The organism is Variovorax paradoxus, assembly GCF_009755665.1.
Taxonomy (GTDB): domain Bacteria; phylum Pseudomonadota; class Gammaproteobacteria; order Burkholderiales; family Burkholderiaceae_C; genus Variovorax; species Variovorax paradoxus_G.
In genome coordinates this window covers 955,441-1,069,153 of record NZ_CP046622.1, presented here as the reverse complement: position 1 = coordinate 1,069,153, position 113,713 = coordinate 955,441, and the positions used below count along the sequence as shown (strand labels likewise).

Genomic DNA, 113,713 nt, shown 5'->3' with positions numbered 1-113,713 from the left:
CAGGTCGAGGCCCGCCACGGTGTAGAGCACGGTCGACCAGGTGCCGGTCGCTTCCATCATCAGGTTGCCGAGCGGCACGAACAGCGCGCCGATGCCCTTGGCGCAGTACAGCACGCCGTAGATCTTGCCGATGTGCTTGGTGCCGAAGGCATCGCCTGCCAGTGCGGAGAACAGCGAATACACCTCGCCCCAGGCCAGGAACACCACGCCCGACAGGATCAGGAAGGCCCACGGGTTGTGGCCGAAGTAGCCCAGCGCGATGATGCCGATGCCTTCCAGCGTGAACGCGATCACCATCGTCTTCTCGCGGCCGATGTGGTCGGAGATCCAGCCGAACAGCGGACGCGAGATGCCGTTCATGACGCGGTCGAGCATCAGCGCGAGCGGCAGTGCGGCCATGGTGACGAAGTACAGGTCGACCTTGAAGTTCTTCACGCCCAGGTCCTGTGCGATCACGCCCAGTTGGGCCACGGCCATCATGCCGCCGGTGACCACGCACGAGAACATCACGATCATCAGCCAGAACAGCGGGGTGCGAAGCGCCTCGCCCAGCGTGTAGTCGCGGCGGCTCTGCGCCACCTTGCTCGATCCGCGTACCTCGTTGCCCTTTGGCGGGCGCAGGAACCAGGCCGCGGCAAAGGCCAGCGAACCCTGCAGCAGGCCGAAGAACAGGAAGGCCTGCTGGAAGCCCGACGATTCGATCATCGCGGCAATCGGCAGGATGGTGGCGGCCGAACCGGCACCGTAGCCGCCGGCCGTCAGGCCCACGGCCAGGCCGCGGCGGTCAGGAAACCACTTGAGCGCGTTGTTGATGCAGGTGGCGTAGATCGAGCCCACGCCAATGCCGCCCACGGCCGCGCCAATGTAGAAGCCCAACAGCGTCGTGGCTTGCGAGTTGATGACCCAGGCCGCGCCGATGAACAGCGCGCCGAAGGCCACGATCAGGCGCGGTCCGAACTTGTCGATGAAGTAGCCCTCGATGGGCGCGAGCCAGGTCTGCACCAGCACGAAGATGGTGAAGGCGACCTGGATCGACGCACGCTCCCAGCCGAACTTGCCCTGGATTTCCGGCACGAACAGAGTCCACGCGTACTGGATGTTGGCCGTGGCGATCATGCAGACGATGCCGACTACCAGCTGCAGCCAGCGGTTGTCGATCAATCGCGGCGGCGCGCCGGACGAGATGTATGTCGGGGAAGTGGGGGTCATTCGCTTCGTCTCCATTCGTTGTCGCGCCGATCGCGTCGCGGCACGTTGCAGGGTTGGGAATTCAGTCGCGCTGGGGGCACGGATCGCGATGGGTGCAACTGTTGCCGCAAACCGCCGCCGGCGCGCCTGCCGGAAGTCACGCGGCGGATCGAGACAAACCCCGAGGACTCAGGGGAAGTACCCATGCCGAAAGTCACGGCTGCCGTTTGCGAGAATCCGCAGCCAATGAACCTCGCACGTCGCATCGACCCACGGCGCTCCATGGCAGCCGCGATCGGCTGGCTGCTGATTGCGCTCACCCTGTGCCTTGCGCTGGTGGCCAACCTGTGGCTGCGCAGCTTCGTGCGTGCAACGCTGCTCGAGCAGCACGGCCAGCGGTTGGAAGCCGCGGCCGAGCACGTCAACGCCGAGCTCGACACCGCGCTGCTGCTGCGCCTGCAAGCGGTCAGCGTGGTGGCGGCCATGCTGTCGGAAGACGTGCAGCACAGCGAAGGTGCACGCCTGAAGCGATCACTCGAGGCGGTGCGCCGCGGGGTGCCCGACTTGATCTGGCTGGCGGTGACCGATGCCGACGGCTTCATCGTCGCGGCGACCGACGAGCAGGTGGTCGGCCAGAACGTCAATCAGCACGCCTGGATTTCGCAGGGCCTGAACGCCGCATGGATCGAGGAAGGCCGCTCGCCGGGCGAACGCTTCCTGAAGCTCACCGCACCGGTGCGCAATGCCGACGGGGCGATCATCGGCGTGGTAGCCGCCAACCTGAGCTGGAGCTGGGTGGAGCAGATGGTGGCCGAAATCCGCGCCTCGCCCGGCGAATGGCTGCTGATCGACCGCGACGGCGTCGTGCGCCACGGGCCGGGCGTGCTGCTGGGCAAGCGCTGGCAGGACGTGGGCGATCCCATCACGCCATTCGACCCTGTCGTCGCCGGGCTGGGCAACGACGGATCCGACCTGCCCACGCGCATCCGCACCCGCCGGCTCCTGGACAACCGGCCCTACCTGATCGCCGCTCCGCCCAACGCCCGCGATGGCACGCTGCGCCGGCTCGGCTGGCAGGCCGTGGTGATCCAGCCGGTCGAATCGGTCGCGGCATTTGCCACGGCCATCGAATGGCGCATCTCGATCGTGCTGAGCCTGCTGGGTCTGGCGGCCGCTGTCGCCGGCATCATCGTGGCGCACCGCCTCACGCGGCGCGTGAGCGTGATCGCCCATTCGGCGGACGCGGTGCTGGCCGGAAGCGCAACGCGCATCCAGGTGCCGCAAGGTGCCGACGAAGCCGCGCGGCTGGGCAGCGCCCTCGACCGTTTGCTGAATACGCTGCAGCGCGAACGCGACGAGTTGCGCCGGCTCAATGCCGAGTTGGACGAGCGCGTGCGGCAGCGCACCGAGGAGATCAGCCGGCTCGCGCAGGAGTCACGCGATGCCGCAGTGGTGCGCGAGCGCCTGCGCTTGGCGCGCGGGCTGCACGACACGCTGGCGCATTCGATGATGGCAATGCTCACCGAGATCCGCGTGCTCAAGCACCTTGCATCGAGCCGGCCCGATGCGCTGCCGGACGAACTGGTCAGGGCCGAGCGCGCGGCGCGCGACGGGCTGGACGAGGCACGCCGTGCCATCGACCAACTGCGCAGCAACCCGGTGCGCGACATCGGTTTGGGCGCGGCGCTGGCCGAGCTGGCCAAGAGCCAGAGCGAGCGCACCGGCGTCGAACTCGACTGCCAGATGGACCCCGCGCTCGCAGACCTGGCGGCCGAGCCGGCGGAAACCGTGTTTCACATGTGCGAGGAAGTGCTGCGCAACGTAGAACGCCATGCGGGTGCGCGGCGCCTGCTGATCCGCCTGCACAGCGTCGCTAGCGATGAAGTCGAACTGGAGATCGGCGACGACGGCATCGGCTTCGAGCCGAGCGCGGGGGCCGCAGGGCACTACGGGATCGTAGGGCTGCGCGAGCAGGCCGATGCGATCGGCGCGCGGTTGCGCATCGAGAGCCGCCGCGGCGAAGGCACCTGGGTGTCGCTGCGCTGGACGCAGCGCGGGCAAAGCACGGGCTAGAAAGCGGCCGCGCCCTCCGGCGCCCGCGTGGCCTCGGTCAAGGCCACCGATACGCACTCCAGCGCAATGGCCAGCGCCGTGAGCGTGGGCAAGCCGAAGCCGAGCCGGAACACCAGCGGATCGTCTCCGAACCACGCGCCGGGTGCGACGCGCGTGCTGTACCTCGCCAGCGTCGCATAGAAGCGTTCGACCGCCGCGGCGTCGAAGACTCCGGGCTTGAGCCGCACGCAGCACAACGCACCTGCATCCGGACGCACCCAATCGATATGGCCCGGATGGCGCAGCACCCAGTTCTCGACCAGCTGCAGGTTCTGCGCGAGGAGCTTGCGCCTCTCGCCAATGATCCGCTCGCGCTGCCTGAACACGGCCAGTGCAAGCGCCTCGTCGACCGGCGAGCACGAGATCACCGTGCTGAACTTTGCCGTCACCAGCGCCTGGCGCAGTGCCGTGTCGCGGGTGATAGCCCAGCCGATGCGCAAGCCCGCCGACCCATGGCACTTGGACAGCGAAGAAACCGAGATGACCTTCGGCCCGAGGCATGCGGCGCTCGGCGCGGCGGCATCTTCGCCGTAGGCGGCCTCGCGGTAGGTCTCGTCGATCAGCAGCCAGGCATCTGGCGCATGCGCGGCCAGCATCGCCACGATCTCGCGCAGGGTCCGCTCGGGAATCGCAACGCCTGAGGGGTTCTGCGGCGAGGCCAGGCTCACCAGTTTCGTCTTGGGGGACAGCAGTTTTCGAAGTTCATCCAGGTCGATGCGGTAACCCGTGTCGAAGCTGAGCGGCAGCGGGCGCGTCACGGCGCCCACCGCGGTCAACGCGTTGCGTGCGAGCGGAAATACCGGCTCGGCCACGATGGCTTCGTCGCCCGTCTGGCACAGCGTGAAGGCGATGAGAAAGAGCGCGTGCATGCCGCCGACCGTGACCACGACGTCGTCGGCGTGCACGCCGCTTTCGCTCGCAATCTCCTGCCGCAGCTCCGGGTTGCCCGCCGCCGTTCCGTAGTCCAGCGAAAAATCGGCGTCGTCCCCGAAGGCCATGCCGATCAGTTCCGCGAGCCGCACGCTCGGTCCCACGCTTTCGGCGAGGTCGAATCGGGGCGCCTTGCTGACCAGGGAAATGATCTCGTTGTCCGGAAACCGTGCCATGTACTGCTGCTTGATCGGTTGGTGTGGCTCGGCATTGATATTGCCGTTTCATGACTTTCGATAACAGCCACAATTTCTTGAAATTTGGTGCAGTACAGTTGAGTGCCGTGCCGTTCATGAAAGCAGGATCCAGCCGTGTCACAGCCTTCCAGGTTTCGCTATGAAGAAGTCGCCGATTTCGTGGCCGGCCTGGCCGGCCGCGGCGCGCTGCGGCCCGGCATGCGGGCGCCGTCGCTGCGGGAGATCAGCACGCAGCAACGCACCAGCCTCAGCACGGCCGTGCAGGCCTACCGCCTGCTCGAAGACCGCGGCATCCTCGAGGTGCGGCCGCAGTCGGGCTACTACGTTGCCAAGGCGTCGCCCGCCTTGCCCGTTCCAACGACCACGCGGCATTCGATCCGGCCCGCCAAGGTGGAGCTCTCGGGCCTCATGCTCGACCTGCTGGAGCACGCGTCGGACGACAGCCTAGTGCCGCTCGGCTGCGCCATTCCCAACCAGCGGCTGCTTTCTTCGTCCAAGCTCGACCTCGTGCTTGCGCGCACGGCACGCGTGAAGGGCGGGCAGTGCAACACCTACTCGCCGCCGCGCGGCGAGGTGTCGCTGCGCCTGGAGATTGCCCGGCGCGCGCTGCGCTACGGCCAGGCGCTGTCGCCGGACGACATTGCCATTACCTGCGGCTGCACCGAGGCGCTGGCGCTCGCGCTCGGCGCGGTCACGGAGCCCGGTGACACGGTCGCGATCGAATCGCCCACCTACTTCGGGCTGCTTCAGGTCTTGCGCGCGAAGAGGCTCAAGGTCGTCGAGTTGCCGACCGATGCCGTCACCGGCGTAGACGTCGATGCGCTGGGCGACATCGTCGCCTCGGGCAAGGTGCGCGCCTGCGTGCTGGCGTCGAGCTTCAGCAATCCGCTGGGCTGCACCATGCCCGAAGAGAACAAGCGCGCCGCGCTGCGCCTGCTCGCGAAGCATGGCGTACCGCTGATCGAGGACGACGTGTACGGCGACGTTCACTTCGGCGAGGAGCGCCCCCTGCCCTTCAGCGCGCTCGACACGCACGACAACGTCATCTACTGCGGCTCTTTTTCCAAGACGCTCGCGCCCGGCTACCGCATCGGCTGGATCTCGACCGGCCGGTACATGGCGCGGGTGCTCGAAACCAAGTTCGCCACGAGCCTTGCCACGCCCGTGCTCACCCAGGTGGCGCTGGCCACCTTTCTCTCCAACGGCGACTACGACCGCCACCTGCGCCGTATTCGGCGCGAGTTTGCCGACACCCTCGAACGCATGACGCGGGTGATCGAGCAGACGTTTCCGCCGGGCACGAAGGTGTCGCGGCCCGAAGGAAACTTTGTGCTGTGGGTCGAGCTGCCCGAGCCGGCCGACACGCGCCTTCTGTTTGCAGAGGCGCTCGAGAAAGGTATCTGCTTCGCGCCAGGGGTCGTGTTCTCGGCCAGCGGCAAATACGCGCATTGCCTGCGGCTGAGCGGCGGCCACGGCTGGGACACGCGGATCGACAAGGGCCTGCGCACGCTCGGCGCCATGGCGCGCAAGGCATCCAAAGCCGGTGTACGATGACTGCACCGGGAAAACAGCCTCCCGTTCTGCAAAGTTAGACGGTGTCCCGTCCAAGCGCTGGTGACTCACAACGGAGCACTCCGTGGACACCACTTTGCCTGACGCATCATCTCCCGCGCTTTCTGCGCCCTTTCCCCTCCAGCTTTCCCCCTTCGACCCGGTGCTGCTGCGCGAGCTGTACTTTGCTTCGCTCGGCGGCAACAGCGAACCGATGGAGCCGGCCATGACGCTGGCCCTCGCGGCCAGCTTCGGCAGTGCCGAACGATGGCGCGAAGAGTTCGCGGCCATGGGCAAGGCCCATGACGGAGGTTCGGGCTGGGTACTGCTCGACGTTCACCGGGCCGGTGTGTTCGAGCAGGCGACCGCAATGATCCCGGGCGCCACGTGGCGCGATCCGTCGGCCGTGGAGCAGTGGGCGTCCGAGTTGCCGGCGGGCCGCGGCGTCGTGGTCTATTGCGTCTACGGCCATGAGGTCGGGCGAAGCACCGCACTGCGCCTGCGCGCCATGGGCCTCGATGCGCGGTATTTGCGCGGCGGCTTCGACGGCTGGCAGGCCGCGGGCCGGCCAGTCGAGGCCAAGCTCCCCAGGCCAAGCAGATGAGCGGCGCGCCTTCGCCTGGGCCGCGCAGCGGTCTCGCGAGCCTGCTGCCGGCCGGTGTCGATCCGGGCGCCGTGCCTTTGCTTGCCGCACGCGGGCTGCGCGCGTTCGGCGACGGCTACATGGCCGTGCTGCTGCCGGCCTACCTGCTGTCGATCGGGCTGGGTACGCTGGAGGTCGGCATCGTCGCCACGGCAACGATGCTGGGCTCGGCGCTCGCCACCCTTGCGGTCGGCGCTTGGGGGTATCGCTTCGCGGGCGGCCGGCTGCTTCGCACCGCCGCCTTGCTGATGGCAGCCACGGGCCTGGGTTTTGCGGGCTTGACGTCGTTCTGGCCGTTGCTGATCGTCGCGCTGGTAGGCACGCTCAACCCCAGCTCGGGCGACGTCAGCGTGTTCCTTCCGCTGGAGCATGCACGCCTGGCCGCGGCGGCGCAGGGGCATGCGCGCACGGCGCTGTTCGCGCGCTACAGCCTCCTGGGTGCGCTGTGTGCGGCATTGGGTGCACTGGCCGCGGCCGTGCCCGACTGGCTGGTTCGGCACAGCGAGGTCGCTCGGCTCGACGCACTGCGCGGAATGTTCGTGGTCTACGCGGCCATCGGGCTCGTTGTGTTCTGGCTTTACCGCAATCTGCCCGCCCACACCGGCACCAGCGACAACGCGGACAACGCCCCTGCAGCACCGGCGCCGCTCGGACCATCGCGACGCGTGGTGATGCGGCTCGCGGCGCTCTTCAGCGTCGATTCGTTTGCGGGTGGACTGGCCATCAACGCATTGATGTCGCTGTGGCTGCTCGAGCGGTTCGGCCTCTCGCTGACCCAGGCTGGCGTGTTCTTCTTCTGGACCGGCCTGCTCGGTGCCGCGTCGCAGCTTGCCGCCCCGGTGGTCGCCCGGCGCATCGGCCTGCTCAACACCATGGTCTTCACGCACTTGCCGGCGAACGTCTGCCTGGTACTTGCGGCGCTGGCGCCCAGCTTGCCGATCGCGCTCGGCCTTTTGATGGTTCGCAGTGCGCTGTCGTCGATGGACGTGCCCACGCGGACGGCGTATGTGATGGCGGTGGTCACGCCGGCGGAGCGCAGCGCCGCGGCGAGTTTCACGGCCGTGCCCCGCAGCCTTGCCGCGGCCATCAGCCCGACGATCAGCGGTGCGCTGTTTGCAGCCGGATGGATCTCGCTGCCGCTCATCGCCTGCGGGCTGCTGAAGATCGGCTACGACCTCGCGCTGTGGCGTGCCATGCGGCGGGACCGGTTGGACGGAGAGTAGCCATTGCACTTGGCACCTTTGTCGAGATCGACTGGCCCGGCTTGCAGCAAAATCTTCAAGAAAGCGCGCTAACCTCCGGCTGCAACCGGTGCGAAGCGGCAAACAGGCTCTCGCCAACTCTCTTTCCCTGTTCCACCCTCCCATGCACGTTGAAAGCGACCGTCTGGCGCAAAGCAGAATCAAGTTCCCGCCGGCTCGGCAAGCGGCGCCGCTGCGTGTCGCGCTCGCGCCCAAAGACACGCTGGGGTGCATGTCCGGCCATCTTCAACGGGATCAGGGACTTTGCGCGAACGGAGTCGGAATCCATCGCAAGACGATGGCCCTGCCCCACCTTCACCATGTAGAGACGGAGCCCAGCGCTCGCGGCGTGCTGCTTGGTATCTCGATGCGCGATGGCCACAGCCGGCGCATCGTGGCCGGGAGGCATGCCTCGTGCCACGACTTCGACAGGGGATCGATCTACATCCGCGGTTTTTCCGAACGCTACCGTGCCGACATACAGCGCCCTTTCGATTTTGTGCTGCTCGAAATATCCCAGGCCAGCCTCGAGCGGGCCATCGAGGAAAAGCCGGGCAAGCGCATCGGCAGCCTTGCCCATGTGGCCGGCGTACGGGACGAGGTGCTGCTCAATCTTGCCGAAGCGCTGACCCCAGCGCTCAAGAACCCCGCCTGCGCGAGCATGTTGTTCCTCGAGCAGCTGAGTGTTGCCATGACGAGCTATCTCGTCGAAACCTACGGCGGCGCGGCAACGTCTGCACCCCGTACCAACCGGATCTTGTCGCGATCGCACGAGGCACGTGCCAAGGAAATGCTGCGCAGCAAGTTCGACGGCAGCATTTCAATCACCGAGATCGCCGATGCGTGCGGCCTTTCGCGCAGCTATTTCATTCATGCCTTCCGCGAGACCACCGGCTGCACGCCTCATCAATGGCTGATTGCGCAGCGGCTGGAGCACGCGCGCGCGCTCCTCATGAAGCCCGGCACCTCGCTGGCAGACATTGCCGCGGCGTGCGGGTTTGCCGATCAAAGCCACTTTTCCCGTGTTTTCTCGCAGCACTCCGGCGTTCCCCCAGGCATCTGGCGGCGCAGGATGCGGATTGCAGACACAGCGCCGCCGCGGCCAGGCTTTTGATGATCCGTGCAGCGATCAGCCCTGGATGAACGCGAGCAGGTCGGCGTTCACCTGATCCTTGTGCGTGGTGCAGGTGGCGTGCGGCGCGCCTGCGTACACCTTGAACTGGCTGCCCTTGATCATCTTGGCTGCAAGCCTGCCGGTGGCATCGATCGGCACCACCTGGTCGTCGTCGCCATGGATCACGAGCGTGGGCACGTCGATCCTGGCCATGTCGGGGCGGAAGTCGGTTTCCGAAAAGGCGGTCACGCAGTCGATCGTGGCCTTGATCGATGCCTGCAGCGCGATTTGCAGCGTTTGCTTGAACACGCCTTGCGACACGGTGGCGCCAGGACGGTTGGTGCCGTAGAAGAGCGTGCTGAAGTCGTCGAGGAACTGCGGACGGTCGGCGGCCAGGCCGGCGCGAATGCCCGCGAACAGCGACGCGTCGGGCCCCACGGGATGGTCGTCGGTCTTCATGAACAGCGGCGTCACGGCGCTGATGAGCGCAAGCTTGGCCACGCGCGCGCTGCCCTTGCGCGCAATGTAGCGGGTCACGTCGCCGCCGCCCATCGAGAAGCCGGCCAGGATCACGTCCTTCAGGTCGAGCTTTTCGATCAGCTCGGCGATGTCGTCGGCAAAGGTGTCGTAGTCATAGCCGGTCCACGGCTGGCTCGAGCGCCCGAACCCGCGGCGGTCGAACGCAATGACGCGGTAGCCGCGTTCCGCGAAGAAAAGCATCTGGGCGTCCCACATGTCGGCGCTGAGCGGCCAGCCATGGCTGAAGAGAATGGGCTGGCCCGTGCCCCAGTCCTTGTAGTAGAGCTCGGTGCCGTCGCGCAATGTCAGTGTGGTCATGGTTTTTTCAGTGGTAGTGAAGGGAAAGGAGGAAGGAAAAAGAAGACGAACCTTGAAAATTCAGAGGGAAAGAAAGTGGTGCACCTCGGGCTTTCCGGGCCCCATGTGAAAGCGCACGGCTTCGTTCTGCAGGTCGGCGTCGGCATGCGACACGCGCTGGTGCTGGCGCAGGTGCTCGGCCCAGGACTCGACGAGGAACCACTCCATCACGCGCTCCGCATCGGCGGTGTGCTCGGTCACGCCCCACGCGTAGGCGCCATCTCGGCGGCGTTCGAGCGACAAGCGCCTCATCGCCTCCATGAACGCAGGCCGGTCTTCCTTGCGGATGCGGTACTCGACCTGCACCATCACCGGCCCGCGGTCGTGCGCCACGGGCTCGGCCAGCAGCGGCTCGGGCCAGTGGTTCGACGCCTGCAGGTCTGCTTCGCCGGCGGGCAGGCGCACCCGGTGGAATATGAGGCCGGCCACCACCAGGCCCACGGCGCCCGCCACCAGCGTGTAAGGCACGCCGATCTGCTGTGCGACGAGGCCCCAGCCCAGGCTGCCGGCCGCCATCGCGCCGTTGAACACCGTGAGGTACACGGCCAGCCCGCGGCCGCGCACCCAGTTCGGCAAGATGGACTGCGCTACGCCGTTCAGCGTGGTGAGCGCAATGATCCAGCCCAGTCCCAGCAGCAAGAGCAGTGCTACCGCGAGCCACTGCGGCGGCGCAAAGACCAGGCCGCCCATTACGGCCGCGCTGAGCAGCGAAGCCAGCAGCAGCATGCCGTCCGCATCGAGCCGCTTGCGCAGTCGCGGCATCAACAGCGCACCGCCAATGGCGCCCGCGCCCACGGCGCCAAGCAGCACGCCGTAAAAGCCCGCCGTGCCGCCGAGCATCTGGCGCGCCACGAGCGGCAGCAGCGCCCACACAGAGCTTGCGAACAGAAAGAACACCGCCGCGCGCAGCAGCACCACGTGCAGCTCTTTGCTCGCTCGGGTGTACCGGATGCCGGCGCGGAAGGCGCCGAAGAAGTTTTCGGACAGCCCGGTGTCGACGGCTGCGGGGCGCTTCCACCAGATCAGCGCCGCGATGACGAACACATAGCTCAGCACGTCCAGGCCGTAGGTCACGGCTGCGCCGAAGCTCGCGAGAATGAGCCCGCCCGCCGCCGGGCCGATGGAGCGCGCGATGTTGATGCCGAGCGAATTCAACGCAACCGCGCTCTTCAGGTCGCTGCGGGGCACCAGCTCGGGCACGATCGATTGCCAGGTCGGGCCCATGAGCGCCGCGCCAATGCCACCGACGAAGGTCAGCGCAATCAGGTATTCGACGGTGAGCTCGCCGGTATGGGAGAGCACCAGCAGGGTACCGCTCACGGCTGCGAGCACCAGCTGCACAAAGATGAGAAAGCGCCGCCGGTCGAGGATGTCGGAGAGCACGCCCGCCGGAATCGCCAGCAGAAAGATCGGCAGCGTGGCCGCGGTCTGGATCAGCGCCACCGCGGTCGGGTTGGCCGAGAGGTCGGTCACCAGCCACGAGCTCGCCACGTCGCGCATGAAGCTGCCGATGTTGCCGAGCACGGTGGCCGCCCACAGCACGGCAAAGACCGGCTGGCGCAGCGGCGCAAAGGCGCCGGAGGGCGAAGCGGCAGCGACCTTGGGGGAATCAGTCATGGGTGCGCTCTTTCAGGTCGAGCCAGGCCACGAGCACAAAACCGCCGACCAGGCCCAGGTGCTCGAAGAATGAATTGGCGGCCATGAAGCGCTCGGGCTGCGGCATCTCCCAGAAGCGCAGCGCGACGAAGGTCGCCATCAGCGTGAAGCCGCCCAGCGCCAGCGCGCCGAGCCAGCGCAGGAAGCCCGTGAGAATGAGCGCCGAGGCGCCCAGCTCGAGAACGATGACGGCCACCGCCAGCGGCGCGGCGGGTGACAGGCCGAAGTGGTTCATCTCGGCAATGGCCGCGTCGAAGTCCATGGCCTTGTTGATGCCGCCCTGCAGGTAGGCCGCGCAGAGCATCAGCAAGGCGACCCAGCGCACCGCGGGTGAAGTGGTCCAGCGCATGGCCATCACACCGCCCAGCAGGCGCAGCCCAGCGCGCCCCAGAAGCTCTTCAGGTCGGCAATCGGCAGCTTGCTGCTCCAGGCCGTTGCGTGCTGGTGGCCGTGCACGCTGCAGTTGTTGGCACACGCGCAGGCCATGGCCGCGTGGCGCATTGCCTTTTGCAGCGGCGCGCCCTCGGCATCGCCCCAGCCGCCATAGCCGCCGAAGCTGCGCACCGGCGACCAGTCGGGCATGGCAGGCGGCGGCGCGCCTTCGTCGTGCGGCTGGAACGGCCCCGCGGCATACACCACCTTGCCGCCGACCATGGTCATGAGCGCGGTGGTGTCGGCAATCTCGGACTCGGGGCAAGCGAAGAAGTCGCGGTCGGGCACCACCAAGTCGGCCAGCATGCCGGCTTCGATGCGGCCCTTCTTGCCGACCTCGTTCGAGAACCAGGTCACGTTCTCGGTCCACATGCGAAGCGCGGCCTCGCGGTCCAGGCAATTGCGCTGCGGGTAGAGCTGCATGCCGCCCACGGTCTTGCCCGTGACCAGCCACGAGAGTGATACCCACGGGTTGTAAGAGGCAACGCGCGTGGCGTCGGTGCCCGCGGACACCTTGACGCCTTTTTCGAGCATGCGCTTGACCGGCGGCGTGGCTTCGGCCGCACCGGCGCCGTAGCGCTCGACGAAATACTCGCCCTGGTAGGCCATGCGGTGCTGTACCGCAATGCCGCCGCCGAGCGCGGCGATGCGGTCGATCGATTTTTCGGAAATGGTCTCGCAGTGGTCGAAGAACCAGTTCAGGCCCGCGAGCGGCGTGTCGCGGTCGACCTTCTCGAACACGTCGAGCGCACGGTCGATGGTTTCGTCGTAGGTGGCGTGCATGCGCCACGGCCACTTGTTCTGCACCAGCACGCGCACCACTTCTTCGAGCTCGCCCTCCATCTCGGGCGCCATGTCGGGCCGCGGCTGGCGAAAGTCTTCGAAGTCGGCCGCCGAGAACACGAGCATCTCGCCCGCGCCGTTGTGACGAAAGTAGTCGTCGCCCTGCTTGTACTTGGAGCTGGCGGTCCAGTTGAGGAAGTCCTGCTTCTCCTGCTTGGGCTTTTGCGTGAACAGGTTGTAGGCCAGGCGGATGGTGAGCTGGCCGGCATCGGCCAGTTGCTGGATCACCTGGTAGTCCTCAGGGAAGTTCTGGAACCCGCCGCCTGCGTCGATGGCGCCGGTCACGCCCAGGCGGTTGAGTTCACGCATGAAGTGGCGCGTGGAATTGAGCTGGTATTCGAAGGGCAGCTTGGGGCCCTTGGCCAGCGTGGCGTAGAGGATGCTCGCGTTGGGCTTGGCCAGCAGCAGCCCGGTCGGGTTGCCGGCCGCATCGCGCACGATTTCTCCGCCGGGCGGTGCGGGCGTGTCCCTGGTGTAGCCCACCGCACGCAGCGCCGCGCCGTTGAGCAACGCGCGGTCGTACAGGTGCAAGAGGAACACCGGCGTGTCGGGCGCCACGGCGTTGAGCTCTTCGATGGTCGGCAAGCGCTTTTCAACGAACTGGTGTTCGGTGAAACCGCCCACCACGCGCACCCATTGCGGCGCGGGCGTGATCGCGACCTGGCGCTTCAGCATCGCCATGGCGTCGGCGAGGCTGCGCACGCCGTCCCAGCGCAGTTCGAGGTTGAAGTTGAGCCCGCCGCGAATGATGTGCAGGTGGTTGTCGATGAGGCCCGGCAGCACGCGCCTGCCCTGCAGGTCGATGACCTTGGTGCTGCCGTCCGCCAGCGGCAGGATGTCTTGCGCGCGGCCCACGCGGGTGAAGCGGCCGTCCGCAATGGCCACGGCGTCGGCCACGGGGTTGGCGCGGTCCAGCGTGGTGAAGCGGCCGTTGTGCAGGATCAGTTGAGGGGCGGTGGTGCCGGCCATGTCAGGTGTCCTTCTTTCCGGCCAAGGTGCCGGTCTCGGCCTTGGCGCATTGCGGCAGTTCGCCGAACACATGCGGCTTGACCTGGTGCCTCAGCCACGAGGTGGCCACGGCATCGGGCTTGATCACGCTCTTGATGAGCGGCGGGATCTGCTCGCCGAGCAAGATGCCGAGCAGCCCCACGAGGGCGATGACCGGCGGGGCCGGCGAGCGCACCTGGAACAGTGCGTAAATCACACCGACCAGCAGGCCGAGCGCGAGCGACAGGACGTAGGGCTTCATTCCGTTCACCCGGCCATCAGCCTTCGTGGGCGCCGAACATGGTCTTGGCGTAGGTTACGCCCAAGCCGTAGGCACCGCCGAACTTCTTCGCGATGCCGGTGGTGAGTTCGTAGGTGTCGGTGCGGGCCCAGTCGCGCTGCAGCTCGAGCAGGTATTGCAGCGAGGTCATCGGCTGCGCGCCGGCCTGCACCATGCGGTCCATGGCGCGGTTGTGCGCCTCGGTGGACACATCGCCGCACGCATCGGCAATCACGAACACCTCGAAGCCCTGGTCGATGGCCGACAGTGCCGGGCCGACGATGCACACGCCCGTCCAGAGGCCGGACAGCACGATGCGCTTCTTGCCGATCTCGTTCACGCGGTCGATCACCGCGGCGTCTTCCCAGGTGTTCATCGAGGTGCGGTCGAGCATTTTCTGGCCCGGGAAGGCATCGGTTATCTCGCTGAACATGGGGCCCGAGAAGCTCTTCTCGGCCACGGTGGTGAGGATAGTCGGCACGCCGAAACCGGCCGCCGCATTGGCCACGAGTGCGGCGTTGTTGCGCAGGTTGACCGCGTCGATCGAGTGCGTGGCAAATGCCATCTGCGACTGGAAGTCGATCATGACCAGCGTGTGGTCGGCGGGAGTCAGCAGCTTGGAACCGGCGGTGGGGGTGGCTTTGATGGACATGGAACTCTCCGTGAGTTGGTGAAAAAATTGGGTCTTGCGTTGTCATGCATCGTCGTTTCGGCGCCGATGCGTGTCTTGTCGATTAGTGAGGCCGTTTGGACATTTGCCGTCCGCGCCGGCCACGGGCGCCTGTGCGATGTCAGAAGGAAGGCAACTCTTTCGGGCGCAGGTCGAACACCAGCACCTCGGCGCCCTGGCCGCGCGCCAGGTCGAGCCGCTGTTCGCCGCGCACCCGCGCACCGTCGCCCTCGCCCAGCCGCTGGCCGTTGACTTCGACGCTGCCGCGCGCCACATGCACATAGGCGTGGCGATTGGGGCCGAGCGTGAGCGAGGTGGCTTCATCGCCGTCGAACAGGCCGGAGTAGACGCGGGCGTCCTGGTGCACGGCCAGCGAACCGTCGGTGCCCTCGGGCGAGACGATCAGCCGGAGGCGGCCGCGCTTTTCTTCGGGCGCAAAGTGCACCTGCTGATAGCGCGGTGCAACGCCCTTGGCGTTCGGCACGATCCAGATCTGCAGGAAATGCAGCGGATCGGTGGCGGACGAATTGAACTCGCTGTGGCGCACGCCGGTACCGGCGCTCATCATCTGAACATCGCCGGGGCGGATGATGGAACCGGTGCCCATGGAGTCCTTGTGCTCGAGCGCGCCGTCGAGCACGTACGAGAAGATTTCCATGTCGCGGTGCGGGTGGGTGCCGAAGCCGCGGCCGGGATGCACGCGGTCGTCATTGATCACCAGCAGATCGGAGAAGCCCTCTTGCTCCGGGTCGTGGTAGTGGCCAAAAGAAAAGGTGTGGCGGGACTTGAGCCAGCCGAAGTCTGCAAGTCCGCGGTCATTGGCGCTGCGAATTTCCAACATGATTGAGGTCCTTGGTGGTTGTTTGGTTCGATGTGATTCACAATCGCTTCGGAGAAGAATCTCTGAGGCATGGCTGAATCATCTTTCTTTCACCAAGGCCTGTTGACGAAACTTTTAGCCGTCAATCATCGAATTTTTCGATGATTCAATTCTTGAAGGACTTGCCGTGCTCAAGCTCAGTCTCGAAGCCATCGAACTGGTGGACGCCATCGCACGCCACGGCTCGTTCGCCGCCGCGGGCACGCGCCTGAGCAAGGTGCCCTCGACCATCTCGTACGCCGTGGGCAAGCTCGAGGAGCAGCTGGGCATGCTGCTGTTCGTGCGCAACGGGCCGCGCGTGACGCTCACCGCGGCCGGCGAAGAAATGCTGAAGGAAGGCCGCTGGCTGCTCGGCGCCGCCGGCGATCTCGAATCGCGCATGCGGCAGATCGCCACCGGGTTCGAGTCGGAACTGCGGCTGGTGCACGACTCGCTGGTTCCTACACAGGCATTGATCGACGACATTCGCGCGTTCGAGGCGTTGCGCTGCGGCACGCGGCTGCGCATTGGGTGCGAGGCGCTCACCGGCAGCTGGGAGGCACTGCGCGAGGGACGCGCCGACATCGTCATCGCCGCAGGCGAAGGGCCGGCCGGCGGGGGCTACCAGGCGGTGATGGTAGGCAGCCTCGAGTTCGCCTTCTGCGTCGCGCCCACGCATCCGCTGACCCGGCTGGAGCGGCCGCTGCATCGCGGCGACCTGCTCGAACACAACGCCATCGTGGTGAGCGACAGTGCGCGCATCCTCTCCGACCGTACCGTGGGGCTTCTGGCCGGCCAGCACCGCGTGGCCGTACCTACCATGGCCGCGAAGATCGCCTGCCAGGCCGCGGGCCTCGGGCACGGGTTTTTGCCCCGGGCCTGCATCGAGGGCGAACTGAAGCGCGGCACGCTCATCGAGCTGCAGACCGAAGAGCCGCGCGCGCCCGAGGCGTTCTGGCTCGCGTGGAAGACCGGCGCCAAGGGAAAGGCGCTCCAGTGGTGGGTGAAGCAGCTGAACCGGCAGCTGGTTCCGGCGCTGCTGCCGAGGTCGCTCTGAACCATCCGCGCGGTGCGCGAATCAACCCGCGAATCAACCCGCGTTAATGCGCCGCCAGCGCGCGGGAGACGTGCCTGTGTGCGCGGTAAACACCCGCGTCAGATGGCTCTGGTCGGAAAAGCCGCAGGCCGTGGCAATCTCCGCAATCGGCAGATGCGGCTGCCCCAGCAGGCGGCGCGCCGCTTGCACGCGCTGCGCTACAAGCCATGCATGCGGCGTCTGCCCCGTCGTCTGCTTGAACGCCTTGCTGAAGTGGCTGCGCGACAGCGCGCATTCGCGCGCCGCATCGCCCAGCGATACGTCGTCGGCAAGGTGCTCCATGAGAAACGCCTTGGCGCGGCGCTCCTGCCACAGTGCGAGGCCTCGGGCCTGCGCCGGCGCCGGCCCGGCCACGCCGCCGTAGGCATGCACCACATGTGCCTTCAGCGCCAACGCCAGGTGTTCCACGAACAGCCGGCTCGCATCCTGCGGATGCAACAGCACCGGCAGCATGGCCCGGCCCAGATTGGCGACCACCGGATCGAGCGTGCCCGCGGCGCAGCCCAGCCGGTCGACACGCGGCATCTCCATTTCTTCGGTGAACGCGTCGATGGTTGCGCGCGGCAGGTGGAAGAACATCGAATGGAACGGGCTGCTCACATAGGCCGAGGCGCGCTGTGAAAGATCGGCAATGTGAAAAGCGCCCTCCTGCTGCAGGCCCAGTTGCCGGCTTTTACCGTCCCGGATGACGCGCCGGCTGCCGCCCGGATTGATCTCCACGCTGAGCAGGAACGCTTCTTCGGTGGGCAGGGGCGCCAGCACGAACAGGTGCGGCAGCTCATAGCGCATGCGCGCAACGCCCAATTCGCAGCCGCGGCGCGACCTGCTCACGAAGGACTGAACCGCGTCGATGCCGTACTGCGATGCGAGTCGTTGTCCGAAGTGGCAGTCGGGGCCAAGGGTGTTCAGCATTTGAGAACGATACCGGTTTTGAAAAAGCTGCCGAAGTCGGCCGCATCACTGGGGAACGGATTCGGTGCCGGCGACCTGTTCAAGCGGCAACCAGAGCGTGAAGCGGGTTCCGGCGCTGCCGGATACCCAGTTGACGGTGCCGCCGATGGCCGTTGCGCGCTGCTGCTGGTTGCGCAGTCCCCGGCCTCTTCGAAGCAAGACCTCCTCCACGGCAAAGCCTTCGCCGTTGTCTTCGATCACCACGCAAACGCCGCGCCCGTCCATCGCGGTGCTGAAGCGGATGGTCGTGGCCCGGGTGTGACGCAGCACATTGGCCACGCACTCCTGCATGATGCGCAGGATGTGCAGTGCACTGCCGGGGTTCAGCCAGGGCAACGCAGGCACCGACTGCACTTCCCAGCGCAACGCAAGCCCGGCGCTCTCGATGCGCGGTGCCAGGCGAAAGCGCAAGGTTGCCAGTAACAGCAGCAGATCGGCATCCACGCTTTCCATCGAATCGATGGCCAGCTTCAGATCGTCCATACAGCCCTTGAGCACGCCGGAGATCTCGGTGCCGGTCATGGCGCCTTGCTCGACCGAACGGATGGCACTGATCAGTGACGACCCCAGTCCATCGTGCATGTCCTGCATCAGGCGCCGGCGCTCGGCACCCAGCATTTGCTCGTTCTCGATCGCGCGCAGCCGCTGGTAGCTTTGCTCGAGCTCGGTCTCGCGCGCCTGCAGTCGCTGCGCCAGGCCCTTGTTCAGCCGGCCCACTTCGGCGAACGCGCCCGTGTACCGCTGGAAGATGATGTACGAGAAGATGAAGAACAGGCTGATGATGGCGTAGGGTGAGGTGTACACGCTCTCCGGGCTGACCAGGTTGTTTTGCAGCAGCCCGTCATACGAAGTGAATGCGACGGCCGCCACCGCCCAGCACGCCACCAGTCGCCCTTCGGGCATCTTGGCGCGCAGTGCCTTGTGCAGGTTCACTGCAAAGATCAGCACCGCAACGGGCAGCACTGCCAGGTTGAGCAGGGGCGTGAGCAGGTAGAGACTTGGCATCGCCTTGGATGCGTGCGGCAGCGTCACGACACTGCAGGCCAGCGCCAGGGCGACCGACAAGCGGGTGAGCCAGGCCGATCGCTGCTGATGCAAGCGCTGCAAGAACAGGTGAATGAGGATGATCAGCCAGAGCAGCGAGACAACGGTGACCCATTCAAACCATTCGTCCGAAATAGGCAGGTAATCGCCGCTCACAAAATAATGGAGCGTGCGCAAGTAGGCGAGCGCCGAGATGGCAAAGAACAGCAGGTAGAGCAATTCGCGCCTCCTGCCCAGCCACACCGCGAACGCGAACGCGCCGACCGCCAGGAACGCGGCGCTGCCCATGAACGGCAACTGCACTTGCAGCAACTGGCGAACCTGGTAGCGCCAACCCAGCGAAGCTCGGTCACCCACCCATACCGTCGAAAAGCCGCTGCCGCTGCTTCGCAGACGATCGACCCGAATCAGCACCGAACTTGGAGAAGGCGTGCTCGCCGCCGCGTTCAGCGGCACAAGCAGAGGCTGGTTGTAGCCGTTGTGCACGGCACTGCCTTGCGATTGGTAGAGCAACACGCCGTCGCCGTACACCGCGATGCGGCCCAAGGTCTTCCAACGCGGTAGGTAGAGAAGGCGCGGCTGTTCCGCCGAGGGCGCCAAGCCGGCCAGGTTTATGCGATACCAATCAGTGATGGTGTTCACACCGCCTGACGGCGTGGGAACCAGTTCGCGCTCGGCCGTGTGCGGCAGGCTGACTTCCTGCCATCCGTCGACCGGCAGCCCGGCGTCCTCAATGCGTCGCGGCGGGGCTGAATAGCCCGTACCCGTGATGGACAGCAGCTCGGCCCGCGTGATGTGGACAGCGCCATCGGACTCTGGCACTGCTGCATTCGCAAAGGGCGGCTGCGCTGCGCCCGCACACAGCGGGGCTGCCACCGGCAGGGCCAGCCACAGCACCGCGAACCAATGGGCCATCCACCGGCGCTCCCCGCAGCAGGCCGTCATGGAACGCTTTCAGCTGCCGGCCAGCCGCCGGCATGCATCCCTCGAAGTGCAGCCGATGGGACACCGGGAATGAAAACGCAGCGCATCGGCCGAGTCTATGCGGCGATTGCGGCACCGCGCTTGCTGCCCATCCGCCCGGGCCAAACTACCTCCGGGAAGGCGGGCAGGTATGCGCAAGCTGGGTGAACTTCGAGAGAGCCCGCGCTGGTCGGCCTGCGCAATGCCAATTGCCGTATTCCGCACAGACAGCACGACCCGGCATTCGGCGACCGCAGCTTAAATATGCCGCCGATCGCCGCGGGGGAATCCTCGGCGCGTGAGTGGAGCCTGCGGCCCGTCCGTCAGCGAGGCTGCACAGTTGCCGCGCGCGCCGCCTACATCGGAGTTCTATATCGCCTGACGAATCGGCAAAGCAGCCGACGCCACCCTGTTTGCCATGAGCGAAGCGCTTGATCTGGTGCAATGGCCGGCATTCGTGGCCTCGGTCGCTGCAGCGTGGCTGGTCGCCTCGCTCGACAAACGCCGCCGCAACCTTGGTTTCTGGGTATTCCTTCTGAGCAACGTACTCTGGACCGTCTGGGGCATTCACACCTCGGCTATGGCGCTCATCGCGCTGCAGGCCTGCCTTGCCGTGCTCAACATCCGCGGATTGGTCAAGACGGAGCCTGGCGCAGAGGCGGGGGAGCGCGAGTGATGTGGGGCGTTGCGTTGACGAGTGGCACGCGCACACCAGGTGAGCGCCGTTGTACGTCTGCTTGGGGCCCTTCCGCGCCAGCGGCGCGACCGGCTACAGTCGGCCAAAAAGCCGATCTTCGCGGCCCGCCTCCGTTGCCCTTCTCCCGAATGGAAAACATCGCCATCACCGCCGCCTCGCTCGAGGAACTCCGCTCCGGCGAACTCGGCCGCAAGCTGCGCCACTACAACTATGGCGTCGTCGGCGAGTATCCGGAGCAGCAGTACATCCGGCTCAGCGCCAGAGATGAGAACGGCCGATTGCTCGGCGGCCTGCGAGGCTTCGTGTTTCTCTACTGGGCAAGCGCCCGCGTTTTACCGAAAGCATGGCTATGAGGAGTACGCGCGCATCGACGACTATGCACCGGGCTTCTACCTGGTCTCCATGAAGAAATCGTTGGCGCGCTGAGCAGCGTTGCGAGCTTGCTTCGGCTGCCGGTGAAGAACATCCACCCGAGTAAACTCCGCGGCTTTTCGTTTCTGCAGAGGAGCGACCTGCGATGGCTGTCTCGGACACCGGCCCTTACTTCCACGGCACGCGGGCGGACCTCCAGGTGGGCGACCTGCTCACCGCAGGGTTCCGCTCAAACTATGACGGCGACGTCGTCATGAACCACATCTACTTCACCGCTTGGCCAAAGGGCGCCGGGCTGGCCGCCGAAATGGCGAAGGGCGACGGGCGTTGCCGCGTCTACATCGTCGAGCCCACGGGCGCCTTCGAGGACGACCCCAACGTCACCGACAAGAAGTTTCCGGGCAATCCCACACGCTCGTATCGCAGCCGGGAGCCGCTTCGTATCGTCGGCGAACTCGAGACCTGGGAACCCTTTGACGCGGAGTACATCCGGCAACTCAGGGAGCGCGTACGCACAGGCATAGGAGAGATCATTAACTGAATTCCGCCTGCCGGCGCCGCGTGAGGTAGCGATCGGAAATGGACGGGGATGTTGCCGCTTTGGCGTTGCGGCTGTGCGGCCGTGCGGCCGTGCGGCCGTGCGGCCGTGCGGCAGAATTCGGCCAGAACCAGTCGTTCGAGGATCGCTCAGAATCCACCCGAAACCAGTCATTCACGAGTAGACGAGCAGCATCAAGATCAATCTCGTACGGCATCGATTTCCCCTCACCAAGAGCAACACGTTCCAATGACCGTTCGGACACATCTAGCCTCAATGGAGCGTCGTGTGATTGCGTTTGCCGTCGACTTCTTGATACTGCTTGCGGTGGTACTTGTTTTGACCGTGGCCATAGAAGGTCGTTCATACGCAGCCACTATCACGATGATGGTGGCACTCTTGCTCTTTGTCGCATATCACTGGGCCGGACTCTCCAACAGAAACTACGCAATTGGCCGAGTGATCACTTCCATCACCGTGATCTCGCTGAAATCTGGCCCGGAACTCTCCGCCCTGCAGCGCATAGCAAGACCCAGCATAAGACTGCTCTGGCTTCTGACAGGAGGGCTAGCAGCTGGCTTCACTCGCCAGCCTATGTTTCTCTTTCTTCCCCTTGTCATCGACACGGTCCTTCTGTCTTTTCACCCACTGCGTCAGACCGTGACGGACATGGTGTGCAGTACAACAGTGGTGAATTCGCCGCCGCTACAACCTCACCGCGCGCCGGCTGGTCCAATGTTCAGTCAGGATGATGCCGAATTCGGACCCAAGCCTCGCAAGCATTTTTCTTCACTGGTTGGACCGAGTAGCGGAAGATGAAGAACGCTGACACGGATCGCGTATCTGCGCTCGTCGGCAAAGACGTCTGACGGCGGCGGGCCTTTCATCATGAGCACACGATCACGCATTGGAATCGCCTTGCTGCTGACAGCAGCCTTCATCACTGCTGGCCTGTGGCTGGGCCGCGAGCTGTCAATCGATAGCTGCTTGGATCGCGGGGGCAGTTGGAGTCATGAGCAGTCCGAGTGCTTCATGTCGAAGCCGTAAGACTGGGTACGGCCAAATCCCGTCTTTCGCCGCCGACCTCCAATTCGTCGCACAGCACTCACTCCCCCTGTACCGCCGGGCCCGCTGGTAGTATTCCACATTGTAAAAAATCCTTACGGAGGGGTAGATGGCGGCAGGATTGGGGCAACGGAACGCTCGAATAGGAGAGCCTTCGTTTGGGCTGTGCATCGCGCTTTGTGTGGCTGCCTTAGCCGCGGGGTGCGCCACAAGTGGACGCGACAGCGCCAGCGAATCCACCATGGTCGGCCGGTGGTCGATTGTTTCCAAGGGATGCGCCGAGCAGTATGAGTTTCGCGCTGACGGAACCTTTTCCAGCGCGAGCAGAAACGAGCGTCTTGACGGCCGGTACTCAGTTCAGGAGATTGCGGGGCGGCCTGCTTCCGCAAAGGTTGCACGCAGCATCGAGAAGGACAACCTTGGCATGGACTGTGCCGGGTCTTCTCAGAACGACACAGGCCGTCAGGACGTCCGTTTCATAGTCTTAGACACTTCAAAGAACCGAACGCAGGTATGCGGAACGGATGCCGCAACGGGTTGCTACGGTCCCCTCATTCGACAAGTATCACCTGCGGTCTCAGCCTCGGTTAGTTCGCCCACAGATGTTGCCGGCGGGACCGTCCCTCAACAGCGCACGACCGAGTTCGTGCGGGTAGACCTTGACCGTGGGGTGCACGTCGATGTGCCGGACGCTTGGTTGCCAGCCGACCCAAAACTGCGAGGTGCGTACATGGCCCGACGAACGGCCAGCGGCGGATACGTAGGCCTCATTGCCCGTAGGGAACTGAGCACCGCCTCGCTACTGGAGGTCGAAGCGTCTAAGGCAACTTACGGACCACGCCTGCTCATCTCGAGCAAGTCTCCGCCTACTGTCAAAACGCGAACCGTGGTCGATGCGAACGAGTCAGACCTTCGCCTTTTCACGTCGATGGCCGAGAAAGCATCGCGGGACATGGTTGCTTCCGGCGGCCAGCAGTTGCTTGAGGTACGACCGCTTCAAAAAACAACGCTGGGGGGACGGCCGGCGCTCTTTTTCGAGGCAATACACACCACAAAGGAAGGGCGGAATATGGTGGTGCGCCAGTATTTGGTTCCGACAGACGAGCAGGAATTGCGGTTCACATTCCATGTTGCAGTCGACGACCAAAGGTCGCTCTTGCCGCTGATCGAACGGGTTGAGAGTTCAGTCACTATTGACCGATAGAGCAACAGTTCGAGGACGCGGTCACAACGCTGACCTTTCCGGCCATCTGGCGCCGTTCGGCCAAGAGCGGTCCTTCGGGCGTGTAGAAAAGCGGGGTCCCAAAATTATTCTTCTGGCTATGTCATCCCAGTTCATGGTACGGCTGGATACGGCGCGAGCGCATCGGTTAACTCGGGGCTATTCAGTCAGCGGTCGGCTGCACACAACATGGAGGGGTCGAAATGACTAGGAGGACCAAGGAGCAACGGCGCAAGAAGAGGAAGGAAAAAGAGTTGCAGCATCAGAGGCAACGGCAGGCGGAGCGAGGAGAACGTCTTGCTCCTTGGGAGGCCCCCAAGATGAAACTGTTCCAGCTGCCGCAGTTGCTCAAAGATGACGTGCCTCTTGAGAAGCGACTCGATCTCATTCGGACGATCGGGAAGGACGCGAGGGAAAAGTTTGCTGCCCTCTACCCGCAAACCACCAAATGGGTCACCGAGTACGACCCCGTCTACCTGCTTTCGATGTGTGCCTTCTACCTGATCGCGTACCCGGAGGGAACTGATCGCGAGGCAACTGGAGAGCTTGAGTTCCATCACCACTACTTAGAATTGCTCCAAGCATTCGCTCTTTGTCAGCCTAGAAGCTATGCCATGCAGCCGCTGAGAGAGCAGCTCCTCGTGCTTAAGGCCCACATGCAGGAGGTTGGCGAGCACATGGCGCTTCGGAGTCTAGAAATACCGGAGCGTCTGACATCTGATAAAGAGATCAGCGCTTACCAGCTTCGGACCGAAATGATGGCCCAGACCACGGCGGTTCGGAACTGGGCCTATATGCACCAGATGACAAAGGTCTTGCTTGACCTTGCCCATTCAATAGAACCTGCATTTCAGGCTGCCTATGGAGTAGCACCGCACCGGTTCTTCAGCATGCTGCTGCAGATCACCGAAGAGGCGCAAGATCGGCTCAACGCCCATATGACAAAGATGCGGGAATGCGCGGCGAAGCGTGATTACCGCACGATGATCGTGGCATACAACGACGCGTTCCCTGAGAACATGCCGATCACTGAGGAGCAGGCGGCATGGATGTGGAAGACAGCTGGTAAGAAGCGGCGGAACCTGCTGTCGATGCTGCTGATGCATGCTGATCTCAAGCTCGAACGCGTCTACTCGTTTTCGCTCGACCGGGCGCTTGAACTTGTCGGCGAGGGGACAGAAAAGGCAGCGTTGCAAGCTCTGTTGGAGAAGATCTCGTTTCGCTTCGGTGACCTTGCCGACGCGAACAAAGAGCATTTTGTGCTCTCAAATCCCGTACTTGATCGCCCATTTATCAGTCTTGGAGATGGGGTCTACTTCTCTGCGGTTTGGGGCGTGTTGCCCCACCTGTTGCTCGACATCCTGGAAGATCTCGTGTGGGAAGACAAAGGCCTGCGAGATCTGTACACAAAGTCAAAGGCGCTCTACCTCGAGGATGAGCTCGAGCGAATCGTCCGAGCAGGCTTTCCAAACGGCCAGGTGTTCACGGGCAGCACCTGGCAAAACAGCGCTGGAGTAACCTACGAGAACGATCTGACCGTGGTCGTTGACTCGTTCGCCATCGTCTTTGAAGCCAAGTCTGCTTCCGTAAGCGACCCGGCCAGGCGCGGAGCTCCGTCGCGGCTGGCAGAGACGTTGAGGGAATTGATCGAGTCGCCTTCAGAGCAAGCACTTCGTTTCATAGACCGACTGAAGAGCGAACCCGGCATCCACGAGTTCAGGACCAAGAGAGGTGTGGTGAACGAGATCAATAGCGGGGCGATCAAGCACTACATACCGATCGGTGTGACGCTTTCGCATCTGGGATTGATTGCGAGCAACCTTAAAAAGCTGATCGCTGCCGGCATCGTCGACAAGAAGTTGGAGGATCTGGCGCCGTCAATCAGCATCACTGATCTTGAGTCGGTCTTCGAGCTGCTTACACGCGAAGTAGAGAAGGTGCACTACTTGGCCCGCCGGCGTGAGTTCGAGGCGCATATGAACTACGAAGGAGATGAGCTTGACTTGCTTGGCTTCTACTTGGAAAACGGCTTCAACATCGGGGACACGGAGTACAGCCAAGACCTCGTTTTAAACATGGTGTTGAAGTCCAAAGAGTTGGACCCGTACTTCATCGGATCTCGCGAAGGGCATCCTGTCCCGAAGCCCCGTCTTGCGATGACCCATTGGTGGGACGCGATCCTGAATCGGGTGAACGAGGCAAAGTTCGAAGGCTGGCTTGAGACCGGCTTCATTTTGCTCAACACGACAAGGGAGGATCAGGCGAAGTTCGAGGTGGAGTTCAAAAAACTGGCAAGGCAGGTCCAGGAGGGCACGGCAAGTCGACCTCACAACTGGTTAATCTGGGCGTCAGGGCCTAAGCGACGACGCTACGTTGTCGTTGGCTATCCCTATGTCGTGGATGACAAGGAGCAGAGAAATTCCATACTTGGTGAGGCAATCGAAAGCGTTGCCAATGCGGATGCGCGCGGTGTCGCGGCCATCGGTGTGAACATGAAGCACCCGCAATACCCGTATGACGTCCTAGCACGGCGTGCTGCAACTAACTTGTTTGACACATTGACGTTGGACGCAAGGGCTGTCTCGTCGGAGCAGGCGAGGGTTTGACAAGCCTGTCACCGAGGGTTCCCTGTTGTGCTGCGCGAGGACTTTCAGAAGCCGCTGACGACACCCCATACGGATTGGTAAACGGGGCTCGGGATACTTGAATCGCCCAGCAGTCGCGGAGGCCAGCTGGTTCAACTCAGGTGCTGGTCGTTAGGCGGCGGGCACGGTAGCAGGACCCTCGACACTGGTCGTTATGACCATGAGGCGGCCAAGCGCGTCCGCGATTATTCAATGCTACATACCGTGAATTCAGTTCCGGACTGCGGACGAAGGGAACCGCTGCAAAGGAGGCGTTCAAGACGTTCAAGCGACTGACCGCTTCGGGCCCGAAGCCGTCATCTGGCTTGCTCGAAAGCAGTCATTCGTTGGGGCCGCAATGTGAGGTCAGACACCAGGGCTGGCGGATGGCTTCCAGACGTTCGTACGTGGCACGTAGTTCTCATATCCAGTCCCATCATCAACGCCGACGACCTGATGGCCGAAACACTCAACCAGCGCAACAAGACTGCCGGTGCCGCCGTATGGGTAGCCATGGGGATTGAACTCCAACACATGCCGTGTCGCTCGCGGTTGGATTGCAATGAGGTCGTAGTCCCCATTCCAGAGTGCATCAAGCATAGAAGCAAAATCCCACTGTGGAATCAGCATCTCAGGGGAATGCCACTTCGGAAGCGGAGTGGAGAACCAGTATTCGTTCCACTCAGCCACTTCTTCTGGGGTCAGGTTCGAAAAGTAGGAGCGTTCACCATCGGTCAGAAAGGCCAATAGTTGCGGCTCATCGGCGAGCTCATCGCTATCCTTCGCAGCCTTCACGAGGTCAAAGAATTCCGTCAGTCGCTGTAAGGACTTCTCGCCATTCGACTCGAATTCAACTCGGCAGTAAACCGGGCTGTCTCCATCGGCCGTGGCCTCTACAACCTTTGCTGAAGGCAGGATGGCGTGTGCTGGCGAGGCCGCCACGCGTTTTTTGAAGGGCCACATATAGGGGTCGAAAGTTGAGCGACGGAGCCACGGACCGGTTTTGGCCGAATTTGCCGCGGCGACGAGTAACCACGCTTGGCCGAGTCTGGCTTGAAATCACGGCGATCTTTGAAACAGAACTGCGCGCTTCACCTGCTGGTCGCCGACGGTCGCCCGAACAATCTCTACGGCGTTTCGTAGGCGACGGCGGCTCCGTTCCTGCTGTTCGTCACTCATGTCGCTCCCAATCCAGAGGATGGACTGCCATCCTTTTTCGGAGATCGGAGCGTTGTTTATGACAGACCAGAAAGCAAGATTTAGCGCCTTGTCTGACTCATCAGTTCTAGCACCCTTTTCACATTGAGCTCAGTCACATTTCCAAGCACAAAGATGTCGACGAAGTACTTCTCTTCTCCGGATGGAGGATGAGCAACTAGTGCTCTTTCGATTGCAGCCAACTCGACATCCACTGTTTTCTCCTGTTGCGGTGAACTGCAATCGGTTCGGCGACGTCCAAGTCGCTCACGTTTTCGGGATCTCATCCGCGGCGCGAACGTCTGGTGACAGGTGAATTCTGCGCCACGACCGCCCGACCGTCCGCTCCTGGCCGCATTCTGCCTTTCCCTTGTGGCCTGGATTCACGGCTTGGTGGCCACCGCGCGCTGAACAGCATGAATCCATCGTTCCCCCTGCTGGCCCGTTGCCGCATCGCCCGTTTGGACAAAGCCGGCCTTTTGGAGCACGCGCCGAGAGGCTCCGTTGGCCGGGTTGATGAACGCCAATACCGCCACGCGCGCCGTGGCGAGTTCAGCGGTGATCGCTGTTACGGCTTCGGTGGCTACGCCTCTTCCTTCGAATTCGCGGCGCACGACATAGATTAGTTCGAGTTCGTCGCCGGAGGTCTTCGCCGTTGTCTTGCACTCGATATGCGCGACCAGTCTGCCATCCGAGGCCTCGGTTACTGCCCACGCGCGCGCTGCCGGCTGAGTAGCCGAACAACGATGGACGAAGCTGTCAAAAAGAAGGTCACCCTTGGGCAGATCGGGGAAGGAGCGGCTCAGGAATGCCTCGATGGCGGCTTCCTCCATCCACGCGAGGAATGAGTCGCGCAAGGTGGGCTGGTAGGGCCTGAGTACCAGTCGTTCCGTTCGAAGGACCTGCATTAGTGGGTTGCTCGGGAAGTTCTGCTTCTGGCCGACTGTAGCCGGTCGCGCTACCGTCGCGAAGGGCCCCTACCGGCCGTGTCCGGCTCCCAAAGCAGCCCATCTAGAACATCGAATTTGTTCCGCACCGACGATAGGTGTTTTAGGCGTTCACAACGTATGTGCCTGCAGCATGGTCGCCGAGGCGTCTGTTTTCACGGCCGAGGGCAAATAGCCAATCAATGAAGCCCAGTCCATTAAACGCGTTGCGGACTAGAGAGCGAGGCAGGCTGCATGAGTCACCTGTAGCCCTCTCCAAAACCTTGATCTTGAGGAGTCGCTTCCCGAAGCTTTGACCGTTCAGGCCATCCTTGAAAAACAAGTATGTCAAGGCTACCCCGATGGATGCGTATGCAACCAAATCAGAGAAGGTCTTCGGGGTGTACAGATATATTGGGAAGTTCACACCGAACAGCACGAAGAAGAGTCCAGCATAGTCGAGTGTCGCAGCTACAAATCGCCTCCACAGCGGAGCCAGCAATGACTGGTCGAGCGGGCGCAGCGCAGAGGCGCTGGCAGGCACTGTAGAAAAAGAGTGCGCAACATCCCGCGACGCCAATTCAGCTTCGAGCACGACCTTGGCCTCAGGCGTCAGGTCAGTCGAGCGAAGACGGATCAACTCGTCGGATTCAAGGCGGTCGTAGTGTTGCCTGAGATATGCGGCGTCCATGTTTCCCTCTGTCAATTCGGATTTTTGTATGCCGACGCCAAAAGACGGCACTTAGTCGATTGTTATCTAAGACTCGGTCAGCGCGCACGCGCTTTCGAGGGCCGAGGCCGACAGGCCGCTTTTGCCCGAATGTAGTCGACGCCCTTGAGGGCCGCGTGAGGCCTGGAGGCGTCCTTGGAAAACGACCTCATGAAGACTGAGACATCGCCTCAAGTAACTCGAACGGGGGCAGAAAAGAGGCAATTAAGCCTGAGACACCGTCACCGGGCCGTTCAGCGTTTCCGCATGCGGCACTGTTCTCGACTAGCCGCCTGAACTGAAAGACTTGGTTTGGATGAGCGGTTCTGGCTGCATCTGCCTTTGCCTCCAGGGAGCGAAAGAACCGGTCTAGTTCCGCGGGCTCAGGTTCCCGGTCGGCGGGGCTTACGAAGCATGGGCGTGACGGCCGGTGCCGAGCCCACCTGGATCTCGCCTATCACCTCGAAACCATGATGCTGGTAGAACGGAATGTTCTGCGGCTTCGAAGCCTCGAGATATGCCAGCGATTGCTCCTGATCGCAGCGGGCGAGAGCGTGACGCATCAACGCCGCACCGATGCCTTTTCCCTGCGCGTTTGGCTCGACGCCAATCTGCGGCAAGTACCAATGCGCTTCTCGAGGATGCGACTGTTCCATCTTCTCGAAGGTGGCCAGCAGATCGTCCATGTGTTCAGGCTTTGCTGTGTCACGGAACACCTTTTCGAGAGCCTGGCCGTTCGGCTCCACGCCGGGAGGCAGCCAGAGTGCAGCGCCGCAGAAGTCCACCGACACATAGGCCGAGCCATGCTGAAAACTGCTGCCTGCGAACGCACCAGTGGCCACTGGCATGGCCAAGAGATAGTCGTGCGGCGAAGGCCAGGCGAACCGCGCAGGCGGGTCTGTGAGGAATGCAGCCACGATCGCTGAGACGGCGCGCGGAACTTCGTCAGACGTGGCACTGCGGATCTCAATCGAGGGCTGGATCATTTCATGCTCCTCATGTGAAAACGGAAGGCTTCACTCTTGCCGAAGACTTGGGTTGTCGTGCATATGGTAGGCCTCGCGCTGGATTGCCGCAGGGATATGGGTCACAGCGTCGTGGTCCCAAGCACCCTTTCTAGAGACAATGAACCCGCTCGAAACCGACCATGAGGGGATCAAGATGTCAGCCGACAACTGGTGGAAGTGCGGAATCGTCTATCAGGTCTACCCGCGTTCGTTCCAGGACAGCAACGGCGATGGCGTCGGAGACCTGGACGGAATTCGCGCCCGGCTGGATCATCTGGTCTCGCTCGGCGTCGATGCGGTCTGGATTTCGCCGATCTATCCCTCGCCGATGGCCGACTTCGGGTACGACATCTCCGATTTTTGCGACGTCGATCCGCGCTTCGGGACGCTGGACGGCTTCGATGCGCTGCTGCAGGAGGCGCACGCGATAGGGATCAAGATCATCCTGGACTTTGTGCCCAACCACACATCGGACCGTCATCCGTGGTTTGTACAGAGCCGCAGCGCGCGCAGCGATGCGCGACGCGACTGGTATATCTGGCGCGACCCGGCGCCGGGCGGCGGGCCGCCCAACAACTGGCTCAGCAATTTTGGCGGGCCGGCCTGGGCTTTCGATCCGGCCACCGGCCAGTACTACGCCCATTCGTTCCTGAAGGAGCAGCCCGACCTCAACTGGCGCAACCCCGAAGTGCGGGCCGCGATGTACGAGGTGCTGCGCTTCTGGCTTCGGCGCGGCGTCGATGGATTCCGCGTCGACGTGCTCTCTCAAATCATCAAGGACGCGGCGTTCCGCGACAACCCGCCGAATCCGGACTTCGTGGAGGGCCAAGACCCATTCTTTCGCTGGTTGATGCTCTACAACACGGACCTGCCGGAGGTGCAGCCGATCGTGGCCGAGATGCGCCGGGTGGTCGACGCGTTCAGCGACACACGCTCGTCGCGCGTGCTGATTGGCGAGCTCTACCTGCCGCTCACGCGCCTGGTCGCCTACTACGGACTCAACGCCGAAGGTGTGCTCGAAGGCGTGCAACTGCCCTTCAACTTTCAGCTGATTGCGACCGAGTGGCAGGCGGCGCGCATCGACCGCCTGGTGCGCGATTACGAAGCCGCCCTGCCCGCGGGCGCTCAGCCGAACTGGGTGCTGGGCAACCACGACAGATCCCGCATTGCGAGCCGCGTCGGGCCGCAGATGGCGCGGCTCGCGGCCATGCTGCTGCTCACGCTGCGCGGCACGCCAACGCTCTACTACGGCGACGAGATCGGCATGACGGACGTTCCCATTCCCGCCGATGGAGTGCAGGACCCGTTCGAGAAGAACAAACCCGGCATGGGGCTGGGCCGCGACCCGGAGCGAACACCCATGCAATGGAGCGCCAGAGAGCACGCAGGGTTCACGACCGCTACGCCGTGGCTGCGCCTGGCGGCCGATTGGCCCACGAACAATGTGGAAGCGCAATCACGCGACGCAGGGTCGATGCTGACGCTCTACCGCCGCCTCATCGCGTTGCGCCGCAGGCAGCCTGCGCTGAACCGGGGCAACTATGAAGCGCTCGATGCCGGGGATGATGTGCTCGCCTATGTGCGCAGCTTCGAAGGACAGCGGCTGCTGGTGCTCTTGAACTTTGGCGCCGCACCGGCGCCGATCTCGCCGGCGTTGATGCCGCGCCAGCCGATCGTGCTGGCATCGACCGATCCTGCGCGCGCGGAGTTCATCAAGGGGCCTCTGGTGCTGGCGCCTTGCGAAGGCGTCGTTGTCGGCACCGTGAACGTCAAGGGCCCCGACGCACGATGAGCAATCAAGGCTTGCCGGTCTATATCTCGACGTAGCTGCGCGCGTGCCAACGCACGCGCACGGGCCACTTCGCGTCGGCGATGGTTTCCGAATTCACGTCCTTGCCGCTGCCGTAGTTGATCTGCCGGTCGGGGCGCCTGTTGAGGCCAATCAGCAGCACGATTCGGCTGCCCGCCGCTAACCTGCACGCCGTCACGCGTTCGGCGGTGAACGCAAGCAGCTGACGCTCGCCGGCCCGAAGAAGCCTGCGACGCACGCGATTGGCTGCGTAGCTGGCGCGGAAGTCGTAGGGATCGAACAGCAGTCGGTACTCGCCGCTTGCCGTCTGCTCGTACACCGAGACGTTGAAGTCCACGTCCTGGCGCGAGGGCGTGATGTCGAACACGCCGCGCAGGCTACCGACGATTTCGGTGTCCTGCGGGAGCGGATCACTGGCAAAGCTGATGCTGTTGCGCGTTGGCAGCTGGTTCGCGCGCAGCGCGTCCGGCCACGGGATGCGCACGTCGCGTCGATCGGCCAGATCGACCGAAAGCCGCGCGCTGCCACCGCCTTCGGACGGCGACGGCAACAGGCGGCGCGGGTCGTCGCGCTCGCGGGTGTCGAGGTAAAGGCGTAGCGGGGTGCGCTTCGGCGCGTCCAGCGTCGGCACATGGCGCCACTGGTCCGCGCCCATCACCTGGTAGTTGACGCGGTCCGTCAGCAGAGAAGGCTTGTTCGCGCCCTTCAGGATGTGGTCGAACCATTGCAAGCGCAGTTCGGGCAGGTCGACGCGTGCGACGGGGTCCAGCGTGTAGCCGCGCAGCGTCGGTGCCGTGCCGAGCCTAATCGAGGCCGCGTCGTAGGGGCCGAGCAGCAGCGTCGCATCGGCCTGCGGCCGGTTGCGAAGATGCTCTTGGTGGAAGTAGAGCGCGCCGGCGTCTGCGCCGTAGTAGCCGGCAAAGCTGAGCACCGGGATGTCGATGCTCGCAAACTGCTTCGCTGACGGCAGGAACTTCTGCCAGTAGCGATCATGACTGGGGTGCGTCAGCCAGGTGCGGATCAGCCTGTTGCGCTTGCCAATCAGGACGCGGTCGATGTCCCAGTAAGGGCGATTGCCTCGATACCACCGCGCGTCGAGCGCCTGCCATGTCGCGTCCGGGTCGGCGTCTGCGCCGGCCCGCAGCGGTTCGGCATTCGCATGCTCCTGTGCCCAGCGGACCATGGCGTTGCGGAAGATTTGCCCGGCCTTCGGAAAGTCGATGCCCGGCGCCATCGGCGCGATGGTGGCGATGGCCTTGAGGGCGGCCGGTCTCAAGCGGGCGGCGGCCCAGGCGGCGTAGCCGGAGTAGCCGTCGCCGAGCATGCAGACGCGGCCGTCGCTCCACGCCTGCTCGGCAATCCAGTCGATGACGGCCGCGGCGTCTTCGCCGTCGCGGATAAACGGCCACACGGCGCCCTTGCTGTCGGGCGTGCGTCCGCGCACGTACGCCGTGACGCCGACGTAGCCTCTGGCGGCGCTGCGCTGGGCGTCGTCTTCGGCCGGATCGAGCGTGAAGCGCAGCAGCGTCGGCAGGGCGCCTACTGCGTCATTGGTTCGGCCGGGCCGAACCACGCTCGCGAAGATGACACCCCCGCGGACGGGAATCCTGAGGTCGGCCTCCGTCACGTAGCGGTTGCGGTTTTCCGCCGCCAACAGTTCGGGCAGAAGCGCGCCGAAGCTGCGGCGCGACTCGTACGAATGCCAGGTCCGCACGAGCGCCAGGGCATCGGCCTGCGGAAGGCTGCCCTTCGCGCGCCAGAGGTCGAAAGCCCGGCGCAGTGGCTCTGCATACACCGCCGCCGGAATTTCGAGCCGCGCCATGATGGCCTGGGCTTGCGCATTGTCGAGCGGCGACACAAGTTCCCGGAATGCGCGCGCGTAGGCTTCGGCAAAGCCGAGGCGCTCGTTCGCTTCGAGTGCGCGCGCACGCGCATAGATGCCGTCGAGGATCGCACGCTGCACCAGGTCGTCGAACGGCTTGCCCTGGCGGCGGGTGCGCAGGGCCCGGCTGCTGTCGGAGGCTGCACGGTAAGTGCCGCTGACGATCTGCAGGGCGGTCAGGTTGGCCAGGAAGACGTCGGTGTCTGCGTCCTGGTACACCGGCAGGATGCGCTGGGCCAGATCGCGCATCAGGTCCGCCGCGGTGGCATCCTCAGGATCGCGCGGTGGCTTGAAGCCGAAATCCGCCGCCCAGCTCCACGCGGGCAGCGCAAGAAGCAGCCGCATGAGAGCGCGACGGACTCGATTGACGGTCGACCCAGGGAATCTCATGGTCGCTGCTCCTCGGGCACACCGTTCGGCGGTGCCTTGACCAGATGCGCCACCTGCGTGAACAGCCGGTCGTGCGCTTGTCCGGCCGAGCCTATGTGGACAATGCCCGTGTGCGCGAGCTTGCCTAGAACATCGATGATGAGCTCGAGCGTGTCGTCGTCGAACGCGCCAAAGGCTTCGTCCATCACCAGCCAGGACGGTGCCTGCAGCGCCACCCGGGCGAAGCCCAGGCGCAACTGCTCGTCCATGCTGAGTTCGCGCTCCCAGCGGGCTGTCTTGTTCAGCAATGGTTCCAGGCGCTGGAGGCCCACACTCGCCAGTGCGGCCACCATGGCTTCTCTGGGGTAGCTCGACGGTTCCATCGCATACGACAGCACTTCGGCGAGCGTGCCGCGTGGAATGTAGGGCGTGCCGCGCGGCATGTAGTGGATCGTCTCGCCGGCGGGCCGGCGTACGGTGCCGGAGCCCCAGGGCCAAAGGCCCGCGAGCGCCCGGAACAGCAAGGTCTTCTCGGTGCCCGGTGTGCCGAGAATCAAGACGCGTTGGCCGCGGTGCACGACGAGTTCCGGGGCGTCCAGCCGGTCGTGGCCGCTCCAGGAGCGAACCTCGAGCGCTTCGATCGCGAGCGCCTCGGCTTCGCCCTCCTCATAGGCGATGCGGCTGCCGCCTGCTTGTGCCTCCAGATCGGACGCCAGCATCCGGCGCAGGTCGGCGACCCGCAGCAGCGTGGCGCGCCAGTCGGCAATGATGCTGAAGTTGTCGACAAACCAGCGCAGCGACGACTGAGCCTGCGTGAAGGCCGCGGCGGCCATCATCAAGCCGCCGAACGAAACCTTGCCCGAGAAGTAGAGGGGTGCGGCCACCAGCGTCGGCGCGATGATGGTGACCCAGCCGAAGCCCGCGGTGACCCAGGTCAGGTTGGTCAGCCCGAGCACCACGCGAGACGTAGCGCGCAAGACGTCGCCGAAATGCATGGCGACGCGGCGCTTCTCGTCGGCCTCGCCGCCCGCCAGGGAGATGCCGTCGAGATGCTCGTTGATGCGCGTCAGCGAAAAGCGCAATTCGCCTTCACGCGCGTAGCGCTCGGCGTTGCGCGAGATCAGGCCGTTGCCGACCCAGTAAGTGACCAGCGAACCGGCGACCGCATAAGCGATGGCCGCCCACAACATGAAGCCCGGCAGCACGTGGTCCTTGCCATCGAAAAAGAGGCTGAAGTCCTTGGAGAGGACCCACAGCACACTCGCAAAGCTGCCGAACAGCATCGCTGCCTGCAGCAGACCCACGCCGAGGGCGACCGAGAGATCGCACAGCTTCAGCGTGTCGTCGTGCATGCGCTGATCGGGGTGGGCCCCCATCGGGCCGCTGGCCTGGAGCCAGAATGCCCGGCGGGGCTGCAGCCACAGCCCCACCAGGTCACTGACCACGGCCTCGCGCAGCTTCAGCTGCAAGGTTTCGCCCAGCCACCTCTGCGCGACATTCAAGACCAGCAGCACGCCCGCAATGATCGCGAAGACGCCTACCTGCACCATGAATTCGCTCAGGTCGCGACGCGAGATTGCATCGTAGAACGGCTTGTTCCAGCTGTTGAGCTCGATCTGCCCATACGCCGTGAGCGCAACGACCACCACGATCGCGGCCATCAGCGCGACAAGCGTCTTTGCGACCGGGGACACGCGCAAGGCGCCGAGCAACTCGCTGACCTGACGGAAGAAGCCGGTCCTTGCAGCCGGCTCGACACGGTTCTTCGGCCTCGCGCTCATCGCCTACCGCGGCGCCTCGCAAGCGGCGGCCGCGCTGCGGCGCGCCGAGACACAGGAAATGAATGCGGCGTGGCTCCAGGCGAGTTGCTTGGCCGAGGTCTGCGCACCGCTGTGCTGGTCGAACTGCTCCGACAGGTCACCGCCGGCCGGCGTGTACGCGCGCACGGTGGCGAGGTAGGCGTCGCCGCGTTCGAACCAATGGCGTGCATCGGCGCCCGTCGCCGCTGCGGCGCGGAAGCAGAACTCGGCGGCGCCGAGGGTTGAGAAGTAGTACGCGCCGCCCGAGTAGTACACGTCGCCTTCATACCGGCCCATTGCCGCGCCACGGCCTGCGGCGCGGCCGTGGTTGATGGGATAGGCCGCGTCGAACAGTGCGTCGAGGCGCATCAGCGTGGACTGCATGCGCGGATCGGCCGGTCCATGGGCGGCCTCGGTGCCAAGGCTGTGGATCGCCGACAGGATCACCGCGATGTCCAGCGCCTTCGGACTGGGCTGGCCGTCCGCCAGCACGCGTGAGCGGTAGTAGCCGCGCGTCGCGTCGCGATCACCTGGCCGTTCATCTCTTTCGTCGACCCAGTAGCCATCGAGGAGGCGCAGCACGGCCTGCGACTCTTCCCGGCAGCGCTGCGCCTTTGCCGTGTCGCCCAAGCCCTCCAGCCATGCCGCGCCTTCGGCCAACGCGGCCCCTGCAACGCGCAGCGTGTAGTAGTGGTGGCCGAGTTCCTCTTCCCAGATGTCGTAGGACGGCTCGCGCCAATAACGCAGCGTGAAGTCGAGATCGAAGCGGATCAGCTTGGAAACCTCCGCCAGCAGCGGTGCGTCGAGGTGCCCGCCGGCTGCCCAGCGCAGCAGGGCCAGCGCGCGCAGCGGCGCACCGTCATGCTGGGGCCGATTCCATCGGCAGACGTCGAGCGTGCCGTCGGGGTTCACCCGCGTCTCGGCGGTCACCAGGTCGCCGAAAGCTTTCGCAAGGTCATCGTCTTCGCGCAGGTACTGCAGGAGCTCGGGGGCCACACACGCGCTGCGGTCCTCCACCGCGGCAGCCGCCCGGCCGTCGAGGCGGTTCAACTCCAGGCTGAAATGGGTGAAGTCGCGCAGGTGCTGCAATGCTTCGTCTCCGACGCACCCTTCGGAGTAGAGCAGGCGCAGTGCATCGATGACGACCGCGGAATCGCGGAACCAATGAAAGAAGTAGTCGGGGTCCGGGTTGTAGTCGGCGAGGACAGGCGAGGCGACGATGGCGCCGGCCATCGGCCGCACGGTCTGGCCGAAGCCCGGCCGATGCTTGACGATCGAGACCGGCGAGATGCTGGACAGCATCGCGCTCGCCGAGTGGCGCAGCTGGGTTTCGAGCCAGGGCTCAAAAGCCGGATCTTGCGGGCTCGCCACGCTGAAGGTCACGGTTCGCGCGACCCCAGATGCGGGCTGCTGAAGTCCAGGGCGCGCAGCCCGGCCTGCACTTCGGGCACACTCATGAACAGTTTCCAAAGAAGGCCCGTGCGATGGTTCTCCATCATCACGACGATCGGGCCCTGGTCGATCGCAAGATAGGTGTCTGCGAACCACCCTCGCTGCTCGCAGAACGCATCGACGAAGCCATAGTCTCTCCACAGCCGCTCGCCATGCGCGGTGAGGAAATGCCGCAGCACCTGCATCACCTCGGCAGGCGCGTACGGCAGGCTGGCCAGTGCGGCCGTCGGCGAGATGGTGCCGTTGTCGTTGTTCGGATCGTGCGCAAGGTAGCCGTCGGGGTCGTCGCTCGCCGTCAGGCCCCAGCACGATTCGCCGTAGCCCCGATAGCCCCGCGGATTGGCAACGCAGTGGGCGCGGTTGATCTGCACGTGGCGGCTGTTGAGATCCCAATAGTCGGCGTAGCGATCCTTCAGGCCGCGTGGATCGAGCCCGCAGAACGAGTAGTGCGCAAAGAACAGCGGGCCGGCGTTCGGCGGGCCCAGCGGCAGTTCGATGCCCTGGTACGAGCGGCCATTGAGGAAGTCGGGCCCAGAGGCGTAGCCGCGGTGGTAGACCTTCGGATCGATCGCATGGCGTGGTGCGGCCGCCGCCAGAAAGTACGTGATGAGGCACTCGTTCCAGCCGTGCACCTGATGGTTCATGGCCCAGCCGTGGTTCGGGCTCCAGTGCCAATACAGCACATCCTGTCCGCCCTGGGTGAACCAGTTCCATTCGACCTCATGCCACAGCGTGTCGAAGTCGGCGCGCAAACGGCGCGCCGTGGCCGTGTCCTCGCTGAAATACTGGCGCGCACACAGCAGGCCCATGCAAAGGAACGAGGTCTCGACCAGATCGCCCGCGTCGTCGTTGGGGCTCATCGGGATCGTCGCGCCGCTCGCCCCGTCCATGAAGTGCGGGAACGCGCCGTGGTAGCGCTTGGCGCGCAAGAGCGCGTCCCGCATGCGCCCCAGGCGCTCCAGCGCTGCGTCCCGCGTGACCCAGCCGCGCTCCACCGCGACGATCAAGGCCATGATGCCGAAGCCGGTGCCGCCGATGGCGACCCTTTCGTCCGCTAGGTCTTCGCCCGTGGCGCTGACGAGCGTGCGGCGATCAAGCGCCAAGCCACTGGCGGCATCCGCACCGTCCCAGAAATAGCGGAAGGTCTGCCGCTGCACGGCGTCGATCAAGGCTTCATCGGGCAGGGCTGCCAGTGCCCTCGGGTTCCTGTCATCCTTCAGCACGAACGGCTCCTTTCGTTGTCGTCTCGGTAACACGTTTGGTTTCACTGAATTGTCGGCAGCGCAACGCGGCCGAGGGCTCTCTGCCCGCAGCATGCCATCATTAAGGCCCTTGGGTTCTATTCGAAATCCCTGATGAGCCGCATTGACTCCCTCATGGCCCGGATGACGCTAGCCGAAAAGCTGGGCCAACTGACGATGACTGCCTCCAGCTACACGGTCACCGGGCCGGTGCTCGCGGGAGACTCCACGCAGTCGATCATCGACGGTACGGTCGGCAATCTGCTGAACATGGTCGGCGCTGGTCCCACCCACGAAATGCAGCGGCTGGCCGTCGAGAAGTCACGGCTCGGCATTCCACTGCTGATCGGCCTGGACATCATTCATGGCCATCGCACGCTCTTTCCGATTCCGCTTGCAGAGGCCGGCACCTTCGACGAAGACCTCTGGGAACGCACGGCGCGCGAGGCCGCGCGCGAAGGCGCTGCCGACGGCCTGGCGATGACTTTCGCGCCGATGCTCGACGTATCGCGCGATCCCCGCTGGGGCCGCACCGCGGAAGGACCCGGCGAAGACCCCTGGCTGAACGCACGCATCGCACAGGCGAAGGTGCGCGGCTTCCAGGGGGCCGACCTGTCATCGGCCGAATCGCTGGCCGCTTGCGCCAAGCATTTCGTCGCGTACGGCGCAGTCAACGCGGGGCGGGAGTACGCCGCCGTGGACATCTCGGAGCGCACCTTGCGCGAGGTGCATCTGCCAGGCTTCGCAGCAGCGGTCCGCGCCGGCGTCGCGACGCTGATGCCCGCCTTCACCGATCTCAACGGCGTGCCGATGACGGCGCACATTCCCTTGCTGCGCGACTGGCTGCGCGGGGAGATGGGCTGGGACGGCGTCATCGTCAGCGACTACAACGCGATCGCGGAATTGATCAAGCACGGCGTCGCGGCCGATCTCGTCGATGCCGCGGTCCTGGCGCTGAAGGCCGGCGTCGACATCGACATGATGGCCGACGCGTATCGCAAGGGCCTGCCGATCGCGCTCGAACAGGGACGGGTGACCATCGAAGAGATCGACGCGAGTGTGCGCCGCGTGTTGCGGCTCAAGGAGCAGCTCGGCCTGTTCGACGACCCCTACCGCCGCGGCGCGACACCGGAGCCCGCAGCGGTTGTCGCCGAGCGGCACACGCTGTCGCGCAATGCGGGGCGCAAGGCCATCGTCATGCTGAAGAACGAGCGGGACACCCTCCCCTTGCCTGCTGCACCGAAGGCACTGTGCGTCATCGGTCCGCTGGCCGACGCAAACACCGAGATGAAAGGCCCGTGGTGGGGCGCCGGCGAACACGAGCCCGCCGTCAGCGTGCTTGCCGGCCTGCGCGCCGCGCTTCCGCACACCGACATTCGCCATGCACCCGGCGTCGCCATCGAGGGTGGCGACGACAGCGGCATCGAAGCTGCCATTGCGCTCTGCGACGGCGCCGACGCCATCCTGCTGTGCCTGGGCGAGCGTGCCACGATGAGCGGCGAGGCGGCGAGCCGCGCCACGCCCGCGCTTCCCGGCCGGCAACAGGCCCTGGCCGAAGCGGTAACGGCACGCGCACAGGCGCTCGGCATCCCCGTCATCGCGATCTTGTTCTCGGGCCGCCCGCTGGTCGTCCCCTGGCTGGCCCAACACGCCGATGCGCTCCTGGCTGCGTGGTTCATCGGCATCGAAGCCGGCCATGCGATCGCCGATGTGGTTACCGGCCAGGTGTCTCCTGGCGGTCGCACGCCGATGAGCTGGCCGCGCGCCGTCGGGCAGGTGCCTATCTACTTCGGCCAGCGTCCCACCGGCCGACCGATCAATCCTGCCGACTACTTCACCAGCAAGTACCAGGACGTCGAGAACACGCCGCTGTATGCCTTCGGCCACGGCTTGACCTACGGCCGGTTTGTCTACGAAGAGCTCCAGGTCGAGCCGCGCCGCGTGTGCGAGCAGGACACGCTGAAGATCAGCGCCAGACTGCGCAACGTTGGCGCGCGCGAGGCTGAAGAGACCGTCTTCCTGTTCATTCGCGGCAAGCGAAGCCGTGTCACCCGGCCGTTGCTGGAACTCAAGGGCTACGCGAAGCTGCGATTGATGCCTGGCGTTGCCGGCTCGGTGAACCTGGAACTGCCGGCGGCCGAGTTGCGCTACCTCGGGCCGGACCTGCAGCCCTTGTTCGAGGCAGGCGAAGTCGAGATCCTTGTCGGACCGAGTGCCGAGGAATCAGGGTTGCTGCGCCAGATCATCGAGTTGTATTGAAGCACTGCGGATTTCATCGACGATCTCCGCGCCCAATCACTCCACCGTCACGCTCTTGGCAAGATTGCGCGGCTTGTCGACATCGGTTCCTCGCGCGCAAGCCGTGTGATACGCCAGCAGCTGCAGCGGCACCACGTGCAGCAGCGGCGACAGCGCGCCGTAGTGCTCGGGCATGCGAATGACGTGCAGGCCTTCGCTGCCCTTGATCTTGGTGTCGCCGTCGGCCAGCACATAAAGCACGCCGCCGCGCGCGCGCACTTCCTGCAGGTTGCTCTTGAGCTTTTCGAGCAGGGCGTCGTTCGGCGCCACGGCCACCACCGGCATTTCGCTGGTGACCAGCGCGAGCGGGCCGTGCTTGAGCTCGCCGGCGGCATAGGCCTCGGCGTGGATGTAGGTCACTTCCTTGAGCTTGAGCGCGCCTTCCAGCGCAATCGGATAGTGCAGCCCGCGGCCGAGGAAGAGCGCGTTGTCCTTGCGTGCGAAGTCTTCGGCCCAGCCGATGATCTGCGGCTCGAGCGCAAGCACCGACTGCAGTGCCACCGGCAGATGGCGCATTTCCTTCAGGTAGCGTGCCTCGTCGGCTTCGCTCAGGCGGCCCTTGCTCTGCGCAATGGCAAGGGTCAGCAGGAACAGGCCGGCCAATTGCGTGGTGAAGGCCTTGGTCGAGGCCACGCCAATTTCCACGCCGGCGCGCGTGATGTAGGCAAGCTTGCATTCGCGCACCATGGCACTGGTGGCTACATTGCAGATGGTGAGGGTCTGCTCCATTCCGAGCGATCGCGCATGCTTGAGCGCGGCCAGCGTGTCGGCGGTTTCACCCGACTGGCTGATGGTGACGACGAGCGTCTTGGGGTCGGGCACCGAGTCGCGGTAGCGGTATTCGCTTGCGATCTCTACCTGCGTCGAGATCTTCGCGATGCCCTCGAGCCAATACTTGGCGGTGCAGCCGCTGTAGTAGCTGGTGCCGCACGCAAGAATGAGGATCTTGTCGATGTCCTTGAACACGCGGTGTGCGCTGGCGCCTCTGGCGCCGTCCTGCCCGATGCCGTCGAACAGCTCGGGCACGATGCCGGCCACACCTTCGAGCGTGTCGCCAATGGCGCGCGGTTGCTCGAAGATTTCCTTCTGCATGTAGTGGCGGTAAGGGCCGAGTTCGGCCGCGCCGCTGTGCGCCTGCACGGTGCGCACCTGCCGCTGCACGGGCTTGTGGCTGCGGTCTACGATCCAGTATTTGCCGGGCTGCACATCGACCACGTCGCCTTCTTCGAGATAGACGATCTGATCGGTGACGCCGGCCAGGGCCATGGCATCGCTCGCAAGAAAGTTTTCGCCACCTTCCTTGCCCACGCCAAGAATGAGCGGCGAGCCCGCGCGCGCGCCGACCACGCGCTGCGGTTCGTCGCGGCAGATCACTGCAATGGCATAGGCCCCGTGCAGCTGCAGCACCGCGGCCTTCACGGCCTCGAACAGGTCGCCTTCGTAGAGGCTGTCGACCAGATGGGCGATCACCTCGGTGTCGGTCTGGCTCTCGAAGACGTAGCCCTTGGCCTCGAGCGTCGCACGCAGTGCTTCGTGGTTTTCGATGATGCCGTTGTGAACCAGCGCGATGCGGCCAGCGCGCGCGCCTTGTGCGTCGGCGCCGGGGCCATGGCTGAAGTGCGGGTGCGCGTTGTGCACGGCCGGTGCGCCGTGCGTGGCCCAGCGCGTATGGGCGATGCCCGTCAGGCCTTCGACATGGTCCTCGCGCACCTGCGTGACGAGATCCGCCACGCGCGATGTGGTGCGCGCACGCGTGAGGCCGCTCGCATGAACCGCGACGCCGCAGGAGTCATAGCCGCGGTACTCGAGCCTTTGAAGCCCCTGCACTAGGACTGGAACGATGTTGCGATGGGACGCTGCGCCGACGATGCCGCACATGGTGAGCTGCCTTTGAATGAAGAGGAGACCTGATGGTAGAGATAGGGTGGAAAAATATGCCTTCGAAATCACGAGAATTTCGGTGATTTATTTCATCCCTCAGCGGATTTGGATTTTTATTCCATAATCCACACACATATGGAATCAATCTCGGTGGATGCAATAGATCTCCGCCTGCTCGATGCGCTGCAGCGCGACGCCTCGCAAACCAACCAGAGGCTGGCCGAACGCGTCGGCATTTCGCCGCCGACTTGCCTGCGCCGCGTTCAGCGCCTGCGGCAAGAAGGTCTCATCGAGCGGCAAGTCGCATTGCTTTCGCCGGACCGCCTGGCCGCGGTGCTGGGCCACGGCCTGCAGGCGGTGGTCGAAATTTCGCTCGACAGGCAAGACGCTGCGGCGCTCGACGCCTTCGAGGCGCGCGTGATCGCCGACGACGCCGTGCAGCAATGCTGGCGCGTTTCGCCGGGTCCGGACTTCGTGCTGGTGGTGGCCGCCCGCGACATGCCCGGCTACGGCGCGCTCGCGCAGCGGCTCTTCAACGCCGACGCCAACGTGCGCAACGTCAAGGCCTTCTTCAGCCTGAAGCGCGCGAAGTTCGAGCCCCGGCTGCCGCTGGTCTGACCCTCCGCCTTCTCAGCCCTTGGGTTTCTTCTGCGGGCGCTTCCAGTTGGGAAAGCTCACCGGCTTGCTCCGAGCAACGGTGAGCGCGCCCGGCTCGGTCGATTTGTTCACCGTCGAGCCGCCCCCGATGGTGCCGCCCGCGCCAATGGTGACCGGGGCCACCAGCACGCAGTTGCTGCCCACGTGCACGTCGTCCTCGATGACGGTGCGGTGCTTGTTGGCGCCGTCGTAATTGGCAGTAATGCTGCCCGCGCCGTAGTTGACGCGCTGGCCCACCGTCGCGTCGCCAAGATAGGCCAGGTGATTGGCCTTGGCACCCTCGGCCAGGGTCGAGTTCTTGACCTCGACGAAGTTGCCGATGTGCACTTCGGCACCCAACTGCGCGCCGGGCCGCAGCCGCGCGAAGGGGCCGATGAGGGATCTTTCGCCGACGGTTACGCCGGCCTTCTCGCCTTCGATGTGGGTGAACGGGTGGATCACCGCGCCCGCCTCGATGCGCGCATTGGCAATCACGCAGTTGGCGCCAATGCGCACGCCCTCGCCCAGGAACACCGAGCCTTCGAACACGCAATTAACGTCGATCTCGACGTCGGCTTCGCAGGCCAGCGTGCCGCGCAGGTCGAAGCGCGCCGGATCGGCGAGGCGCACGCCCTGCGCCATGAGTGCCTCGGCCTGCCGCAACTGCCAGGCACGTTCGAGCCCCGCCAGTTGCGCGGGGCTGTTGATGCCGGCCACCTGGAGCGCGTCGGTCGTGACATGCGCAACCACCGGCACGCCGTCGGCAGCGGCCAGCTTGACGATGTCGGTGAGGTAGTACTCGCCCTGGGCGTTGCGGTTGTCCAGCCGGGCCAGCCAGCCCTTGAGCAGGGCCGCGGGCACGGCCATCATGCCGCTGTAGATTTCGCGGATTTCGCGTTGCGCCTCGGTGGCGTCCTTGTGCTCGACGATGGCCGTGACTTCCCCCTCCCGACCTTCCGTGCGGACGATGCGCCCGTAACCCGTCGGATCCTCGAACTCGATGGTCAGCAGCGCGAGCCGCTGGCCGGCGCTCGCGGCTATGAGCGCGCGCAGCGTTTCCTCGCCGATCAGCGGCACGTCGCCCGACAGCACCAGCACCGTGCCGTCTTCAGGCAGGAGCGGAACCGCCTGCTGCACCGCGTGGCCCGTGCCAAGCTGCGGCTCCTGCCGCGCAAACTGCAGGGCGGTGCCAACCCCATTGCCGGAAGACATCGCCGCCTCGACTTCGGCCGCGCCGTGGCCGGTCACCACCACCACGTGTCGGGCGCCGATGCGCGCGGCGGTGCTGGTCACATGCGCGAGCAGTGCACGCCCGGCCAAACGATGCAACACTTTGGGCAGCCTGCTCTTCATGCGCGTGCCTTTGCCGGCCGCCATGATGACGACGTCGACCGGTCCCTGGTTGTCTTGCGGAATCTGATTCATGCTTCTTTCTACCCGAATGCGTTGCGCCAAGTTGGCGCGAATTATCGGCGTGCTGCTCGTGGCCGCCGCGCTGGGCGCGTGCAGCACGATCAAGCTGGCCTACAACAACCTGCCCGAACTGAGCTACTGGTGGCTCGACGCGTACGTTGATTTCGACGGCTCGCAAACGCCCAAGGTGCGCGACGAACTCGCGCAACTGCTGAGCTGGCACCGGCAGAACGAGTTGCCCCGGGTGCTCGGCGTGCTGCAGGAGGCGCAAGCCCTGGCGCCGCGCGACGTGACCGCGGCCCAGGCCTGCCGCATGGCGGAGCAGATCCGCGAACGCCTGCTGGCAGTGACCGAGCGTGCGGAACCCGCCGGCACCGAACTGGCATTGAGCCTGACCGAGGCGCAACTGCAGCAGCTAGAGCGCAAATACGCAAAGAACAACGCCGAGTACCGCAAGGAATGGCTCGACCGCAGCCCCGCTGAAGTGCAGGAAAAGCGCTACGAAAAGTTTCTCGATCGCCTCGAAGATTTCTACGGCCGGCTGACGCCCGAGCAGCGCGCGCTGGTGCGGCAGCAAGTGGCGCAGTCGGTGTTCGATCCGCGGTTGGCCGGCGTCGAGCGCCGCCAGCGGCAGCAGGAGGCGCTGGGGCTGCTGCGCGGCTTCAACGCGGCCAAGCCGCCGCCGGCCGAAGCGCGCGCGGCCATCCATGCCTACGTGATGCGCATTGCCGATCCGCCGCCCGGGCCCTGGCGCGATCACCAGCAGGCATTGCTGCAGGAAGGCTGCCGCAACCTGGCGGCCCTTCACAACGCCACCAGCGCCAGCCAGCGCGAGCAGGCCGTGCGGCGGCTGCAGGCCTACCAGGACGATCTTCGGCAACTGGTGGCCGCGCGCTGAACTGCCCTGCCGCAAGGCGCCGCGCGGTCAGATCAGGGGCGTGGGCCGCATCGGGCGTTCGAAATAGTCGCCCAGCGTTTCGAGCGCATGCGGCTCGAGGATGCGCAGCCAGCCCGCATCGAGCTTGTAGAGCCCCAGCCCCTGCAGCTTGCGCAGCGTCTTGTTGGTGTGCACCAGCGAGAGGCCGAGCGCATCGGCCAGGTGCTGCTGGTTGAACGGAAACTCGACCCAGCCATCGCGCACCATGCCCACGCGCTCGGCCCGGCGGTAGAGGTGCATCAGCAGCATGGCCACGCGTTCGCTGGCATTGCGGCGGCCGGCGGTCACCAGGTTGTCGTCCACGATTTTTTCCTCGCGCGCGGCCAGCCAGGTGATGTCGTAGCCCAGCTTGGGCTGGGCATGGAACAGTTCCCAGAGCCGCTCGCGCGAGAAGGCGCAAAGCGTGGTGTCGGTCACGGCCTCCACGCCGTGCGTCTGGCCGTCGGCAAATTCATCTTGCAGGCCGATGAAATCGCCAGGCAGCAGAAAACTCAGGATCTGGCGGCGGCCGTCGCTCAGCGTCTTGTAGCGAAACGCCCAACCCGAATAGAGGGTGAACAGCTGAGCGCTCGGCCGGTGCTCTTCGACGATGGCACCGCCGGCTGGAACGCGTCGGGCGCCGACCCGAAAGGACTCGATGGTCTTGAGCTCTTCCGCAGATGCCGGCAAGAAAGCCTCGAGCTTGCGCAACGCACAGTCGTCGCAGGGATTGGCCCCCTGCGGCGGCAAGGCAGGGGGTGAATGGTCCTCGAATCTCACGCGTCACTATAGGCTGTTTACCTGTGTCTTTTTACATTTCGGCGTGTGCCGGGGCTTCATAAACTTCGCACGTTTTCCGCACCCGTTCGCATGACAGAAGAAACGTCGCTTTTCGAGATTTTTTATTGCAGCGTGCTCAAGCAAGACCTGCCGCCCGCCACAGTCGGCGCCATCGTGACCCAGGCCCGTGCACGCAATGCGCAACACGAGATCACCGGCCTCCTGGTTTTTGACGGCATGCGCTTCTGCCAGCATCTCGAAGGCCCGCCCGAAGCCGTGAAGACGCTGATGCAGCGCATCGACCAGGATTGGCGGCACACCGAGGTACGGGTGGTCTACCAGGGCGCCCTGGCCGCCCGCCGCTACTCGGGCTTCGGCCTGGGCCTGGCCGAAAGCGAAGGGCCCCACCTCATGGCCGGCGTGCACGCGCTGGAAGGCGAAGCCGCCCTGAATCACTTCCTGGCGCTGCGCCCCAGCTTCGACATCAACGGCTGAAAACGAAAAAGGCGGCCGAAGCCGCCTTTCCGCCGTGGGGAGTCGACCCGTTTAGGCCGCAGGATCCCACGAGTAGGTGGCACCGTAGCCATCCCACGCTTCCATGACGATGCGCTGGCCGGCGGCCACGTTCAGCGACTCGCCGGGGGCCAGCACCAGGTCTTCGCTGGCCGTGGCCGAGGTGGCGTCCGGCGTGATCCACACCCGACCCTGCTTCACGCGCAGCACGCTGGCCGACCGCGCCTTCAGGCTCATCGCCTCGCCGGGGGCAATTTGCCAGGCACCGCGGCGCACGGCCGGGGGAACGGCGGAAGCGGTACGGGCAGACGACAGGGAAGCGAGCGATTCGTTGGTGCAGACGGCGGTGGACATGATGAAACTCCTTGGGCTTTGCCGAACTGCGATGACACGGATGGAGGCAATGGCGCAGTTCGGGAATGAATGATCGTTCGGGGCCTGTTGGCAGTCCAATGAAAACGAAGTAGCCTACTGATTCCGAATCCGCATCAATCCCCGGATGCCCTCCACGCCCCCGTCCATGCAGCACTCCCAAACCCATCTGCGCTCCCGCCCCATCTCGGCCGGGCACCTGCGCGCCTTCGAAGCCGTGGCGCGGCACCTGAACTTTCGCGCCGCGGCGGAAGAAATGGCGCTCACCCAGTCGGCAGTCAGCCGCCAGATCCAGTCGCTGGAGGAAGAAGTGGGCGTGGCGCTGTTCCTGCGCCATACGCGGGCCGTGGAGCTCACCAGCGCCGGGGCGCAGCTGCTGCTGGCGGTGCAGCAATCGCTGCCGCGCATCGATACGGCCGTGCGGCAGATTCGCCAGAGCGCGGGGCGCAAGAGCGTGTCGCTCACCACTTTTGCGTCTTTCGCATCGATGTGGCTCATTCCGCGGCTGGAGGCGTTTCAGCGCGACAACCCCGAGATCGACATCCGCATCGACGCCAGCGATGTGGCCGTCGACCTGGAAGTGGCCGACGTGGACATTGCCCTGCGCTACGGCCCGCGCGAGGCCATGCCGGCCACGGCGGTGCGCCTCTTTGGCGAAACTCTTACTCCCGTGGCGAGCCCCTGGCTGCTGAAGAGCAGCCCGCCCATCAAGACGCCGGCCGACATTGCAGGCTTTACGCTCATCGAGGCCGGCGACGCGCATCGCACGCACCTCGAATGGCTGACCTGGCGGCGCTGGTTCGAGGTCAACGGCCTCGAGAGGGCGCAGCCCAAGCGCTGGCTCTACTTCAACTACGCCTACCAGATGGTGCAGGCCGCGCTCACCGGCCAGGGCGTGACGCTCGCGCGCAGCTCGCTCATTGCGGAAAGCCTGGCCAACGGCGACCTGGTGGAGGTGCTGCCGCAGCACCGCATGGATTCACCGATGGGCTACTGGCTCATTGCGGGGCCGCGCAATGCGCTGCGGCCGGAAATCAGGGCCTTCTGGGATTGGTTGCAGGCCCAGGCTATCACCACGCGCGAGACCATCGGCGAGGTGCCCGACCCGGACACCGTAGACAACATCGACTGAGCCAGCGAGCAGCGGCCGCCGCGCGGCTCAGGACGTCGGCCAGACGACGCCGTTGTCGTTGAGGATCGCGTCCAACGGCAGGTCGTGCGCCTCTGGCTCGTATTCGTCGAGAAAGCCGTTGGTAAAGCCCAGCCCCACCGTGAACGGCCGCGGCTCCAGCGCGGCCAGCGTGCGGTCGTAAAAGCCGCCGCCGTAGCCCAGCCGATAGCCGCCCGCGCTGTAACCCACGCAGGGCACGAACAGCAGCGTGGGCACGATGAGCTCGGTGTCCTTGGGCTTGGGAATGCCGTAGGCGTCTTCCTCCATCTGGCAGCCCGGGTACCAGGCATGGAAAGTCAGCGTCTTGTGCACCTTGTTCATCACGGGCAGGCCGATGCGGCGGCGCTGCGGCTCGTCGATGAGCTCGCCGTCTTCCTTCCAGCGGTGCAATGCGGGCAGCGGATCGAATTCGCCCTTGATGGGCCAGTAGGCGCCAATCACGGTGTCGGGCCGGCCGACCAGCCAGATCCGCATGACCCGCTGCAGAAGATCGGCCCTGGCAAGGCGGTCGGGCATGGCCAGGCGCTGCTCGATCAGCGCTTTTCGCAGCTGATCCTTGAGAAAACTCACGGTCGCCGAGGTGGCGGCATCCTTTGACTTGTCCATAATCCCCCGATGCAGTTCCCAAGCATTTTGGCATCCATGCGCCACCGCCCGCGCCGCGCAGCGCCCGCACTCGTTTTTTCCGCCGTTCTGGCAACCGCCGCACTGCTTTCGCAGCAGCCCGCGGCCGCGCAGGCCAACAGCAACGACGACGTGCTCCTCCAGATGAAGCAGGCTTTCCAGCGCGGAGACAAGGGCCGCCTTGCCGCCCTGCTGCCCCAGGCGCGCGGCCATGCGCTCGAACCCTGGGCCGCCTACTGGGAGCTCAAGGCCCGCCTGCAGGAAGCCACGCCGAACGAGGTACAGGATTTCTTCGCCCGCTACCCCGGCACCTACCAGGAAGACCGCCTGCGCAATGACTGGCTGCTGCTGCTGGGCCAGCGCCGCGACTGGGACGGTTTCTCCGCCGCCATAGCCGGCTTCCGCATGGGCGACGACGCGCAGGTGCGCTGCTATGCGGTGTTGGTCGAGGCCCTCCGCTCCGGCACCGCCACGCAGGCCCAGGCCGACGAGGTGCGCCGCAACTGGTTCGCTCAAAAAGAAGCTGACGACGGCTGCCTGACCGCCGCCGACCGCATGGTCGCTGCCCGCCTGATCTCGACCAACGACGTCTGGAAGAAAGCCCGGCTGGCCATGGAGTCCAACCGCCCGCAGGCCGCGCGCGGCGCCGTGACCATTGCCGCACCCGACGCGCTGCCGCTTTTCGAAGAGCTCAACGCCAGCGCGGCCAAGTTCCTGGCGGGCCGCGCCTTCGTGGCCGCCAAGTCGCGCAAGGAGCTGGTCGTTCTGGCGCTCATCAAGATCGCCATGGCCGACCCCGAACAGGCCGCCACGCAGCTCGACAGCAAGTGGGGCCCGATGCTTTCCGCCGAAGAGCGCAACTGGCTCTGGGGCACCATCGGCCGGCAGGCGGCAAGCAAGCTTTCGCCCATGGCCGGCAGCTACTTCGCCAACGTCACCAAGAACGGCGACCTGTCCGACGACATGCTCGGCTGGCGAGTGCGCGCCGCGCTGCGCAACGGCCAGTGGAAAGAGGTGGCGCCCGCCATCAACGCCATGAGCGAGACCGCCCAGCTGGAGCCCACCTGGGTCTACTGGAAGGCGCGGGCGCTCAGCGCCGCCGGCGGCGACGAGCGCCGCGCCCAGGCACGCGAGCTCTACCAGAGCATTGCCGGCACACGCGGCTTCTACGAAATGCTGGCGCTCGAAGAGCTCGGCCAGCGCACCGTGACGCCCACGCGTCCGGCGCCCCTCACGCCCGAAGAGAAGAACGCCGCGCGCAGCAATCCTTCGCTCAGCCGCGCCCTCTATGCCATTGCCATCGGCCTGCGCTCCGAGGGCACGCGCGAATGGAACTACGCCACCAACCTGCACGACAAGGGCGGCATGGACGACCGCGCGCTGCTGGCGGCGGCCGACCTCGCCTGCCAGCGCGAAGTGTGGGACCGCTGCATCAACACCAGCGAGCGCACCAAGGGCGTGATCGACGCGGAGCAGCGCTTTCCCATGCCGTTCCACGACACGGTACTGCGCAAGAGCCAGGACATCGGCCTCGACCCGGCCTACGTCTACGGGCTGATCCGCCAGGAAAGCCGCTTCATCATGGACGCGCGCTCGGGCGTGGGTGCCTCGGGCCTCATGCAGGTCATGCCCGCGACGGCCCGCTGGACCGCCCGCAAGATCGGCATGAACGACTTCACGCCGGGGCAGATCAACGACCGCGAGACCAACATCACCATCGGCACCAACTACCTGAAGCTGGCGCTCGACGACTTCGACGGTTCCATGGCGCTGGCCGCCGCGGCCTACAACGCCGGCCCCGGCCGGCCGCGCAGCTGGCGCAACGGCCCGGTGATGGAAGCCGCGATCTGGGCCGAGAACGTGCCCTTCAACGAAACGCGCGACTACGTGAAGAAGGTGCTGGCCAACACCACCAACTACGCCGCGCTGATCAGCGGGCGCCCGCAATCGCTGAAGGAGCGCCTGGGTCGGGTGGGCCCGCGCGACGCCTCCGAACCCGAGCCCAACAAGGACCTCCCCTGACATGAGCTGGGGCGACCAGGTACTCGACACTGTTGCAGCCGAGTTCTCGGACGTGGGCGACGTTGCCCAGCTCACGCGCATCGTGGTTCGCCTGATGCTTGCGGCCGTCGTCGGCTTCATGCTCGGTTTCGAGCGCGAGCAGCAGGGCAAGGCGGCCGGCGTGCGCACCCACATGCTGGTAGCCATCGGCTCGGCGCTGTTCGTGCTCATTCCGCAGCAGACCGGTATCGAGCCTGCCGACATGAGCCGGGTAATCCAGGGCCTCGTGGCAGGTGTGGGTTTTCTTTGCGCTGGCACCATCCTCAAGCAGGGCAAGGACGAGCACCAGGTGCAGGGCCTCACCACCGCCGCCGGGCTGTGGATGACCGCCGCCATCGGCATGGCCTGCGGGCTCGGCCGCGAAGTGACCGCGGTATTGAGCGCGCTGCTGGCACTGGCCGTGCTTTCGCTGGTGCCGCGCCTGGTGAACCTGATCGAGCGCCTCGTCGGCCCGCCGCGCGACGAAGGCAAGAATGGCGAGGCGTCCCGCGTGATCGCCTCTCCTGAAGACCCGCCACCGCGCTGAAAGAGAACGGCCCGGCGCGCCGCACGCATCAATTCGCCTGCGCTTCAGCATCAATCAGCGCGCAGGGCCCCGCTAGCATTGAGGGTTCTTCTCATCTGAACCGCAGGATCACAACACGATGCCCAAGCTCTACATCGGCAACAAGAACTACTCGTCCTGGTCCATGCGGCCCTGGGTGCTCATGAAGCAGGCCGGCATTCCGTTCGAGGAAGTGAAGGTGCGCTTCGATTCGTTCGAAGCCAATTCGCAGTTCAAGAAAACCATCGGCTCGCTGAACCCCGTTGCCAAGGTGCCGGTGCTGGTCGACGGCGACCTGGTGGTGTGGGACACGCTGGCCATTGCCGAATACCTGGCCGAGACCTTTCCCGAAAAGCAGCTGTGGCCCCGCGCCGCGGCCGACCGGGCCCGCGCGCGCAGCATCTGCGCCGAAATGCACTCGGGCTTCGGCAATCTTCGCAGCCTTTGCGGCATGAACATCGAGGCCTCCCTGGCCGACGTGGGCGCACGGCTGCTGAAGGAGAACCTCGGCCTCCAGAGCGAAGTCGACCGCGTCGTGCAGATGTGGACCGATCTGCTCGACGCCCATGGTGGCCCGATGCTGTTCGGCGAATTCAGCAATGCGGACGCCTACTTCGCGCCCGTCGGCACGCGCATCAAGACCTACGGCCTGCCCGTGCCCCCTGCCATCTCAGCGTACATCGGGCGTGTGCAGGCCCTGCCCGGCATCAAGGCATGGATCGACGATGCACTGGCCGAGAAGGACTTCCTGCCGTTCGAAGAGCACTACCGCAAGGAACGCTGAACGACGCGCGTCGTGTCCAGGGTCAGAAGCGATAGGTCACCGACAGATAGGTCACGATCGGATTGAGCTTGAGCCTGGCTTCGCTCGTGGCCACCGGCAGGCCGGTGATCGACGTGGTGGTGAGCTTGGCCTTGGTTTTCAGCGGAATGTAGGACACCGAGAACGACACGCCCCAGTTCTTGTCGAACTGGTAGGCCACGCCGGCGTTGAGCACGGGCGCGAACGAACTGTCGAGCTTGGCGGTGGTCGAGGTGGAAAGCGGCGGCTGGCGCACCTGGCTGCCCAATGCGCCCTGCAGGCCCGGCGTGAGCTTGACGTCGCTGTACCAGACATAAGTGGCGCCCAGGCCCACGAACGGACGGAAGGCACTGCTGCCTTCGTTGAAGTAGTACTTGCCCAGGATCGTCGGGCTCCATTGCCGCGCTTCGCCCAGCTCGCCGATGCGGGCCAGCGTGCCTTCGCCGTCGAGCTTGAACTTTGGCGGAATGCCCAGCACCCCCTCCACGGCCCAGTGGCTGTCGACGAAATAAACCGCGCTCAGGCCGAGTGTGTCCGCGTCGCTCACCGACGCGCCCGAGCCGGGTACCACGCTGTGCACCGGCGCCGTGAACGTGAGCGGCTTGCTCGAATCCTGCGGCGACATTCGAAGCCAGCCTGCGCCAATGACCCAGTCCCCGGCGTTCTGCGCCCAAGCGCCACCTGACGCCATTGCGCTCGCTGCCGCCAGCGCAAACATTGTTTTCTTCATGCTGTGATTGCTCCTTTGGTATTAATGTTCGTGGCACGTGGCAGCTGCTGCAACAGCGGCTGCCTTTCGGGCAAATCGGCGAACGTTCCTTTGATTTGCCAGAAAATTATCGAACGATCGTTCTATTTTTTGGAGTATGGATATCCCTACACTGGAGCGCATGAAAACGTATCTCGTCGGCGGCGCGCTGCGCGACCGGCTGCTCGGGCGGCCGGTGTCCGACCATGACTGGCTGGTGGTGGGCGCCACACCCGAAGAAATGACGTCGCGCGGCTACCTGCCCGTGGGGCGCGACTTTCCGGTGTTCCTGCATCCGCAGACCCGCGAGGAATATGCGTTGGCCCGCACCGAGCGCAAGAGCGCGCCCGGCTACCGCGGCTTCACCGTGCATGCGTCGCCAGACGTCACCCTGGAGCAAGACCTGGCGCGGCGCGACCTCACGGTCAACGCCATTGCAATGCCCGCGGAGTGGGTGCAGCCCGACGGAAGCTTCGAGCCCGACGCCGACAAGCTGGCCGACCCCTTTCACGGCCGGCGAGACCTGGAACAACGGCTGCTGCGGCATGTGACCGATGCTTTCCGCGAGGACCCGGTGCGCATCCTGCGGGTGGCGCGCTTCGCCGCACGCTTCGACGACTTTTCGGTCGCACCTGAAACCATGGCCCTGATGCGCGAAATGGTCGAGGCCGGCGAAACCGATGCGCTGGTGGCGGAGCGCGTCTGGCAGGAACTGGCACGCGGCCTGATGGAAACGCGCCCCTCGCGCATGTTCGACGTGCTGCGGGCCTGCGGCGCGCTGGCCGTGCTGCTGCCGGAAGTCGACAGGCTCTGGGGCGTGCCGCAGTCCGCGGAACATCACCCCGAGGTAGACACCGGCGTGCACCTGATGATGGTCCTCGACAGCAGCGCCAGGCTGCAGGCGCCGCTGGCGGTGCGCTTTGCCTGCCTGATGCACGACCTTGGCAAGGGCACGACCGAACCCGGCCTCTTGCCGCGCCATACCGGTCACGAGAAGCGCAGCGCCGAACTGCTGCACGCGGTGTGCGACCGCTGGCGCGTGCCGGTCGACATCCGCGAACTGGCCGAGGTGGTGGCGCGCGAGCACGGCAACATCCACGCCAGCGGTGAGCTCGATGCGCCCGAGCTGGTGCGCCTGCTGGAGCGCTGCGATGCGTTCCGCAAGCCCGCGCGCTTTGCCGAGGTGCTGCTGGCTTGCGAGTGCGACTCGCGCGGCCGGCTCGGGTTCGAAGAACAACCCTACCCCCAGCGCGAGAGGCTGCTGGCGGTGCTCCGCGCGGCGGCCGGCGTGGCCACCGATGCGGTGGCACGCACGGCTCAGCAGTCGGGCGCCACGGGTCCGCAGATCGGCGAGGCGATCCATCGTGCGCGCGTCGAGGCCGTTGCGGCCGTGGCCGCGTTGCCGGGCTGAAGGGGCGCCGCCGCGGGCATACGTCCGACTTTGGCCGACACGGGAATTGCTATGCCCGTGTTATGGTTTTCGGCGATGCCAATGTCCTCCCAAGTGTCTTCACAATTGCCCCCTCCGTTGGGGCGAGATACAGCCCTTTTTCTCGACTTCGACGGCACGCTGGTCGCACTTGCGCCCACTCCCGAGGCTGTCGAAGTTCCTCCCGCGCTGGTGGCACTGCTCGAAAACCTGCGCGACCAGCTCGGCGGCGCCCTGGCCGTGGTGTCGGGCCGCCAGATCGACGCCATCGACCGTTTTCTTGCGCCGCTGCGGCTGCCGGCGGCTGGCGAGCACGGCGTGCAGCGGCGCGACTCGAAAGGCCGCATGCAGGAGCAGCACGCCCCCGACCTGGTGCCGATTCTCGAGATTGCCAATGAACTGGCTCGCGTGCATGAAGGCCTGCTGGTCGAACGCAAGCACGCGGCCATTGCCCTGCACTACCGGCTCGCGCCGCAGCTCGAGGCCGTGTGCCGCGACGCCATGTCGCGTGCCATCGCCGGCCGGCCGCAGCTCGAACTCCTGCACGGCAAGTTCGTGTTCGAAGTCAAGCCGACGGGCATCAACAAAGGCATTGCGATCGAGGCCTTCATGAACGAGCCCCCGTTCGCCGGGCGCATGCCGGTCTTTGCGGGCGACGACACCACCGACGAGAGCGGCTTTGCGGTGGTGCAGCCGCGCGGCGGCATTGGCATCAAGGTGGGCTCGGGCCCAAGCTTGGCGCTGCACCGGCTCGAATCGCCGCGGGCGGTGTACGAATGGCTGGTGCAGCTGCGCGATCAACTGGCCGCGCCGGAACACAAGAAAGACGAAAACCCGAGGAGTGCTGGATGAGCGAACTGCAACTGCCCAAGGCACCTGAAGACCGTGCGGGCATTTCGCTTGCCGGCGCCGCCGGGCCCGACGACCGCGCGCCCGTCGATCCACGCGCTGCGGCTTCGGCGGTGCCGCGCGGCTTCGGCCCGCCGGCCGAGCCTTCGCTCAATGTCGGCGTGATTGGAAACTGCGCCTACAGCGCGCTCATCGACGCACGCGGGCGCGCCGTGTGGTGCTGCTTGCCGCGCTTCGACGGAGATCCGGTGTTCAACGCCCTGCTGCACCCCGGTGAAGACGCCGGTGCCTGGTCCATCGAAATCGAGGATTTCGCCTCCAGCAAGCAGTGGTACGAACCCAATACCGCGGTGCTGCGCACCCAGCTGTTCGACAGCGCGGGCCAGGGCATCGAGATCACCGACTTTGCGCCGCGCTTCTACAGCCGCTCGCGCTACTTCCGTCCGCTGATGCTGGTGCGCCGCGTGCGGCCGATTGCCGGCGCGCCGCGCATCCGCGTGGCGCTCGACCCGCGGTTCCAGTGGGGTGCCTCGGCGCCGGTAGAAGTTACGCGCGGCAGCAACCACATCCGCTACGTGGGGCCGGACCTCACGCTGCGGCTCAACACCGACGCATCGATTTCGCACATTCTTTCGCGCCAGCCTTTCGTGATCTCGCGCGAATACAACTTCATGTTCGGCGTCGACGAAACCCTGCTCGACGGCATTGCCGACACGGCGCGCAGCTTCGAGCAGGAAACCATTGCCTACTGGCGCACCTGGAGCAAGCGGCTGGCCATTCCGTTCGAGTACCAGGACGCGGTGATCCGCGCGGCCATCACGCTCAAGCTCTCTCTGTACGAAGACACGGGCGCCATCGTGGCGGCCATGACCACGAGCATTCCCGAGGCGCCGGGCAGCCAGCGCAACTGGGACTACCGCTACTGCTGGCTGCGCGATGCCTTCTTCGTGGTGCGGGCGCTCAATTCGCTGAGCGAAGTCGGCACCATGGAAGACTACCTGCGCTGGCTGGGCAACGTGGTGATCGGCTCGCACGGCGAGCACATCCAGCCGCTGTACGGCATCGGGCTGGAGCGCGAATTGCCGGAATCGATGGTCGAGAACCTTGCGGGCTACCGCGGCATGGGCCCCGTGCGCGTGGGCAACCAGGCGCAGGAGCATTTTCAGCACGACGTCTACGGCAACATCGTGCTCGGCGCCGCGCAGGCCTTTCATGACCACAGGCTGCTCGCACGCGCGGGCGTGGCCGAGTTTCCGCACCTCGAGGCGGTGGGCGAGCAGGCGATCCGCGTCTATGGCACGCCGGATGCCGGCATGTGGGAGCTGCGCACCCGCGCCCGCGTGCACACCAGCTCGGCACTGATGAGCTGGGCCGCGTGCGACCGGCTGGCCAAGATCGCGCGGGCGCTGGAACTGCCTGAGCGCGCCGCGTACTGGCACGGCCATGCCGCGCGCATGAAGGAAGAAATCCTGGCCAAGTCCTGGTGCGAGGAGCGCCAGGCCTTTGCCGAGAGCTTTGGCGGCCACGAGCTGGACGCCAGCATCCTGCTGATGGTCGAGGTCGGGCTGATCGACGCACGCGACCCGCGTTTCATCTCCACCGTCGACGCCATGGAAAAGTCGCTGTGCGACGGCCCCTACATGCGCCGCTACGAGGCGGCCGACGACTTCGGCAAGCCCGAGACCGCGTTCAACATCTGCACCTTCTGGCGCATCGACGCGCTGGCCAAGATCGGCCGGAAAGCCGAGGCCCGCCAGATCTTCGAGACCATGCTCGCGGCGCGCAATCCTCTCGGCCTGCTCTCGGAAGACACGCATCCGGTCACGGGCGAAATGTGGGGCAACTTTCCGCAGACGTATTCGATGGTCGGCATCATCAACGCGGCCGTTCGGCTGTCGGCGCCCTGGGATTCGTGCATATGAGTCGTCTGGTTGTTGTTTCGAATCGCGTGGCGGATCCACGCAAACCGGCGGCCGGCGGCCTGGCGGTTGCACTGGGCGAAAGCCTGCAGCAAAGCGGCGGCCTCTGGTTCGGCTGGAGCGGGCAAATCGTGGAAGACGGCCCCACGGGCGAAGGCGAGCTGCACATGCAGCAGGCCGGCAAGGTCACGCTGGCCACCATCGACCTGAGCCGCGAGGACCACGACAGCTTCTACCTGGGCTACAGCAACGACGTGCTGTGGCCGGTGTTCCACAACCGGCTCGACCTTGCCCACTTCGAAGCCGGCTTCATCGGCGGCTACCGGCGCGTGAACCAGCTGTTCGCGCGCAAGCTGATGCCGATGCTCAAGCCCGACGACATCATCTGGATCCACGACTACCACCTGATGCCGCTCGCGGCCGAGCTGCGCGCCATGGGCTGCACGCAGCGCATCGGCTTCTTCCTGCACATTCCGCTGCCGCCGCAGATCATCATTGCGGCCGTTCCGCAGCACGAGTGGCTCATGCGCTCGCTGTTCTCCTACGACCTGATCGGCTTCCAGGCGCAGCAGGACGTGCAGCATTTCGAGCACTACGTGCGCAACGAGGCGCATGGCGAATACCTGGGCGACGACATGTACCGCGCCTACGGCCAGACGGTGCGCTGCAGCGCCTTCCCCATCGGCATCGACGTCGACGAGTTCGCGGCGCTCACGCATGCCAAGGAGTCGCGCGACATGTTCGAGACCATGAAGCGCGAATACTCGCAGCGGCGGCTGCTCTTGGGCATCGACCGGCTCGACTATTCCAAGGGCATTCCGCAGCGGGTGCGCGCCTTCCGCGAGCTGCTTGCCAACTACCCGGAGAACCGCCGCAGCGCCACGCTGATCCAGATCGCGTCGCCCACGCGCGAGACGGTCGATGCCTATGGCGACATCCGCCGGGAGCTCGAATCGCTGTGCGGCGCCATCAACGGCGACTACGGCGAGCTCGACTGGATGCCGGTGCGCTACATCCACCGCATGGTGGCGCGCAAGCGCGTGCCGGGGCTCTGCCGCGCTGCCGCGGTGGGGCTGGTCACGCCGCTGCGCGACGGCATGAACCTTGTCGCCAAGGAATACATTGCCGCGCAGGACCCGGCGGACCCCGGCGTGCTGGTGCTCTCGCGCTTTGCCGGCGCGGCCGAGCAGCTGAAGGAAGCGCTGCTGGTGAACCCCTACGATACGCACGGCACCGCCGAAACCGTGCAGCAGGCGCTTCAGATGCCGCTCGAGGAGCGGCGCGAGCGGCACCAGAAGCTGCTGTCGCGCATCCGCGAGCAAGACATTCACTGGTGGCGGCGCAGCTTTCTCGATGCGCTGCGCGAAGCAGCGAGCCAGCGGTAAGGAGCCGGGCGGCTAGGTTCCGGTCAGGAGCCGCACCAGCCGCATCACGGGCCGTGCTTCCGCAGGCCGGGACGCCGGCGCAACCGCCGCCTGCCGCGGTGCATGCACGCGCAGCCGCACCGGGGTGAGCGCCGAGAGTTCGATCCAGCCGCCGCGCTCCAGGCGATGCACGTCGCCTTCGTTCAGCACGGTCTTCGCGGTGAACACCGTATCGCCGAACCATGACGGCGGCGACACGAGCTGGGCGCAGCCTTCCTGCATTTCGATCCATGCGGCGGGATCGAGCGAGGCACGCAAGGCCTGCCCAGGATGCAGCACGAGGGTATCGGGCAATCTATCGAGCGTAAGGGGAGACATGAGGCGCACCTTCTGGAGTTGGTGCGGTCATCGTAGGAATTCGGGCGCCCAGAAAACAGGCACACGACAAGGCGATTCGCACCGTAACAGCGGCTTCCCAGGTGCATCTGTTATGGTCGTTTTTCTTCGCATCTGCATCTGTTTTCGGACGCGCGACAGGGAGAGCATCGACGCCATGGATTCGCTACCGCTCTACCGCCAGCTTGCTGCACGCTATGTGGACGCGATCCACACGGGTTCGCTCAAGCAGGGCGACAAGCTGCCTTCGCTGCGCAGTCTCATGCGCCTGCACGACATCAGCCTGTCGACGGCGCTGCAGCTGTGCCGCACGATGGAGAGCGACGGCTGGGTCGAAGCGCGCGACCGCTCGGGCTACTTTGTGCGGCGGCCCAAGCGGCTGGCTATCGCCCCCATGGAAGAGCCCGCGGCGGGCGTGCCGCCCGATCCGGCCCAGTACGTGGGCATCCATGCCAAGGTGTCGGACTTCGTGGCGCGGCGCCGGCAGATTCCGGAAAAGCTCAATCTCTCGATTGCGCGCGGCGCACCGCAGCTGTACCCGGCCGAGGCCTTGCGCAATGCAATGACGCGCGTGCTGCGCCAGCAACCCGACCTGCTGACAGTGGCGGCGCAACTGAAGGGCCATCGGCAGTTCCGTGAAGTGCTCGCGCAGCGCAGCGTGCGGGTGGGCATGACGATCTCGCCGGAAGACATCCTGGTGACCAACGGCTGCATCGAGGCGCTGAACCTCGCGCTGCGCGCCGTGGCGCAGCCGGGCGACACGGTGGCGGTGGAGTCACCCACCTTCTACGGCTTGCTGCAGGTGCTCGAGAGCCTGGGCATGCGCGCGCTGGAAATCCCGACCAGCCCGCAAACGGGCATCTCGATCGAGGCGCTGGAACTCGCAATCGGCGCCTACGACAACATCAAGGCCGTGGTGGTGGTGCCGCACCTGCAGAACCCGCTGGGCAGCGTGATGCCCGATGCACACAAGGCACGGCTCGCGCAGTTGTGCGACCGGCACGCCATTCCGCTGATCGAAGACGACACCTACAGCGAGCTCGTCGACGCACCGACGCCGCCGCGCGCGCTGAAGTCGTGGGACACCAGCGGCAACGTGATTCACTGCGCCTCGCTGCACAAGATCCTGGCACCCGGCCTGCGGCTGGGCTGGATCACCGCCGGCCGGTGGCAGGCGCGCGTGGAAATGCTCAAGTTCGCGCAAACGCGCAACAACGAGGGGGTTTCGCAAAGCGCGGCGGGCCTGTTCATGGGCACCGGCGCCTACGACCGCCATTTGCGCCACCTGCGCGCCTGCCTGAAAACGCAGCGCGAGCAAACGGCCGATGCGATTGCCGGCTACTTTCCGCCGGGCACGCGCATCAACCTGCCGCCGGGCGGGCTGCAGCTGTGGGTCGAACTGCCGGAGCGCCTTTCGTCATCGCGGGTTTTCGACGCGGCGCTGGCCGAGCGGATCGTGGTGGCGCCCGGCACGCTGTTCTCGAACTCCTCGCGCTTCGACCATTACCTGCGCATCAATTGCGGCTGGCCGTATGGCGAGGCGGTCGACTCGGGCCTGCGCCGCCTGGGCCAGATCGTCGAGACGCTGATGAGCCGCAGTGCGCCGGCGTCAGAAGGTGTGAAGGAACCGTCGCGAGCGCCTCGAGCTTGCGTCGAGGACCGGAACCGTACTCGCGTACGGTGAGGACCGCAGGTGCGAGATCGGGGTGCGCAGCAGGTTCATTCGCACCTTCTCAGTCGAGCAGCGCCAGGGCGGCGTAATCGCCGACCTTTTCGCCGAGCCCCGCGGGCACCAGCGTCACGCCGCGCGTGAGCGGCAGCAGCTTGCCGTCGACCTGCGCCTGCAGCCGCGGCAGCAGAAAGTCGCGGTGGTGCCAGAACACGCTGCCGCCCAGGCTGATGCGCTGGAGATCGAGCGTGGCCACCAGGTTGTAGAGCATGCGTCCCGTCACGCGGCACAAGGCATCGACGATGCTTATGGCATGCGGCTCACCCGCGGAAGCAGCGGAAAACAGGTCGGGCGCGGGCTGCCCGAAGCGGCGCGCAATGGAGTTGCCCGCCACCAGCGCTTCCACATCGCCGAGATTGCCGCAGCCGCAGAGCGCGCCGCTGGCATCGTCCGCCACAAAGCTGTGGCCCGCATGGCCGGCGTTGCCGTTCTTGCCGCGCAGCGCGCGTCCATCGACGCACAAGCCCACGCCCACGCCGGTGCTCCAGGTGACGTAGGCGCAATTGTCCAGCCCCTGCAGCGCGCCCCACTGGCGTTCAGCCTCCAAGGCGGCCACGGCGTCGTTCTCGACCCGCACGCTGCCGAAGCGCTGCGCCAGCGGTGCTTCGATGATGGCCGTCATCCAGTTGTTGGGTAGGCCGCGCGCCGGGCCGGCGATGCCGCCGCAGATGTTGGGCGTGGCCAGCTCCACCATGCCGTCGCGCAGTTCGAACGGGCCGGTCGACGAGACGCCGACGCGCTCGATCGCGGCGATATCGATCCCTTGCTCGCTACAGGCCTCCTCGATCATCCGCATGATCTGCACGGCCACGGCGTCGTTGTCGCCGGTCTTGGCCGTCGGTTCGCTGCGACGGCCGACCAGCGGCGCATCGCTCGATGCGGAAAGGCTCACGGCCACCTTGGTGCCGCCGATGTCAACACAGGCTCTCATCGCGTGGTTCTTCTCTTTCTTTTCGGTTTCTGGTTCATCGATGGCGCTAGATAAAGCGCGCCACCAGCGCCGCGATCATGCTGAGCACCAGGGTGCTGGAGATGGGCAATTGCCACTCGCGGCCGAAAGCGCGGAACTCGAAGTCGCCCGGCAATCGCCCGAAGCCGAACCGGCGCAGCCAGGCCGTGAGCCCGCTCATGAGCACCAGTGCAAGGACGACGACGATCAGCCAGCGGAACATGGGAACAGTCTAGGCCGCAAGAACAGCCATGGCTTGTCGGTGAAGTTCGGGCGTTGCGGCCGCAATGACCCTGCCGTCGGACTCCAGGCCCAAAGGCCGCCCCTGCCAGTCGGTAATGACGCCGCCCGCCGCCTCGATCACGCCCGCCGGGCCCAGGTAGTCGTAGGGCTGCAGCCCGGTTTCCACCACCAGGTCGATGGTGCCGCCCGCGAGCTGGGCATAGCCGTAGCAGTCGCCACCGAAGCGCCGCATCGCGCATTGGCGGCTCAGCCGGTCGAAAGCCTGCCAGTCGGCCGGCGCAAAGATGTCGGGCGAGGTGGTGACGATGCGGGCCTCGGCTACGTCTGCACAGCCGCTGGCGTGCACCGGATGGCCGTCGCGCGTGGCGCCCTTGCCGGCCTGGCCGATCCAGCGCTCCTTGAGCACGGGCATGTCGATCATGCCGAGCACCACGCGGGCGCCTTGCAGCACGCCGATCAGCGTGCCCCAGAGCGGGGAGCCGGTAATGAAACTGCGCGTGCCGTCGATCGGGTCGAGCACCCAGACGCGCTCGGCGTCGAGCCGCTCCAGGCCGTGCTCTTCGCCAAAGATGCCGTCCGCCGGCGCACGGGCGGCCAGGATCTCGCGCATGGCCGTTTCGGCGGCGCGATCCGCCAGCGTGACAGGGCTTTCGTCCGCCTTGGTGATGATGTCGAGCGGCGTGCGGAAAAAGCGCATCGACTGCGCGGCGGCCGCATCGGCCAGCGCATCGGCAATCGACAGGAGATCGGGGGTCGGGGAGCTCATGAAAGAAGTGACGCGTGCCAAAACTGCGATTAGACCCGAGCCGGGCTCGGTTTGACACGCCAGGGCCCGGCGCTCTAGCATGGGCCGAACTACCCACCCGTCCCTTGACACTACTGAATGGCTCCATTTCGATTTTTGCGCGTGACGCTGCTGGCGTTCTTGCTCGGCTCCATGGCCATACTGGCCCAGGCCGCCCCTTCCGCGTCGGAGCAGAAGCTCATCGACACGCTGATCCAGCGCGTCTCGCAGATGAAGACGGTGACCTTCATGCGCAACGGCAAGGCGCACGACGCCGACGACGCCGCCAAGCACATGCGGGCCAAGTTCGACCACTTCAAAGACGAGATCGCCACGGCGGAAGACTTCATCGACCGCTGCGCGTCCCGCTCTGAAATGACCGGCAAGGCCTACCAGGTCAAGATGCCGAATGGCTCGATGAAGGACGCCAGCGAGTTCCTGAATGCCGAGCTGCGCACGCTGCGCAAGGGCGGTGCGAAGCCCCGCGCCAGCTGAAACCGGCGCACGTCAGAAAGGCGTGTCGCCCACGATGGTCGTGCGATTGAGGCGACGCCGCAGGTGGTCGGGCGTGCCGGCCGCAAGGTGCATCAGCGAGCGGTTGTCCCAGAACACCAGATCGTGCGGCGCCCATTGGTGGCGGTACACGAACTCGGGCTTCACGCTGTGCGCAAACAGTTCGGCCAGCAGTGCGTCGCTCTCATCCTGCGGCAGGCCGACGATGCGCGTCGTGAAATGCTCGCTGACGAACAGCGCCTTGCGGCCCGTTTCCGGATGCGTTCGCACCACCGGCTGCACCGCGGGTGCGACCTGGTCGATCTGCGCCTGCGAGAGCTTGGGCCGCCATGGGTTCTTGGCGCGCAGTTCTTCGTACTTGGCGAGGTAGCTGTGCTCGGCCTTGAGCGGCAGGATGCGCTGCTGCAGTTCGGGCTTGAGCGCTTCCCAGGCGAGATGCTGGTCGGCAAAGAGCGTGTCGCCGCCTTCGCTCGGCAGCTCTTGCGCGTGCAGCAGCGAGCCGAGGCTCGGCTGGGGCTTGTACGAGATGTCCGAATGCCAGTAAACGCCCGCGTCGCCCAAGCCGATAGGTTCGCCGTTTTCCTTGATGTTGGAGACGATCAGGATCTCGGGGTGGTTCTTCAGGTGGAACTGGTGAAGCACGTGGATTTCGAGCGGGCCGAAACGACGGCTGAAATCGATGTGCTCTTGGGGGGTGATTTGTTGGTTGCGGAAGACCAGGACGTGATGTTCGAGGTGCGCTTGGTGGATGCGCTTGAAGTCTTCGGCGCTGATGGGTTTGGAAATGTCGAGGCCTAGGATTTCTGCGCCTACGGGGGCGTTGAAGGGGCGGACTTCGAAGTGCTGGGAGGCGGGGGTCATTTCGCCAATGTAGGCGTGAGGAGGTGTTTGTTCAACGAACTCTTCGTTGGTAACTTATGTTGTTTTGAGTTCCGGGGCCGGGTCTCGCCCCGGCGGGCGACTCACTTTCTTTGCTTCGCCAAAGAAAGTAAGCAAAGAAAGGCGACCCCTACTGTCTGCGTCCCTTCGCTGCGCTACGGGCAACCTGCGGTGCTCGACTCCGGCGGGGGTCCGCAGAACTCGCTGCGCTCAAACAGCTGCGGCCCTGATCCCGCCTCCATCTGCGCTCCTCGGCGCATACAGAAGGGGCGGGAGCGGGCGGCCTTCGCTTCGCTCGGCCCCAACAGCCAACCGCCAATATCAACAGCCCAACTCAATCTCAACTACCGCGGCGCGCAGCGCCGCGGTGGCCTAGTGGCCGAGCGAAGCAAAGGCCCGTTCGGCTCCCAGCCCCTCTGTATGCGCCGAGGAGCACAGGGTTTCGCGGATCAGGGCCGCAGCTGTCTGAGCGAAGCGAGTTCTGCGGACCCCGCGAAACACGAGCACCGCAGGTTGCCCGCAGCGAAGCGGAGGGTCGCAGACAGTGGGGTCGCCTTTTCTTTGCTTACTTTCTTTTGGCGAAGCAAAAGAAAGTGAGTCCGCCGCCGGGCGGAATCCCGGCCTCGGAATCAAAACGAAGCAAGCCAGCAGATCAAAGAGTCAGAGCATATGGCTCCGATCCCCCTCCACAAACCCCATCGCCTCCCAAGCCTCCCCCACAGCAAACCCCACCACCTTGAACAGCTCCCCCATCTCATGCTCATGAATGAGCCGAGCCGCCATTCCCCTCTCCGCAGCAGAGCCCTGCTCCATCCTCGCCAGCAACCCGCAGTTCAACAGAAACCGCGCTTGGCTGGTATAGCCCAGCACCTCGAGCCCCGCCTCTTGCCCCGCAAGCGCAATGCCCGTGAAGTTGACGTGCGCCGTGATGTCCTTGTAGCCCACGTCGGACAGCGGATCGCCATCGGCCTGATGCGCCCGGTGGCACATCACGGTTCCCATGTGACGCTGCGGGTGGTAGTACTCGCGCTCCGGAAAGCCGTAGTCGATGAAAAAGGCCGCGCCCTTCACCAGGCGGTCCGCGAGGGTTGCGACGAAAGCCTCGGCCTGATGATGGGTTTCTGTCAGGTAGTCGTGTTCGCCCGGCACCTCCAGCGGCGGCCGCAGCGCGGTCTCGCGGTCGGCCCAGGTCCAGCCGGTGCCTGGCGCATTCCGCACGATGCCGCGCTCGAACCACCGGCCGCCAACGCGCGCCAACAGTTGCACCGGCATCGCGTCGAGCACCTCGTTGCCAATCACCACGCCCTGCATCGATTCGGGCAGTTCGGCGAGCCATTCGACTCTGTCCGCATAACGTACCAGGGCCTGCTGCTGGCGCTCGCGCAAGGTGCCCGAAAGATCGACGATGCGGTAACGCACGTCCGTCAGGCCCATTTCGTCGAGCGCGTGCAGCAGTTGCACGGCCAGGGCGCCGGAGCCGGCACCGAACTCCCAGACCGTGTCGGTGCCGGTCTTCTGCAGCGCCTCGGCCACCTGCGCGCCGAGTGCCTGGCCGAACATGGGCGTGAGTTCGGGCGCGGTCACGAAGTCGCTGCCCGAAGACGGCATGTGGCCGAACTTGGCCGAGGTGTTGGCGTAGTAGCCCAACCCCGGCGCATACAGGGCCAGTGCCATGAAGCGGTCGAACCCGATCCAGCCGCCGGCGCGTTCCACGGCGCGGGCGATCAGGGCATCGAGGGCGATGGGTAAACTGTTCGTCGTCTTTGTCGTCACCCCCCGATTCTCCCTTCTCTGTCCGCATGAGCACAGCACCGCTTTCCGCAGGCCCCCGCACCGTTCTCGTCACGGGTGCGGGCCGCCGGCTGGGGCGCGAGATTGCACTGGCGCTGGCCGCGGGGGGATGGCAGGTGGCGGTGCACTACCGCAGCTCTCGCATCGAGGCCGAGCAAACGTCCGCCGAATGCGCGGGGCTCTCGGGCAAATCGGCCGCCTTCGAGGCCGATTTGCTCGACGAAGGCGCCACCCGTGCCTTGCTGCCGCGGGTGGCGGCGCACTTCGGCGGGGTCGATGCGGTGGTCCACAGTGCGGCGCTCTTCGAGCATGACGACGCAGCCAGCTTCAGCTATGCGCTCATGGAGCGCCATGCGCGCAGCAACACCGGCGCGGCCATTCTGCTGGCACAGGCGCTGCGCGACCATCTGGCGCTGCGCGATGCGCAAGGCGCGGTGGTGCACCTGCTCGACCAGAAGCTCTGGAACCCGAACCCCGACTTCCTGAGCTACACGCTCTCCAAGGCCGCGCTGGAAGCCGCCACGCCCATGCTGGCGCTGGCCCTGGCGCCGCGCGTGCGGGTGGTCGGCGTGGCACCCGGCCTTACGCTCTCGAGCCATATGCTGGACGACGAAAAGTTTGCCCAGCTGCACAAGCTGTCGCCGCTGGGCCGCTCTTCCACCCCGGCCGACGTGGTGGCCACGGTGAAATTTGCGCTGGAAAACAACTCGATCACCGGCACCACGCTGCTGGTGGACGGCGGCCAGCACCTGATGAGATTCGAGCGCGATTTCTCGCTCATGTGAGCACCACAACACCATGTCTTCCATACCGCACGGCCACCAGACCCTCACCCTCCAGGGGCTGCGCTTCGACGCCAACCTGGGCATCCTCGAGCAGGAAAAGCGGGCGCCTCAGCCGATCCTGGTCGATGCCGAGCTCAACCTCGGCCCGCAGCCTTTGCTGCCGCAGGACGACGACATCTTTCATGTGCTGGACTACCGCAAGGTGCGCCGCATCATCATCGACGAGTGCACCGCCGAACACGTGAACCTGCTCGAAAGCCTGATCGGCAAGCTCGCGCAGCGGCTGCTGCAGCTGCCCGGCGTGCGCGGCGTGCGGGTGAAGATCGCCAAGCTCGAAATCTTCGACGACTGCGAGGTGGCTATCCGCATCGAAGCCGGGGAATGGTGATCCAAGGCAAAATCGGGGGTCTTCCCCTCGTTTTGACTGAAGTAGCCCACCAATGAACGCCGTCTGGATCGACGAGGCGCCCGTCGCCGGCGCCGCCACCAATTCCCTGAAGATCGAGCGCGAAACGCACAAGCTCGAAAAGCGCCTGTGCCGCGAGGTGGGCCGCGCCATCGTCGACTACAACATGATCGAAGAGGGCGACAAGGTCATGGTGTGCGTCTCGGGCGGGAAGGACAGCTACGCCATGCTGGACATCCTGCTCAAGCTGAAGGCGCGTGCACCGATTCACTTCGACATCGTGGCGGTGAACCTCGACCAGAAGCAGCCGGGCTTTCCGGAAGAGGTGCTGCCCAAGTACCTGAGCGAGCTTGGCGTGGCCTTCCACATCGAGAACCAGGACACCTACAGCATCGTCAAGCGCGTGATCCCCGAAGGCAAGACGACCTGCGGCCTGTGCAGCCGCCTGCGCCGCGGCATCCTGTACCGCGTGGCGGACGAACTCGGTGCCACCAAGGTGGCGCTGGGGCACCACCGCGACGACATGCTGCAGACCTTCTTCCTCAACATGTTCTTCGCGGGCAAGCTCAAGAGCATGCCTCCCAAGCTGGTGAGCGACGACGGCAAGCACATCGTCATTCGCCCCCTCGCCTACGTGGCCGAGAAAGACCTGGTGCGCTGGGCGCAGCACCGTGAGTTTCCGATCATTCCGTGCACCCTGTGCGGCAGCCAGGAAAACCTGCAGCGCAAGCAGGTCGGCGAAATGCTGCGCGAATGGGACAGGAAGCACCCCGGCCGCGTGGAAAACATGTTCACCGCGCTGCAGAACGTGGTGCCTTCGCACCTGCTGGACGGAACGCGGCACGACTTCAAGGGTCTGAAGGCGACGGGCGTGGCCGACGAAGACGGCGACAAGGCCTTCGACGCGCCCTCTTTCGACTTGCTCTCCCAGGCACCCGCAGCCCTGCGCATTCTTCAGGGCTGAACCGGCAACCCAGGGGAATTTTGGGCCACGGAGCCCGGAGACCCTCATGAAACGTGCGTTTTTTGCTCTCTTTTTGGCAGCAACACTGAGCGGGTGCGCCACCTCCTGGGTGGTCGACAGCGATGTGAAGAGCTTTTCTTCGCTCGGTACGGTGGCGCCCGGCGCCACCTACCGCTTCGAACGCCTGCCTTCGCAGCAGGCCGATGCCGCCCGGCAGGAATCTTTGGAGGCCATGGCGGCCGCGGCGCTCGAGAAGGTGGGCCTGCGCCGCGACGATGCCCGCCCGACCTACAGCGCGCAGATAGGCGCGCGCGTCACACTCGGCCTTTCGCCCTGGGCTGACCCATGGCTCTTCGACGGCCCATGGGGCTACGGCGGCTACGGCTATCACGGCTACGCCCGCCGCTGGTATGGCGGCGGCTGGTACGGCGGCCCGGCCTTCATGCCGCCGGCCGCCAACCCCTGGTACGAGCGCGAAGTGAGCATCGTGCTGCGCGACATCGGCTCGAACCGGGTGGTCTATGAAACGCGGGCCCGCAACGACGGGCCGTACAACGCCAGCGCGGCCATCCTGCCCGTGATGTTCGATGCCGCGCTGCAAGGGTTTCCGAATCCGCCGCAGGGCGAGCGCCGGGTGAACATCGAGCTGCGCGCGGCAAAGAAATGACGCGCTTCTAGAATCCCGCCGGATGGAAGAAATTACCCGTTTGATTGCCGTTCGCCATGGCGAAACGGCCTGGAACGTCGACACGCGCATTCAAGGCCAGCTCGACATCGGGCTCAACGCCACCGGCTTGTGGCAGGCCAAGCGCGTGGGGCAGGCGCTGGCGGACGAAGACATCGGCGTGATCTACGCGAGCGACCTCTCGCGCGCCTGGCAGACCGCGCAGGAAATTGCAAAGCCCCACGGCCTCACGGTGCTGCCCGAGCCCGGCCTGCGCGAACGGGCCTTCGGCCGCTTCGAGGGCATGAGCTTTGCGGAAATCGAGGCCACGCTCCCCGAGCAAGCCAGGCGCTGGCGCGAGCGCGACCCTGAATTCGAGCCCGAAGGCGGCGAGAGCCTGCTGGTTTTTCGCGACCGGGTGACGCGCGTTGCATCGAAGCTCGCCGCCCGCCACCCGGGTCAATTGGTCACGCTGGTGGCGCATGGCGGCGTGATGGACGTGCTCTACCGCGCCGCCACCCGCCAGGAGCTGCAAGCGCCGCGCACCTGGCAGCTTGGCAATGCGGCCATCAACCGCATGCTGTGGACGGCCGAGGGCTTCAGCCTGGTCGGCTGGAGCGACACCGCCCACCTGGCGGCGGACGACGACGTTCTGGACGAAACAACCACCTAGGCGTGCGACGCCGTGGCGTGCGCCGCGGCGGTTTCGGTCTTTGCTTCGCCCGGCAGGTCGACCATCGGCCCGGTGCCGCTGTAGCGGTCGAGCGCCAGGTAGATGGCGGGCGTGATGTAGAGCGTGATCACTTGCGAAAAGATCAGCCCGCCCACCACAGCCACGCCGAGCGGCTGGCGCAGTTCGGCGCCGGCACCCAGCCCCAGCGCCAGCGGCAGCGCGCCCATCAGCGCGGCCAGCGTGGTCATGAGAATCGGGCGGAAGCGCAGCCGGCAGGCTTCGCGGATGGCATCGACCGGCTTCATGCCTTCGGTGCGCTGCGCGTCGAGCGCGAAGTCGATCATCATGATCGCGTTCTTCTTCACGATGCCGATCAAAAGCAGAATGCCGATGGTCGCGATCAGCGTCAGGTCGAAGCTGAATATCTTCAGCGAGATCAACGCGCCCACCGCCGCTGACGGCAGCCCCGCCAGGATGGTCAGCGGATGGATGTAGCTTTCGTACAGCACGCCCAGCAGCACGTAGATGACCAGCACGGCCAGCACCAGCAGCACGGCCTGGCTCGATTGCGAGCTCTGGAACACCGCCGCGTCACCGCCATAGGTGGTGATGATCGACTGCGGCATCTTCAGCTCTTCCTTGAACTGGTCGATCTTGGCAGTCGCGTTGCCCAGCGGCACGTCGGGCGCGAGGTTGAACGACACTGTCACGGCCTGCAACTGGCCCTGGTGGTTGACCGAGGTCGGCCCCACCGTCCGCTTGACGGTCGAGAAGGCCGAGAGCGGCACCAGCCGGCCGGTGGTGCTGCGCACCGAAAGGCGCGAGACGTCGTCCTCGAACTGCCGGTCGCTGTCCGCGGCCGAGAGAATCACCTGGTAGGTGTTGCTCGCGCCGTAGATGCTGCCGATCTGCCGGTCGCCATACGCGTTGTAGAGCGCCAGCCGCAGGTCGCCCACCGCAACGCCGAGCACGCCGGCCTTGTCGCGGTCGATTTCGAGCGTGGCCTGCAGGCCGCGGTTCTGCGAGTCGCTGGTCACGTCGCGGAAGACCGGGTCGGCGCGCATGCGCTCCATGAGCCGCGTGGACCACGGCGCCATTTCGCCGGCGTTAACGCTTTGCAGCGTGTACTGGAAGCGCGCCTTGCTCTGGCGACCGCCCAGGCGCAGGTTCTGCACCGGCTGCATGTAGACCGCAATGCCCGGAATCTCGCGGAAGCGCTGGCGCAGCGATTCGAGCACCTTGGCCATCTTGGGGCGCTCGCTGCGCGGCTTGAGCACGGCAAAAAGGCGGCCGGAGTTCTGCGTGGCGGTCGGGCCGCCCACGCCGACGAACGAGCTCACGTAGGCCACGCTCGGGTCAGCCTGGAGCGAAGCGGCCACGCGCTCTTGCAGCGCATTCATGGCGGTGAATGAAATATCTTCCGCCGCTTCAGTGGTGATCTGGATCTGGCCGATGTCTTCTTCGGGGAAGAAGCCCTTCGGAATGGAAATGAACAACCAGGCCGTGACAACGAACGTGGCGCCCGCCATCAGCAGCATCAGCGTGCGATGGCCAAGCGTCCAGTCGAGCGTTCGCATGTAGGTGCCATGCACCCAGCGGTAGCCGCGCTCGAAGGCGCGGCCAATGGCGGTGCCGGGTTCCGGATGCTCTTCTTCGTGGTCGATGGCGCCTTCGGGCCGCGGCACATGCTTGAGCAGCCGGCTCGCGAGCATTGGCACCAGCGTGAGCGACACCACGGCCGACACCAGCACCGCGAGCGCCACCACCACCGCAAACTCGTGGAACAGCAGGCCGATCACGCCCGGCATGAAGAAGATCGGGATGAACACCGCCACCAGCGAGATCGAGATCGAGATGATGGTGAAGCCCACTTCGCGTGCGCCGCGCAGCGCCGCCGCGAACGGCTCCATGCCCTTCTCGACGTAGCGCATGATGTTTTCGAGCACCACGATGGCGTCGTCCACCACCAGGCCCACCGCGAGCGTGATGCCAAGCAGCGAAACGTTGTCCAGGCTGTAGCCGAAGGCGTAAAGCAGCGCCACCGCGCCGATGAGCGAAATGGGGATGGTGACGGCCGGAATCAGCGTGGCAACCAGCCGGTGCAGGAACAGGAAAATCACCATGACCACCAGCGCGATGGTGCCCAGCAGCGTGAGCTGCACGTCGTGCACCGCCTCGCGGATCGAGAGCGAGCGGTCGTTCACCATATGGATCTCGACCGATTGCGGCAACTCTGCCTTGAAGCGCGGAATGAGCGCGCGCACCGCGTCCACCACCTCCACGGTATTGGCATTGGGCTGGCGCTGTACGGCCAGCGAAATGGAACTCTGGCCATTGAAGCTGCTGGCGGTCTTGACGGACTCGAAGCTGTCTTCGATGGTGGCCACTTCGTCGAGCCGCACCGGGGCGCCGTTGCGCTGGCCGATGATCAGCTTGGCGAAGTCTTCCGCCTTGGTGAGCTGCCGGTTCGCCTGGATGGTGAGGGTCTGGCGCGGCCCGTCGAGCGTGCCGACGGGCGTGTTGGCGTTGGCGGAGTTCACCGCCCTGGCGAGTTCGTCGAGCGTGATGTTGCGCGCATTCAGCAGATCGGCATTGGCCTTGATGCGCACCGCAAACGCCTTGCGCCCGTACACGGCCACCTGTGCCACGCCGTCGATGGTGGAAAGCGTGGGCGAGATCAGGTTCTCTGCGTAGTCGTTGAGCTCCGAGGGGTTCATCGATGGCGAAATGAGCGCGATGAACAGCACCGGCGCATCGGCCGGATTCACCTTGCGGTAAGAAGGCAGCTGCGTGAGCTCTTGCGGCAGCTGGCGCTGGGCGCGCAGCAGCGCGGCCTGCACATCGACGGCGGCGGCATCGATGTCGCGGCTGCTCACGAACTCGAGCGTGATCGAACTCACGCCCTGGGTGTTGACCGAGCTGATGGTCTGCAGGCCCGGAATGGTCGAGAACTGCTTTTCGAGCGGTAGCGCCACCGACGAGGCCATGGTGTCGGGGCTTGCCCCCGGCAACTGGGCGTTCACGTTGATGACCGGCGTGTTGTAGCTCGGCAGCGCGGCCACCGGAATGCTGAAATACGCAAAGATGCCCGCCACCACCACCGCGGCGGACAACAGCACCGTCATGGCGGGGCGACGGATGCACAGCTCCGAGATGTTCATGCGCGTTCCCGCGGGTTCTTGATGTCCGATGACGCCGCGCTGCCCGGCGTTACGCCGGTCGTGCCCGCCGGCGCGGCCTTTGCGTCGACGCGGACCTTGCCGCCCGGCCGCACGTTCTGGCTGCCCTCGATGACCACCTGCTCGCCCGGCTCGACGCCGCTCACCGCCGCCTTGGTGCCGAAGGTATAGAGCACCTGGACCTTGCGGCGCGCCGCGGTGCCGGCCTTGTCGACCACGTAGAGCGAGGTACCGTCCGGCAGCATCATGAGCGCCGCGGCAGGCAACACCGTGGCCCCTGCCAGCGTGCGCACCGTGATGCGCGTGCCCACGAACTGGCCGGGCCAGAGGCTTTGATCGGCGTTGTCGAACACCGCCTTTGCGCGCACGGTGCCGATCTGCGGGTCGACCGTGTTGTCGACGAAATTGAGCACCCCGCTCAGCGGCTCTTGGCGGCCGGTGACGAGAGCCTCGACCTTGGCGCGGATGCGCGCTGCGGCCAGCAGGTCTTGCAGATTGGCCTCGGGCACGGGAAAGCTCACCGCAATGGGGTCGAGCTGCGTGATGGTGACCAGCGACAGCGTGGGCTGCACCAGCGTGCCGGGATAGATGTTGACGGCACCGATGCGGCCCGCAATGGGCGCGCGCAGCGTGGCATAGCCCAGTGCCACTTGCGCCGACTGCACCGCGGCGCGATCGGCGGCCACCGCGGCGCGCTGCGCCTCGAGCTGCGACAGCGTGGCGTCGGTGGCACTCTTGGAAATGAAGTTCTGCGCCAGCAGTTCCTGGCTGCGCTTGTACTGGCGCTCCAGGTCGGCCAGCGTGGCCTCGTCGCGCTTCTGCTGCGCGCGGGCGCGGGCAAGGTTGGCCTGGTCGTTGCGGTCATCCAGCGTGAAGAGCAGCTGGCCCTCCTTGACGAACTGCCCTTCCTTCACGTGCACCGCTGCCACGGTGTTGGTGACCTGCGGCCGGAGGTCGACGCTGTTGAGAGACACCACGCTGCCGTTGACCTGGACCGTGACCGGCACGTCCTGCCGCACGGCGGTTGCGAGCGTCACGAGCGCGGCCGGCGTGCCGTCGGCAGGGGTTGCGCCCTTGGCTGCGGTAGCAGGCTTGGCGCTGCCTGCGGCAAGACGATCGCCAGATCCGCTCCACCACCATCCCGCGGCGGCTACGATCGACACACCTGCAAGGGCGAAGACGAGTTTTTTCTTCATGGATTTTTTGTGCACTTTGGGCTGACAGCGGCTATTGGATCAGCGGCCAGTCCACAGTGTCGACGGGTACCGTAAAGATAAGTAAAGCGGCAACGCAATGGCCCATGCACAACCCGCTGTGACAGGCGCAAGGCCGAATTCGACCTCGCCGCTAAAATCGCCGCTCCACAGCCTCTGGATATACCCCATGAACCGCTGCAAGAAACCCACGAATGCTCTCACTTTCATAGCGCTTTGCACAGTAGGTGCAAGCCTTTTTTCCATTGATGCCGCAGCCCAGGCCGACGTGCCCCGGCCGCAGACCCAGAACGAATCGCTGGTAGGCGGCCGCACGTTCCCGGTCGGCACGCTGCGCGGCAAGTTCATGGTGATCGACGGGGTCGACGTCGAACTCGACGGCAGGCCTGACCGCATGGCGCCTGGCGGGCGCATCCGCAGCCCCCAGAACATGCTGGTCATGTCGAGCGCGATTGCCGGTCAGAAATTCCTGGTCAATTACACGCGCGACGCAGCAGGCCTGCTGCGCGAGGTCTGGATCCTGACGCCCGATGAAGCCGTTGCCAAGCGCGAATCGCTCGACAAGCCGCTCCTGAACATCTGGCCGTTCACCACGAACGACACCGTCAACACGCAATAAAAATGCCAGCGGGCGCTCGCCCGCCGCGCTTCCGGAGGCCGTGCGCCTCCGGTATTCCGCCTTCCCGTTCGGGAGGGCCAAGAGAGCACCCCATGAGCAAAAAAGTCTTTATCAAAACCTTCGGCTGCCAGATGAACGAGTACGACTCGGACAAGATGGCCGATGTGCTGAACGCCGCGCAGGGCTACGAGCCCACGCAGAACGTGGACGAGGCCGACCTGATCCTGTTCAACACCTGCTCGGTGCGCGAAAAAGCCCAGGAAAAGGTGTTCTCCGACCTCGGCCGCGTGAAGCACCTGAAGGCCAAGGGCGTGAAGATCGGCGTGGGCGGCTGCGTGGCCAGCCAGGAGGGCGATGCCATCATCGCGCGCGCCCCTTACGTCGACATCGTGTTCGGCCCGCAAACGCTGCACCGCCTGCCCGAGATGCTGAACGACCGCGAGCGACTCGACCGTCCGCAGGTGGACATCAGCTTTCCAGAGATCGAGAAATTCGACCACCTGCCGCCCGCGCGGGTGGAGGGTGCTACGGCGTTCGTGTCGATCATGGAAGGCTGCTCCAAATACTGCAGCTACTGCGTGGTGCCCTATACCCGCGGCGAGGAAGTGAACCGCCCGCTGGACGACGTGCTGGTGGAGATTGCCGGCCTGGCCGACCAGGGCGTGCGCGAGGTCACGCTGCTTGGACAGAACGTGAACGCGTATCGCGGCCGCATGGGCGATACGGCCGAGATTGCCGACTTTGCGCTGCTCATCGAGTACGTTGCAGAGATTCCAGGCATCGAGCGCATCCGCTACACGACCAGCCACCCGAACGAATTCACGCCGCGGCTGATCGAGGCCTACGCCAAGGTGCCGCAGCTCGTGAGCCACCTGCACCTGCCCGTGCAGCACGGCAGCGACCGCATCCTGATGGCCATGAAGCGCGGCTACACCGCCATGGAATACAAGAGCACGGTTCGCAAGCTGCGCGCCATCCGGCCCGAGCTTGCGCTCTCCAGCGACTTCATCGTCGGCTTCCCCGGCGAGACCGACGAAGATTTTGCCAAGATGATGAAGCTGATCGACGACTGCCAGTTCGACAACAGCTTCAGCTTCATCTTCAGCCCGCGCCCCGGCACGCCGGCCGCGGCGCTGCACGACGACACGCCCCATGCGGTGAAGCTTGCACGCCTGCAAACGCTGCAGCGCGTGATCGACGGCAACGTGCGCCGCTTCGGCGCCGCGCTCGTGGGCACCACGCAGCGCGTGCTGGTCGAAGGGGCTTCGCGCAAGGACGCGAACGAGCTGATGGGCCGCACGGAGTGCAACCGCGTCGTCAACTTCGAAGGCGATGCGCGGCTCGTCGGGCAGATGGCCGACCTGCGCATCACGCGCTCGCTCGCGTACACGCTGCGCGGCGAAGTGGCCACGCGCGAATCGTCGACGGCGCCGGCTCCGGCCGCGCTCGCCGCCTGATGGCGAAGCGGCCATCGACGCGGGGCTCGTTCCAGCAGCTCCTTCTTTTCGCATTCCTGCTCATCACCGCCTTGCTGGTGGGCGTGGTGCTGCGCTCTGTGTTCCAGTACGACGCGCTCATGAGCCAGAGCCGCGATGCGGCCGCCCGTGCGCTGCGCCTCTCGGGCGCGGCCCAGTCATTGGCGGAGCGCAGCGCGGCCATGGAGCGTGCCGGGCGCCAGTCGCTGGTGCTGAACGATGCTGTGCTGCGCCGCCGCTTCGACGACGCTGCGCGTGAGGCGCACCAGGTGCTCGAACGGCTTGAGAACAACGGCCTTGCGCCGGCGGGCATCCAGATGTGGCGCGCCCAGCTCGGCGTGATCGAAGGCCTGATGAGCGGAAGCGCCGACAGCGCCCTCTCGCGCGAAAGCACCATGGCCATGCAATTCCGCGAACTCGATTCGCTGAACACCAATCTGGCGCAGCAGGCGCAGTTCCTCATCGAAACGCAGAACGACGCGCTGGCCAAGCGCATCGAGAACGCGCGCCGCCGCCTGATGCGCGAGGTGATAGCCGCCAGCGTGCTCGCGGTGTCGCTGGCGTTGGCTTTCGGCATCTGGCTTGCACGCCCGTTCAAGCGGCTGGAGCATGCCATCGTCGGGCTCGGGCAGAACCGGCTCGACGAACCCATCGACATTCGCGGTCCGGCCGACATTCGGCGCGTGTCGCAGCAGCTGGAGTGGTTGCGCTTGCGCCTGACCGAACTGGACGCCGACAAGGCGCGCTTTCTGCGCCATGTGTCGCACGAACTGAAAACGCCGCTCGCCGCGTTGAGGGAAGGCGTCTCGCTGCTCGAAGACGGCGTTACGGGCCCGCTCAACCCGGCCCAGCTGGAAGTGGCGCAGATCCTTAACCAGAACACCGTGTCGCTGCAGGGCCAGATCGAAGCGCTGCTGCGCTTCAACGCCGCGGCCTTCGAGGCGCGCGAGCTACGCCGCGAACGCACCGAGCTGCTGCCGCTGATCGAGGAGCAGATCGAGGCGCAGCGCCTGCAGTGGCAAGCGCACGGTTTGCGCGTGCGGGCAGAGGGTGAACCGCTCACGGTCACGGTGGACCGCACCAAGCTCGGCACCGCCATCGCCAACCTGCTGTCCAACGCCATCCGCTATTCGGCGCGCGGCGGAGTCATCAATATCGTGGTGTCGAGCACGCCGGATTCGGCCTGCATCGATGTCAATGATGCCGGTCCGGGTATTGCCGAAAGCGACCGCGACCGCATTTTCGAGCCGTTCTACCGGGGCGAGCGCCAGCCCGAGCATGCGGTCAAGGGCACCGGCATCGGCCTTTCCATCGTGCAGGAGTACATTGCTGCCCATGGGGGCCGCATCACCCTGCAGCCGAGCGGGCCTGGCGCGCGCTTTCGCATCGAACTGCCGCGCACGGCCTGATCCCGGATCCAGCCTCCAGAACAACCCACCGCGAATTGCTCGTGAAGCCCTCGGGCATCCACCTGAAACACTGCCTCTTGTCTTTTTCTCGCCGATCCATGCCTTTTTCGTTCGTCCGCAGTTCGACCTTCTCCGGGGCGATGGCCGTGCCTTTCGTCCTGATGCTGGCCGCCTGCGCGACGCAACCCGAGCCCCCGGCCGAGGCCACCGCCCTGCCGCCGCCGCCCGTAGTACCGCGCGTGATGCCCGTGGAGGCCGAGCCCAAGGCGCCCGCCACGCAGCCAGCCTCGCTCTTCACGCTGATGACCCAAGGGCCGGTGGCTGCCATGCTGGCGTATGCCGACAAGGTCCGGCCGCTAGGCGGTGCCGAACTGGCCGCCGAAATCACCCGAGCCGGCGATCCTGGCGATTCGCCCAGCGCGCAGATGCAACTGGCGCTGCTGCTTGCGCAAACGCGCGTGCCGGCCGACCTGGCACGCGCCCTTGGCCTGATGCAGCGCGTGGCGGCAAACCCCTCGCCCGAGGCGCAACCCCTGCAGCCGCTCGCGCGTGCGCTGGCCGCGCGCTACGTGGAGCAGCGCCGCGTCGAGGACGACCGCGACAAGCAGGTGCAGCAGCTGCGCGAAAGCCAGCGCCGCATCGACCAGCTGAACGACCGTATCGAAGCGTTGCGCGCCATCGAGCGCAGCTTTGCGCGCCCGAACGCGCCAGCGCCCACTCTGCCCCCACCCAACGGAACCAAGCCCACCCCATGAACATCCAGCGGTTGCAGAAAGAGTTCCCTCGATGAGCACGACCGGCGCGCGCCTGCTGGTGGTGGACGACGATCCGGACATGCTGCGGCTGCTTTCGATGCGGCTGAGTTCGGTCGGCTACCAGGTCACGGCCGTGACCTCGGCCGAAACCGCGCTCACCCAGCTCGAGATCGAGCACCCGCAGCTGGTGCTCAGCGACGTGCGGCTGCCCGGGCGCGACGGGCTCCAGCTGTTCGATGAAATAAGGAAGCGCCACCCTTCGCTGCCGGTGATCCTGCTCACCGCGCACGGCACCATTCCCGATGCGGTCGAGGCCACGGCGCGCGGCGTTTTCACCTACTTGACCAAGCCTTACGACGGCCGCGAGCTGCTCGACAAGATCGCCCAGGCGCTGGCGCTGGGCGCTCCCGCCAGCACGCCCGCCAAGGCCGGCGACGAAAGCTGGCGTGCTGAAATCGTGAGCCGCAGCAATCGCATGTCCGAGCTGCTGGCCGAGGCGCGCATGGTGGCCAAGTCGGACGCATCGGTACTTTTGCGCGGCGACAGCGGCGCCGGCAAGGAGCTGCTGGCGCGCGCCATCCACCGCGCGAGTGCTCGCGCCGACAAGCCCTTCGTGGCGGTCAATTGCGGCGCCATTCCCGAGGCGCTGCTCGAGTCGGAACTGTTCGGCCACATGAAGGGCGCGTTCACTGACGCGCATGCCAACCACAAGGGCCTGTTCCAACAGGCCGACGGCGGCACGCTGCTGCTGGACGAAATCGGTGACATGCCGCCCGCGCTGCAGGTCAAGCTGCTGCGCGTTCTGCAGGAGCGCGCGGTACGCCCGCTCGGCGCCAGCCAGTCGATCGAAGTCGACGTGCGCATCATCTCGGCCACCCACCGCGACCTGGACGCGGCCATGGAGGCGGGCCAGTTCCGCGAAGACCTTTACTACCGCCTGAACGTGGTCACGCTCACGCTGCCGCCGCTGTCGGCCCGGCGCGAGGACATTCCGCTGCTGGCCAATCACTTCCTGCAGAAGCTGTCGACCAAGTACGGCAAGCGGCTCTCTGGCTTTGCGCCCGAGGCGCTGAAGGCGCTGGCCACCGCCGCCTGGCCGGGCAACGTGCGGCAGCTCTACAACGTGGTGGAACAGGTTTGCGCGCTGTCGAGCTCGCCGCTCATTCCGTTGGCGCTGGTGCAGCGGGCGCTACGCGTGCCGACGGTCGAGGTTCAGACTTACGCCGAGGCCAAGCAGCGTTTCGAGCGCGACTACCTGGTCGGGCTGCTCAAGCTCACCGACGGCAACGTGGCCGACGCGGCCCGCCTGGCCGACCGCAATCGCACCGAGTTCTACCGCCTGCTGCAGAAGCATGAACTCACGCCGGGCCACTTCAAGGCTGACGCTGTCGCTCCGGGTAGCGAGCCTGTCGCCGACTAGCGACGACGCTAAGTTGTTGATTTGAAAGACTTTTTTCCGACCGCCTGCCAGGCTTGTCGGGATTCGGCGACAAAAACAGGGGTTTCGGAGCCTCCCAAACGGCTCCAACCCCGAAAACCGCATTCAGATCGCTCTAAGTCATTGATCTGAAATGGTTTTTTCTACCTGGCACAGGGTTTGCCCCTGTACAGGCATGACAGCACTCAACAGCCCATCTTTCGCACTGCGCCAGCAGCGCGACGGCCTGCGTCAAAAGCAGTTTTCCCCCGCACGGCCCCGTGCCGCCGGGCATTCGCTGGCCGCGCTTGCAAGCGCAGGCGGCGCCGAACCGGATTGCGTGATCAAGCGCTTTCCTGCCATTGGCGACACCCCTTCCCTCGACAAGCAACGTTGGTAAATCACACATGAAGCCAAACGACTTCTCCCAACTGAACGTGCTGACCGAAGCCGACTTTTCGCACCGCAGCCCGGTGCGCGAAGAACGCCACCCCAATTCCGTGACGGCTCCGCCGGTCAATCGCGGCTCCATGACGCCCCGCCCCTGGCGCGGCTTCTGGAACAGCATCGGCACTGCCCTGCTGGTCAAGCTGGGCGCCGGCGGCAAGCCGGAGCGCGAAACCGCCGAAGCCAGCGAACAGGTCAAGCAGCCGTGGCAGCGCGCCGCGGCGCAGCGGCGCTTCGCCTTCATGGCGCTCACGCTGCTGAGCACCGTGGTTGCCTCCGCGCTGTTTGCCGGCGTGCAGCCCGACTACGACAACATCTGGCTCGAATACGGCCAGATCGGCCTGTACGGCCTGCTTTCGGGCTGGGTCGTCACCGGCTTCGTCACGGCGCTCATGGGCTTTTACGTCTCGGTGCGCGGTGACAAGCACGCCCTGTCGGTCAAGCAGGTGGCCAACCACCCGATGAACCCCGAGGCACGCACCGCGATCATCATGCCGATCTGCAACGAAGACGTTGCCACGGTGTTCGCCGGCCTGCGCGCCACCTGCGAATCGGTTGCGGCCACCGGTCACGCGAAGCAATTCGACGTGTTCGTGCTGTCCGACAGCTACACCCCCGAAACCGCCGCCGCCGAGCGCGCCGCCTGGGAAGACCTTCGCGCCGCACTGGCCGACAGCCCGAACCAGCCGCAGGTCGAGGTGTACTACCGCCTGCGCACCCGCCGCACGCACCGCAAGGCCGGCAACGTTGCCGACTTCTGCCGCCGCTGGGGCAAGGACTACCGCTACATGGTGGTGCTCGACGCCGATTCCGTGATGAGCGGCGATTGCCTGACCTCGATGGTCAAGCTGATGGAAGCCAACCCCACCGCCGGCATCATCCAGACCGCCACGCAGGCCATCGGCCACGTGACGCTGCATGCCCGCGCGCAGCAATTCGCCTCCCGCGTGACGGGCCGCCTGTTCACGCTGGGCATGCAGTTCTGGCAACTGGGCGAATCGCACTACTGGGGCCACAACGCGATCATCCGCGTCGAGCCCTTCATGAAGCATTGCGCGCTGGCTCCCATCAAGGGCACCGGCGGCATGTCGGGCGGCATCATGTCGCACGACTTCGTCGAAGCCGCGCTGATGCGCCGCGCCGGCTACAACGTTTGGCTCTGCGCCGACCTGGTCGGCAGCTACGAACAGCAACCGCCGGACCTGCTGGCCGAACTGCAGCGCGACCGCCGCTGGTGCCAGGGCAACCTGCAAAACGCCCGCCTGATGGCCGAGCCCGGCATTCACCCGGTGCACCGCGCGATGTTCGTGACCGGCACCATGGCGTATGCCTCGGCACCGCTGTGGCTCGCGTTCCTGACGCTCGGCACCGCGCTGTGGCTGAGCGGCTCCAGCCTCATCTCCAGCTGGAGCGTGCTGCCGGCGGAACTGGCCGGCCTGTGGATCTGGACCCTGTGCCTGTTGTTCCTGCCCCGCGTGCTCGGCATTGCCGCCGTGCTGATGCGCGGCGAGCAACGCCAGTACGGCGGCCTGTGGGGCCTGGTGAAGAGCTCGGCGCTCGAAAGCGCCTTGGCCATCGTGCAAGCGCCGGTTCGCATGCTGGCCCACTCGCTGTTCGTGCTGGTCGCCCTCACCGGTATCAAGCTCGACTGGAAGTCGCCCCCCCGCGAAGCCGCTGCCGTGCCGTGGAAGGTTGCCGTGTCGCAGCTCGCTCCCATGAGCATCGTGGTCGGCGCGCTGGCCTTGGGCGTTGCAATGATCGACCCGAGCGCGCTGATCTGGCTCATGCCCGTCGGCCTGCCGCTGCTGCTGGCGATTCCGCTCACGGTGCTGACCAGCCAGATCGCTCTCGGCACGTCGCTGCGCGACCGCGGCTTCCTGCTGATTCCCGAGGAATCGCGTTCGCCGGCCGTGCTGCGCCGCGCCTGGATGCATGCGGTGCGCCTTGCACGTCCTGCGGCGCTGGCGACGGCCTGATGATTGATTGAAGCGCTGAAGCTCAGCGCAACAAAAAAAGCCGGCCACTGGGCCGGCTTTTTTCATGGAGCGGCCGCCAGGACAGCAGCCCCTCTCTATATGTGTGTCTAGAACGGCAGCTTCGGCCCGCCAGGACCACCCATTCCGCCCATGCCCTTCATGCCGCCCATCTTCTTCATCATCTTCATGAGGCCGCCGCCCTTCATCTTCTTCATCATGCCCTGCATCTGCTCGAACTCGTTGAGCAGGCGGTTCACTTCCTGAACCTGCACGCCAGCGCCGGCCGCAATGCGGCGCTTGCGCGTGGCCTTGAGCAGTTCGGGCTTGCGGCGCTCCAGCGGCGTCATGCTCTGGATGATGCCTTCCTTGCGGCGGATGTCGCGCTCGGCGCGGGTCATGTCGGCCTCGGTGGCCTTGGCGGCCATCTGCTGCGGCAGCTTGTCCATCAGGCTGGAGAGGCCGCCCATCTGCTTCATCTGCTGAAGCTGGCCAAGAAAGTCGTTCAGGTCGAAGCCCGCGCCGCTCTTCACCTTGGCCGCAAGCTTCTGCGCCGCCGCCACGTCGACGCCGGCCGTGACCTGCTCGACCAGCGCGACGATGTCGCCCATGCCCAGGATGCGCCCGGCATGGCGCTCGGCGTCGAACACCTCAAGGCCGTCTATCTTCTCGCTGGTGCCTGCGAACTTGATGGGCACGCCGGTAACCTGCCGCACCGACAGCGCCGCACCCCCGCGCGAATCGCCGTCGGTCTTGGTCAGGATGATGCCGGTGAGCGGCAGCGCATCCTTGAAGGCCTTGGCGGTGTTGATCGCGTCCTGGCCCTGCATCGCATCGACGACGAACAGCGTTTCGACCGGATCGAGCGCGCCGTGCAGTTGCTTGATTTCGGTCATCAGCACTTCGTCGATCGCCAGGCGGCCGGCCGTGTCGACCAGCAGCACATCGAAGAAATGGCGCTTGGCATGGTCGAGCGCGGCGCGTGCAATGTCGAGTGGCTTCTGGTCCGGCGTGCTCGGGAACCATTCGGCACCGGCCTGCCTGGTGACCATCTTGAGCTGTTCGATAGCCGCGGGCCGGTAGACGTCGCCCGACACGGTCAGCACTTTCTTCTTGCGCTTTTCGATCAGGTGCTTGGCCAGCTTGGCGGTGGTGGTGGTCTTGCCCGCGCCCTGCAGGCCGGCCATCAGGATCACGGCGGGCGGCTGGGCCGCAAGGTTGATGTCGGAGATGCCCTCGCCCATGGTGGCGGCGAGTTCGCGGTTCACGATGCCGACCAGCGCCTGGCCCGGCTTGAGCGAACCCAACACTTCCTGGCCGAGCGACTTTTCTTTCACGCGGGCGACGAAGTCGCGCACCACGGGCAGCGCCACGTCGGCCTCGAGCAGCGCCATGCGCACTTCGCGCAGCATGTCCTGCACGTTGCTTTCGGTAATGCGCGCCTGGCCGCTCATCGTCTTGACGAGGCGGGAGAACTTTTCTGAGAGGGCGGTGGCCATGGAAGAAATGCCTTGCTGCCCGCCGCGGCGGGTCATTGGGAAGTCGTAATTGATGTGAGTGTCGGCCGCTTGCGCCCATTCGCGAAACACCGCCAGATCGGCTTTGCCGGGACGCGCGTGTTGCCCCGGCAGCGGGTTGGCGATGCGCCACGAAGTGCGCGAAGACGGGGGGCGAGCCTATTACACTCCTGCAATGATTTTAGCGATCCCCTCCCCACTTGCCGTGGCGCTGGGCATCGCCACCGCGGCTGCCTACGGATTTGCCGCCGCCGCGGGTGCCCGCCTGAGCCGAAAAGCCACCCAATGGGCCCTGGGGCTCGCATGGCTGCTGCATGCCGCGGTGCTGGCCCACGGCCTGATCGGTAGCCAACCGCGCTTCGGCTTTGCGCCGGCGCTCTCTGTCACGGCATGGCTGGTCCTTACCGTCTACGCGGTCGAAAGCCGCATGTACCCGCAATTGAAAGTACGACGGGCGTTGGCGTGGCTGGGCGCGGCCGCGGTGGTGCTGGCAATTCTGTTTCCCGGCACGCCACTGCACGTTACGGCATCGCCGTGGCTGCCGCTGCACCTGGCGCTCGGCATTGCGTCTTATGGGTTGTTCGGCGCCGCGGTGGTGCACGCCTGGTTGATCACACGGGCCGAAAAGCAGATTCGCCTGGCCACCGAACCGCAGGCCGGGGTGCCGCTGCTCACGCTCGAACGGCTCACCTTCCGCTTCGTCACGGCGGGGTTCGTTCTGCTTTCCGCCACGCTGCTGGCAGGCCTGCTGTTCAGCGAAACGCTGTACGGCGCCACCGTCCGGGCTTGGAAGTGGGACCACAAGACCGTGTTCTCGGTGCTGGCGTGGATGAGCTTTGCCGTGCTGCTGGTGGGGCGCGCGCGCTTCGGCTGGCGCGGCCGCACGGCACGGCGCGTGCTGTATGCCGGCTCCGCCTTGCTGCTGTTGGCCTATGTGGGTTCGCGTTTTGTGCTCGAAGTGGTGCTGGCGCGCGGCACGGCATGAAATACCTGCTCGTCCTCGCGGTGCTCTGGGTGGCGATCTGGCTCTGGCGCAAGAACCGGCGCGAGGAAATGCGCGACGCGCAGCGCGAAAAGGCAGCCCGCGCCCAGCGCCAGCCCGCCGCACCGGCCGCGCCCAAGGCCATGCTGCGCTGCGCGCATTGCGGCTTGCACCTGCCTGCAAGCGATGCGCTCGGCGGCCCGGGCGATGCGGTCTACTGCAGTGCGGCGCACCGTGAGGCCGCCGAGCGCGGCTGAACGGGTGCTGCCTCCATGAGCTCGTCTCTCTGGTCGCGCGGCGAAGCCGTCACCGACTGGGACGTGCTCGAACCGGGCCGCAGCGAAAGCGCCGCGCTGCTGCGGCTGTGGCGCGGCTTCATGGCGGCGCGTTGCTTCGTGGCGCTGGTGCTCGTGCTGCTGCAGGGCGTGGCCCTGGCGCTCGGCCAGACGATGCAGCCGCTGGCCATTGCGCTTTCAGCTGGGTACCTGGCGGCCAGCTGGCTGGGTGCGCGCTACGCACATTTCACGCCGCCCATCCGTGGCTTTGCGGCGCTGTGGTTCGTGACCATCGGCATCGACCTGGGCACCTTCACTGCGCTCCAGGTGCTGCAGGGCGGCAACATCAACTACACGCCGCTGTTCGCACTGCCGGTGCTCATGAGCGCGGTGCTCGGAACGGTGACCGTGGGCCTAGGCACCACGGCCACCGTCACGCTGCTGCTGCTTGCAGACGCGGGCTGGCATTGGCTCCAGCAGCCCGGCGATTCGTCCACCCGCTTCGTGCAGGCGGCACTCACGGGCACCGGGCTCTTTGTGGTGGCGCTGCTGGCGCACGAGCTCGCGCGCCGTCTTGCGCGAGAGGAGGCAACCGCCGAGCGCAACCGCAGCAGTGCGCAAATGCAGGCGCAGGTGAACGACCTGGTGATCGAAACGCTGAGCGAAGGCGTGCTGGTGATCGACGCCGAAGGCCTCGTGCACGCGGCCAATCCGGCCGCCGATGCCATCCTCGGCCAAGGCTTGGCCAAGCTCCCCCTGCCCTTTGCGCTGCACACGCAGCCCGCGTGGCACGCGCTGGCCGCGCTGGCGCGCCAGACCTTTGCGCGCCGGGCGCCGCAATCCGAAGAAATTCCGGTGGCGCAAGCGCGCGGCGCGGCACGCGAGGTGCGGGTACGCACGCGGCTCACGCCCACGAGCGAACAGCGCGTGGACAGCCTGTGCGTGATGTTCCTTCAAGACCTGCGCGAACTCGAGGCCCGCATCCGCACCGAGAAGCTGGCGGCAATGGGCCGCATGTCGGCCGCGGTGGCGCATGAAATCCGCAATCCGCTGGCCGCCATCACGCAGGCCAGCGCGCTGCTCAACGAAGACCTCACCGATCCCGCGCACCGCAAGCTGACCAGCATGGTGCAGCACAACGCGCAGCGGCTCGCACGCATCGTGGACGATGTGCTCGATGTTTCGCGTGCGCGCCAGCAGCGCGTGCTTTCGCTCGGCGAGCAGGTCGCGCTCGACCCCGCCGTGCGCGCCCTTGCCGAAGAGTGGGTGCGCCAGACGCACCGCCCGGGCGTTCTGATCACGCTCGATGCCGCCGACAGCGAGGTGCGCTTCGATGTCGAGCACCTGCGCCGGCTGCTCGTGAACCTGCTGGACAACGCGGCGCGCTACGCCGGCAAGCGCGAGGACTCGATCCAGGTCGTCACCACCACGCAGCGCGGAAGTTCAGGGCGGCCGAGCCTGCAGGTGTGGAGCGACGGCGCTCCGCTGGAGCCCGCGGTGCAGCGCCATTTGTTCGAGCCTTTTTTTTCGTCCGAAAGCCGCTCCAGCGGACTCGGCCTGTTCCTGTGCCGCGAGCTGTGCCGGCGCCACGGTGCCACGATCGGCTACGAGCGCCGCGCGCTTGTGGCGGGTGGGCCCGAGGGGAATGAATTCTTCGTCAGCTTCGCTCCCAGCGAAAACCGGCTGACACAATAGCGCCGTGAGCACTCCCAATCCCCCTTCCCTGCAGCGCCCGGCCAACATCCTGGTCATCGACGACGAGCCCGACCTGCGCACGCTGTATGAGCTCACGCTGCTGCGCGAGGGCTACCGCGTGGAAGCCGCGGGCAGCGTTTCGGAAGCATGGGAGCACCTGGAGGCCGGCCAATTCGATGCTGTGATCACCGACATGCGCTTGCCGGACGGCCAGGGCATGGAAATCATCCATCGCATCCAGAAAGACCAACGCACCGAGCGCTGCGTCGTGATGACGGCCTACGGCTCGGCGGAAAACGCGGTCGAGGCGCTGAAAGCCGGCGCGTTCGATTACCTGACCAAGCCTGTCGACCTGAAGCAGTTCCGCGCCGTGGTTGCCTCCGCCGTGCAGGCGCAGCACGCCGCGCCCGCCAAGACCATGAAAGCGGCACCGGCGGCACAAGGCGAACGTGCCGGCGACACGCCCGGCGTGACAGGCAGCGGCATTGCGGCGCTCGAACGGCTGGTCGGCAACTCGGAGCCGATGCGCCTGGTCAAGTCGCGCATCGCCAAGGTGGCGCGCGGCATGGCGCCCGTGCTGGTGCGCGGCGAATCGGGCACCGGCAAGGAGCTGGTGGCGCGCGCCGTGCACGCCTGCAGCCAGCGCAGCGACGGCCCGTTCGTCGCGGTCAACTGCGGCGCCATTCCGGAGAACCTGCTCGAGGCCGAATTCTTCGGTGCGCGCAAGGGCTCGTACACCGGCTCGTCGCAAGACCGCGACGGCTACTTCCAGGCCGCACGGGGCGGCACGCTGTTCCTCGACGAAATCGGCGACCTGCCGCTGGCAATGCAGTCAAAGCTGCTGCGCGCGATCCAGGAGCGCAGCGTGCGCTCCATCGGCTCCACGCAGGAAGACGCGGTCGACGTGCGCGTCGTGAGTGCCACCCACAAGGACCTGCACGCCGAAGTCAACGCGGGCCGCTTTCGCCAGGACCTTTTCTACCGGCTCAACGTGATCGAGATCGCGGTGCCCGCGCTGCGCGACCGGCGCGAAGACCTGCCGGCCCTGTGCGCCGCGTTGCTCGCGCGCATTGCGCACGACGGCGGACTGCCGGTGCCGCATCTTTCCGCCGATCTGCTGCACCGGCTGGCGCAGCATCCGCTGCACGGCAATGTGCGCGAACTTGAAAACCTGCTGCACCGCGCCGTGGCCCTCAACGACGGCGACGAACTGCACCTGGACCTGATGGGAGGCGGACAGCCCGCCGTCGCGGGGCTTGCGGCTTCGGCGCCCTCATCCTCACCGCCGCCGGGGGACGGTGAACCGCTCGCCGTTGCGGCGCCCGCAGCCGCAGCTTTCGCCGAGCCCAAGACCGCACCGCCGCCCTTGCCATCCGACCTGCAGGCCTACCTCGACCAGCAGGAGCGCGAAATTCTGGTGCGCGCGCTGCATGAAAGCGGCTTCAATCGAACCGCGGCCGCCGCGCGGCTCGGCATGAGCCTGCGCCAGATCCGCTATCGCATCGCACGGCTGGGCATCACCACGCCCAACGGCGACGAAGGTACCGCGAGCAATGCCGACGATTGAAGCAGCAACGTCGAACGCGAGCGGCGACGACGGCCTCTGGCGCGCCGGCTGGTACCGCTTTGCAAAGGCGCTGCAATCGCCGAATTTCGGCCCGCGACCGGCAGGCGCGCAGACCGACCTGATCGTGCTGCATTCCATCAGCCTGCCGCCCGGCGAATATGGCGGCGATGCGGTGCAGCAGCTCTTCGCGAACCAGCTCGACTGGGACGCGCACCCTTACTTCCAATCCATTCGCGGCCTGCAGGTTTCCTCGCACTTCTATGTGCGGCGCAACGGCGAACTCTGGCAGTTCGTGAGCTGCGACGAGCGCGCCTGGCATGCCGGCGTGTCGTCCTGGCGTGGCCGCGAAAACTGCAACGACGATTCGATCGGCATCGAACTCGAGGGCCTGGAAGGCCAGCCCTTCGACGAGGCCCAATACGAAACGCTGGCCAGCCTTTGCGCGGCGATTGCGCAGCACTATGCCATCGCGTTCATCGCGGGCCATGAGCACATTGCGCCGGGCCGCAAACAGGATCCGGGCGCGGGCTTTGACTGGCAATTGCTGCGCGGCCAGCTCGGCTGGAGTCCGCGGATGTTTCCCGAACAGGTGCTGCCGCTCTAATTTTTTTAATCGCGCGGCGGCCTGCGATGTGCCGTTCTTGCGCCGCAGCAATCTCTAAAATCCAGAGTGCGCCTCCAGCAACCATGCGCCTTGCAGGCCCAAATCCGCTTGCAAGCCACAGCCTGCGCGGGTTGCGCGACCATAGGCCAGTATTCATGGGCATCGCTGGCCGAGTGCCGCGCCCAAACAAATACGCCACTGTGTTGAATATCTCAAAAAACACTACATCTAGTGGTTGTAGACGCTTCGCACCCTAGATATAGTGTCTTCCGTCCGGTCATCACGCACCGGCGCAATGCCCCGCCAACGCATTGCCACCCAACAAGAATTGCCACACCGAGAGGAAGCGAATGCAAACAGCCCTGAACACCCCATCGACCCCGCGCGCCGTTCCCTCGACGCCGCAGCAGCAGCAACGAGACACTGCCGGCTCGCCCACCGGCCAGAACCTCGCGCACTACCAGATCATCCGCCGCAATGGCGCCGTGGTTCCCTTCGAACCCAACAAGATCGCCATCGCGATGATGAAAGCCTTCCTGGCGGTGCACGGCACCCAGGGCGCGGCTTCGGCCAGCGTGCGCGAAACGGTCGACGCCCTCACGCAAGGCGTGATCCGCGCCATGGTTCGCTCGCGTCCGGGCGGCGGCACCTTCCATATCGAAGACGTGCAAGACCAGGTCGAACTCGGCCTGATGCGCGGCGGCCACCACGAAATCGCGCGCGCCTATGTGCTGTACCGCGAACGCCGCACGCAAGAGCGTTCCAAGCAAGGCACGCAGGAAACGCCGGCCGCGCCGCTGCTCCACGTGCTGGACCGCGGCGAGCGCGTGGCGCTCGACCTGAACGAACTCAAGGGCCTGATCGAATCGGCTTGCGAAGGCCTGGGCGACGGCATCAGTGCCGCGCCGATCGTCGCCGAGACGATGCGCAACCTGTACGACGGCGTGCCGCTCGACGAGGTGTACAAGGCCTCGATCCTGGCTGCCCGCACGCTCATCGAGAAAGACCCCGACTACACGTTCGCGACCGCCCGCCTGCTGCTGCACACGATCTTCAAGGAAATCATCGGCCGCGAAGTCATGCCCGCCGAGCGCGCGCAGACCTACGCCGACTACTTCCCGCAGTTCATCAAGAAGGGGGTCGAGAACGAGCTGCTCGACGAAAAGCTGCTGCAGTACGACCTGCCCCGCCTGGGCGCGGCGCTCAAGGCAGAGCGCGACAACCAGTTCGACTACCTCGGCCTGCAGACGCTGTACGACCGCTACTTCCTGCACGTGCGCAAGTCGCGCATCGAGCTGCCGCAGGCTTTCTTCATGCGCGTGGCGATGGGCCTCTCGCTCGGCGAAATCGACCGCGAAGCGCGCGCCATCGAGTTCTACGAAGTGCTGTCGTCGTTCGACTTCATGTCGAGCACGCCCACGCTCTTCAACGCCGGCACGCTGCGCTCGCAGCTGTCCAGCTGTTACCTGACCACCGTGCCCGACGACCTGGACGGCATCTACGAGTCGATCAAGGAAAACGCGCTGCTCTCCAAGTTTGCGGGTGGGCTGGGCAACGACTGGACCCGCGTGCGCGCACTGGGCAGCCACATCAAGGGCACCAACGGCGAATCGCAGGGCGTGGTGCCGTTCCTCAAGGTGGTGAACGACACCGCCGTGGCGGTGAACCAGGGCGGCAAGCGCAAGGGCGCGGTCTGCACGTACCTTGAAACCTGGCACCTCGACATCGAGGAGTTCCTGGAGCTGCGCAAGAACACCGGCGACGACCGCCGCCGCACGCACGACATGAACACGGCCAACTGGATTCCCGACCTCTTCATGCGCCGCGTGATGGAAAAGGGCACCTGGACGCTGTTCTCGCCGTCGAACGTGCCCGACCTGCACGACCTGTTCGGCGCCGAGTTCGAGAAGGCCTACGTCGCCTACGAAGAAAAAGCCGCGCGCGGCGAGATCAAGCCTGCCCGCACCATCCAGGCGTCGGACCTGTGGCGCAAGATGCTCACGATGCTGTTCGAGACCGGCCATCCCTGGATCACCTTCAAGGACGCCTGCAACGTGCGCTCGCCGCAGCAGCACGCCGGCGTGGTTCACTCGTCGAACCTGTGCACCGAAATCACGCTGAACACCAGCGACACCGAAACCGCCGTCTGCAACCTGGGTTCGGTGAACCTGCTGCAGCACCTGAAGGATGGCAAGGTCGACCAGGAAAAGCTCAAGCGCACGATCTCGACCGCGATGCGCATGCTCGACAACGTGATCGACATCAACTACTACGCCGTGAAGAAGGCGCGCGACTCGAACCTGCGCCACCGTCCGGTCGGCCTGGGCCTGATGGGCTTCCAGGACGCGCTGTACGAACTGCGTATTCCCTACGCCTCGCAGGAAGCCGTGCAGTTTGCCGACGAGTCGATGGAAGCCATCTGCTACCACGCGTACTGGGCCTCGACCGAGCTGGCCAAGGAACGCGGCAAGTACTCGAGCTACAAGGGCTCGCTGTGGGACAAGGGCATCCTGCCGATCGACACGCTCGACCTGCTTGAAAAAGCACGCGGCGGCTACGTCGAGGTCGACCGCTCGGCCACCCTCGACTGGGACGCGCTGCGCCAGAAGATCAAGGCCGACGGCATGCGCAACTCCAACTGCGTGGCCATCGCACCGACCGCGACCATCTCGAACATCATCGGCGTCGACGCTTCCATCGAGCCGTGCTTCGGCAACCTCTCGGTCAAGTCGAACCTGTCGGGCGAGTTCACCGTCATCAACCATTACCTGGTGCGCGACCTGAAGCGCCTGGGCCTGTGGGACGACGTGATGGTGATGGACCTGAAGCACTTCGACGGTTCGCTGCGTCCGATCGACCGCGTGCCGCAAGACGTGAAGGCGCTCTACGCCACCGCGTTCGAAGTGGAAACCACGTGGCTCGTCGAAGCCGCCGCACGCCGCCAGAAGTGGATCGACCAGGCACAGTCGCTCAACATCTACATGGCCGGCGCATCGGGCAAGAAGCTCGACGACACCTACAAGCTCGCATGGCTGCGCGGCCTGAAGACCACCTACTACCTGCGCACGCAGAGCGCGACGCACGCGGAGAAATCCACTGTGCAGTCGGGCCGTCTCAACGCGGTGTCGTCGGGCAGCGATGCACCTTCCGGCATGAGCGCACTCGACGCCGCGGCTGCCGCAGCGAAGGCGCAGATGAACGCGATTCCCGCAACCGACATCGCGTTCTGCGGCGTGGACGATCCGACTTGCGAAGCATGCCAATGACGCTTCAGTGAAGCGAGCGAGGTCCATGCACAACGCGCGAACCCTCAGTCGATCACGGCATTGACTGACATCGCGCGATGCATGAGAGCAACATAACAACCACATAAATGGAGCGCGACGTGAACGAGCACTTTGCAACTCACATCGTTGCTCCGATAATTGAGCATTGGATTTTTCTATGTTGACCTGGGACGAAGAAGTCAAGCCCTCCTTACCAAAGGATATGCAACAAGGATTGCAGCAACACCACGCATCGACCAGCGGCTTGCCCGCAGGCCGACCGGTGGACGCTCCGACTTCGTCGATTGCACAACCCACGGCCCCCGTCGCAGCGCAGCGCGTCAAGGCTTCCGACAAGCGCATCATCAACGGCCAGACCGACGTCAACCAGCTGGTGCCGTTCAAGTACAAGTGGGCTTGGGAAAAATACCTCGCCACTTGCGCCAACCACTGGATGCCGCAAGAAGTGAACATGACGCGCGACATCGCGTTGTGGAAAGACCCGAACGGCCTGACCGAAGACGAGCGCCGCATCGTCAAGCGCAACCTCGGCTTCTTCGTGACCGCCGACTCGCTGGCCGCCAACAACATCGTGCTGGGCACCTACCGCCACATCACGGCACCCGAATGCCGCCAGTTCCTGCTGCGCCAGGCTTTCGAGGAAGCGATCCACACGCACGCGTACCAGTACATCGTCGAGTCGCTCGGCCTGGACGAGAGCGAGATCTTCAACGCCTACAACGAAGTGCCGTCGATCCGCGAGAAGGACCAGTTCCTGATCCCGTTCATCGACGCCATCAGCGACCCCCACTTCAAGACCGGCACGCACGAAACCGACCAGACGCTGCTCAAGTCGCTGATCGTGTTCGCCTGCCTGATGGAAGGTCTGTTCTTCTACGTCGGCTTCACGCAGATTCTTGCGCTGGGCCGCCAGAACAAGATGACCGGCGCCGCCGAGCAGTACCAGTACATCCTGCGCGACGAGTCGATGCACTGCAATTTCGGCATCGACCTGATCAACCAGCTCAAGCTCGAGAACCCCGGCCTCTGGACCAACGAGTTCAAGGCCGAGATCAAGGCCCTCTTCATGAAGGCCGTCGAGCTCGAGTACAAATACGCCGAAGACACCATGCCGCGCGGTGTGCTCGGCATGAACGCCTCCATGTTCAAGGGCTACCTGCGCTACATTGCCAACCGGCGTGCACAGCAGATCGGCCTCGAAACGCTCTTCCCGAACGAGGAAAACCCGTTCCCCTGGATGAGCGAAATGATTGACCTGAAGAAAGAGCGCAATTTCTTCGAGACCCGCGTGATCGAGTACCAGTCGGGTGGCGCGCTCTCCTGGGATTGAATCTTTCCGATAAGAATTAATGAATTCAAGAATTGCCCTTGCCACCGATCGCGCCGAAGAGCGCGGCATGGATGAGGGCTCAGGTGTTCATGGTGCTGGAGCACAGATTCCAACGCCATGAATCGCTTTGCGCTACCAACGTGCGCGGAGTGCTTCAATAGGTTGATTTTTTCAACTTGATCAAGGAGAAATAGAAATGGCAACTGCAAAGAAAGCGCCGGCTAAGAAAGCCGCTGCAAAGAAGGCTCCGGCAAAGAAGGTCGCGGCCGCTAAGAAGGCTCCCGCCAAGAAGGTAGCTGCGAAGAAGGCTCCGGCCAAGAAGGTCGCAGCCAAGAAGGTAGCCGCCAAGAAGGCGCCTGCGAAGAAGGTAGCCGCCAAGAAGGCAGCTCCGGCAAAGAAGGCCGCTGCCAAGAAGGCTCCGGCGAAGAAGGCCGCAGCGAAGAAGGCTCCTGCCAAGAAGGCGGCGGCGAAGAAGGCTCCGGCGAAGAAGGCCGCTGCCAAGAAGGCCCCTGCGAAGAAGGCTGCCGCCAAGAAGGCTCCCGCCAAAAAGGCTGCGGCCAAGAAAGCCGCGAAAAAGCCCGCTGCCAAGCCTGCCGCTGCTGCCAAGAAGCCTGCTGCGAAGAAGGCCGCAAAGGCAGCACCTGCCGCAGCGCCTGCTCCTGCTGCGCAAACGACGCTGAACCCGCAGGCAGCTTGGCCGTTTCCGACGGCCAGCAAGCCCTGAGCTTCTCAGCGGCCTTGACGGCAAAAAGCCCGGCACCTCACGGTGTCGGGCTTTTTTTATGCGCGTCGCCCGCAAGGGCGAGCGAGCAAGCTGCGGCTCAGAGGCCCAGCGCCTTCTTGTCGATCTGATAGTTCTGAGGCCCGCGCTGCGCGATCTTGAGCGCACCGATGCGGTTGCCAAGTGCTGCGCATTGCGCGAGCGGCCATTCCTTCTCCAGTCCGAACAGCAGCGCGCCGCGCCATGCATCGCCGCAGCCGGTGGGTTCGACCACCGCGGTCGGCGTCACGCCCGGCACGTGCTCGCGCTCGCCATCTGTCCAGACTTCGCAGCCCTCGGCCGCCAGCGTGACCACCAGGCCGCGCACGCGCTTGGAGATTTCGGCCAGGCTCCAGCCGGTGCGCTGCGAAAGCATCTTGCCCTCGTAGTCGTTGACGACCACCCAGCTTGCCAGGTCGATGAAGTGCTTGAGCGCTTCGCCCTCGAACATCGGCAGGCCTTGGCCTGGATCGAACACGAACGGAATGCCTGCGGCGGCAAATTGCTCGGCATGCTGCAGCATCGCTTCGCGGCCGTCGGGTGCGATGATGCCGACGCGGATGTCTTCGCGGGCGGAGACCTTCGTGAGGTGCGCCTGCTGCATCGCACCGGGGTGGAACGCGGTGATCTGGTTGTTGTCGACGTCGTTCATGATCATCGCCTGCGCGGTAAACGTGTCGTCCAGCTGGCGCACGAACTCGGTGCTGATGCCCAACGTGCGCAGGCGCTCCAGGTAGTCGGCTCCGTCGCTTCCGAGCGTGGCCATCGGCAATGCCGTGCCGCCCAGCGCGTTGAGGCTGTATGCGATGTTGCCGGCACAACCGCCGAAGTCACGCCGCAGACCCGGCACCAGGAACGACACATTGAGAATGTGCAACTGGTCCGGAAGGATCTGGTCGGCAAACCGGCCCTCGAAAGTCATGATGGTGTCGAACGCGAGGGAACCGCAAATCACTGCTGCCATGGTGAGCCGTTGGTTGAAGGATGAATGGGTGAATGAACGAGGCGCGGGCGCGAACCCTGCCTAAGGATAGAACGCTTCCACGCGGTAGCCGGCAATGGGCGGCAGCGTCGCCGCTTCCGTTGCGAACAACGTGAGTGGCAGCGACGCCGCCTGGTCGGAGCGAGCCGCGAGCACCGCCGGCGCACCGTAGTCCGAAGCCGTGAGCACGCGGCGCACCACTGCCCGCTCCTGCGTGTCGAGCAGCGAAAGCTCGATGGCCGGCATGGCGAGCGGAACCGTGGCGCCATTGCGCAAGGTAAAGCTGAGCCGATAGTCGTTGTTGCCGGTCTTCTCGCGCGCGAAGGCGGCGCCCTCGATCACGATGTCGCCGATCTGGCGCAACGCCGTGAGCTCGCAGCCCGTCAACCGGCACATGGCGGCAAATGCCGGGCGCAGGTTCGGTTGACGTGCCACGATGCCGTCGCGCTCGTGATGCAAGACCTGCGCGACGAACAGCAGAACGGCCAGCACGGCGAAGAACCAAAGCGCAAACCGAATGGCGCCACGCTGCCAGAACCCCTCGGTGCCGCGGTCCGCCTTCTCGTCACCGGAGAAAGGAACCCTGTCCGAATCCTCCGCTTCATGAAGCGGCGCCGGAACCGGCAGCGGACCCGAATCGCCATCCTGCTCGCTGGCCTGCCTCACCATCGACGCCGGAGCCTTTGCGGCGGTGCGCTCGTCGCGCGCCTTGGCGCTCGCGATCTTGGCCGACTTGATGCGCGCCCGGCGCAGCGCCTTCTGCATCTGCACTTGGTCGCGGTCCTGCGCGGCTTCGTGCTTTTCGTCTTCGACGCTGGCCGATGCCGCCATTTCGCGAGCCTTGATGCGCAAGGCCGGCAAGGGAGGCGGCGGCGGTGGCGGCGGCGAAGGCGACGCCGCAAGATTCAGGTCGATGTTCGGAAACGGCGGCAGTGAGCTCGCCGGTGGCCGCCATTCCGGCTCGTTGGCTTCGAAGTCGGACCACAACTCGTCGGCAATGATTCCGTGCGCAGGCAACACGAAGGCAGTCGCGGACGGCGTGGCAGCTGCAGGGCTTGGCGCCGGCGCAGGCCGGGTCTCGGGAAGCGGTGCAGGCGGCAGAAGCTCGTCCGTCTCTGCAGGCGACGCCGAAGGGGCGGCGTCCGACGCTTCGTCATGCTCCGATTCGTCGTCGAAGAAATCCGCGTCGTCCGGGGCGCTCGAAGACTCCGGCACAGCCTGCTCGGCCGGTGAAGGATGCTGTTCGGACGGCCCGGGCTCCGCTTCGGTTTTGGCAGAAGGCTCCGGCGGAGGCGGGGTCGCCGGACCCGGGACACCGTCCGGCGACTCATGCAGATCGAGCGTGGCGTCGAACACATGGCTGCAGCGGCCGCAACGCACCCAGCCATCTGAGATGCGAAGCTGGTCGCGCACCACCTTGAAGGTGGTGGCACAGGCGGGGCAACGCGTGACAAGGCTCATGACCGGGCGATTGTAGGGTTGAGCCCCCGCCTCGCGAGCGGTGCGCGGCGGTGCGAAATCCCGGCCGCGCTGCTCAGCAGCGAGCCGTCATGAGAATCCAGCCGTCCTCGCTGTCGCTGACCTCGAGCGCGGCATAAGGCGCATAGGCCTGCTTCAGCTCGTCGGCCTGCCGCTCGAGAATGCCTGCGAGCACCAGCGATCCGCCCGGCGCCACGTGGCTGCGCAGCAAGGGCGCAAGCACCTTGAGCGGCGTCGCGAGGATGTTGGCCAGTACCGTGTCGTAGCTGCCTTTCGCCGCTTCCGGCAGGCCGGCATTCAGGCGCACACCATTGGCTTCGGCATTGAGGCGCGTCGACGAAACGGCGGCCTCGTCGATGTCCACGGCGTCGATATCGAGCGCGCCGAACTTGGCCGCGCCAATGGCAAGAATGCCGGAGCCGCAGCCGTAGTCGAGCACGCGCTGGTTTCTGAATGCACCCTCGCCCTGCTTCGCAATCCAGCGCAGGCACATGCGGGTGGTGGGATGCGTGCCGGTGCCGAAGGCAAGCCCCGGGTCCAGCCTGATCAACTGCCTGGCTTGCTCGGGCGGCTCATGCCACGTGGGCACGATCCAGAACTCGGGCGTGATCTCGACCGGCGCGAATTGCGACTGCGTGAGCCGCACCCAGTCTTGATCGGGCACCGGCGCCACGCCGAGCACCTCGCAACCTTCGAAGAAGTCTTGCAGCGCGAGCACCGATGCGGCCTCGTTTGCGAGTGCTTCGTCGGCAAACAGCGCAATGACGCGCGACCGCTGCCAGCCCTCCTTGGGCGGCGGCATGCCGGGCTCGCCGAACAGCGCCTGCTCGGCATCGGTCTGCGCATCGGCGTCTTCCACCGAAACGCTCAGCGCATCGAGTGCGTCGAGCGCATCACTGAGCATTTCGACCCGGTCTTCCGGCGCCATCAGGCGAAGTTCAAACATGGTGGCGTCCGGTGCTCTCTGTTCAGCGCTTGTGGGCAGCGAGCCACTCTTCCAGGTAGTGGATGTTGGTGCCGCCGCTCATGAACTTGGCGTCGACCATCAGTTCGCGGTGAAGCGGAATGTTGGTCTGGATGCCTTCGATCACGGTTTCGTTCAGCGCCGTGCGCATGCGCGCCATGGCCTGCTCGCGCGTGTCGCCATACACAATGATCTTGCCGATCATCGAGTCGTAGTTAGGCGGCACGAAGTAGTTGGTGTACGCATGCGAATCGACGCGCACCCCGGGGCCGCCCGGCGGGTGCCACATGGTGATGCGGCCCGGCGACGGCGTGAACTTCCAGGCGTCTTCGGCGTTGATGCGGCACTCGATGGCGTGGCCGCGCATTTCGATCTGGCGCTGCGTGAACGGGAGCTTTTCGCCCGCCGCCACCATGATCTGCGTCTTCACGATGTCGATGCCTGTGGTGAACTCGGTCACCGGGTGCTCCACCTGCACGCGCGTGTTCATCTCGATGAAATAGAACTCGCCGTTTTCATACAGGAACTCGAAGGTACCCGCGCCGCGGTAGCCGATTTTCTTGCAGGCCGCGGCGCAACGCTCGCCGATCTTCTCGATCAGCTTGCGCGGAATGCCGGGGGCCGGCGATTCCTCGATCACCTTCTGGTGGCGCCGCTGCATGGAGCAGTCGCGCTCGCCCAGGTAGACCGCGTTCTTGTGCTTGTCGGCCAGGATCTGGATTTCAACGTGGCGCGGGTTCTGGAGAAACTTCTCCATGTACACGGCCGGATTGTTGAACGCAGCGCCGGCTTCCGCCTTGGTCATCTGGATCGCGTTGACCAGTGCCGCTTCGGTGTGCACCACGCGCATGCCGCGGCCACCGCCGCCGCCGGCGGCCTTGATGATGACCGGGTAGCCGATGGCGCGCGCAATGCGCTTGTTGGTGGCGGCGTCGTCGGAGAGCTCGCCCTCGGAGCCGGGCACGCAAGGCACGCCGGCCTTGATCATGGCCTGCTTGGCCGAGACCTTGTCACCCATCGTGCGGATGTTGTCGGGCGTCGGGCCGATGAACTGGAACCCGCTTTGCTCCACGCGCTCGGCGAAGTTGGCGTTTTCGCTCAGGAAACCGTAGCCGGGATGGATGGCTTCGGCGTCGGTGACCTCGGCCGCCGAAATGATCGCCGGCATGTTGAGATAGCTCAGCGACGACGGTGCCGGGCCGATGCACACGGCCTCCTGCGCGAGCTTGACGTACTTTGCGTCCCGGTCCGCTTCGGAATAGACCATCACGGCCTTGATGCCGAGCTCGCTGCAGGCGCGCTGGATCCGGAGGGCAATTTCCCCCCGGTTTGCAACCAGGATCTTCTTGAACATGGTCACTCGATGATGAACAGCGGCTGGCCGTATTCGACTGCCTGACCGTTTTCGCCGAGGATCTGAGTGATCGTGCCGGACTTGTCCGCTTCGATTTCGTTGAGGATCTTCATCGCTTCGATGATGCAGACGGTGTCGCCCTCGTTGACCTTGCTGCCGACTTCGACAAAGGCCGGTGCGCCAGGGCTGGACGAACGATAGAAGGTGCCGACCATCGGCGACTTGACTGCGTGCCCGGTGGGGGCGGCTTCGGCTGCCGGCGCGGCAGCAGCAAGCGCGGGCGCCGCAGGCGCACCGGCGGCGGGAGCAGCGGCAGGAGCCGCCACGGTCTGAACATATTGCACCGGGGCAGCGCCGCCGCCCTTGACGATGCGAACCTTGCCTTCGGTTTCGGTGATTTCCAGTTCGGAAATATTGGATTCAGACACCAGGTCGATCAGTGTCTTGAGTTTGCGCAGATCCATGAGGCTCCAGTGCCGACTTTGCCGGTCATTAGGATGTAACTTGGCCAAAAATCGTCGATCTTTAGCGATTGGCGGCGAATGCCGAGGTGTATCTGATTCTAACCGTGAACGAGTTCACGTCGCCAAGTGTCCAGATCGGTGGGCTCGAGCTTGCCCATTTTACGAGCCGCCACGGTCCCCGCGCCCGTAAGAACCAATGTGAACGGCAGCCCGCCAGCCGTGTTGCCAAGGCTTTTTACCAGTTCAGTGCCCTGCAAACCGGCTAGTCCGAGAGGATAGCCGACCGGCGTCTTCTGGAGGAATTTGCGGACGGCGCTCGGCTGATCGATGGCCAACCCAACAACTTGCCAGCCGTTGCCGCCATTTTCGCGAAAGAAGCGATCGATCATTGGCATTTCTTCCACGCACGGCGGACACCACGTGGCCCAGAAATTCAGCAGCAGCGGTTTGCCGCGCAGTTTGGAAAAAACCAGTTCACCGCCCTCCGGACGGTCGAAGCGCTGCTGCCAGAACGCCGCGTCCAGCACTTCGCCTTTGGTGCTGCCGCCGCGCTCACGCCACCACGCGCCGCCCAGGCCTGCCGCGGCGGCCGCGACTGCCACGCCGCCATACATGAAGCGGCGCCTTGCGGGCGAAGAAGTCATTCACTTGTCCTTTTCTCTTTCAATCAGCCGGCGCAGCGCGGCCAGGTCGCCGCGCGGGGTACGCCCCTGGGCGTCGGGCCGGAGCGCCCCACGCAGGTCGTCGAGGTCGTAGACCAGCAGGTGGACCCCGATTTCCTCGCCCAGCGCCCGGCTCGCGGCATGCACGCTCAAGGCCTCGACCTGCTCACCGTGAAACCCGGTGACCATTCGCGGCTCGTAGTCCACGTGATGGTCGATGAGGGCAATTTCGGCCGACTTGGAATCATCGCAGAACAATTGAATATAAATGTCTGACAGCCGCGTGGCCGTGCCGTGCCAGACAGCTCCCCCGATGTGCGGCCGGAACGCCGCCATGCGCTCCATCCATTCGAGCGCGAGCAGCCGCAAGGCATGCAGTTCCTGCGGCTGGGTGTCGGCGCAATAAAGCGCAATGTAGTCGCGCACTTCGGCCTCGACCTCGTCGTTGTTCGGCAGCGCCGTGCGCGACGACAGGCCAAGATCTCGCACTGCCCGGCGCTTGGCCGGGCCGTACTCCAGCCCCTCCTCGACAACGAGGCGGGCTGCGGTGGCGGCGATCTCACGCTTGGTGGTCGTGTCCATCGGAACATTTTGCCCGCACTACGCCGCCCTCACACCAAACATCAGTACAAAGGACAAGGCTGCGGCGCGGCCGCGGCATGCCGCCTCCCTAGAATCGCCCGATGCACATTCATATTCTTGGCATCTGCGGCACGTTCATGGGCGGATTGGCCGCCTTGGCGCGCGAAGCGGGCCACCGGGTCACGGGCTGCGATGCCGGCGTGTACCCGCCCATGAGCGACCAGCTCCGGTCGCTCGGCATCGACCTGATCGAAGGCTTCGGCGCCGACCAATTGGCACTTTCACCCGACATGTTCGTGGTCGGCAATGTGGTTTCGCGGGCCCGGCTGCCCGACGGCAACCCCAAGTTTCCGCTGATGGAAGCCATCCTCGATGCCGGCAAGCCCTACACCAGCGGCCCGCAGTGGCTGGCTGAGCACGTGCTGCTGGGCCGTCACGTGCTTGCCGTGGCCGGAACCCACGGAAAGACCACCACGACGTCGATGCTCGCATGGGTGCTGGAGCAAGGCGGCAAGGCGCCGGGTTTTCTGGTGGGCGGCGTTCCGCTGGACTTTGGCGTGTCTGCGCGGCTTGGCGACGGCCCGGCATTCGTCATCGAGGCGGACGAGTACGACACCGCCTTTTTCGACAAGCGCAGCAAGTTCGTGCACTACCGCCCGCGCACAGCGATTCTCAACAACCTGGAATTCGACCACGCGGACATCTTCGATGACCTCGCCGCCATCGAACGGCAGTTTCATCACCTCGTTCGCACGGTGCCCGGCAGCGGGCGCCTGGTGGTGAATGCCACCGAAGAGAGCTTGGAGCGCGTGCTGGGCCAAGGCTGCTGGAGCGGGCTCGCCCGCTTTGGCGCTGGCGGGGAATGGCAGGCGCGCGGCACGCACGACGCGTTCGACGTGCTGTACCGTGGCGAGGCCGTGGGCCGCGTTGAATGGGAGCTCTCGGGCCTGCACAACCAGATGAACGCACTGGCCGCCATTGCCGCAGCCGAGCATGTGGGCGTTGCACCGGCCGATGCGGCCAAGGCACTCGGCAGCTTCCGCAACGTACGGCGACGCATGGAGTTGCGCGGCACGGTCGAGCGCAGCGGAGGCGCAATCACCGTCTACGACGATTTCGCGCACCACCCGACCGCCATTCGCACCACGCTCGACGGGCTGCGCAAGAAGCTGGACGATGCCGGCAAGCAAGGCGAGCGCATCCTCGCGGCCTTCGAACCGCGCAGCAACACCATGAAGCTCGGCGTGATGGCGGCGCAGTTGCCGTGGAGCCTGGAAGCGGCCGACCTGTCTTTCTGCCATACCGCCGGGCTCGACTGGGACGCCGCCGCGGCCTTGGCCCCGATGGGCGACCGCGCGCAAGTGGCCGGCGCCGTCGAGCCGCTGGTCGCGCAGATCGTTGCCGCGGCCCGTCCCGGCGATCACATCGTCTGCATGAGCAACGGTGGCTTCGGCGGCGTGCACGACAAGCTGCTTGCGGCCCTCCGTAGCGCGGCGGCCCCATGACCGCCATGCGCGCCCGCGAGCTGATCGAGAGCCTGAAGCTGCAGCCCCACCCCGAGGGCGGCTGGTACAGCGAGGTGTTCCGTTCGGCCGCGAGCGTGGTTCCCACGGACGGCCGCGCACCGCGCAGCGCACTCACCAGCATCTACTTTCTGCTGGAGGCCGGCCAGCATTCACGCTGGCACCGGGTGCTTTCGGATGAGGTCTGGGTTCACCTGGAGGGCGTGCCGCTGGCCCTGTGGACGTGCGATGCCGCCATGCGAACCGCACCGGCGCACGTGCGGCTGGGACCGGTCGATGCACACGGAACGCGCCCCCAGCACGTGGTGCCGGCCGGCCAGTGGCAGGCTGCCCGGCCGATCCAGGGCCACGCGAGTGGCGACTACACGCTGGTCGCCTGCATGGTCGGCCCGGGCTTCGACTTCGCAGACTTTTCCCTGGTGCCGCCCGAAAGCGACGAAGCCACCGCCATGCGGCACCACTGGCCCGAACTGGCCGGGATGCTCTGATCCGGTCAGCGCGGTTTATCCCCGGCGCTGCTTGACGGCCTGCGACAGCACGTCGAGCACCTGCACCGAATCGTCCCAACCCAGGCAGGCGTCGGTGATGCTCTTGCCGTATTCGAGGCCCGCGATCTGGTCCTTGCCCGGCGTGAACTTCTGGGCACCCGCTTGCAGGTGGCTCTCGACCATCACGCCGAACACGCGGTTCGATCCGCCCGCGATCTGATTGGCAATGTCCTTCGCCACGTCGATCTGCTTCTGGTGCTGCTTGGAACTGTTGGCATGGCTGCAGTCGACCATCAGCGTGGGCGGCAGCTTGGCGGCTTCGAGGTCCTTGCAGGCGGCCTCGACGCTCGCTGCATCGTAGTTGGGCGCCTTGCCGCCGCGAAGGATCACGTGGCAGTCGCGGTTGCCGTTGGTCTGCACGATGGCCACCTGGCCGTTCTTGTGCACCGACAGAAAGTGATGGCCGCGCGCCGCCGCCTGGATGGCATCGGTGGCGATGCGGATGTTGCCGTCCGTGCCGTTCTTGAAGCCGATCGGCGCGGAAAGCCCCGAGGCCAGTTCGCGGTGCACCTGGCTTTCGGTGGTGCGCGCACCGATGGCGCCCCAGGCGATCAAGTCGCCGATGTATTGCGGCGAGATCACGTCGAGGAACTCGCTGCCTGCGGGCAGGCCGAGCCGGTTGATGTCGATGAGCAGCTGGCGCGCAATGCGCAAGCCCTCGTCGATGCGGTAGCTTTCGTCCAGGTACGGATCGTTGATGAGGCCCTTCCAGCCCACCGTGGTGCGCGGCTTCTCGAAGTACACGCGCATCACGATCTCCAGCGTGCCGGCGTACTTTTCGCGCTCCACCTTCAGGCGGCGGGCGTAGTCGAGCGCGGCGGCCGGGTCGTGAATGGAACACGGCCCCATGATCACCAGCAGCCGGTCGTCTTTGCCGGCCATGATGTTGTGGATGTTGCGGCGGGTGCCCTCGATCAGCGTTTCGACCGGCGTGCCGCGAATCGGGAAGAAGCGGATCAGATGTTCGGGAGGGGGCAGCACGTTGATGTCCTTGATGCGTTCGTCGTCGGTCTTGCTGGTTTTTTCGACGCTCGCATACCAGCTGTCGCTGGCGGGGGCAGTGTTCGTGCTCATGGTGCTTTTCCTTGTTGGAGTGAAATCGTCAGGGCATAAAAAAACCGCCGGGGGCTCTGGGCCACCGGCGGTTCTGGGAGGGTGTTCGTTTGCTTTACGCGCTCGCCTCTCGTCCGCCGGAAACCGGGAACCAAAAGTAGGCAAAGAAATAAGCGCGGAGGGCGGACATGTGGGCGAAATGTAGCACGGAAAACAAGAAGCCGGGCAAAAGCCCGGCTCCGAACGGCTTAGCGGTAGCCCGATTCGTTGGGGTTGTGGATGATCCAGATCAGGTTGCCGCCCGAGTAGTCGCCCATGCCGCCACCCGCAAAAACCAGGCGCCCCTGGCCCTTGTAGGTCATCTCGTAACGGTGGCGGTCGCTGCCGAAGTAGAACGGAATGAAGGCCTTGCCCGTGACGTAGGCGCCCTGGTCTGTCGGTTGGCCGGCCAGGTCGGTCACCTGCTTGGCGCTCATGCCGATCTGCAGGCGCGAGAACTTGCTGTTGCGCGCGGGAACGCCCGTGATTTCGCCTTCGTAGCCATTCAGGCCCTTGACGGTACGGCCGCTGCCGGCTTCGACCTTGGACGAATCAATGACGTTGCCCTTGGCGTCCATGCCGGCCTTTGCGCCGCCGCGCGCGGGAGCGGCGGGTGCACTGGCAGCGGCTGCCGAGGCCGCGGGCTGGCTGCTGTCGCCCGCACCGCCGCGCGAGGCGCAACCTGCGGTCGCGAGCGCCACTGCGGCAGTTGCAGCCCACAGGGCCGCGGACGAATTGATCCTGATCCTCATCGAATGCTCCTCTTTTTGAAAAATAAGGAGCGGAGCTTAGCAAGCTCTCAGGCGGTTCCGCCTACGGTCAAACCATCGATGCGCAGGGTGGGCTGGCCGACACCTACGGGCACGCTCTGGCCTTCCTTGCCGCAGGTGCCCACGCCCGAATCGAGCGCCATGTCGTTGCCGATCATGGTCACGCGGGTGAGCGCGTCAGGGCCGTTGCCCACGATGGTCGCGCCCTTCACGGGGTATTGGATCTTGCCGTTCTCGACCCAGAAGGCCTCGCTGGCCGAGAACACGAACTTGCCACTTGTGATGTCGACCTGGCCGCCGCCGAAGTTGGTGGCGTACAGGCCCTTCTTGATGCTGGCGACGATTTCCTTCGGGTCCTTGTCGCCGCCAAGCATGTAGGTGTTGGTCATGCGCGGCATCGGCACGTGGGCATAGCTCTCGCGCCGGCCGTTGCCGGTGGGCTTGACCTTCATGAGGCGCGCGTTGAGCGAATCCTGGATGTAGCCCTTGAGGATGCCGTCTTCGATGAGCACGTTGCGCTGGCTCGCATTGCCCTCGTCGTCCACGTTGAGCGAGCCGCGGCGGTCGGCAATGGTGCCGTCGTCCAGCACCGTCACGCCCTTGGCCGCCACGCGCTGGCCGATGCGGCCCGAGAATGCGCTCGAGCCCTTGCGGTTGAAATCGCCTTCCAGCCCGTGGCCGATGGCCTCGTGCAGCAGGATGCCGGGCCAGCCGGAGCCGAGCACGACCGTCATCTCGCCAGCGGGCGCCGGACGGGCGTCGAGGTTGGTCAGCGCAGCCTTCACGGCTTGGTCGACGTATTCGGCCATCTGCTCGTCGGTGAAATAGGCCAGCCCGAAGCGCCCGCCACCGCCGCCGGAGCCAACCTCGCGGCGGCCGTTCTGCTCGGCGATCACGGTCACCGACAGGCGCACCAGCGGCCGTACGTCGGCTGCCAGCGTGCCGTCGGCGCGCGCCACCAGCACCACGTCGTACTCGCTCGCCAAACCGGCCATGACCTGCGCCACGCGCGGATCGCGCGAGCGTGCGAGCTTTTCGACCCGCTCGAGCAGTTGGACCTTGGCCGCGCTATCGAGCGTCGAAATGGGATCGACGCCGTTGTAGAGCGAACGGCTCGACGCAATCTTGCGCGCCGGCGTCTTCACGCGGCCGGTGCGGCCGGCGGAAGAAATCGAGCGGACCGTGCGGGCCGCATCGAGCAGCGACGCCTCGGAAATATCGTCTGAATAGGCGAAGGCGGTCTTCTCGCCGCTGACCGCGCGCACGCCGACACCCTGGTCGATGCTGAAGCTGCCGGTCTTGACGATGCCTTCCTCGAGGCTCCAGCCCTCGCTGCGCGTGTACTGGAAGTACAAGTCGGCATCGTCCACCTTGTGGGCGGTGATCTCGGCCAGGGCCTTGCTCAGGTGCGATTCGTCGAGGCCGAACGGCGTGAGCAGGAGCTGTTGCGCCGTGGCAAGGCGCTCGATGGTGGGTTCGCGAGAGATCATGAAGTGGATTCTAGGGCTCGCCCCCTTGCCGCGCGCGCCCGGCGGCGCTTCGCCTTGCCCCAACCGGGGCCAAGGCTGCGCGCCTAGTTTTGGGAGAGCTTCCTGGCCCGGGCGATCGACATCAGAATGCCAAGCCCCAGCCCCAGCGTGACCATGGCGGTACCGCCGTAGCTGATGAACGGCAGCGGCACGCCCACCACCGGCAGGATGCCGCTCACCATGCCCATGTTGACGAAGGCGTAGGTGAAGAAAATCATCGTTACCGCCCCGGCCAGGAGCCGAGAGAACAGCGTGGTGGCGTTGGTCGCAATGGCCAGCCCGCGGAAGATCAACAGGATGAAAGCCGCAATCAGGGCCAAATTGCCCACCAGGCCGAATTCCTCGGAATAAGCGGCAAAGATGAAGTCGGTGGTGCGCTCGGGAATGAATTCGAGATGCGTCTGCGTGCCCTGCATGAACCCCTTGCCGCCCACGCCGCCCGAACCAATGGCGATCATCCCCTGGATGATGTGGAACCCCTTGCCCAGCGGATCCTTGCTCGGGTCGAGCAGCGTGCACACGCGCTGCTTCTGGTAGTCATGCAGCACCCGCCAGTCGACGCCCTCCGCGCACAGCCGCGACTCGAAGCTCACGATCAGCGTGATTGCCACGGCGCCGATCACCACCGGCGGCACGATGAGCTTCCACGGCAGCCCGGCAAAAAAGATCACCGCGAGGCCGGCAGCGAGCACCAGCAGCGAAGTGCCCAGGTCGGGCTGCTTCATGATGAGCCCGACCGGAATGGCCAGCAGCACCGTAGCCACCACGAAATCGAGCGGCCGCAACTGGCCCTCGCGGCGCTGGAACCACCAGGCCAGCATCAGCGGCATCGCAATTTTCAAGATTTCGCTCGGCTGGATCACCACGCCGAGGTTGATCCAGCGCGTGGCCCCCTTCTTCGTGATTCCGAAGAGCGCAACCGCAATCAACAGCGCCACCCCGGTCACATACACCGGCACCGCAAACATCATCAGCCGCTGCGGCGGCACCTGGGCCACCACGAACATGATGAAGCCCGCCAGCAGCATGTTGCGGCCATGGTCGGAAAAACGCGAGCCGTGGTCGTAGCCCGACGAATACATGGTCAGCAACCCGGCGAAGGCCAGCAACAGCACGGCGAAAGCCAGAAAGCCGTCGAACCCCTGGAAGATGGGCGCGACGCGGCGCGCCAGGGAGGGCTGATTGAACACGGCGGACATGGGCTGGATTATCCGCGCCCGGCACGCCCCGTCAGTCGAATTCGAACTGAACGACCGTGCGTCCCGGTCGGCTTTCGACCGCCAGCCGGGCGCCGACTGCGCCGGCGCGCTCCGTGAGTGCCCGCGGCACCTGGGACGCGTCGAAACCCCGGCCGTCGTCGATCACACGCAACTGCACCCTTCCGGCCTGCGCTTGCGACTCGATCCGCAGCGTCTTTGCCTGGGCGTGCTGCATCACGTTGGAAACCGCCTCGAACAGCAGGAACTGCAATTGCCGCATGCCTTGCGCGTCGAGCCCCTTTACCGTCGGCACCTCTTCCACGCCCCACTCCAGCTGGATGCCCGCGGCCGCCAGGCGCGGTTCCAGCCGGTAGCGCAGCGCCGCCAGCAGCGCGCCCACGTCGCCCGGCGGCAGGTGGATGGAGTCGATCGAGAGCTTGAGCTGGTCGAGGGAGTCGCGCAGTGTGCGCAGCAGTTCCTCGGAGCTGGCCTGGCCCGACTGCAGCTGCCGGATGGCCGAGCTGATGTGCGAGCCCACGCCGTCGTGCATGTCGCGCAGGATGCGTTCGCGCTCATGGGTTCGGGCCTGGTCGCGCGCCACCTGCTCCAGCGCCGCGAAGGTCGATGCGAGCTCGCGTTCGCGCTGCGCCACCCGCTGGGCGAGTGCCGCCACCGAGCCGCGCGCTTCGATGCTGGCGGCGCGGAAGCGCCGCAGCACGATCAGCAGCAGCGCAATACCGAAGAACACGGAGGAATAGCGCACCCAGGTGGTTTCGCCGTAGGCATCGCTCAGGCGGATCACCAGCCAGTCCCGGATGCCGAACCCCAGCGTTGCCAGCGCGGCGGCCGCCACCAGCAGGCGCCCCAGGTTGGGCCGCCGCACAGTCGCCACCACGAAGGCGCAGACGAACAGTGCGATGAACACGATCTCCGCCGCAAGCCAGCCGGTAAGCCAGTACGGCTCCTCGCGGAACAGCGCCATCGAGCTCGCGGCGATCGTTCCGGCGACCACTGCCGCCATTGGCCACCGCAGCCAGCGCATGCGGGGCCTGTGGTCCCAGCCCGCCAGGTGGTAGCAGAACATCATGGCGGAGGCCGCCCAGCCCGCATAGCAGGCGGCCATGAGCACGCCCCAGGCCGGCCAAGGCAGGGGCGGTTCGGCAATTACGCCGTCGGCCACGCGCAACGCCCAGCAGAACTCGGCGAGCGCCGTCCAGAAATAGATGCCGTCGCGCCGATGCCGCCCCACGGCGTCGGCGTCTACCTGGGTGAGCCACAGCGCCAGTGCAATGCCGCCGACGATGAGGCTGAAGGCACTCAGGAGCACCGAGCCGGTAAAGCGCCAGCCATAGGCCGTTTCGAAAAGCTCGGTGCGCACCGGCGTGGCCGGCCCGATCGTCACGCGTGAAAGCCCCGCCCGACGTGCGCTGTCGGCGCGGATGCGAATCTGCAAGCGGTTGCCGCCGGCTTTCAGCAAATGCCCCGGAATCGGCACATAGATGGGTGCCTTGGCGTAGTCAGGCCCGTTGCCGCGGCCCAGATCTCCGTAGACCTGAAGCAACGCCTCGTTGAGCGAAACCTCGAGGACGTTGCCGGCCCGCGGAATGAAGATGCCCCACGGCGTCTCGGGCGCGGCGTCGAGCGTGAACGGCAGTTCGAAGCTCGCGAAGCCGGGGCGCCCCCGGTGCTGGCGATCCCAGTGGTAGGAAAGCTCGACGGGCGCTGTATGCGTGACGCCGTCGACGGTGACGGTCGCCGTGCCGCTGCGCAGCTCAAGGGGGCCATCCGCCGCCGCGGGACCCGCCGGCGCCAGCAGGACTACCGCAAGCCAGAGCGCGAGCAGCGCCCTCCCGGGCCTTGCGAACATGCGCCCCGACACACGATTCACCCGGGGTGGGACAGCAGGCCGAGGCGCGTGGCTTCGAACACAGCCTCGCTCTTGGAGTGCACCGCCAGCTTGCCGTAGAGGTTCTTGATGTGGGTCTGCACCGTGTGCACGCTCAGTCCCTTGAGCCGGGCGATTTCGGCATAGGAGAAGCCGCGCGCGATCAGCGTCAGCACTTCGTGTTCACGGGCGGAGAGCAGGCTGGGCGCCGTGCTGTCGATGGCCGCCTGGGGCACTGCCGCGGCGGGCGTGCCCGCCGTTTGCAGGCTGCGGTACTTGGCAAGCACCCGCCGCGCGATCATGGGCGAGATCGGCGAAGCGCCGGCCTTCATCTCGACGATGGTCTGCGCGATGTCTTCGGGTGCCGCGTCCTTGTGGATGTAGCCGACCGCGCCGGCCTCGATGCTGGAAAGCACGTTTTCCTCGTCGCCGAAAACCGAGATCACCAGCGGCTCGCAGCCGGGAAAGCGCGCGACGGCTTCGCGGATGACGTCCAGCCCGCTGCCGTCGGGCATGCCAAGGTCGACCAGCAGCACATCGGGGATGGTGGCGGTCTGCGCAAGCCACGCCAACGCCTCGTGCACGGTGCCGGCGCTTCCCAGCCAGAAGAGGCTTGCGCTGCGCTGCACGCTGGCCTCGAAGAAGGCACGCGCGCGGCTGTCGTCCTCGACCACGAGCACGCCCCAGCGGCGCGCCGTTCCGGGATCAGGAGCCTCGATATTCATGGGCTTAGCATAAGCCGCCACGTCGATTCAAAAGGCCGCGGCGCCTCCCATCTTCATGGGATGCAGGCACCGATCCCGCACCGCGAAACTTCGCGCCGCTTGCAAAAACACAACAACGCCGGACGGACTTGGCCACTCCTGGCGCATCAGCTGAGTACTTTTTGGTTCCGAGACAAAGCCCGCGCCCGATCGGATGCAGAAAAATCCCGCAGCCCGGAGATTCCAGTGGTACACATTCACCTCCCCGCACGAAGCCTGCATGCGAAAGCCCTCACCGGCATCCGCGCCCCGCACGAGGACCTCATGCAAAATTACTCGGCTCCTTCTATGGAGTTGCGTCGAACGCAACATTTTCAGTCTCCGCCTCGCATGGATCCGAAAACCACTCACCTGTTGTATCTGCACGGTTTCCGCTCCTCTCCCCGCTCGACCAAGGCGCGGCTGATGGCGCAGCGCGTGGCGCTGGAGCACCCCAACCTGCAGTGGTGGTGTCCGCAGCTGCCGCCTTCTCCGCGTGAAGCGATCGACATGGTGATGAAAGGCATTGCCGACTGGCCGCGCAAGTCGATGGCCGTGGTCGGTTCCTCGCTCGGCGGCTTCTATGCCACCTACGTTGCCGGAATGACGCGCTGCCGTACCGTGCTGCTCAACCCCGCCGTGCACCCCGCGCGCGATCTGCAGCTCTACATTGGCGACCAGACCACGTGGCAAGACCCGGCCGAGCACTTCTATTTCCGGCCGGAGTACATCCAGGAGCTGCGCACCATGGAAGTTGGCGCCCTCACGCGCCCCGAGCGCGTGCTGGCCATCATCGCCAAGGGCGACGAGGCGCTGGACTGGCACGAAATGTCCGCGCGCTACCCCGACAGCAACATCAAGCTGCTCGAGGGGGGCGACCATGCGCTCTCCGATTTCGAGCAGAACCATCTGGACGACGTCATCGACTTCATCAACCCGGTCTGAGTCCCTCCGGCGCCGGGCGGCGGGCCGGGTCCAGCGTGGGACAATCGGCTCATGTTTGTATTGTTTGAAGAAGCCGGCAAGTACCTCGGCGGCCGCGTGCTTTCGGAGGCCGAAGCATCGGCGCAGGTCGAGCTCGACACCGGCAAGCGCGTCAAGGTCAAGGGCGCCAATATCGTCCTGCGTTTCGAGAAGCCCGCCCCGGCCGAGCTGATTGCCGAAGCGCGCGCCATCGCCGCCACCATGGACCTCGACCTCGCATGGGAATTTGCGGCCGAGGGCGAATTCGGCTTTGCCGAACTCGCGGCCGACTATTTCAGCGACAAGCCCACGCTCGCGCAGCAGGCGGCCGCGCTTTTCGCGCTGTTCGAGGCGCCGCACTACTTTCGCCGCGCAGGCAAGGGGCGCTTCAAGAAGGCGCCGGCCGAAATCGTGCAGCAGGCGCTGGCCGCCATCGAAAAGAAAAAAGTCGTGCAGGCGCAAATCGTCGAGTGGGCCGGGCAACTGGCCGAGGGCGTCTGCCCGCAGCCGATTCGCGAGCAGCTCTACAAGATCCTGTTCAAGCCCGACAAGAACGCGCCCGAGTACAAGGCCGTGGTCGACGCCGCGCGTGCCACGCAGCGCCCGCCGCTCGAGCTGCTGGAGCGCGCCGGCGCCATCGATTCGCCCTACCAGTTCCACTGGCGCCGCTTCCTTTTCGAGAATTTTCCCAAGGGCACGGGGTTTCCGGCGCTCGCCGCGCCGGCCATCGCCGACGACCTTCCGCTGGCTTCCGGCGTCCAGGCCTTTTCGATCGACGATTCGCAGACCACCGAAATCGACGATGCACTCTCGGTGCAGGGCCTCGGCAGCGGCACCGTCACGGTCGGCATCCATATTGCGGCGCCGGGCCTTGCGCTCACGCCGGGCAGCGCCATCGACCAGGTGGCGCGCTCGCGCATGTCCACGGTCTACATGCCGGGCCACAAGATCACGATGCTGCCCGACGAGGTTGTCAACGCCTACACGCTGCTCGAAGGCGGCGATCGGCCGGCGGTGTCGCTCTACGTGCGCTTCGACGAAGCCACGCTCGAACTGCAGTCCAGCGAGACCAAGCTGGAACGCGTGCCCATCGTGGCCAACCTGCGGCACGACCAGCTCGACAGCATCGTCACGCAGCCCTGGCTCGAAGACGCCTCGTTCACGAGCGAGAACACGCCCGAGGCGGCTGCGAACCTGCGTGCACCGCTCTCCTTCCTGTTCCGTCTTGCAAAGCAATTGAAGGCCCAGCGCGAAGTGGTGCGCGGCAAGCCCGAGAACTTCAACCGGCCCGACTACAACTTTCGCCTCGTCGGCAATGACGGCGAGCCGGACGGCAGCGAGCAGGTGCAGATCACCACTCGCCAGCGCGGTGCGCCGCTCGACCTGATCGTGTCCGAGGCAATGATCCTGGCCAACAGCAGTTGGGGCGGCTGGCTCGGCGAGCTCGGCGTGCCCGGGCTCTACCGCAGCCAGGCCAGCCTGGCGCCGGGCATCAAGGTGCGCATGGGCACGCGGGCCCTGCCGCATGCGGGCCTGGGCGTGAAGAGCTATGCCTGGAGCACCTCGCCGCTGCGCCGCTACACCGACCTGGTGAACCAGTGGCAGATCATCGCGGCCGCGCGCCACGGCAAGACCGCGGCGCTGGCCGCGCCGTTCAAGCCGAAGGACGCCGACCTGTTCTCCATTCTCTCGGGCTTCGACGCCGCCTACGCAACCTACAACGCCTACCAGGGCGGCATGGAGCGCTTCTGGACGCTCAAATACCTTGAGCAGCAAGGCATCACCGAGCTTGAAGTCACCGTCATCAAGGACATCCAGAACGGCGCGCTGGTGCGTGCGGACACGCTGCCGCTGGTGTTTCCGGTCGCGGGCCAGCAGGAGCGCGGTGCGCGCCTGCGGGTGAAACTCGGCGAGATCGACGAAATTGCGCTCGACGTGCACGGCACGGTGCTCGAGCGCCTCGACGCGCCCAAGGCGGACGCCGCGGCTGACGAGGAAAGCGGCGACGAGGAAGAAGAAGTGGCCGGTCCCATCGCCATTGCGGTCGACCTCACCGACAGCGAGCCGGCACCGGAGAACACGCCGGCGTGAGCGCCGCGCGCAATATAAAAACCATTCAATGAGCCGCGAGGAGCGTCGTCAATGAACTTCAGGGATCTGAGCACACTGCAGATTGCACTCGGTGTGTCGATCATCGCGCACGCCGCGCTTCTGACGGTGCGCTTCGTCGACCCTGAATCGTTCAACCGGGTCTTCAGCGACACGCCGCTCGAGGTGATCCTGGTCAACAGCAAGACCAACGACAAGCCCGACGCCACCGCCCGCGTCATGGCGCAAACCTCGCTGGCTGGCGGCGGCGACCTCGAAAGGGGCCGCGCCACCAGCCCGCTGCCGCCCTCGAGCTTTACCGCCGTGGGCGACTCCATCGAAGAGGCGCAGCGCCAGGTCGAGGCCATGCAGGCGCAGCAGATGCAGCTGCTCGCGCAGCTCAAGCGTGACCTGGCCGCCATGCCCGCGCCGGATCCACGCGTTTCGGGCGACCCGAAGGAAGCCGTGGCCCGCGAAGAAAAGCGGCGCCAGATGGTCGAGCTGCTGGCCGAAATCGAACGGCGCGTGAACGAAGAAAACGCACGCCCCAAGAAGCGCTACCTGAGCCCTTCCACGCGCGAGGCGGCCTATGCCATCTACGTGGACACGCTGCGCCGCCGTATCGAGGTGCGGGGCACCGAGAACTTTCCCACCGCCGCCGGCAAGAAGCTCTACGGCCAGCTCAAGATGACGATCACCATCAACCACGACGGCAAGATCCTCGACACCGTGGTCGATGAGA

99 protein-coding genes (2 of these 99 running past the window's edge) are annotated in these 113,713 nt (G+C 65.6%); 52 read left to right on the top strand and 47 right to left on the bottom strand.

What is annotated here, in order from left to right:
• A protein-coding gene (gene oxlT, locus GOQ09_RS04915; RefSeq protein WP_157612152.1) for an oxalate/formate MFS antiporter crosses the window boundary here: on the bottom strand, nt 1-1,209 show its 5' portion. Its footprint begins 144 nt before the window's first position; only the first 1,209 of its 1,353 coding nucleotides appear in the window; the start codon lies at nt 1,207-1,209; its stop codon lies off the left edge, out of view.
• Between the two features lie 225 nt (nt 1,210-1,434).
• Here oxlT and GOQ09_RS04910 point away from each other — a divergent pair, with 225 nt between their 5' ends.
• Nucleotides 1,435-3,261: a histidine kinase gene (locus tag GOQ09_RS04910; RefSeq protein WP_242631001.1), complete on the top strand. Its 1,827-nt coding sequence runs from the start codon at nt 1,435-1,437 to the stop codon at nt 3,259-3,261.
• Here GOQ09_RS04910 and GOQ09_RS04905 read toward each other — a convergent pair.
• Nucleotides 3,258-4,406, bottom strand: coding sequence for a pyridoxal phosphate-dependent aminotransferase (locus tag GOQ09_RS04905; protein WP_157612149.1), 1,149 nt, complete (start codon nt 4,404-4,406; stop codon nt 3,258-3,260). The genes GOQ09_RS04910 and GOQ09_RS04905 overlap by 4 nt on opposite strands.
• A 135-nt stretch (nt 4,407-4,541) precedes the next feature.
• Here GOQ09_RS04905 and GOQ09_RS04900 point away from each other — a divergent pair, with 135 nt between their 5' ends.
• The 4 genes from GOQ09_RS04900 (at nt 4,542) to GOQ09_RS26280 (ending at nt 8,976) form a co-directional block, all read left to right on the top strand.
• Nucleotides 4,542-5,981, top strand: coding sequence for a PLP-dependent aminotransferase family protein (locus GOQ09_RS04900; protein ID WP_157612147.1), 1,440 nt, complete (start codon nt 4,542-4,544; stop codon nt 5,979-5,981).
• Between the two features lie 82 nt (nt 5,982-6,063).
• Complete coding sequence (locus GOQ09_RS04895; protein WP_242631000.1) at nt 6,064-6,582, top strand: rhodanese-like domain-containing protein; 519 nt, start codon at nt 6,064-6,066, stop codon at nt 6,580-6,582.
• Nucleotides 6,579-7,844: an MFS transporter gene (locus tag GOQ09_RS04890; protein ID WP_157612145.1), complete on the top strand. Its 1,266-nt coding sequence runs from the start codon at nt 6,579-6,581 to the stop codon at nt 7,842-7,844. The genes GOQ09_RS04895 and GOQ09_RS04890 overlap by 4 nt, the downstream gene beginning before the upstream one ends.
• A 142-nt stretch (nt 7,845-7,986) precedes the next feature.
• Nucleotides 7,987-8,976, top strand: coding sequence for a helix-turn-helix transcriptional regulator (locus tag GOQ09_RS26280; RefSeq protein WP_242630998.1), 990 nt, complete (start codon nt 7,987-7,989; stop codon nt 8,974-8,976).
• 15 nt (nt 8,977-8,991) lie between these two features.
• Here GOQ09_RS26280 and GOQ09_RS04880 read toward each other — a convergent pair whose 3' ends face one another.
• The 7 genes from GOQ09_RS04880 to GOQ09_RS04850 form a co-directional block, all read right to left on the bottom strand.
• The gene (locus GOQ09_RS04880) at nt 8,992-9,813 is read right to left on the bottom strand and encodes an alpha/beta fold hydrolase (RefSeq protein ID WP_157612142.1); all 822 of its coding nucleotides are present in this window, start codon (nt 9,811-9,813) and stop codon (nt 8,992-8,994) included.
• A 60-nt stretch (nt 9,814-9,873) separates the two neighbouring features.
• The gene (locus tag GOQ09_RS04875; RefSeq protein ID WP_157612140.1) at nt 9,874-11,469 is read right to left on the bottom strand and encodes an MFS transporter; all 1,596 of its coding nucleotides are present in this window, start codon (nt 11,467-11,469) and stop codon (nt 9,874-9,876) included.
• A complete protein-coding gene (locus GOQ09_RS04870; protein ID WP_157612138.1) occupies nt 11,462-11,857 on the bottom strand; it encodes a DoxX family protein in 396 nt (131 codons plus the stop codon). The genes GOQ09_RS04875 and GOQ09_RS04870 overlap by 8 nt, the downstream gene beginning before the upstream one ends.
• Before the next feature lie 5 nt (nt 11,858-11,862).
• A complete protein-coding gene (locus GOQ09_RS04865) occupies nt 11,863-13,752 on the bottom strand; it encodes an amidohydrolase (RefSeq protein WP_157612136.1) in 1,890 nt (629 codons plus the stop codon).
• A 1-nt stretch (nt 13,753) separates the two neighbouring features.
• Nucleotides 13,754-14,032, bottom strand: a complete 279-nt coding sequence (locus GOQ09_RS04860) for a DUF1427 family protein (protein ID WP_157612134.1) — start codon at nt 14,030-14,032, stop codon at nt 13,754-13,756.
• Between the two features lie 16 nt (nt 14,033-14,048).
• Nucleotides 14,049-14,702, bottom strand: a complete 654-nt coding sequence (locus GOQ09_RS04855; protein ID WP_157612132.1) for a hydrolase — start codon at nt 14,700-14,702, stop codon at nt 14,049-14,051.
• Between the two features lie 139 nt (nt 14,703-14,841).
• Complete coding sequence (locus GOQ09_RS04850; protein ID WP_157612130.1) at nt 14,842-15,561, bottom strand: pirin family protein; 720 nt, start codon at nt 15,559-15,561, stop codon at nt 14,842-14,844.
• A gap of 166 nt (nt 15,562-15,727) precedes the next feature.
• On the opposite strand from GOQ09_RS04850, the gene GOQ09_RS04845 reads away from it, so the two are divergent.
• Entirely contained in the window at nt 15,728-16,636 is a 909-nt protein-coding gene (locus GOQ09_RS04845) for a LysR family transcriptional regulator (protein WP_157612128.1), read from the top strand.
• A 33-nt stretch (nt 16,637-16,669) separates the two neighbouring features.
• Here the strand turns inward: GOQ09_RS04845 and GOQ09_RS04840 are convergent, their stop codons facing one another.
• Together GOQ09_RS04840 and GOQ09_RS04835 are read right to left on the bottom strand one after the other, a co-directional pair.
• A complete protein-coding gene (locus GOQ09_RS04840) occupies nt 16,670-17,587 on the bottom strand; it encodes an AraC family transcriptional regulator (RefSeq protein WP_157612125.1) in 918 nt (305 codons plus the stop codon).
• Between the two features lie 45 nt (nt 17,588-17,632).
• A complete protein-coding gene (locus tag GOQ09_RS04835; RefSeq protein ID WP_157612123.1) occupies nt 17,633-19,585 on the bottom strand; it encodes a sensor histidine kinase in 1,953 nt (650 codons plus the stop codon).
• 466 nt (nt 19,586-20,051) lie between these two features.
• Here GOQ09_RS04835 and GOQ09_RS04830 point away from each other — a divergent pair, with 466 nt between their 5' ends.
• From GOQ09_RS04830 to GOQ09_RS04805, 6 genes are all read left to right on the top strand, one after another.
• On the top strand, nt 20,052-20,309 hold the full coding sequence (locus GOQ09_RS04830; protein ID WP_157612121.1) for a hypothetical protein: 258 nt from the start codon (nt 20,052-20,054) through the stop codon (nt 20,307-20,309).
• 149 nt (nt 20,310-20,458) lie between these two features.
• Nucleotides 20,459-20,683: a hypothetical protein gene (locus GOQ09_RS04825; RefSeq protein ID WP_242630996.1), complete on the top strand. Its 225-nt coding sequence runs from the start codon at nt 20,459-20,461 to the stop codon at nt 20,681-20,683.
• Between the two features lie 164 nt (nt 20,684-20,847).
• The gene (arr, locus tag GOQ09_RS04820) at nt 20,848-21,243 is read left to right on the top strand and encodes an NAD(+)--rifampin ADP-ribosyltransferase (RefSeq protein WP_157612120.1); all 396 of its coding nucleotides are present in this window, start codon (nt 20,848-20,850) and stop codon (nt 21,241-21,243) included.
• A 246-nt stretch (nt 21,244-21,489) separates the two neighbouring features.
• Nucleotides 21,490-22,059, top strand: a complete 570-nt coding sequence (locus GOQ09_RS04815) for an RDD family protein (protein WP_157612119.1) — start codon at nt 21,490-21,492, stop codon at nt 22,057-22,059.
• 1,132 nt (nt 22,060-23,191) lie between these two features.
• Nucleotides 23,192-23,509, top strand: a complete 318-nt coding sequence (locus tag GOQ09_RS04810) for a hypothetical protein (protein ID WP_157612118.1) — start codon at nt 23,192-23,194, stop codon at nt 23,507-23,509.
• Between the two features lie 338 nt (nt 23,510-23,847).
• On the top strand, nt 23,848-26,133 hold the full coding sequence (locus GOQ09_RS04805; protein WP_157612117.1) for a hypothetical protein: 2,286 nt from the start codon (nt 23,848-23,850) through the stop codon (nt 26,131-26,133).
• Between the two features lie 384 nt (nt 26,134-26,517).
• Here GOQ09_RS04805 and GOQ09_RS04800 read toward each other — a convergent pair whose 3' ends face one another.
• From GOQ09_RS04800 to GOQ09_RS04785, 4 genes are all read right to left on the bottom strand, one after another.
• On the bottom strand, nt 26,518-27,114 hold the full coding sequence (locus GOQ09_RS04800; RefSeq protein WP_157612116.1) for a hypothetical protein: 597 nt from the start codon (nt 27,112-27,114) through the stop codon (nt 26,518-26,520).
• A gap of 617 nt (nt 27,115-27,731) precedes the next feature.
• Nucleotides 27,732-28,205, bottom strand: coding sequence for a GNAT family N-acetyltransferase (locus GOQ09_RS04795; protein WP_157612115.1), 474 nt, complete (start codon nt 28,203-28,205; stop codon nt 27,732-27,734).
• A 193-nt stretch (nt 28,206-28,398) separates the two neighbouring features.
• The gene (locus GOQ09_RS04790; RefSeq protein WP_157612114.1) at nt 28,399-28,965 is read right to left on the bottom strand and encodes an RDD family protein; all 567 of its coding nucleotides are present in this window, start codon (nt 28,963-28,965) and stop codon (nt 28,399-28,401) included.
• Nucleotides 28,966-29,366: 401 nt separating this feature from the next.
• Nucleotides 29,367-29,969, bottom strand: coding sequence for a GNAT family N-acetyltransferase (locus tag GOQ09_RS04785; protein WP_157612113.1), 603 nt, complete (start codon nt 29,967-29,969; stop codon nt 29,367-29,369).
• Nucleotides 29,970-30,144: 175 nt separating this feature from the next.
• Here GOQ09_RS04785 and GOQ09_RS04780 point away from each other — a divergent pair, with 175 nt between their 5' ends.
• On the top strand, nt 30,145-31,782 hold the full coding sequence (locus tag GOQ09_RS04780) for an alpha-amylase family glycosyl hydrolase (protein ID WP_157616588.1): 1,638 nt from the start codon (nt 30,145-30,147) through the stop codon (nt 31,780-31,782).
• Nucleotides 31,783-31,801: 19 nt separating this feature from the next.
• On the opposite strand, the gene GOQ09_RS04775 is transcribed toward GOQ09_RS04780, so the two are convergent.
• The 4 genes from GOQ09_RS04775 to GOQ09_RS04760 are packed head-to-tail and all read right to left on the bottom strand — an operon-like array spanning nt 31,802 to nt 38,525.
• On the bottom strand, nt 31,802-34,027 hold the full coding sequence (locus GOQ09_RS04775; RefSeq protein WP_242630995.1) for a CocE/NonD family hydrolase: 2,226 nt from the start codon (nt 34,025-34,027) through the stop codon (nt 31,802-31,804).
• A gap of 41 nt (nt 34,028-34,068) precedes the next feature.
• The gene (locus tag GOQ09_RS04770) at nt 34,069-35,832 is read right to left on the bottom strand and encodes an ABC transporter ATP-binding protein/permease (RefSeq protein WP_157612111.1); all 1,764 of its coding nucleotides are present in this window, start codon (nt 35,830-35,832) and stop codon (nt 34,069-34,071) included.
• A 3-nt stretch (nt 35,833-35,835) separates the two neighbouring features.
• Nucleotides 35,836-37,233, bottom strand: a complete 1,398-nt coding sequence (locus tag GOQ09_RS04765; RefSeq protein ID WP_157612110.1) for a glycoside hydrolase family 15 protein — start codon at nt 37,231-37,233, stop codon at nt 35,836-35,838.
• On the bottom strand, nt 37,230-38,525 hold the full coding sequence (locus tag GOQ09_RS04760) for a glucoamylase family protein (protein WP_157612109.1): 1,296 nt from the start codon (nt 38,523-38,525) through the stop codon (nt 37,230-37,232). The genes GOQ09_RS04765 and GOQ09_RS04760 overlap by 4 nt, the downstream gene beginning before the upstream one ends.
• 132 nt (nt 38,526-38,657) lie before the next feature.
• Between GOQ09_RS04760 and GOQ09_RS04755 the strand changes: the two genes are divergently transcribed.
• Complete coding sequence (locus tag GOQ09_RS04755; protein ID WP_157612108.1) at nt 38,658-40,802, top strand: glycoside hydrolase family 3 N-terminal domain-containing protein; 2,145 nt, start codon at nt 38,658-38,660, stop codon at nt 40,800-40,802.
• Between the two features lie 36 nt (nt 40,803-40,838).
• Here the strand turns inward: GOQ09_RS04755 and glmS are convergent, their stop codons facing one another.
• On the bottom strand, nt 40,839-42,719 hold the full coding sequence (gene glmS / locus GOQ09_RS04750; protein ID WP_157612107.1) for a glutamine--fructose-6-phosphate transaminase (isomerizing): 1,881 nt from the start codon (nt 42,717-42,719) through the stop codon (nt 40,839-40,841).
• Nucleotides 42,720-42,857: 138 nt separating this feature from the next.
• On the opposite strand from glmS, the gene GOQ09_RS04745 reads away from it, so the two are divergent.
• Nucleotides 42,858-43,340, top strand: coding sequence for an Lrp/AsnC family transcriptional regulator (locus GOQ09_RS04745; RefSeq protein ID WP_157612106.1), 483 nt, complete (start codon nt 42,858-42,860; stop codon nt 43,338-43,340).
• A 12-nt stretch (nt 43,341-43,352) separates the two neighbouring features.
• Here GOQ09_RS04745 and glmU read toward each other — a convergent pair whose 3' ends face one another.
• Nucleotides 43,353-44,783, bottom strand: coding sequence for a bifunctional UDP-N-acetylglucosamine diphosphorylase/glucosamine-1-phosphate N-acetyltransferase GlmU (glmU, locus tag GOQ09_RS04740; RefSeq protein ID WP_157612105.1), 1,431 nt, complete (start codon nt 44,781-44,783; stop codon nt 43,353-43,355).
• Here glmU and GOQ09_RS04735 point away from each other — a divergent pair.
• Complete coding sequence (locus GOQ09_RS04735; protein ID WP_242630993.1) at nt 44,782-45,669, top strand: DUF6279 family lipoprotein; 888 nt, start codon at nt 44,782-44,784, stop codon at nt 45,667-45,669. The genes glmU and GOQ09_RS04735 overlap by 2 nt on opposite strands.
• Nucleotides 45,670-45,696: 27 nt before the next feature.
• On the opposite strand, the gene GOQ09_RS04730 is transcribed toward GOQ09_RS04735, so the two are convergent.
• Nucleotides 45,697-46,437 (bottom strand): Crp/Fnr family transcriptional regulator, encoded by a 741-nt coding sequence (locus GOQ09_RS04730; protein WP_242631108.1) that lies wholly within the window; start codon nt 46,435-46,437, stop codon nt 45,697-45,699.
• Between the two features lie 120 nt (nt 46,438-46,557).
• Between GOQ09_RS04730 and GOQ09_RS04725 the strand changes: the two genes are divergently transcribed.
• Nucleotides 46,558-46,962 carry a BLUF domain-containing protein gene (locus tag GOQ09_RS04725; RefSeq protein WP_157612103.1) on the top strand — a complete coding sequence of 135 codons (405 nt, stop codon included), beginning with the start codon at nt 46,558-46,560 and terminating at the stop codon, nt 46,960-46,962.
• 51 nt (nt 46,963-47,013) lie between these two features.
• Here the strand turns inward: GOQ09_RS04725 and GOQ09_RS04720 are convergent, their stop codons facing one another.
• On the bottom strand, nt 47,014-47,334 hold the full coding sequence (locus tag GOQ09_RS04720) for a DUF2917 domain-containing protein (protein ID WP_126747996.1): 321 nt from the start codon (nt 47,332-47,334) through the stop codon (nt 47,014-47,016).
• Nucleotides 47,335-47,500: 166 nt separating this feature from the next.
• On the opposite strand from GOQ09_RS04720, the gene GOQ09_RS04715 reads away from it, so the two are divergent.
• Nucleotides 47,501-48,484, top strand: coding sequence for a LysR substrate-binding domain-containing protein (locus GOQ09_RS04715; protein ID WP_157612102.1), 984 nt, complete (start codon nt 47,501-47,503; stop codon nt 48,482-48,484).
• Between the two features lie 27 nt (nt 48,485-48,511).
• Here GOQ09_RS04715 and GOQ09_RS04710 read toward each other — a convergent pair whose 3' ends face one another.
• Complete coding sequence (locus GOQ09_RS04710) at nt 48,512-49,129, bottom strand: 5-formyltetrahydrofolate cyclo-ligase (protein ID WP_157612101.1); 618 nt, start codon at nt 49,127-49,129, stop codon at nt 48,512-48,514.
• Between the two features lie 36 nt (nt 49,130-49,165).
• Here GOQ09_RS04710 and GOQ09_RS04705 point away from each other — a divergent pair, with 36 nt between their 5' ends.
• The 3 genes from GOQ09_RS04705 (at nt 49,166) to GOQ09_RS04695 (ending at nt 52,536) form a co-directional block, all read left to right on the top strand.
• Nucleotides 49,166-51,169, top strand: coding sequence for a lytic transglycosylase domain-containing protein (locus GOQ09_RS04705; protein ID WP_165442065.1), 2,004 nt, complete (start codon nt 49,166-49,168; stop codon nt 51,167-51,169).
• A gap of 1 nt (nt 51,170) precedes the next feature.
• Complete coding sequence (locus GOQ09_RS04700; protein WP_157612099.1) at nt 51,171-51,734, top strand: MgtC/SapB family protein; 564 nt, start codon at nt 51,171-51,173, stop codon at nt 51,732-51,734.
• Between the two features lie 118 nt (nt 51,735-51,852).
• On the top strand, nt 51,853-52,536 hold the full coding sequence (locus tag GOQ09_RS04695; RefSeq protein WP_157612098.1) for a glutathione S-transferase family protein: 684 nt from the start codon (nt 51,853-51,855) through the stop codon (nt 52,534-52,536).
• 22 nt (nt 52,537-52,558) lie between these two features.
• On the opposite strand, the gene GOQ09_RS04690 is transcribed toward GOQ09_RS04695, so the two are convergent.
• A complete protein-coding gene (locus GOQ09_RS04690; RefSeq protein WP_157612097.1) occupies nt 52,559-53,284 on the bottom strand; it encodes an OmpW/AlkL family protein in 726 nt (241 codons plus the stop codon).
• A gap of 160 nt (nt 53,285-53,444) precedes the next feature.
• Here GOQ09_RS04690 and GOQ09_RS04685 point away from each other — a divergent pair, with 160 nt between their 5' ends.
• The 4 genes from GOQ09_RS04685 (at nt 53,445) to otsA (ending at nt 58,884) form a co-directional block, all read left to right on the top strand.
• On the top strand, nt 53,445-54,713 hold the full coding sequence (locus tag GOQ09_RS04685) for a multifunctional CCA addition/repair protein (protein ID WP_157612096.1): 1,269 nt from the start codon (nt 53,445-53,447) through the stop codon (nt 54,711-54,713).
• 75 nt (nt 54,714-54,788) lie between these two features.
• Nucleotides 54,789-55,583 carry a trehalose-phosphatase gene (gene otsB, locus GOQ09_RS04680; protein ID WP_207309926.1) on the top strand — a complete coding sequence of 265 codons (795 nt, stop codon included), beginning with the start codon at nt 54,789-54,791 and terminating at the stop codon, nt 55,581-55,583.
• A complete protein-coding gene (locus GOQ09_RS04675) occupies nt 55,580-57,502 on the top strand; it encodes a glycoside hydrolase family 15 protein (RefSeq protein ID WP_157612094.1) in 1,923 nt (640 codons plus the stop codon). Before otsB ends, GOQ09_RS04675 begins: the two co-directional genes overlap by 4 nt.
• Nucleotides 57,499-58,884: an alpha,alpha-trehalose-phosphate synthase (UDP-forming) gene (gene otsA, locus GOQ09_RS04670; protein ID WP_157612093.1), complete on the top strand. Its 1,386-nt coding sequence runs from the start codon at nt 57,499-57,501 to the stop codon at nt 58,882-58,884. The genes GOQ09_RS04675 and otsA overlap by 4 nt, the downstream gene beginning before the upstream one ends.
• Nucleotides 58,885-58,896: 12 nt before the next feature.
• Here otsA and GOQ09_RS04665 read toward each other — a convergent pair whose 3' ends face one another.
• Nucleotides 58,897-59,241: a hypothetical protein gene (locus GOQ09_RS04665; RefSeq protein WP_157612092.1), complete on the bottom strand. Its 345-nt coding sequence runs from the start codon at nt 59,239-59,241 to the stop codon at nt 58,897-58,899.
• Nucleotides 59,242-59,416: 175 nt separating this feature from the next.
• On the opposite strand from GOQ09_RS04665, the gene GOQ09_RS04660 reads away from it, so the two are divergent.
• Nucleotides 59,417-60,943, top strand: coding sequence for a PLP-dependent aminotransferase family protein (locus tag GOQ09_RS04660; protein ID WP_242630992.1), 1,527 nt, complete (start codon nt 59,417-59,419; stop codon nt 60,941-60,943).
• A gap of 49 nt (nt 60,944-60,992) precedes the next feature.
• On the opposite strand, the gene GOQ09_RS04655 is transcribed toward GOQ09_RS04660, so the two are convergent.
• The 3 genes from GOQ09_RS04655 to hisN are packed head-to-tail and all read right to left on the bottom strand — an operon-like array spanning nt 60,993 to nt 62,946.
• Nucleotides 60,993-61,919 (bottom strand): ROK family protein, encoded by a 927-nt coding sequence (locus GOQ09_RS04655; protein ID WP_157612091.1) that lies wholly within the window; start codon nt 61,917-61,919, stop codon nt 60,993-60,995.
• A gap of 46 nt (nt 61,920-61,965) precedes the next feature.
• A complete protein-coding gene (locus GOQ09_RS04650; protein ID WP_126747984.1) occupies nt 61,966-62,160 on the bottom strand; it encodes a DUF2905 domain-containing protein in 195 nt (64 codons plus the stop codon).
• 9 nt (nt 62,161-62,169) lie between these two features.
• The gene (gene hisN, locus GOQ09_RS04645; RefSeq protein WP_157612090.1) at nt 62,170-62,946 is read right to left on the bottom strand and encodes a histidinol-phosphatase; all 777 of its coding nucleotides are present in this window, start codon (nt 62,944-62,946) and stop codon (nt 62,170-62,172) included.
• Between the two features lie 117 nt (nt 62,947-63,063).
• Between hisN and GOQ09_RS04640 the strand changes: the two genes are divergently transcribed.
• Complete coding sequence (locus tag GOQ09_RS04640) at nt 63,064-63,459, top strand: DUF5329 family protein (protein WP_157612089.1); 396 nt, start codon at nt 63,064-63,066, stop codon at nt 63,457-63,459.
• A 12-nt stretch (nt 63,460-63,471) separates the two neighbouring features.
• Here the strand turns inward: GOQ09_RS04640 and GOQ09_RS04635 are convergent, their stop codons facing one another.
• Nucleotides 63,472-64,338, bottom strand: coding sequence for a TauD/TfdA dioxygenase family protein (locus GOQ09_RS04635; RefSeq protein WP_157612088.1), 867 nt, complete (start codon nt 64,336-64,338; stop codon nt 63,472-63,474).
• Nucleotides 64,339-65,016: 678 nt separating this feature from the next.
• The gene (locus GOQ09_RS04630; protein ID WP_157612087.1) at nt 65,017-66,129 is read right to left on the bottom strand and encodes a class I SAM-dependent methyltransferase; all 1,113 of its coding nucleotides are present in this window, start codon (nt 66,127-66,129) and stop codon (nt 65,017-65,019) included.
• A 26-nt stretch (nt 66,130-66,155) separates the two neighbouring features.
• Here GOQ09_RS04630 and GOQ09_RS04625 point away from each other — a divergent pair, with 26 nt between their 5' ends.
• Genes GOQ09_RS04625 through GOQ09_RS04605 form a run of 5 tightly spaced genes read left to right on the top strand, consistent with a single transcriptional unit; the run spans nt 66,156 to nt 69,639 of the window.
• Nucleotides 66,156-66,932: an SDR family oxidoreductase gene (locus GOQ09_RS04625; RefSeq protein WP_157612086.1), complete on the top strand. Its 777-nt coding sequence runs from the start codon at nt 66,156-66,158 to the stop codon at nt 66,930-66,932.
• A gap of 13 nt (nt 66,933-66,945) precedes the next feature.
• The gene (locus GOQ09_RS04620; RefSeq protein WP_126747977.1) at nt 66,946-67,320 is read left to right on the top strand and encodes a dihydroneopterin aldolase; all 375 of its coding nucleotides are present in this window, start codon (nt 66,946-66,948) and stop codon (nt 67,318-67,320) included.
• Between the two features lie 52 nt (nt 67,321-67,372).
• Nucleotides 67,373-68,302 (top strand): tRNA 2-thiocytidine(32) synthetase TtcA, encoded by a 930-nt coding sequence (gene ttcA, locus GOQ09_RS04615; RefSeq protein ID WP_157612085.1) that lies wholly within the window; start codon nt 67,373-67,375, stop codon nt 68,300-68,302.
• A gap of 46 nt (nt 68,303-68,348) precedes the next feature.
• Nucleotides 68,349-68,969: a DUF4136 domain-containing protein gene (locus GOQ09_RS04610; protein WP_157612084.1), complete on the top strand. Its 621-nt coding sequence runs from the start codon at nt 68,349-68,351 to the stop codon at nt 68,967-68,969.
• A 22-nt stretch (nt 68,970-68,991) separates the two neighbouring features.
• The gene (locus GOQ09_RS04605; RefSeq protein WP_157612083.1) at nt 68,992-69,639 is read left to right on the top strand and encodes a histidine phosphatase family protein; all 648 of its coding nucleotides are present in this window, start codon (nt 68,992-68,994) and stop codon (nt 69,637-69,639) included.
• Here GOQ09_RS04605 and GOQ09_RS04600 read toward each other — a convergent pair.
• Complete coding sequence (locus GOQ09_RS04600; RefSeq protein WP_157612082.1) at nt 69,636-72,800, bottom strand: efflux RND transporter permease subunit; 3,165 nt, start codon at nt 72,798-72,800, stop codon at nt 69,636-69,638. The two genes, GOQ09_RS04605 and GOQ09_RS04600, sit on opposite strands and share 4 nt — an antisense overlap.
• Nucleotides 72,797-74,014, bottom strand: coding sequence for an efflux RND transporter periplasmic adaptor subunit (locus GOQ09_RS04595; protein WP_207309925.1), 1,218 nt, complete (start codon nt 74,012-74,014; stop codon nt 72,797-72,799). Before GOQ09_RS04595 ends, GOQ09_RS04600 begins: the two co-directional genes overlap by 4 nt.
• Nucleotides 74,015-74,201: 187 nt before the next feature.
• Between GOQ09_RS04595 and GOQ09_RS04590 the strand changes: the two genes are divergently transcribed.
• From GOQ09_RS04590 to mdoH, 7 genes are all read left to right on the top strand, one after another.
• The gene (locus GOQ09_RS04590; RefSeq protein WP_157612081.1) at nt 74,202-74,651 is read left to right on the top strand and encodes a hypothetical protein; all 450 of its coding nucleotides are present in this window, start codon (nt 74,202-74,204) and stop codon (nt 74,649-74,651) included.
• Nucleotides 74,652-74,743: 92 nt separating this feature from the next.
• Nucleotides 74,744-76,108 (top strand): tRNA (N6-isopentenyl adenosine(37)-C2)-methylthiotransferase MiaB, encoded by a 1,365-nt coding sequence (gene miaB / locus GOQ09_RS04585; RefSeq protein WP_157612080.1) that lies wholly within the window; start codon nt 74,744-74,746, stop codon nt 76,106-76,108.
• Nucleotides 76,108-77,535 carry a sensor histidine kinase gene (locus GOQ09_RS04580; RefSeq protein ID WP_157612079.1) on the top strand — a complete coding sequence of 476 codons (1,428 nt, stop codon included), beginning with the start codon at nt 76,108-76,110 and terminating at the stop codon, nt 77,533-77,535. Before miaB ends, GOQ09_RS04580 begins: the two co-directional genes overlap by 1 nt.
• A gap of 98 nt (nt 77,536-77,633) precedes the next feature.
• Nucleotides 77,634-78,290 (top strand): hypothetical protein, encoded by a 657-nt coding sequence (locus tag GOQ09_RS04575; protein WP_157612078.1) that lies wholly within the window; start codon nt 77,634-77,636, stop codon nt 78,288-78,290.
• Between the two features lie 31 nt (nt 78,291-78,321).
• Complete coding sequence (locus GOQ09_RS04570; RefSeq protein ID WP_157612077.1) at nt 78,322-79,710, top strand: sigma 54-interacting transcriptional regulator; 1,389 nt, start codon at nt 78,322-78,324, stop codon at nt 79,708-79,710.
• A gap of 193 nt (nt 79,711-79,903) precedes the next feature.
• Nucleotides 79,904-80,107 (top strand): hypothetical protein, encoded by a 204-nt coding sequence (locus GOQ09_RS04565; protein WP_157612076.1) that lies wholly within the window; start codon nt 79,904-79,906, stop codon nt 80,105-80,107.
• 7 nt (nt 80,108-80,114) lie between these two features.
• A complete protein-coding gene (mdoH, locus tag GOQ09_RS04560; protein WP_157612075.1) occupies nt 80,115-82,130 on the top strand; it encodes a glucans biosynthesis glucosyltransferase MdoH in 2,016 nt (671 codons plus the stop codon).
• 107 nt (nt 82,131-82,237) lie between these two features.
• On the opposite strand, the gene ffh is transcribed toward mdoH, so the two are convergent.
• Nucleotides 82,238-83,626 (bottom strand): signal recognition particle protein, encoded by a 1,389-nt coding sequence (ffh, locus tag GOQ09_RS04555; RefSeq protein ID WP_126747963.1) that lies wholly within the window; start codon nt 83,624-83,626, stop codon nt 82,238-82,240.
• A gap of 193 nt (nt 83,627-83,819) precedes the next feature.
• On the opposite strand from ffh, the gene GOQ09_RS04550 reads away from it, so the two are divergent.
• From GOQ09_RS04550 to GOQ09_RS04515, 8 genes are all read left to right on the top strand, one after another.
• A complete protein-coding gene (locus GOQ09_RS04550; RefSeq protein ID WP_157612074.1) occupies nt 83,820-84,629 on the top strand; it encodes a cytochrome C assembly family protein in 810 nt (269 codons plus the stop codon).
• Nucleotides 84,626-84,883, top strand: a complete 258-nt coding sequence (locus GOQ09_RS04545) for a PP0621 family protein (protein ID WP_157612073.1) — start codon at nt 84,626-84,628, stop codon at nt 84,881-84,883. The genes GOQ09_RS04550 and GOQ09_RS04545 overlap by 4 nt, the downstream gene beginning before the upstream one ends.
• 15 nt (nt 84,884-84,898) lie before the next feature.
• Complete coding sequence (locus GOQ09_RS04540; protein ID WP_157612072.1) at nt 84,899-86,596, top strand: two-component system sensor histidine kinase NtrB; 1,698 nt, start codon at nt 84,899-84,901, stop codon at nt 86,594-86,596.
• Nucleotides 86,597-86,600: 4 nt separating this feature from the next.
• Complete coding sequence (locus tag GOQ09_RS04535; RefSeq protein ID WP_431769297.1) at nt 86,601-88,163, top strand: sigma-54-dependent transcriptional regulator; 1,563 nt, start codon at nt 86,601-86,603, stop codon at nt 88,161-88,163.
• A complete protein-coding gene (ampD, locus tag GOQ09_RS04530; protein ID WP_157612071.1) occupies nt 88,150-88,767 on the top strand; it encodes a 1,6-anhydro-N-acetylmuramyl-L-alanine amidase AmpD in 618 nt (205 codons plus the stop codon). The genes GOQ09_RS04535 and ampD overlap by 14 nt, the downstream gene beginning before the upstream one ends.
• A 350-nt stretch (nt 88,768-89,117) precedes the next feature.
• Complete coding sequence (locus GOQ09_RS04525) at nt 89,118-92,033, top strand: ribonucleoside-diphosphate reductase subunit alpha (RefSeq protein ID WP_157612070.1); 2,916 nt, start codon at nt 89,118-89,120, stop codon at nt 92,031-92,033.
• Between the two features lie 178 nt (nt 92,034-92,211).
• Entirely contained in the window at nt 92,212-93,384 is a 1,173-nt protein-coding gene (locus GOQ09_RS04520; protein ID WP_126747956.1) for a ribonucleotide-diphosphate reductase subunit beta, read from the top strand.
• Between the two features lie 196 nt (nt 93,385-93,580).
• On the top strand, nt 93,581-94,108 hold the full coding sequence (locus tag GOQ09_RS04515; protein WP_055801757.1) for a histone H1-like DNA-binding protein: 528 nt from the start codon (nt 93,581-93,583) through the stop codon (nt 94,106-94,108).
• Nucleotides 94,109-94,205: 97 nt separating this feature from the next.
• On the opposite strand, the gene GOQ09_RS04510 is transcribed toward GOQ09_RS04515, so the two are convergent.
• From GOQ09_RS04510 to GOQ09_RS04480, 7 genes are all read right to left on the bottom strand, one after another.
• Complete coding sequence (locus GOQ09_RS04510; protein WP_157612069.1) at nt 94,206-95,108, bottom strand: carbohydrate kinase family protein; 903 nt, start codon at nt 95,106-95,108, stop codon at nt 94,206-94,208.
• 60 nt (nt 95,109-95,168) lie between these two features.
• Nucleotides 95,169-96,587 carry a zinc-ribbon and DUF3426 domain-containing protein gene (locus tag GOQ09_RS04505; protein ID WP_157612068.1) on the bottom strand — a complete coding sequence of 473 codons (1,419 nt, stop codon included), beginning with the start codon at nt 96,585-96,587 and terminating at the stop codon, nt 95,169-95,171.
• A 73-nt stretch (nt 96,588-96,660) separates the two neighbouring features.
• Nucleotides 96,661-97,551: a 50S ribosomal protein L11 methyltransferase gene (gene prmA / locus GOQ09_RS04500; protein ID WP_157612067.1), complete on the bottom strand. Its 891-nt coding sequence runs from the start codon at nt 97,549-97,551 to the stop codon at nt 96,661-96,663.
• Nucleotides 97,552-97,573: 22 nt separating this feature from the next.
• Entirely contained in the window at nt 97,574-98,923 is a 1,350-nt protein-coding gene (gene accC, locus GOQ09_RS04495; RefSeq protein ID WP_126747952.1) for an acetyl-CoA carboxylase biotin carboxylase subunit, read from the bottom strand.
• Between the two features lie 2 nt (nt 98,924-98,925).
• Entirely contained in the window at nt 98,926-99,387 is a 462-nt protein-coding gene (gene accB, locus GOQ09_RS04490; RefSeq protein ID WP_157616584.1) for an acetyl-CoA carboxylase biotin carboxyl carrier protein, read from the bottom strand.
• A gap of 98 nt (nt 99,388-99,485) precedes the next feature.
• A complete protein-coding gene (locus tag GOQ09_RS04485) occupies nt 99,486-100,031 on the bottom strand; it encodes a TlpA family protein disulfide reductase (RefSeq protein ID WP_157612066.1) in 546 nt (181 codons plus the stop codon).
• A complete protein-coding gene (locus GOQ09_RS04480) occupies nt 100,032-100,631 on the bottom strand; it encodes a hypothetical protein (RefSeq protein WP_157612065.1) in 600 nt (199 codons plus the stop codon).
• A 101-nt stretch (nt 100,632-100,732) separates the two neighbouring features.
• Between GOQ09_RS04480 and mpl the strand changes: the two genes are divergently transcribed.
• Both mpl and GOQ09_RS04470 read left to right on the top strand, forming a co-directional pair.
• Nucleotides 100,733-102,136, top strand: coding sequence for a UDP-N-acetylmuramate:L-alanyl-gamma-D-glutamyl-meso-diaminopimelate ligase (gene mpl, locus GOQ09_RS04475; protein ID WP_157612064.1), 1,404 nt, complete (start codon nt 100,733-100,735; stop codon nt 102,134-102,136).
• Nucleotides 102,133-102,642 carry a cupin domain-containing protein gene (locus GOQ09_RS04470; protein ID WP_157612063.1) on the top strand — a complete coding sequence of 170 codons (510 nt, stop codon included), beginning with the start codon at nt 102,133-102,135 and terminating at the stop codon, nt 102,640-102,642. The genes mpl and GOQ09_RS04470 overlap by 4 nt, the downstream gene beginning before the upstream one ends.
• Before the next feature lie 15 nt (nt 102,643-102,657).
• Here GOQ09_RS04470 and GOQ09_RS04465 read toward each other — a convergent pair whose 3' ends face one another.
• The 6 genes from GOQ09_RS04465 to GOQ09_RS04440 all read right to left on the bottom strand — a co-directional run bounded on the left by GOQ09_RS04465 (nt 102,658) and on the right by GOQ09_RS04440 (nt 109,902).
• Nucleotides 102,658-103,776, bottom strand: coding sequence for a 3-deoxy-7-phosphoheptulonate synthase (locus tag GOQ09_RS04465; RefSeq protein ID WP_157612062.1), 1,119 nt, complete (start codon nt 103,774-103,776; stop codon nt 102,658-102,660).
• A gap of 227 nt (nt 103,777-104,003) precedes the next feature.
• Nucleotides 104,004-104,546 (bottom strand): hypothetical protein, encoded by a 543-nt coding sequence (locus tag GOQ09_RS04460; protein ID WP_157612061.1) that lies wholly within the window; start codon nt 104,544-104,546, stop codon nt 104,004-104,006.
• 47 nt (nt 104,547-104,593) lie between these two features.
• A complete protein-coding gene (gene tldD, locus GOQ09_RS04455) occupies nt 104,594-106,054 on the bottom strand; it encodes a metalloprotease TldD (protein ID WP_157612060.1) in 1,461 nt (486 codons plus the stop codon).
• Between the two features lie 83 nt (nt 106,055-106,137).
• Complete coding sequence (gene rodA / locus GOQ09_RS04450) at nt 106,138-107,292, bottom strand: rod shape-determining protein RodA (RefSeq protein WP_157612059.1); 1,155 nt, start codon at nt 107,290-107,292, stop codon at nt 106,138-106,140.
• Between the two features lie 31 nt (nt 107,293-107,323).
• A complete protein-coding gene (locus GOQ09_RS04445; RefSeq protein ID WP_157612058.1) occupies nt 107,324-109,159 on the bottom strand; it encodes a sensor histidine kinase in 1,836 nt (611 codons plus the stop codon).
• A gap of 17 nt (nt 109,160-109,176) precedes the next feature.
• Nucleotides 109,177-109,902 (bottom strand): response regulator transcription factor, encoded by a 726-nt coding sequence (locus GOQ09_RS04440; protein ID WP_157612057.1) that lies wholly within the window; start codon nt 109,900-109,902, stop codon nt 109,177-109,179.
• A 369-nt stretch (nt 109,903-110,271) separates the two neighbouring features.
• Between GOQ09_RS04440 and GOQ09_RS04435 the strand changes: the two genes are divergently transcribed.
• The 3 genes in view from GOQ09_RS04435 to GOQ09_RS04425 are tightly spaced (at most 51 nt apart) and all read left to right on the top strand, a layout consistent with a single transcriptional unit that may run on beyond the window.
• Nucleotides 110,272-110,865, top strand: coding sequence for a YqiA/YcfP family alpha/beta fold hydrolase (locus GOQ09_RS04435; protein WP_157612056.1), 594 nt, complete (start codon nt 110,272-110,274; stop codon nt 110,863-110,865).
• A gap of 51 nt (nt 110,866-110,916) precedes the next feature.
• The gene (locus tag GOQ09_RS04430) at nt 110,917-112,974 is read left to right on the top strand and encodes a ribonuclease catalytic domain-containing protein (protein WP_157612055.1); all 2,058 of its coding nucleotides are present in this window, start codon (nt 110,917-110,919) and stop codon (nt 112,972-112,974) included.
• 51 nt (nt 112,975-113,025) lie between these two features.
• Nucleotides 113,026-113,713: the 5' portion of an energy transducer TonB gene (locus GOQ09_RS04425; protein WP_126747938.1), read on the top strand. Its footprint extends 164 nt past the window's final position; 688 of the gene's 852 nt are visible here — the first part of the coding sequence; its start codon is at nt 113,026-113,028; its stop codon lies beyond the right edge, outside the window.

Coding starts and splice junctions, on each gene's coding strand:
- GOQ09_RS04850 (WP_157612130.1), bottom strand. CDS start 15,561: ATGTTGGAAATTCGCAGCGCCAATGACCGCGGACTTGCAGACTTCGGC.
- GOQ09_RS04720 (WP_126747996.1), bottom strand. CDS start 47,334: ATGTCCACCGCCGTCTGCACCAACGAATCGCTCGCTTCCCTGTCGTCT.
- miaB (WP_157612080.1), top strand. CDS start 74,744: ATGAGCAAAAAAGTCTTTATCAAAACCTTCGGCTGCCAGATGAACGAG.
- GOQ09_RS04595 (WP_207309925.1), bottom strand. CDS start 74,014: ATGAAGAAAAAACTCGTCTTCGCCCTTGCAGGTGTGTCGATCGTAGCC.
- GOQ09_RS04890 (WP_157612145.1), top strand. CDS start 6,579: ATGAGCGGCGCGCCTTCGCCTGGGCCGCGCAGCGGTCTCGCGAGCCTG.
- GOQ09_RS04465 (WP_157612062.1), bottom strand. CDS start 103,776: ATGAGCACGAACACTGCCCCCGCCAGCGACAGCTGGTATGCGAGCGTC.
- GOQ09_RS04550 (WP_157612074.1), top strand. CDS start 83,820: ATGATTTTAGCGATCCCCTCCCCACTTGCCGTGGCGCTGGGCATCGCC.
- GOQ09_RS04625 (WP_157612086.1), top strand. CDS start 66,156: ATGAGCACAGCACCGCTTTCCGCAGGCCCCCGCACCGTTCTCGTCACG.
- otsB (WP_207309926.1), top strand. CDS start 54,789: ATGCCAATGTCCTCCCAAGTGTCTTCACAATTGCCCCCTCCGTTGGGG.
- GOQ09_RS04780 (WP_157616588.1), top strand. CDS start 30,145: ATGTCAGCCGACAACTGGTGGAAGTGCGGAATCGTCTATCAGGTCTAC.
- GOQ09_RS04650 (WP_126747984.1), bottom strand. CDS start 62,160: ATGTTCCGCTGGCTGATCGTCGTCGTCCTTGCACTGGTGCTCATGAGC.
- GOQ09_RS04660 (WP_242630992.1), top strand. CDS start 59,417: ATGGATTCGCTACCGCTCTACCGCCAGCTTGCTGCACGCTATGTGGAC.
- tldD (WP_157612060.1), bottom strand. CDS start 106,054: ATGATCTCTCGCGAACCCACCATCGAGCGCCTTGCCACGGCGCAACAG.
- GOQ09_RS04745 (WP_157612106.1), top strand. CDS start 42,858: ATGGAATCAATCTCGGTGGATGCAATAGATCTCCGCCTGCTCGATGCG.
- GOQ09_RS04520 (WP_126747956.1), top strand. CDS start 92,212: ATGTTGACCTGGGACGAAGAAGTCAAGCCCTCCTTACCAAAGGATATG.
- GOQ09_RS04855 (WP_157612132.1), bottom strand. CDS start 14,702: ATGTCCATCAAAGCCACCCCCACCGCCGGTTCCAAGCTGCTGACTCCC.
- accB (WP_157616584.1), bottom strand. CDS start 99,387: ATGGATCTGCGCAAACTCAAGACACTGATCGACCTGGTGTCTGAATCC.
- GOQ09_RS04695 (WP_157612098.1), top strand. CDS start 51,853: ATGCCCAAGCTCTACATCGGCAACAAGAACTACTCGTCCTGGTCCATG.
- GOQ09_RS04800 (WP_157612116.1), bottom strand. CDS start 27,114: ATGTGGCCCTTCAAAAAACGCGTGGCGGCCTCGCCAGCACACGCCATC.
- GOQ09_RS04605 (WP_157612083.1), top strand. CDS start 68,992: ATGGAAGAAATTACCCGTTTGATTGCCGTTCGCCATGGCGAAACGGCC.
- GOQ09_RS04655 (WP_157612091.1), bottom strand. CDS start 61,919: ATGAGAGCCTGTGTTGACATCGGCGGCACCAAGGTGGCCGTGAGCCTT.
- GOQ09_RS04705 (WP_165442065.1), top strand. CDS start 49,166: ATGCGCCACCGCCCGCGCCGCGCAGCGCCCGCACTCGTTTTTTCCGCC.
- GOQ09_RS04710 (WP_157612101.1), bottom strand. CDS start 49,129: ATGGACAAGTCAAAGGATGCCGCCACCTCGGCGACCGTGAGTTTTCTC.
- ffh (WP_126747963.1), bottom strand. CDS start 83,626: ATGGCCACCGCCCTCTCAGAAAAGTTCTCCCGCCTCGTCAAGACGATG.
- GOQ09_RS04690 (WP_157612097.1), bottom strand. CDS start 53,284: ATGAAGAAAACAATGTTTGCGCTGGCGGCAGCGAGCGCAATGGCGTCA.
- GOQ09_RS04570 (WP_157612077.1), top strand. CDS start 78,322: ATGAGCACGACCGGCGCGCGCCTGCTGGTGGTGGACGACGATCCGGAC.
- GOQ09_RS04700 (WP_157612099.1), top strand. CDS start 51,171: ATGAGCTGGGGCGACCAGGTACTCGACACTGTTGCAGCCGAGTTCTCG.
- GOQ09_RS04620 (WP_126747977.1), top strand. CDS start 66,946: ATGTCTTCCATACCGCACGGCCACCAGACCCTCACCCTCCAGGGGCTG.
- otsA (WP_157612093.1), top strand. CDS start 57,499: ATGAGTCGTCTGGTTGTTGTTTCGAATCGCGTGGCGGATCCACGCAAA.
- hisN (WP_157612090.1), bottom strand. CDS start 62,946: ATGAGCTCCCCGACCCCCGATCTCCTGTCGATTGCCGATGCGCTGGCC.
- GOQ09_RS04445 (WP_157612058.1), bottom strand. CDS start 109,159: ATGTTCGCAAGGCCCGGGAGGGCGCTGCTCGCGCTCTGGCTTGCGGTA.
- GOQ09_RS04600 (WP_157612082.1), bottom strand. CDS start 72,800: ATGAACATCTCGGAGCTGTGCATCCGTCGCCCCGCCATGACGGTGCTG.
- GOQ09_RS04735 (WP_242630993.1), top strand. CDS start 44,782: ATGCTTCTTTCTACCCGAATGCGTTGCGCCAAGTTGGCGCGAATTATC.
- GOQ09_RS04610 (WP_157612084.1), top strand. CDS start 68,349: ATGAAACGTGCGTTTTTTGCTCTCTTTTTGGCAGCAACACTGAGCGGG.
- GOQ09_RS04510 (WP_157612069.1), bottom strand. CDS start 95,108: ATGGCAGCAGTGATTTGCGGTTCCCTCGCGTTCGACACCATCATGACT.
- GOQ09_RS04815 (WP_157612119.1), top strand. CDS start 21,490: ATGACCGTTCGGACACATCTAGCCTCAATGGAGCGTCGTGTGATTGCG.
- arr (WP_157612120.1), top strand. CDS start 20,848: ATGGCTGTCTCGGACACCGGCCCTTACTTCCACGGCACGCGGGCGGAC.
- GOQ09_RS04865 (WP_157612136.1), bottom strand. CDS start 13,752: ATGGCCGGCACCACCGCCCCTCAACTGATCCTGCACAACGGCCGCTTC.
- GOQ09_RS04665 (WP_157612092.1), bottom strand. CDS start 59,241: ATGTCTCCCCTTACGCTCGATAGATTGCCCGATACCCTCGTGCTGCAT.
- GOQ09_RS04770 (WP_157612111.1), bottom strand. CDS start 35,832: ATGAGCGCGAGGCCGAAGAACCGTGTCGAGCCGGCTGCAAGGACCGGC.
- mdoH (WP_157612075.1), top strand. CDS start 80,115: ATGAAGCCAAACGACTTCTCCCAACTGAACGTGCTGACCGAAGCCGAC.
- rodA (WP_157612059.1), bottom strand. CDS start 107,292: ATGTCCGCCGTGTTCAATCAGCCCTCCCTGGCGCGCCGCGTCGCGCCC.
- GOQ09_RS04675 (WP_157612094.1), top strand. CDS start 55,580: ATGAGCGAACTGCAACTGCCCAAGGCACCTGAAGACCGTGCGGGCATT.
- GOQ09_RS04580 (WP_157612079.1), top strand. CDS start 76,108: ATGGCGAAGCGGCCATCGACGCGGGGCTCGTTCCAGCAGCTCCTTCTT.
- GOQ09_RS04775 (WP_242630995.1), bottom strand. CDS start 34,027: ATGCGGCTGCTTCTTGCGCTGCCCGCGTGGAGCTGGGCGGCGGATTTC.
- GOQ09_RS04880 (WP_157612142.1), bottom strand. CDS start 9,813: ATGACCACACTGACATTGCGCGACGGCACCGAGCTCTACTACAAGGAC.
- GOQ09_RS04460 (WP_157612061.1), bottom strand. CDS start 104,546: ATGAGGATCAGGATCAATTCGTCCGCGGCCCTGTGGGCTGCAACTGCC.
- GOQ09_RS04525 (WP_157612070.1), top strand. CDS start 89,118: ATGCAAACAGCCCTGAACACCCCATCGACCCCGCGCGCCGTTCCCTCG.
- GOQ09_RS04440 (WP_157612057.1), bottom strand. CDS start 109,902: ATGAATATCGAGGCTCCTGATCCCGGAACGGCGCGCCGCTGGGGCGTG.
- ttcA (WP_157612085.1), top strand. CDS start 67,373: ATGAACGCCGTCTGGATCGACGAGGCGCCCGTCGCCGGCGCCGCCACC.
- GOQ09_RS04540 (WP_157612072.1), top strand. CDS start 84,899: ATGAGCTCGTCTCTCTGGTCGCGCGGCGAAGCCGTCACCGACTGGGAC.
- GOQ09_RS04905 (WP_157612149.1), bottom strand. CDS start 4,406: ATGGCACGGTTTCCGGACAACGAGATCATTTCCCTGGTCAGCAAGGCG.
- GOQ09_RS04545 (WP_157612073.1), top strand. CDS start 84,626: ATGAAATACCTGCTCGTCCTCGCGGTGCTCTGGGTGGCGATCTGGCTC.
- GOQ09_RS04875 (WP_157612140.1), bottom strand. CDS start 11,469: ATGACTGATTCCCCCAAGGTCGCTGCCGCTTCGCCCTCCGGCGCCTTT.
- GOQ09_RS04805 (WP_157612117.1), top strand. CDS start 23,848: ATGAAACTGTTCCAGCTGCCGCAGTTGCTCAAAGATGACGTGCCTCTT.
- GOQ09_RS04790 (WP_157612114.1), bottom strand. CDS start 28,965: ATGGACGCCGCATATCTCAGGCAACACTACGACCGCCTTGAATCCGAC.
- GOQ09_RS04870 (WP_157612138.1), bottom strand. CDS start 11,857: ATGCGCTGGACCACTTCACCCGCGGTGCGCTGGGTCGCCTTGCTGATG.
- GOQ09_RS04485 (WP_157612066.1), bottom strand. CDS start 100,031: ATGACTTCTTCGCCCGCAAGGCGCCGCTTCATGTATGGCGGCGTGGCA.
- mpl (WP_157612064.1), top strand. CDS start 100,733: ATGCACATTCATATTCTTGGCATCTGCGGCACGTTCATGGGCGGATTG.
- GOQ09_RS04715 (WP_157612102.1), top strand. CDS start 47,501: ATGCAGCACTCCCAAACCCATCTGCGCTCCCGCCCCATCTCGGCCGGG.
- GOQ09_RS04470 (WP_157612063.1), top strand. CDS start 102,133: ATGACCGCCATGCGCGCCCGCGAGCTGATCGAGAGCCTGAAGCTGCAG.
- GOQ09_RS04725 (WP_157612103.1), top strand. CDS start 46,558: ATGACAGAAGAAACGTCGCTTTTCGAGATTTTTTATTGCAGCGTGCTC.
- GOQ09_RS04480 (WP_157612065.1), bottom strand. CDS start 100,631: ATGGACACGACCACCAAGCGTGAGATCGCCGCCACCGCAGCCCGCCTC.
- GOQ09_RS04840 (WP_157612125.1), bottom strand. CDS start 17,587: ATGCTGAACACCCTTGGCCCCGACTGCCACTTCGGACAACGACTCGCA.
- GOQ09_RS26280 (WP_242630998.1), top strand. CDS start 7,987: ATGCACGTTGAAAGCGACCGTCTGGCGCAAAGCAGAATCAAGTTCCCG.
- GOQ09_RS04435 (WP_157612056.1), top strand. CDS start 110,272: ATGGATCCGAAAACCACTCACCTGTTGTATCTGCACGGTTTCCGCTCC.
- GOQ09_RS04755 (WP_157612108.1), top strand. CDS start 38,658: ATGAGCCGCATTGACTCCCTCATGGCCCGGATGACGCTAGCCGAAAAG.
- accC (WP_126747952.1), bottom strand. CDS start 98,923: ATGTTCAAGAAGATCCTGGTTGCAAACCGGGGGGAAATTGCCCTCCGG.
- GOQ09_RS04430 (WP_157612055.1), top strand. CDS start 110,917: ATGTTTGTATTGTTTGAAGAAGCCGGCAAGTACCTCGGCGGCCGCGTG.
- GOQ09_RS04860 (WP_157612134.1), bottom strand. CDS start 14,032: ATGAAGCCCTACGTCCTGTCGCTCGCGCTCGGCCTGCTGGTCGGTGTG.
- GOQ09_RS04565 (WP_157612076.1), top strand. CDS start 79,904: ATGACAGCACTCAACAGCCCATCTTTCGCACTGCGCCAGCAGCGCGAC.
- GOQ09_RS04635 (WP_157612088.1), bottom strand. CDS start 64,338: ATGACCCCCGCCTCCCAGCACTTCGAAGTCCGCCCCTTCAACGCCCCC.
- glmU (WP_157612105.1), bottom strand. CDS start 44,783: ATGAATCAGATTCCGCAAGACAACCAGGGACCGGTCGACGTCGTCATC.
- GOQ09_RS04590 (WP_157612081.1), top strand. CDS start 74,202: ATGAACCGCTGCAAGAAACCCACGAATGCTCTCACTTTCATAGCGCTT.
- GOQ09_RS04685 (WP_157612096.1), top strand. CDS start 53,445: ATGAAAACGTATCTCGTCGGCGGCGCGCTGCGCGACCGGCTGCTCGGG.
- glmS (WP_157612107.1), bottom strand. CDS start 42,719: ATGTGCGGCATCGTCGGCGCAGCGTCCCATCGCAACATCGTTCCAGTC.
- GOQ09_RS04910 (WP_242631001.1), top strand. CDS start 1,435: ATGAACCTCGCACGTCGCATCGACCCACGGCGCTCCATGGCAGCCGCG.
- GOQ09_RS04785 (WP_157612113.1), bottom strand. CDS start 29,969: ATGATCCAGCCCTCGATTGAGATCCGCAGTGCCACGTCTGACGAAGTT.
- GOQ09_RS04830 (WP_157612121.1), top strand. CDS start 20,052: ATGAGCGAAGCGCTTGATCTGGTGCAATGGCCGGCATTCGTGGCCTCG.
- GOQ09_RS04640 (WP_157612089.1), top strand. CDS start 63,064: ATGGCTCCATTTCGATTTTTGCGCGTGACGCTGCTGGCGTTCTTGCTC.
- GOQ09_RS04835 (WP_157612123.1), bottom strand. CDS start 19,585: ATGGCCCATTGGTTCGCGGTGCTGTGGCTGGCCCTGCCGGTGGCAGCC.
- GOQ09_RS04505 (WP_157612068.1), bottom strand. CDS start 96,587: ATGAGCCTTGTCACGCGTTGCCCCGCCTGTGCCACCACCTTCAAGGTG.
- GOQ09_RS04825 (WP_242630996.1), top strand. CDS start 20,459: ATGGAAAACATCGCCATCACCGCCGCCTCGCTCGAGGAACTCCGCTCC.
- GOQ09_RS04515 (WP_055801757.1), top strand. CDS start 93,581: ATGGCAACTGCAAAGAAAGCGCCGGCTAAGAAAGCCGCTGCAAAGAAG.
- prmA (WP_157612067.1), bottom strand. CDS start 97,551: ATGTTTGAACTTCGCCTGATGGCGCCGGAAGACCGGGTCGAAATGCTC.
- GOQ09_RS04575 (WP_157612078.1), top strand. CDS start 77,634: ATGCCTTTTTCGTTCGTCCGCAGTTCGACCTTCTCCGGGGCGATGGCC.
- ampD (WP_157612071.1), top strand. CDS start 88,150: ATGCCGACGATTGAAGCAGCAACGTCGAACGCGAGCGGCGACGACGGC.